Raw genomic sequence first — 115,343 nt, forward strand, 5'->3', positions numbered from 1 at the left:
ATCGTCGTTTTGATGCTCGGCTTCATCATTTTTGGGGGCGTGAAACGTATTGCGTATGTTGCTCAGGTTGTTGTTCCTTTTATGGCGTTGGCCTATATTCTGATTGCTGTTGTGATTGTTTTATTAAATGTTGCGGAGCTACCGAGAATATTCGGATTAATTATCGGCGATGCTTTCACTCCAATGGCGGGTGTAGGGGCGGCTATTGGCTGGGGAGTTAAGCGAGGTGTTTATTCCAACGAGGCTGGCCAGGGAACCGGCCCCCACGCGGCGGCGGCAGCCGAAGTACAGCATCCAGCCCAGCAGGGGTTGGTACAGGCTTTTTCCGTATATTTCGATACCTTGTTTGTGTGTTCAGCAACAGCTTTTATGATTTTAATTACCGATACTTACAATGTTCAGCTAGGAGAAGCCTTTTTGGTGCAGAATATTGCCGCAGATATTGCAGCAAACGGTCCCTCGTATACACAAATGGCGATTGAGAGTGTAATGCCGGGTGTTGGAAATCCCTTTGTTGCTGTCGCACTATTCTTTTTCTCCTTCACCACCATTCTTGCTTACTATTACATTGCGGAAACTAATGTGGCTTATATCAATCGTGTATTCCATATTCCGGGTTTGGATTTTGGCTTGAAGGTTGTGATATTGGGCGCGACCTTTTATGGAGCCGTAAAAACGGCGAACCTTGCATGGGCGTTGGGCGACGTCGGTGTTGGCGTAATGGCGTGGTTAAATATTATCGGTATTATCATTATTTTCTTTTTATCAAAACCTGCAATAAAGGCGCTGAAAGATTATGAATCACAGCGTAAGCAAGGAGTAGAACACTACGTGTTTGATCCTGTGAAATTAGGGATTAAGAAAGCAGATTTTTGGGAGAAAAAGCATCGTGAGGCTCCAATATCTGAGCACGGAGAAATTTAACGATAATAAGAGGTTCTGACGTTAGCGATTGCCATGCTTTTGATGAGCGAAGTAAAGAGCATGTTTTGAGGGTGCTTGGCGTCGGGCGTGCTTAGTTGGCAAATTTGACAAGCCCTGACGATAAGATCACAAAACTATGGTTTGCTTCGTGAATGCAAGAGGGGCAAACGTTAGTATTGAGTGCTGACTTCTGCATGAGGGGCTGGAACACTCAATGAAAACGGTAAAATTATTCGCGAGCAGTTTGATCGGGCTGCTCGTTATACAAGGTGCTCTTGCGCAGAATGTCTCGTCTTTAAATACGCAAGTTCAAGGTTCAGCTGGTAGTGATCAGCCATCATTAAAACTTCAAGTTATAGATCCCTATGCGGATGTCCACTCGGGGCCTGGACGAGGCTACCCGGTATTTTATGCAGTGGAAGAGGGTGAGGCAATCCGGATTTTGGCACAGCGGCCAGGTTGGTATGAAATCCGGCTACAAAATGGACGCACCGGCTGGGTAACGGCGGCACAGATTTCACGTACTATTCAGGATACGGGTGAGCCTGCCGACTTGCCAACAGTCAGTTATGGTGATTACCTGAAAAACAGCTTTCGAGTGGGTTTTACTTCGGGCGCCTATACTAGCGGGGAGCTCGAAGGCGCCGATGTCTGGAGCGCTACGGGTGGTTATCGCGCGAATGGTTGGCTGGAGCTCGAAGGTGAGTATGGGAAAGTGTACGGCGACGATATACGGGGCGATTTCTATGGCGTTAACGCGTTAATCGAACCCTTTTCCCAGTGGCAGTTCTCCCCATATTTGGTGCTTGGAGTTGGGACTATGGATATAGATTCGCAGCCAAAATTGATCCCACTGGAAATCGGAAAATCGGATTTTAAAAATTACGGCATCGGTGGTAATTACTATTTGGGAAGAAATTTTCTCGTAAAAATAGAATACCGCTCCCATACCGTATCAACAGATGATAGTGATGTGGAACTAGGCGCATGGAAAATAGGATTCAACACCTTCTTTTAGCGGTACTGAAGCAGACTGTTAAGCACGCAATCTTACCTCTGGCTCTCGCGGTTCCGGCAGCTAATAGTGTGGATGCCATAGATTCCGAGGTCTTCGAATTTGGCGTAAGCGCTGGAGTACTGAACATTGAAGATTTTAGCAGCGAATATACGTTGGGAGCCAATGTCAGCTTTAAGGCAACGGAAGACTTCTTTCTTCAGTTTAATTACCTACAGGCAGATGCGGGTCTATCTTCGTATGAAAAAAGTCAGGGGCAGTCATTCGGTGGAGGTGATCGAACCTTTCAGCATTTTGATCTGTTGTTAGGCTACAATCTATTTCAGGCCGAATTTTTTACCGGCGACTCCACTGCAAATTTATCCGCGTTTTATCTTGTTGGGGGAGTGGGTAATACCGAGTTTGGAGGGGAAGCCAGTTTTACTTATACGGTAGGCGCTGGCTATCAGGTGGCGATTGCACGAAAAATTATCGTGCGGGCCGACTACAGAGACTATATGTACACTTCAATCCTTAGCGATAGCGACAAGACAACCCACAATGGCGGTATTACTTTGGGAGTGGGTTATCTTTTTTAAAGGCGCCGCTCTACTTTAAAACAGCGCATTTAGGCCCACGACAAATTCTGTATTGTGGGTCGTTTTACTGTCTCCAATAAAGTCGCGATTAGCAATATGATCGCGGATATCCATATTCATAACCAACCAGTCGGTTAGCACAGTTCTGTAGCTGCCTCCTAGCATTAACCCGGTTTTACTATTGTCGGCAAAATCGTATTGCCCTAGGCCTGCGAGTATATAAATATCCGTGTTTAGCTTTGTGTTTCGCCCAAAAAATGACCGGCCTTTTAATACTTTATATCCTCCGCTAAGTGAGAAATATCGAAAGTTACGATCGCTATCCGAAATAAAATCAGACGCATTGAGCTCTTCGAAGGTGGCCTGGCTGACCTTGGATGAGCCGTAGTTGGCTTGCGCGATAATCAAATCACTAACGTGGTAAGTAAAAGACAGGCCACTAGATAAGTTGGAGTTAAAGTCTTCGATATTGATCACACCCAAACCGATACCTAGTTCAAATTTTTCCGTATCTATTTGTGCAGCTTTTACAGCTGACGGCTTTTTTTCTGGCTCAATAATGGGCTGGTCTGCTGGTTTGCTCAGGTTTCCAATGGTGCCGCCGTTCTCCTGGGCTATAACTAATGATGAAAACACAATCGTAAATAATAGGATATTTATTCTCAATGGTGCCAATAAACAACTGTTTTGCATGGTTTTTCCTTTTAGCTCTGCCGAGGCTAAGCAGCTGAGGCAAGGTGTTTTAAGTCAGAAGGGCAATATTAAATAAATTGGTCGCAAAGCTGATGTTATCTGGTTCTCAGTATGACTATGGAGCCTCAAAGGAATATAGGAATTTATTATGAATGCGAGTATGTTGTATGCACATACTTTATGTTGTGTTGCTTGTGGTTGGTGTTTTAATTTTTCGTAAAGTGTGAGGCGCGTCCCAATTATAGCGCGCGTTTACAATATTTCATTTCGTGTTAGTTCGCATTTTTCAGCGATTTTTAAAGTGTTAGAAGTTAAGTGGAATCGGTTTGTCGTAGAGAGATAGATATATGAGGAAACAAAATTATCAGCTAAAGGCGCTAGCCATTGTGCTCGTTTGCTGTTTGTTTTGCAGTAACGGTTTTACACAGGAAGAAAATCGTAAAATTGAAAATCCTCAGGGTTCCAGTGATAACGCGTGGGTGAATTCCGTCAATGTAGAGCAGTTTGCGGAGCAGACCATTGACGGGGAGCTGGATGGAATGAGTGAATTGCAGGCCATCGCCAGTAATATTCAGGATCTTAAAGCGGATGTGATTGTACTTAATAAAGATTTACGAAAAATGGAAGAAAAATTGTTGTTTCCTTCCAATACGCGCTACACCGTTTTTGTTTCGCTCACCACCGGTCAGTTTTTTGCATTGGAGGGGGTGAAGTTAAAAATAGATGGGAAGCTGGTCGCTAGCCACGTGTATTCCGAGAAGCAGCGTACGGCGCTCTCCCGAGGAGGAGTGCATAAACTCTACGACACCAATTTAAACGAAGGCATTCACACTATTACGGCGTTTTTTACTGGCCTGGGGTTGGATGGCCGGCCGTATAAGCGTGCTGCGAACCTCGAGTTCGAAAAAAGTTTAGGTAGTGAGTTTTTAGAGTTGTCAGTTATTGACAATGGAGCCACCCAGGAACCAGAGTTTGAATTGAAGCGGTGGTAATGTGTCGATGCGAGGTAATGGGAATATACAGCAGAGAATCTTCGGTAAAGCTCAGTTAAAGCGTTTGGCCATTGTTGGCCTGATCGTCTTGTTTTCTGGCAATTGCTATTCACAGGTTCGTTCTCATGTGGTTTCCGGCAGCGAGCTGGAATATGGTCCAGTTCTGTTTGAGTACTATCAGCAAGACTATTTTAATGGCTTGGTTGAACATGGTTACGCTCAGGCGGCAGAAAATAGAGTAGCCGTTGGGGCCGCATCACAATTGCTAGCGGGTAGCATGATGCTGCGCTACGGTATGCCCGATAATGCGATGAAAATTTTTCATGCCTTGTTAGATGAAAACAGCAATACAGAAGTGCGTAATCGCGCTTGGTATCACTTGGCTCGTCTTTATTACAATAAATCGGATAAGCCCAGCGCGAATCGTGCGTTGAATCGCATCGAGGGTGAGATCCCTCCGGCTTTGCATATTGAATATCATTACCTCGCTTCGCTGATTAAAAATGACGGTAATCATATACAGGCAGCAAGTGAATCTATAGCGGGCCTATCAGACAGGCTACCGCAATACTCCTATTTGTTGTTTAACCTTGCCGTGACCCAGCTGCGTTTGGGTAATGTATTGGACGCAGTATTAAACCTAGAAGATATTGCCAGCTACAGCGGAGATAATCGAGAGCTACAGGCTTTGACTGATCGTGCCAAGCACGGCTTAGCTCAGATGGCTACGCAAGCCCAGGATCTACCGCGTGCGTGGGCTTACCTCACCGGAATTCGTACAACGGGTTTGTATTCCAACCGGGCATTGCTGAGCTATGCTTGGACGGCAATTAATATGAAGTTATATAACGAAGCGATTCCTGCGTTGCAATTACTGGATCAGCGTTCAATTGCGATACCGGAAGTGCAGGAAGCCAAGGTTTTGCTCGCCCACCTGTACGAACAGGACGGTTCCCCACGTAAAGCGCTTAAAAGTAATCTACTTGCCGAAAAGGCCTTTCAGCAGGGCTTGGCATCGCTAGATCGGGCGCGGGAAATTATTGCGCGTCGCGATGTGCCGCGGGAGTTTATCGAAAACCTTGAAGCCATTATGGACGAAAGTGACTGGTATGCAGCTAATGCTAGCGTGGACTATAAAACCTTAACGCCCTTTCTAATCGATTTGATGGCGAGCCACCCTTTCAACGAAACCCTAAAAGACCTCGCTGCTCTCTATGCGCTGGAAGATAACCTTATCTATTGGCTGACGCAAACAAGTGAACACAAATTGATATTGGGCAATGCCGTCGATAAAACTGTTCAGAGCGAATTGCAGGAATTGTTACAGAGAAGCGACGAAATTAACGAAAGGTTTCGCGATCAAAAAGCAGAGATTAAGCTCACTACCCTGACGCTTGAGCAAGAAGAAAAAGAACGCTTTGATGTACTCATTGAGAGCGCCGAGCACGATTTAATGATACTTGACGATAAAATAAAGCAATTGAAAAAGGTCAGAAAGCCCTACGTACAACCGGCAGAATATGTACCCTTGGTCGATGAAAATCATAAGCGCATAGAAACAGAGCTGGCGAGAACACGACTTTTTATTCAGCAGCTGGAACCCGTTATGCGCAAGCTGGTGACGGCTGAATTAAAAACACATGAAGAGCGAATGCGCTACTATTGGGCGCAGTCGCGCCTGGCAAAAGCGAGGCTTTTCGATTCCACATTGTTAACTCTGGAAAAAGCGAAATCGCAATCGGATGCGGAATCATCTGAATCAGAGAAGAGGTAAGAATGGCTTATAACCGACCAATAATATTTTCGCTTTGTACCGCCGTAGTACTGCTCTCGGCCTGTAGTACTTCAAATAATCAGAAAACACTGGGCCAGCTGGAGTATAAGCCGGAAAGAGAAATGGAAGTTGCCGTGGAAACCATGAATCACGAACAGGTTCGTGAAGAGTATCGCGAATTACTCAATTTGTTTGAAGACAAACAGCTAAAAGAGCAAATTCAGAGGCGTATTGCCGATGTGTACATGATGGAAGGTGTACAGCAGCAAAATAGTGATCAAGGTCAGCCTAAGAGCTATTACGTAGAGGCTATTAAGTCGTACCGCGAAGTTCTGCAGAAATACCCTGACTCTCCCGATAACGCAGAGGTACTTTACCAGTTAGCTAAAGCTTATGACATGGAAGGTAATCAGAAAGATGCACTGGTTATGCTCGAGCAGTTAACTCGTCGTCATCCGTACTATCAGAATATTGCTGAAGCGCATTTCCGAATGGCCGATATTTATTTTTCCCACCAACGCTACCGACCGGCCGAGAAGGCATATCAAGCGGTTGCCTTATCGGGCCAGGAAAAATTTGTCGTTAACGCCCACTATATGCTCGCTTGGTCTCATTACAAGCAATCCCAGTACCGCAAAAGTTTAAGCTCTTTCGCCGTTGTTCTAGATTACCTATTGGTTGAATCGTTGGATCCTCAACAGCTCAGCAAAGCGCATCAATCCATGCTTGGTGATACCCTTCATTCGGTTAGTCTCGCGGTAGACAAGCTAGGTGGCGCATCTTCCATAAAGACAGTAGACGTTCTGCTCGGAAAACCCTACTCATGGATGCTGTACGACGATCTTGGTGATTATTATCTCGAAAAAGAGCTATACGAGGTTGCTGCTGAATCCTATCGTGAATTCGTTACTCTTTACCCTCAATCAGGAAAGGCGCCAGGGTTGCACAAAAAACTGGTGGATACCTATGTACAGGGGGGCTTCCCGAGTCAGGCTCTAGCGGAAAAAGAAACCTATATCGCCGCCTACGGCATCCATTCGCAATACGCAGCTAACATTAACGGTATTCGCGATGACATTAAACCGGTATTAAAAACCTACCTTGAAGAATTGGCTCAGCACAATCACGCGTCTGGTCAGGATTTACTGGCGACTATTGATGACAAAAAGAAAAAACCGATTGAGGATAAAAAGCTTGCCAATATGCAGTCCAAGGCGGTGGTCTATTTAGATAAAGCTGCCGCTTTTTATCAAACCTTTATCGATACGTTCCCGGGAGACGAGCGTGTAGATGAGATGCGCTTTATGAAGGCCGAAGTGCTGTTCGAAGCCATGCACTATGAACTCGCCATTGCTGATTACGAGAGGGTGGCCTATAGCCCGGTCGGCACCAGCGCAACCGAGCAGGCGCCGAATGCCGGCTATGCCGCCATTATTTGTTACGAAAAAGTGATCGATTACAAACAGGAAGGTAACGACGAAGTTAAAAAATGGCAGGCACAGGCCGTTGAAAGTATGTTGCGCTTCTCGCAAACTTTCGATAGTGATGAGCGCTCACCCTCGGTGCTTACCAGTGCAGCCGAATATATGTTTAGCCTCGATCACTATCAACGCGCGGTGGATATTACTAACGCGTTAATTGCTAATAACGAAGGTTTGGATAAAGAGCTTAAAGAAACTGCCTACGGGATTATGGCCCACTCATTTTTTAAATTGGAGCGTTATACGGATGCAGAGAAGGCTTATCTTAGCCAGCGGAATTTGGTGGGTAAATCCTCTGATGAATACGGCGCAATAAGCGAGCGCTTGGCCAGCGCCGTATATAAGTACTCGGAGGGGTTGGCTGATTCCGGTGAAATGGCCCAGGCGGCTGACAATTTTCTACGTATTAAAGCATTGGCGCCAAATTCCAGTGTGCGTGCAACGGCGCAGTACGATGCGGTTGTTATGTTGCTGGGGCTGGAGGCGTGGTCACGTGCAATCCCAGAGCTGTTGGAGCTTAGAACGCTTTATCCCGAACACAAAATGGCTGTTGAGTATCCTCGTCAGTTGGCATTTGCCTATGAAAAAAGTGAGCAGTGGTCATTCGCTGCTGAAGAATACCTAGCTTTAAGTAATAAAGACCCAGAAGATGAAATTAAGCGAGAAGCATTATTTTTATCGGCAACAATGTATGAGAAAAACAAGAACCACACCACAGCAGTCGAGCTGTATAAACGATACGCTTATACCTATGAACAACCGTTTGATATTCGTATGGAAGCACGGTATCACCTAGCAACTAATTACGAAGCTCTTGGTGATACGAGTAAAAAATTATATTGGTTAAGACGAATTGTTGATGGAGACAAAAGTGGGGGCGATTTTCGTACGGAACGTAGTCGATGGTTGGGTGCCTGGGCTAATATGGAATACGGTAATTATTTTGCCTATGAATTCAAACAGGCTCGCTTGCGGTTACCGTTGATAAATAGTCTACCAAGAAAGAATGAAAAACTTCAAAGCGCGCTTCAGCGTTATCAGTCGGCAGCAGATTACGGTTTTCTGGAGTTTGTGACGGAGTCGAGCTTTAAAATAGGAAGTCTGTACCAAGTATTTGCAAAAGAGTTACGAGATTCACCTGTTCCATCTGGAATGTCCGGAGGCGATCAGCAAACTTATCGTGAAATTATTGAGGAACAGGCGCAGCCTTTTGAATTGTTGGCAACGGAAGTTCACACGGCAAATATTAGCCGAGCCTGGAATGGTGAATTTAATTCATGGATTGAAAAAAGTTTTAGTGAAATGCGGGTGCTGAGCCCTGAACGATTTAACAAAGACGAGCAGATTGTGAGTTATGGCGATGAAATACGTTAACAGCAGCGTACAAAAAGCAGTCACTTTGTTGGCTGTAGCTATGCTCATGCTTGGCTGTGGAACATCCAGCCGGGTAAAAGATGGCACGCTTGCAGGAGTTGCGCCTAAGCTTGTGCCTACCGAGGTTTACCTTCCCATTGATCAGTTCGATAAAGAAGGCGTAAAGCTTCCTTATGAAGTGAGTATAAACCCTTATGCGGAACAATCCGGCCGCATTAAAAAGGAATCGGTTACTCGTTATATTGAAGCTCGAAGGGCCTACAAGTCTAAAGAGTACGCGGTTGCAGCAGAAAAACTGCATGCGTTGACAAGGGAAGACGAAAAACTCTCCGGCCCCTGGGTCATGCTCGGTGATATTGCTACGAAACAGGGTGAGAAGGATGATGCTACTGAGCTCTATCAGAAAGCTATTGAGGTCAATGCACAAAACATCAATGCTTATATTCGGTTGGCAAAAGTTTTACGAATACAAGGGCAGTTTATTCAAGCGCAAAACCTCTACGCGGAAGCGCTTGCCCTTTGGCCAGATTTTCCCGAGGCGCATTTAAACTTGGCTATTTTGTACGATATCTATATGAATATGCCGAAAGCCGCGCAACAGCATATGGAAACTTACCAGTTTTTAACAGGTAATAAAGACGAGCAGGTTGCGACTTGGTTAGTAGACCTTCGGTCGCGAACAGGGCTTGAATACAGTATTCGAGCGGGGCAGCTTATTACCATGCCGGCCTTATCCATTGCCGGAGATGTGAAATGATGCGATTGATTCTAGCCGCCGTGTTGTTGATGATAAGCACACTTTCTTATGCTGAAAAGGCCGAGAAGAAAAAATCAGTTTCGGAAGATGAAGCTAACGCTTACTACAAATTGGAATCGACGTTCGTTGGTGACAAGGAACAGCCAGCCGTCAGTTATTTTATCCCCTGGAAGGGTACCTCCACTCCCGACAAATTGCAGTGGGATCTGGATGTAAAGTACGACCAGACCCTAGAAATAATAGATCGCGATATCGTTGTTCGATCTATGAATATTTATGACGAAATGCAGCTGGAATCCGCCGGAACCAGTGAGTAACCAAGGCAAGAAAGAGAAAACGTTATGACAGATGTATATAGTATTATCGTTAAATTTTTTCAGGATGGCGGCTTCTTCCTTATTCCGATTGGCATCGTGTTTTTTATCGGGCTGGCAATAGCCGTCGAACGCTGGATTTTTCTGGGTTGGGAAAAATCGCGTAACAGGAAAGCCTTTTCTGATTTCCTTCCATTGCTGCGTTCAACCGAAATGGACAAGATGCATATGTACACCCGCGAGAATCAAGCGCCGGTGGTACGCATTATCGGTTGCGGGCTAGATATGATGAAAGTCTCGCGTAACCGTGCAGATGTTGAGAACGCCATGAACGAAGGAATGCTAGAAGCAATGCCTCGCCTTGAACAGCGTACCGGGTATCTCTCTGTATTGGCAAACGTTGCAACCTTGCTTGGTTTGCTTGGGACGATTATTGGTTTGATCGGCGCGTTTACCGCCGTTGCCAATGCTGATCCGGCAGAGAAGTCTACGCTATTGTCTCTATCCATTTCTGTCGCCATGAATACCACGGCTTTTGGTTTGATCGCCGCCATTCCTTTACTGGTGTTAAATGCGATTTTGCAAAACAAAACCAAGTCTATCGTTACCAGTGTTGAAATGTCTGCGGTTAAGTTTCTAAACATTATGACGCTGCATCGTTTTATCGAGGCCAGCTTGCCAAGGCAGCCGGAAGTCACTGCGCCATCACCCTTCGCGACTACACCCTCTGCGCCGGTAGCGGCGACAGTACAGCAGAGCACGGTGGTAGCACCGGTTGATGCGGTTCAGCCGCAGGTGGAAACTCCGCAAAATGGAAGTGCGGGTGGTTCCCTTGATAATGGCAACTACGTGCCGGCATAAGTTGAGCGGTTATGAATTTCAATAAGTTTTCTTACAAAGGGACCGACGACGAAGAGCTGGACGTAACGTCCTTCATGAATCTTATGATCGTTCTTGTTCCCGTTCTTTTATTGAGCATGACCTTTACTCAGGTCACCGTATTGGACGTAAAACTGCCTGATTTAACAGGTGGCATATACAACAGTGACGACTCTCAATCACAGCTTGAAGTGTTGGTGGATGAAAGTGGTTTTAAGATTATCTATCCCACCGATGTTGTAATTCAGGAGATTCCGTTGCGAACGGAAATATTGGCATCTGGAGAAGAGGTCGAGGTGTTGGACTACCGAACCCTGTCCAGTGTATTGCAAGGGGTTAAGCAGCAATTGCCGGAAAAACGCGATGCCGTGGTAACCGCAGATGCGGGTGTAAATTATCAGAGCCTGATTTCAACTATGCAGACGGTCAAGTCTTATCAAACCGTTGTGGCTGCAAATTTGGTCGATGTAGAACTATTTCCCGAAATTTCGCTGGGTGATGAGAGTTAAAAGATGATTGGTAATACCGTTTTTTATCAGCGAGAAAACAAAGCGCCTTCGGCAAAGCTGAGTCTCGTTGCCTTAATGGATATTTTTACAATTCTGGTGTTCTTTTTGTTGTTGAACTCCGGAGACAGTAACAATATTGAACATGCCAAATTTGTAAAATTGCCCGATTCCAGCGCTGGAAAAGCACCACACGCCGATTTGATGGTTATGGTAGGCGAAGACGCCCTGTATGTTAACGAAGAGGAAATTGCTAGAGTTGAGCCTATTCTGGCGTCCCCAGACGATTTGATAGCGCCTCTGCAGGAATTTCTAACTGCGCATAAAGAGAAAATGGGTGAGCTTAGTGGTTACGAAAAAGAAAACGGTTTATCACTTACCATTATGGGGCATCGCGATGTTCCCTATACCTTGGTACGTAGCGTTATGTCGACTTGCAGCGAGCAGGGTTTTCGCAATATTTCGCTTGCTGTAAACCGCATCGCAGCAGATGTCCAAATTGGGGCGCCCGCACCGATATCCGATTTGGTTACTGCCGGAGTGGGAGGTTAAGAGTATGCAAGCTGCAGTTCAGCCACTGGCTTTAGAATTACAACTTCCCTGGGCGCTTGACGAAAGACAAGAGAAAAAATTTGAGCGAATTCTAAAACGTTTTCTAATCCCGATACTGTTGTTTATGCTGGTAATTCCGTGGTTGCCAGTATTTGAATTGAGCTACGAAGAAATAGAAAGCGATGAAGTGGTTACAACAGTGATGTTAAAGCCACTGGAAATCCTTCCTCCACCGCCAGTTCCCGAAAAGAAAGTAGTGGCTGCTAAATCAAGGCCCGTTGCTTCCGAGCAGGCAGAGCAACCCAAACCAAGTCCAAAAATGGCTCATATGAAAGAGCAAAAAATTGTTCCCAAGCAAGATAGCAAGAATGCACTAAAGCAATCGCAGGGTTTAAATGAACTCTCTAATCAGCTGACGGCTCTGCGTGGAACGCTGGACCTCGCGCGATTGCAAACCCGCAATGTTACAACTAGCTCTCAGGGGGAGTTTAAGCGCAATTCCCATGAGTTTTTGGGTAAAGATGGAGCAGTAAAGCGCAGCGATGGAATAGAGATTGATGAAACACTGGTGGTTAGCAACGGTTCAGGCCTTGCGGCTTATCAATCTACCTCTGTTGATGGGCTTGGCTTGGGGGATTCGCCGGTGAGTACACTGGCAAGCCACAGCTCGTTTAAGACAGGCCAGCGCGATATGGAGAGCATTCGCCGCACACTGGAAAGAACCAAGAGCAGCGTTCATTCGTTGTACCAGTTAGCGCTGTTGGACAATCCCGATCTTGCCGGGAAGTTCACCTTTAAACTTGTGATCGAGCCGGATGGCACCATTTCGAACTTGTCTTTACTCGCCAGTGAACTGGGGATTTCCAACCTCGAATCGAATATTCTCGAACGCATTCGCTCGGTAAATTTTGGAGCGAAAGAGGTATCACCAACCGTTGTCGAATACAAATTTGTATTTCTACCGAGTTAATTTTTTGTAGCTAGAATAACTTATTTACAACTGTAGCCCCTCGTTTTGGGAAAGTTAGCGTCGGCGAATCACCTCGGGACTTGCGTCTCGAGGTTTTGTTGTCCTTGATATTTGAAGCCGCAACTTTTTTGTCGCTCGTACGTATGTGAACACAAACAACAAGATTCAGCACTAAGTATTAAAGAATTAGATCAAAGTAAGTCACGATACAAACCTACATTAGCCCACAGTTTACGTAAAAAAACGCTACTGGCGTAAGAAAAATTATTTGTTTGCGAGGCTGTACCAGCGGGTTAGGCGTTACGGTGCCATTCTAGTATGGCCGCTACACCTTTTAAGTCAGTTGAATATCTTCATATTACGCATTTGATCAATTATTCAGCGTTGGCTTATCCGAGTGCTCTGTGGGGTTCCTAGGGTTGTAAAAAAGATACTGTTTGGAGTAAGCATTATGTACCAGCAAATCAGATCGCAATTGAGTCGTATCGCTCTGGTTTCTACCGTTTTGGGTCTTGCCGCCTGTTCCGGTGGAAGCAATGAGCCTGCTGCAGATGCCAGTTCAGCGGAGAAAAATTTTATTACCGCAGATACGCCATTTGTATTTGTCGAGCGGAGCGCCAAGAAAAGTACTTCCAACGTTTCTGAAAAGCTTTCGACGAGCGTTGCCGGTAGCGACAGTTCACCATTGGATGTGTATGCGCCCTATGAATTTAATCCCGGCGCGAAATTGGTACTCCGCTCGAGTCTTGATGTAAATGGCGTAAACAGCGTAGTGCTGACACGCTTTTTTCAATCGGATGATTACGATGTTAAAGATCTGAGCGTGTCTTATGACGGTGAAAGAGTAATATTTGCCGCGCATGGCCCTGTATCGCACCCTACCGATAACACTTGGAACATTTATGAATACCAGTTTGGCACCGGTGAGATCAACCGTGTTATAGCCGACGATGAGTTGGCAAACAGCGGGCAAGATACCAATCCGGCCTACGCTGCTACGGGCGTAATTGTTTTTTCCTCTGATCGAGCTGCAGGCAACCCGAATAGCCCGGCGCAAAACACCCTGCCGGAAGACCAGGAAGATTGCTATAAAATTGGTGCTAACGAAAAGCCATCCTTACTGCACTCCATGGATAATGTAGGTGAAAACATTGTTCAGCTTACATACGGTAATCACCACGATACGCAAACCATCAGTTTAAAAGATGGTCGTGTTGCTTTTTTACGTTGGTCACGTAGTTATGATCTATTGCCGCAGTGTGAATCTTCGGGCGTGAGGCTCGGCAAAGTAACGGCGACTGATCTATTTCAAGCCGAAGACGCTGTTGGGATAGAGGCGCCAGAAGTTTGGGAAACCGAAGAAGTCTGTGCGTTTACGATTGAAACGCCGTTTGGTCCTGCTATTGCGAGCAATCACTACACTCTACTCAGAATAAATGCAGATGGCAGCGACTTGCAGCAGCTGTATAACACCGTAACAACAAATGCCTCTGACGAGAGTTTGCTGCAGTTTCAAGAGTTGGTACAAAGTGAAAGTGGGCGTTTAGTAGCGCTGCTGAAACATCGTTACAACAATTTTTTGGGCGGGAACGTGATGGAGTTGATGGAGCCCTCCGCAGCTCAGAATAATACCGTTTTTTCAAATATGGCTTTAAAGCCGGTGATCAGCGATGCGGTAAGTCTATTTCCGAATCAAGTATCTACCGCCGGATGGTTTAGTGCCGTTGCGCCCTACAGGGATGGTTCTTCGCGTTTGCTGGTCAGCTGGTCCCAATGTAAAACCGTTGAGAATGGCGTAAGCGATTTCTGTGGAGTGGGGGATACGGTAGAAAATGTAGAGAACGCCTACGGAATTTGGGTTTACGATCCGGAAAGTGATAGCCGCCTGCCTATCGTGCGTTCAAAAGCTGGGGTAGAGTATTCCGAGCTGGCAATGAATCAGCCTCATATCGGGTTAGATTTTCCTTTCGAACCCTTCAATTCGGGATATACGCCAGATACTGACGATTCACGTATTGTTTGCGATGACCCCAGCGTAGTTGTGACGCCTGAGCCATCGCCAGAGGTGACTCCAACCTCGACACCAACACCAACCGTAGCGCCAGAGGCGACACCAACACCCGTCGTAACACCAACGCCGGACGTAATAACGCCCCCTGGGACGACGCCAACACCTGAAGTAACGCCCACACCGGGAGTAACGCCCACACCGGGAGTGACACCCACACCTGAAGTAACGCCCACACCGGGAGTAACGCCCACACCGGGAGTAACGCCCACACCTGAAGTAACGCCTACGCCGGGAGTAACGCCTACGCCGGGAGTAACACCCACACCTGAAGTAACGCCCACACCGGGAGTGACACCCACACCTGAAGTAACGCCCACACCGGGAGTGACACCCACACCTGAAGTAACGCCTACGCCGGGAGTAACGCCTACGCCGGGAGTAACACCCACACCTGAAGTAACGCCCACACCGGGAGTGACACCCACACCGGGAGTGACACCCACACCGGAAGTAACGCCTACGCCGGGAGTAACGCCTACGCCGGGAGTAACACCCACACCGGAAGTAACGCCCACACCGGAAGTAACGCCCACACCGGAAGTAACGCCAAGCCCCGAGCCTACACCAGAGCCGAATACACCTCCGGTGGCTAATGCCGGTGCAGATCAACCTGCTGTGATAGGTCAAACCCTAAGTTTGGATGGTTCCGCGAGCTACGACGCTGATGGTGATGAGCTTACCTACGAATGGCGAGTTGTCAGCCCGGAATCGGCGGTAGGGTCTTCTGCGTTAAGCGACGATTCCGCACTTATGCCACTGATTACCGTGACAGAGCATAAAACCTATGTGATTGAGCTTCGCGTACACGATGGCTATGAATATAGTAATGTCGATAGCGTTAGCCTGGAGGTAGGCAATACCGCACCGGTAGCTGATGCGGGAGATGATCAGACCGTTTCTCCTGGGGCAGAGGTGCAGTTGGATGGTTCAGGCAGTAGCGATCTGGACGGCGACAACCTAGCCTATAGCTGGAGCCTTGTCAGTGCGCCACAAGGAGGAGTGACTGAACTCCTTGCTGTCGATAGTGTTCAGCCATCGTTTATCGCCAATGTTTCTGGAGCTTATATCTTTGAGCTGGTTGTTAATGACGGTATCGACGATAGTCAGGCAGATACAGTAACAATCAATACCCTTAATACTGCGCCTGTGGCGGTTGCAGGCGAAGACCAGTCCACCAGTAAGGGATCTACAGCGGTGTTAGACGGTTCAGGCAGTTACGACGCCGATGGGGATGCCCTGGCCTATCAGTGGAGCCTGATTAGCCGTCCTGAAGAATCTGCAGCGGCTATCTCTGATAATGGTGGCGTCACAACCGAGATCAATATCGATTTGCCGGGAAATTATGTGGTGCAACTTGTTGTGACTGATGGCATGGAAGATAGTGCGCCAGATACCTTGTTACTGACAACCACCAATGTTCGGCCCATTGCCGATGCCGGAGCGGATTCGTCTGTCTTTGTCGAGAGCACTGTAACGCTCGACGGCTCGGCTAGTCACGATGCCGATGGTGACCAGCTTGGCTACAGTTGGAGCATTATCAGCCAGCCTGATGGCAGCCATATTTCTCTCGACGATCCCACTGCTGCATCGCCAAGCTTCGAAGCTATTGCGGTGGGCAGTTATGTCGCACAGCTAGTGGTTAATGATGGCGAGCAGGACAGTCAGCCAGATACGGTAACCATTGATGTTAAAGGCTATGGTACCTGTGATATGTCGGGTGTGAATAGCCGCAACTTCCCCGTTGAAATACGCGATTTTAAGCAGTCTCATCCGGACTTTGAGTATGTAATGGCTGATGATCGAGGCATCGTGGAAATCGCGCTGGGCGAAGACGGTAAGCCGATTTACGCCCACGGTGAAAGTGGCACGGTCACAACCACCGGACCAGCAAACTTTAACCAATGGTACAACGATGTTGAAGGCATCAACCTAACGCTAGCGATGTCACTGGAAATGGTTAGAGTGCCTGACACCAATATCTGGACCTACCGAAATGGAGACTTCTTCCCTCTGGATGGACTTGGCTGGGGCAATACACCAAGGTCACCGCATAACCACCACTTTACGCTGGAATCGCACCTGTCTTTCGATTACGAAGGCGGTGAGGAATTCACCTTCCGCGGCGATGATGACTTGTGGTTATTCGTGAATGGTAAACGCATTATTGATATTGGTGGTGTACACGAAATGCAGGAGCAAACCGTGGTTCTGGACGATCTAGCCGAGATACTAGGTATAGAGATCGGGCAGAGTTACAGTTTCGATCTGTTCTTTGCTGAACGCCACACAACGGAATCCAACTTTATGTTCCAGACCAATATTAAGTTGGAGTGCGAATAGTAAGAGGGTGTATTTTAAGTCTTGTGAAAAACGCAGCGGTGTAAGTCGCTGCGTTTTTTTCGTTATACTGAAAGAGGGCGTTTGATGCTCAATTATTCACAGGCCATTTTATTTAAATAATCCACCCAAAAGCTTCCCGCCCACACTGGCTGCGATACCTTGAACCAGCGAGCCTCCTTCGCTACTTTTGTCGACTAAATCCGGAATCATGGAGGCCAGTCCACTTGCTGCTTGTCCCTGATCTAAACCGAGTTTATCGGAAAAAGTGGCGATTTTATCTTCACCAAAAACCTGCATAACATCGCTGGGAGAAAAACTGGCGTTTTCGCCATCACCCAACCAGGATTGTACCAATTGACCAATACCCCCGCCGCCGCCCGATAGCTTACTGATGAGTGCGCCAATATCGAGATTGTCGCCGTCCGTTGGAAGCAATCCTTTAAGGGCAGAAATAACGCTGGTTAGATTCACACCACTGCCAACTTTTTCCATAAATAATTTTGCTGCTATTTCTAGTAGATTTTGCATAATAAATACTCGCTAAAAAGGTAATAGCATGGATTGCAGTGCATGACAGACAATCGTGTATGCCATGCCCGCGGATATGAGTTATTTCAATTAAAGCTTGTCTAGCTCCGCATCAAAATAGGTCGCGGCGGCGTCGGTAAAAGGATATTTAGTACGAATATATTTTAAGGTTGAAAGTTCTGTATCTGTCACCTTTACACCGTCCATAGCCGATTTGATCAGGTCTAAGGCCTCATCTTTTGCAATTTTTCCTTCGTTAACGCCGGTTGTGTGTTGCACTGCAAGGTCAATCAACTCTTTTTCGTATTTAACTCCATCGATAGTGACATAAGCCATGGTAGGAACTCCTTTTACTAGTGGATAAAAAGCGGGTTTTTCCGCCTAAATAGCTGCGTTATTTTGAACGCAGACGAATGAAAACTATTGCCAGTTCGCCAGTGCGTTAGCGAGAAAAAATGCCACACCAGATAAAAATATACTATATGAAGAGAGGACATCGAGGCGGTATTAACAACCCTAGCGAACATAAGAGTAACCGGGTGTTGTTGCCGTGGGGCTGTCCTAATTTTGTGAGCGAGTATAGCGCTAAAGGGCTGCATGATAAGAGGATGAAGCGCGCCAATATTTATGCGTTCGCGTGCGAATATTAAAATTGTTATAGCAAACGGGGGTTAATATAACGCAGGTTTCGGATTGCTAACGTTAGCAAATAGGCATGCTATCCCAGCGGTATGTAGCCGTAGCCAAAACACAGCGAGAATTTGGGGCAGGGGCAGGGGCAGGGGTAGTGTGAGCGAATGGGCGTTACGTATAAAACGGGCTCTGTCTGAGGTTGGCAGAGCCCGTTTTAGTGTGGACGTTTTTGCGAATTCCCGCCCAGAATTAAAAGGGCGGGAGCATCAGCCGGTTACCGTCCCTGTCCAGGGGCATGGGGGAAGCGCATCGCTTCGTATTCTTCAAGAGAACCTTCCGGTTTCTGCAGTCCTTCGGGAATGGGGCGTTGCGAGAATTGCTGGAAATAAAGCACACAGGCATTCCTCCACCGATAGGCTTCCTGCTGCTGAATCTGCAAAGCCATTAATACTTGGTTAAATTGTTGATCATCAATGGTACCTTCCAGTGTTTTCCAGCTCGTCAGCATTTTGCTTACATCCTCGGCTCCTTGATAGTACCGGTGAACAAGTTCATCCCAGAGAGTGCGGCCGGATTTTGTTTTGTAATCCCAGCTCAGATGGTGGAACCATAACAATAATTCTTCGGGGATGGTTTCCGGCGAGCTGTAGATATCGCGCACGGGGGAGTGATATTGCGCAACGGCATTTACGCCGCTGGGTGAGCGATCGAAACCAATGCCGTCTTTCGCCGCGCGATGATAGTACACCGAGGTCCAATCATCGCGGCCCAGATCTTTAACCCAGGGGCCGGGGCCATAGTGGTGACCCACGCCCATAATATGGTGCAAGCCGAGAGGGGTCATATAGTTTACGGTGATTTCTCGTGAAGCCATCATTAGGTCGCTTACGGTATCGACCACTTGTGGTTCATCGCTCAGAGTCATGTGAATCCATTCATCGGCAATGGTTTTTGCACCCAGCTCGTGATCCCAGGCCATGCGGCCGAATACATACCAGTTGGACTGCAGCATAATATGCCCTGTCCAGTTGCGATCACTACCAATATTGGCCACACCGGCCATGCCAGAAATACTGTTATTAAATAGCGAACCGTCAACCACCTTGCCGACGGTCGAGCCTTTGCCTTTGGCGTGGGTATCGGTTTTTAAGGCTTCCTCATACATCGTGCCCAAATAAACGAGATGCGTGCTAAAACCCAGGTATTCCATCGTAACTTGGAATTCCATCATCATTGGTGTTTTGGGTGTTGCACCGAAGAGTGGGCTGAAGGGCTCTCGCGGTTGAAAATCAATGGGGCCGTTTTTCACCTGTACTAAAACGTTCTCGCGGAACTTGCCATCCAGTGGTTTAAATTCGGAATAGGCTTGCTTGCTACGCTCTTCATTTTTTTCGTTGGCGTAAACAAACGCCCGCCACATCACAATGCCGCCGTGTGGTGCCAAGGCATCGGCCAGCATATTGGCGCCCTCGGCGTGAGTGCGGCCAAAATCACCAGGGCCCGGTTGGCCTTCGGAATTGGCTTTAACGAGGAAACCGCCAAAGTCGGGAATACGCTTATAAATTTCGTCGGCCTTTTCTTTCCACCACTGCTGTACCTCTTTATCCAGTGGATCGGAGGTTTTCATTCCGCCAATAAGCTGTGGCGAGCTGAATTTAACGGAGAGGTAAACCTTTAATCCATAGGGGCGGAAGATGGTGGCGAGCGCTTCGACTTTTTCCAAATAATGTGGGGTTAGAATTAAGGGGGCAGCATTAACATTATTGAGTACCGTACCGTTAATGCCGATAGAGGCATTGGCGCGGGCGTAGTCGTAGTAGCGCTGATATTTATAGTCTGGAAGCTTATGCCAGTCCCAGATGGATTCACCTGCATAGCCTCGTTCTACATGGCGATCAAGATTGTCCCAATGGTTCAGTACGCGAACGTCAATTTTTGGGGTTTCGGTAATGTTTAAATCGTCAATGGAACTTTGAGTTTGCAGTAAGCGCAAAAAGTGATAGGTGCCGTAGAGCGTACCTACGTCACTGTTCGCCGAAATTAAGGTGACATTTTTACCGTCGATTTTCTGTGAACGAATGCGATAACCTTCATCGCCTAAGCCTTTCAGTTCGTCGCGGTTTATAAAATCAAGTGAGTCGGGGGTGCCAATTACCAGCTGATTTTTTTTCAGATTATCGGAGAACTCTACGTTGTGGTTAAGCATGGAGCCCAGGGCATAACGTAATTCCTGGCGAATAATATTTGCGGTGTCGGATTCACCAGCAATATACGTGGAACCGATATGTTTTGAGTAGGCTTTCTGTAATTTTCTATCGGCAATAGCGTCGTATTTTAACCACAGCCGGTAACCATCTTCGTTATTAAAATAAAATTGGGCATTACTGGCTTGGCTGAATAACGAGAGAATAAACACTGCGAAAAGCAGCCTCGATACCTTAGGGATTTTCATTTTTGTACCTTTTGCTCGGTATTGTCATGCCCGCATGAGCGGGCGTTAATTATTTTTCTACTAAAAAATTTGTTTTATTGAATCAGAACTGTTTTTTGAACAATTGTCTCCCCAGAGGCAAAGCCCGGTTGGCCAGAGCCAAGGCTTAATTCCAGCTTGCCCTTATAGGGCTGAAAGTTACCGTCATTATCGACGTAGTGCAGTTTCTCTGCTTTGATCGTAAATGACAATTGCGTTGTTTCTCCGGCCGCAAGCTCGGTGCGTTTGAAGGCTTTTAGCTCGCGAATGGGGGTTTTTACGGGCGCGTCGGGCATGCTGATATACAGCTGTGTAACGTCTGCACCAGTTCGTTTTCCGGTATTGCTCAGCGTCGCGTTCAGGGTTAAATCGTTGCCACTGGTTAAGGTGTCTGGAGCGTTTAACGCACTGTAGCTAAAGCGTGTGTAACTTAAACCGTGGCCGAAGGGGTAAAGAGGCCTTCCTTCGAAGTAGCGGTAGGTACGGTTGGCAAAAGAATAATCTTTAAAATCGGGAAGATCGTTAACACTTTTGTAAAAGGTAATGGGCAGGCGTCCCGAGGGACTGTATTCGCCCCATAGCAAACGAGCCAGCGCCGTACCGGTTGCTTCACCAGGGTAGAAGGCCTGTACGATAGCATTCATGTTTTGTTCTTCCCAGTTTAGAGCAATGGCACTGCCACTGAAGTTCACCATGATTATGGGCTTGCCCAGCGCCTTCAGTACGTGTAACAGCGATGTTTGTTCTGCCGGTAGCTGCAGGTTAGTGCGGTCGCCAAAGTCAAAGCCATCTAGCTCTACACGCATTTCCTCGCCCTCGAGGTTGGCAGAGATACCGCCGGTAAAGATAATCACATCAGCTTTTTGGGCTGCGGCCACGGCGTCTGCGGTAAAGTCGGCGGAAGTATTTAGCCAGCTAAGTTGTATCGACGGCTCGATAGGGTTTCCCCAGGTTGTGCGTAGGAACGTACGGTGAACGCGCAGTGAATATTGCTCGCCGGCACTCAGCGTAACAGGCGCTTCAACCTTCTCGCCATTAAGGGCAACTTCAGCATGGGACTTGATGATATAGGTCCCCGATTTCTGCGGAACCAGAACGCCTTCCCAGACAACACCAAATTCACCTCGGACGCTATTGTCGACAGGGGAGCGCTGCCAGAAAAAATCAATAACAGGATCGATTCGGCTAATAACAGGCTCTCCAACTCGCGCGGCCTCCTGATCCATTAACCAGCTATTGGGTATTCTGCCTTTCTCCAGGTCAGCTTTGTAATAATTGGCTTTTAGCCCAGGCTGTAATTGATTGTTATCGTCGGTATGGAAAAGGCTTTCTGCTTCGATGATGGAGTAGTGGCCATATTGATCGGCGATTAATGCTGACCCCGGCGCATAGCTGACATTACCTTCACCGGCCAAAGCTTGAATTCCTGCTAGTGGAAGTACAGGCTTAATGGGGTCGCCGTGGTAGTTACCGACCAGCATTGAAGGGTTAGTGGCGTTGGGGCCGATAACGGCCACCTTGGTTCCGGCTTTTAGCGGCAGAATTCCGTCATTTTTCAATAGCACCAAGGATTCTTCCGCAGCTTTCTGGCTTAAGGCATAATGTTTATCTGAGCCAACCACGGACATGGGGATATCACTGTAGGGCACCATTTCGGCCGGGTCGAACATACCTAGCTTAAAGCGCGTTCTAAACAGGCGTTTTACGGCGGTGTCGATATCGTCCATGCTCACCATACCTTTTTGTAGGGCAAAATCGAGGTTGGCGAAAGTGCTCAGTCTTTCAGTGCCGCAGTTCAGGTCGGTACCACTTTTTAATGCCCAGGCTGCGGCAACTGCGGGTGCCATAACCAGATTGTGATCATTGGGGCCGTAAAAGTCGGCCAGAGCTCCGCAGTCCGAAACCACATGGCCGTCAAAGCCCCATTCCCCGCGCAAAATTTCTTTTAGCAGAGGGTCGCTGCCACAGGCTGGCATATCATTTACGCGGTTATAGGCGCACATCACCGATTCTACATTGGCCTCTTTAACCGCCGCCTCAAAAGCGGGCAGGTAGGTTTCGCGCAGGTCTTTGGGCGTGGCGATATAGTTATCTGAATGACGGGATTTTTCCGGCCCGCTGTGAACGGCAAAGTGCTTGGCCATAGCGGCGGATTTTAAATACTTGGGATCGTCACCCTGTAAGCCTTGAATAAACTGAATGGCCAACTGGCCGGTGAGGTAGGGATCTTCCCCATAGGTTTCCTGGCCTCGGCCCCAACGGGGGTCGCGGAAAATATTAACGTTTGGCGACCAGAAGGTAAGGCCTGTGTAGCGAAAGCGCAGATCATTTTCGGCAAAATAGTGGTGTTTTGCTCGAGCTTCGTCGGAAATGGCCGTCGCAACATCACCTAGTAACTCTTCGTCAAAGCTGGCGGCAAGCCCTATGGCTTGCGGGAAAACCGTTGCCTTTCCGGCGCGGGCAACCCCGTGCAGGGCCTCGTTCCACCAATCGTAGGCGGGTACGTCCAAGCGCTCAATGGCTGGGGCATCGTTGTAGAGTTGGCTAATTTTCTCAGACAGCGTCATACGAGAAACCAGATCGGTAACGCGCTCCTCTGTGGAGAGTGCTGTGTTTGAATAGCCTGGCTGTGGTTCAGACGAGGGGTTGGCTTCCTGTTTTGCACAGGAGGTAAGCAGTAGCAGCGATACTCCAAGAAGAGATAGTGATTTCATTTCTTATGGTCTCTTTGACTAAAAGTAATTTAATGATACGAAGCTAAGAGCAGTATGGCAAATACTAGAGAAGAAGGAGGTGAGCACGTGAGCATGTGAGACTCATTAACGGCTTATACCCTGCTAATCGGCCTTGATTCGCATTGGTTGTGTACTAACCTTATGGAGGGCATTTACCAATTGATTAATCCAGCCAGCGCGGACGTACTACTTGTTTCGATATAACCCCCTCTTTATCCTTTTTCTGCTTTTGTGTAGTTACAGCATGTCTGTGGCTGCAGAGAAGTTTGAACTTTCCGGCTATGCCCGGTTGATCGGCGGCCATCTGGATACCGCAGACGCAAATTTTAAGGGCTACAACGACAGCTTTAAAGCTTCTCCTGACAGTCTGGTGAGTGTACAGGGCGTATTTCAAGCGAATGAAAAGCTATCGCTAACCGCGCAGTTGATGGCGCGCTTAGATGAAGATCAGGACTCAGGCATTGAGTGGCTATATCTCACCTATCTCCCCCTCGAAAATGTCCAAATAAAAGCGGGCAAGTTACGCACACCCTTTTTTACCCTCAGTGACGTTACCGACGTCGGTTATGCCTATCCTTGGGTGAATCCTCCGCAGCAGGTTTATAACGCCTATTTGTTCGATACCTTCAACGGGCTGGATATAATTTACGGGTTTGGCACCGACAAATTTGATGCGGATATTGAAGTATATGCGGGCCGCTACGAGAACGGCAGTATTGAGCTGGCTGATGTAAAGACCAGCTACAAAGTAGACCGTGTCCAAGGCGTTATAGGCAACCTGCGTTACGGAAATCTTCAGCTCAGAGCCGCGCGCTATGGCGGCCGAGTTAATCTTGACTCTAGTGAACTGAGTGAATTTGCAAAAGTATTAGACTATTACCGATTTCCTGCGAGTGCCGACACTTTAGCAACGAAAGGTGATGTTGATGTCACGCAGGTTGGCTTGGTATATGACAACCTTAACTACTTTAGTCGCATGGAGTGGGTAGATATTCAAACGGAGCTGGAGATTGCGCCGGCCGTTGAGAGTTACTACGTAACGTTTGGATATTACCTTACCCCCTTTACCCTACATTTTACTTACGCTAACAGCGTGACTAGCAAAGGTAGGCCTGCGAATGATATTCCGATTGGCTTTGTTCCTGAATTAGATCAGCTTGCGAATGCTTACCTCGGTATTTTTGATAGGATTACTAGCGATAACCTTGATACCTATACACTGGGGGTGCGTTGGGACTTCAGACCTAATATGGCATTAAAGCTGGATTACAGTCGGCTTGAAGGCAAACCGGAAGATAATTCATTTTTCAATAAAATCAGTAGTGATGATTTCGATAGAAAAGCGAATTTGTATACGGTTGGATTGGAGTGGGTGTTCTAGTGAAAAAAAGAACTCGTGCCTATAACATCTTACTCTTAGCCATGGCCCTAGCGGCTACCAGCTTTCCCCATGTCCGTGGCTACGCCGATGAGAGCAGTGTGCCGACAGGTTTTGTTGTGGTGATTAATGCGGGCAATAAAAAGCCCGTTTTTTCCAAGCAGCAAATACGGCATATTTTTATGGGGGGGGCGCTTAGCCGGGTCTATACCGCTATAAATCTTCCCTCGGGTCATCCCTTGCGCGTGCAATTTAATACCAAGGTAATAGGGCTTACGGAGTCACGCATACAATCATACTGGGCACAAATGAAGTTTACCGGTCGAAGTGCCCCGCCCGAAGAAGTCGCCAATACGGCAGCCATTATGGAGCTGCTGTTACGAAGGGAAGGCACTGTAGCGTATATGCCAGATGATATAAGCCTGCCCGGAGAGCTTACGGTAATCTATCCTTAACGGTTCTCTGAACAAGTCCAAGCCGCGTCAGGTTTTTCTTGGCAATACCGGCAGCATGGTTGCCCGTAGAAAACGCTAAAACCTTCCGCGCCTCTCTTAGCCAAAACCCCAGCCAAAACGCCTGAAGAAGCCCGCAGAGCATAGTCTGTAGTGTTGTCCTTCCCGTTCAACGGTTCTCTAAAGGAGTTGTTGGAACTTTTGTTCGGCAAGTGTAATCGCGTTAGCCAGCTCATTAATGGGAGCAGGCCTAGCAAAATAATATCCTTGCATTTGTTGGCCGCCCTGTGAAATTAAAAACCTCGCTTGTTCCGGTGTTTCTACCCCTTCACTACACACTTTAAACTCCATTCGCATAGCGAGATCAAAAATGGTTTGCAGTACCGATTCGTCGCGGCTGGAGCTTTCGTATGAGCTAATAAATGAGCGGTCTATTTTTAAGGTATCAATTTCAATTTTGGTTAAATAGCTTAAAGAAGAGTAACCGGTTCCAAAGTCATCCAATGCAATGGATGCCCCCATCTGACGAACCGCTTTAAAAAAGTCATTGGCTTTATCGAAATCTACCAGATAGCTGGTTTCTGTAATTTCTAATTGTATTTGGCGAGCGCAAACAGAAAACTCGTTGAGTTTTTGGCTAAAGAAATTCAGAAACAGAGAGTCACGAAGATCGTAACTGGATACATTGAATGAAACCACAAAGGTATTATCGAAAATAGATTGCAGTTCTTGCATATCTCGAAGAACCTGCGTGGCAACCCATTCAGAAATGACCCTGATTTTTCCGCCCTGTTCGGCGATAGGTATAAACTCAGCGGGTGAGATTTTTCCAAGGTCTTTATTGTTCCAGCGCAGTAACGCTTCCAGTCCGTTGACCTTCCCTACGTTAGAGATTTTTATCTGATAGTGAAGTGTAAACTCGTTCAGAGCAACTGCGTGACTAAGTAGACTTGCAATTTTCTGTTTTCTGAGGTTTTCGTGCAAAAGTTTTTGATTGAAAACCGTATAACCGCCTTTTCCTTTGCCCTTGGATTCGTACATGGCTATATCGGCATTGCTGATAAAGGTGTTGATCTCGTAGTCGGACTCTTTAGCTTTGGCAATGCCGAGGCTAACACCGGTTTGTACTTCCCAGCCACGAATGTGGAAGGGCTTTTCTAGCTTTTCGATTATTCTTGTTGCGGTATGCTCCGCCAGCATAGGTCTATCCAGTTTTGGGATAAGCACCAGAAATTCGTCACCGCTCAGGCGAGCAAGAATATCGTCTTTCCCCAAACAGCTTTTTACCGCTTCACAGATACTGACTAGCAGCTGGTCGCCGGTTTCGTGGCCGAGCCTATCGTTTACCCCTTTAAATTCATCAACGTCAAAAAACAAAATAGCAAGATTTTCTTGTCTGGCTTTTCTTTTGGCCAGTTCAGTGCGAAGAAGATCCATAAAAAACATACGATTGGGGATGCCGGTTAAAGCGTCGTAGTTGGCCATATGCTGCATAGATGCTCGCTGCTGCTCCAGAGTTTCCGTTTGTTTTCTATTTAACTGAGTTTCTCTGTTAATTTTCCCAAGCAGCGTATTAATGTCATGGGTTAAGTTTGAAACTTCATCCAGCCCTTGCACCTGGTGTTTCATGCTGTAATCACCGCTACTTTCAACCCGTCGGGTAAAGTCAGAAAGCCGAATCAGAGGGGTGAGTAAACGGCTATTCATTCTGAATGATGCAAAAATGGCAGCTGCCAAAACAACAAATACCAGCGGGAAGGCTTGGAAAAATAATTTCGTTTTACTTTCGTTAAGCGGTTGTTCGTAATTTTTGGCTACCAGCAGATAAGCGACGGGAAAGTCTTTCTCTCCAACGGCGTTCAGGTATACCAACCCCTCCGCGGTTACCGATGTTCCAAAAGGAATTTGTTGCGGTTTTAGCTCGGTAATATTTTGATTCGGCACGAGCCTAGAGAAATAACTGGGGTGGACATATTGGTGGATCAGTTTCCATTGCGGATCGTAAACAATGGCAAATTTGATGTGTTCGTAGCGATCCATACTCAGCAGTGCGGCGGTAAGTGCGAAGGAATCCGTCTCTTCAGACATAATTCTCAGCAGTTCATCGCCAAGATTGGACGCCATGGCATCAAGGTTTTGCTCTACGGAATATCTATAAAGGTTTTCGTGTTCGCGAATAGATAGGAAAAATACGGAAGTAATACACAGGACAATGGTTATAACTGTAACCGTAATTAATTTGTCGCGAATACTTCGGAACATTTAGGTCTCTATGTGGATACTGGTTGTGTTGCTCTCGAGACGATAACGGTAGGTTATTTGTGATCTCTACCTATTGAGTATAAGTGAAAAAACCAATACTTCCATGTTGAAGTTGGTCGTAGGGAAAGGTGGGGGGCGTTCAGGATGGGCACAAAAAAGGGGGCATAAGCCCCCCTTTTTTATAACAGATTAAGTTACTGCTTTATGCTTGCTCGGGCATTGCTGCATCGGAATTTTCCGCTGCTGCATTTCGTTGCGTAGCCCGAACGATATAGGCTTTCATCATTAGCGATACCGTTAGAGCGACGATAAAGGCGCCGGCAAAGATGTACAGTGTGGTTTCATAGCTACCGGTCATTTCGCGCAATGCAGCATTCAGCTGTGGCCCTACAATGCCCGCTAATGCCCATGCGGTCAGTACGTAACCGTGAATAGCACCCAGTTCTTTAGTTCCGAACAAGTCACCGATAAAGGCAGGGAGAGTTGCGAATCCACCACCGTAACAAGTGAGAATGGTGTACAAAACGATCTGGAACAAAATCACACTAGTGATATTAGGTAAAGCCCAGAAGAGTACGATCTGCAGGATAAAGAAAGCCATATAGGTGTTGCCACGGCCCAGGAAGTCGGAGAACGACGCCCAGCCGATACGACCTAAGCCGTTGAACAGTGCCATTGCACCCACAACTGCTGCCGCTTCTGCTGCGGAAAGGCCAATACTTTCCTGTGCCAGTGGAGACGCAGAGTAGATAACACCGATACCACAGCTGATGTTGATAAACATCATGATCCACAGGCCGTAGAAAGGACCGGTTTTAACCGCTTCGTTCGCAGTCTGTTGGCTAAGATCGGCGGTAATTGTTTTCTTACCAGAGCTGATAGCTTCTTTCATACCATCTGGCATCCAACCCTGAGGGGGACGTTCCAGATAAGTGGCAGATGCGAGCATGACGGCGAGGTAGACGCCACCCATAATCATAAAGGCGGCGGGGATGCTAATGTTTTCGATAATGCTGTTAAAGCTAACACTGGCGATACTTGCACCAAAGCCGAAACCCATAATAGCGAGGCCAGTAGCGAGCCCACGACGGTCTGGGAACCACTTGACTAGCGTAGACACCGGAGTGATATAGCCGATACCGAGACCGATACCACCCAGAACACCGTAGCCGAGCCACAGCAGGTAAATGTTTGATACCCAAGTACCAATACCGGCCAGGATCATACCGCAACCGAAGAACATGGCTGCAAGCGTACCGGAAGCGCGTGGACCACGGCGTTCAACGAAATGGCCCATAATGGCGGCAGAAGTACCGAGAAAGAAAATGGCCAGACTGAATGTCATGGCGATAGCTGAGCTTTCGCCGAAAGTTTGGCCTGCCCAGGTGTTTTCCCAAGAGTAGGTGGATGCTAACGGCAGGTTGAATACACTCCAGGAGTATACCGACCCAATTGACACATGGATGCCTACACCCGAAAGCGCGATAAGCCAGCGGTTCTTCATTGCTATTACCCTATAGTAATTAAGTGGTTAGCCCCTGTTTGAAATTATTCAGAGGTTTATTTAATGCGACGGGTGCAACTTTACCTGTGTCGCGAGGAGTGGCCGTTGATAGAGGTCAATGGGGACGGTTTGGCTGCGAATTAAGCCCGTTCTGCCCTGTAACCAATTCTAAAGCCACCCCAGTGTTTTCCATTCACATAAATGGGGCTGGAAAGGTCGTGAATAACCTCGCCAGTATCCCGTTTATAGGTTTGCAGTATAAAGGGCAGAGTGTTGCTGCCACAACGAGATCCCGTACGATCATTAAACATTCGTTTAGTGCGGTTATTCGCGAGATCAGTTTCGTAGTCTCCGGTGAGAGGCTTTGAATAACACTTATTATGCGTGGGGAAATAGCCGTTATTATCGACCGCACCGGCAAAGAGCACGTAGTTCCATTGCAGTAACAGAGGCTCCTGAATAGCGGGTAAAACCGTATCCGTAAACTTATCAAAACGCGTGCTGTATTTGGTGGGATTTGTACCGCTGATCTGCTGATAATTTCGATCAAACAAATCGGATTGCGTTATTCGGCCTGTGCGAATCGCGTCTTCAAAAATATGCTCAATCTGGCGAGCCGTTGCTATCGCCGTTTGCTGTATTTGCCCGTGCCGTTTACCGAGCGTGAAGAGGCCAATAATACCAAGAATACGTTCCGCAATTTCCGAGAGGTTTTCGGCGTCTTTGGAGGCCATTGCCGCATCGGAGGACGACTGGTTTAGCTCCAAAGTAATATGCTCAATAGATTCAGAGACTTCCGTACTGGCGTGAACTTGCCCGGCAATCGCACTGGCAATCATATTCACGTGTTCTTTCGAAAGGTTGGCCTGCTCAGAGATTTGTTCAAGGGTTTCCCCTGTCTGCACAACGGACGTTACCAGCCCACGCATATGGTTTTCCAGCCCCTGCATAATGTTGGTAACTTTTTCAGACTGTAAGTGATTTTGCGAAAGCATCGCTTCAATCTCGCCGGTAGCGCTCGTCGTTTGGTTCGCCAGGTTGCGAACCTCGTCGGCGACTACCGAAAAACCGCGCCCATACTCCCCAGCCCTGGCGGCTTCGATGGCTGCATTTAACGCCAGCAAATTGGTTTGCTCGGCAATACCGTTGATCACGGCGGTAATGCTTTGTATATCCTGTGATTGTACCTGCAAGGCACATATAGCCTCGGAAACAGAAGAGACCGTGGCGCCAATTTGCGTAAATTCCTGGGTTAGAGCCAGAATCGATTGCGAGCCTACCAGACAAATGTCAGATGTCTTGTTTACCGACTCATCCGCAACAGCGGCACCTTCAGCAATAGAGGCTACCGTACTTGCCATACTTTCCGCGACAGAGCTAATTCTAGAGGCCTGGTTAGACTGCTCAGAAATGGAGGACTTTAACTTGCCGACGAAATTAGAAATTTCGGCCGCGCTAATCGCCTGCTGGTCGGCGTTGGCCACGAGTTTTTCTAGGTAAAGCACCATCTCTTTGTGATAGCGAAGCAGTAGATCTTCAACGGGGCTCGAAGCGCTTTTCTGCGGAAAGAGGTGAGCGAGTTCTTGCGTCCTACTCTTGCTAGAAAAAATAGTCTTAATAGTTTCCTGGGCCGTCTTTAAGCTTGCGTCATATGCCTGCTTGTTGTGAGCAGCGATAGCGAAGGCGCCAATGAAAAAACCAAGAGCAAGGCTCAAGGCGTAACCGGGGTAGCCAAATATTGCCACCAGAAACACTGGTATCAGTAAACCGCCGATAATGGCAAAAAACTTGGCAGATAAATTCATATTGCTGAACGATACATATTAAAAAGTCGTTTTTTAACCTTAGCTCAATTACGCCGGGATTTAGCACAATTTTCATTCGATATAGCTATAAATAATTTTGTAATTGGCCCTTAAATGAAGGGGCGAAAGCCGTTTATCGACGGTTAAAAAACCGCGTTATATACCACCCAATAGGCCTGCCGGGGAACGAATATTGACGCCATGTGGGCTAGTTCGCTCGGTCATCTTTGAAAATGAAATGTTAAGTTCACAAATAGTCAATAACAGTATCACTCCAGCGTCATTAAATAGCTGCGCGAATTTTACTAACTGGAGTGACCAACCCTATGAATACCACCACCTTTTCTCGCAGCGTCTTGCTAATGGCAGCGGCAACACTATTTTCCGCCTGCAGTGGCGATGATGATGACAGCAAGGCAATAGACCTAACCCTGCTGCATATGAACGACCATCACTCTCACCTCGAAGCCGAAACCTTCGATTTTGCCGTCGACACCATAGCATTAGAAACACGCACTGCCGCAGGCGAAGACGTAGCCGAAGTTGAAGTAAGCTTTGGCGGCTTTCCGATGATCACAACACTGTTTAAACAGCTTGAGGCCGATAACGACAACGTCATAAAAATTCATGCGGGCGACGCCGTAACCGGCACCCTCTACTACACCTTATTCGAAGGTGAAGCGGATGCAGCCATGATGAACGAAATCTGCTTCGATGTTTTTGCTCTGGGAAACCACGAATTTGACAGCGGCGATAATGGCCTCGCCAAATTTCTCGATCACCTAAACGACAACAACTGTGGCACCACAACCCTAGCCGCGAACGTTAGCCCTGCAAGCGGTTCGGCCATAGCAGACGGCTATATCGAACCCTACACAGTGATCAAGGTAGATGGAGAAAAAGTCGGCTTAATCGGAATCGATATTGCGGGTAAAACTAAAAATTCGTCCAACCCCGACGACGGCACAACCTTCGCCGACGAAACCGCAACATCACAACAGTTTATTGACGAGTTAAAAGCCGATGGCGTAAACAAAATTATTCTCGTCACGCACTACCAATACAGCAACGATCTAGAGCTAGCGGCCAACCTAAGTGGTGTCGACGTCATCGTAGGAGGCGACTCACACAGCCTGCTGGGCGACAGCACCTTTAGCGATCTGGGCTTCAACCCCGTGGGCGAATACCCCACCGTGGTCACCAACGCCGATGGCGACACCGTCTGTGTTGTACAAGCGTGGGAATACAGCCACCTAATGGGCAAACTGGACGTAAGTTTTGACAAAGAAGGAAAAGTAACCCACTGCGGCGGCTCCCCACTAATGCCCATTGCCCGAAGCTTTCAATACGAACACGGCGAAAACGACACCCGCGAGCTGAGCAGCATGGACACAGCCCTCGTTGAAGCCACCTTAACTGCACACCCAGAACTGATAGTAGTAGAAGAAGATCAAAATACAGCAACAGTATTAGCCGCGTACGAATCGCAAACCGAATCGCTAAAGGCAGCCGTAATCGGCACAGTCGAGTCCGACCTCTGTCTAGAGCGCTGGCCCGGGCAAGCCCGCTCCCTCCTGTGTGAAGCGGCAAACGAGCGCGTATATAAAATGGGTTCCGACATCAGCAACATCGTCGCAAAAGGATTCCTAATGGCAACACCCACCGCCGATATCGCCATACAAAATGGTGGCGGCGTACGTGTAGATGTCGCCGCAGGTGAATACACCATCGCCGATGCCTATACCCTGTTGCCGTTCAGCAACACCCTGGTAACACTCGAAATGACCGGCCAGCAAATAATCGAAGTACTGGAAGACGCACTCTCCAACACTCTCGACAACAACGGCTCGACAGGCTCATACCCCTACGCCAGCGGCCTGCGCTACAACGTAGACGCCTCGCAAGACAAAGGTGAACGCATCACAACAGTAGAAGTGAACTCGCGCGTACAAAACAGCTGGGCGCCGATAAACGTAAGCGCAACATACACCGTCGTAACCAACAACTTTATAGCCTCCGGTCAGGACGGCTATACCACCTTCGGCACAGTCTTCGATGCGGGTGACTACGTAGATACCTACACCGAATACGCACAAGGGTTTATCGACTACGTCAAAATGCTCAGTACCGAAAATGAAACACTAAACCTACTACCCAGCGACGAATACAGCACACAACACTACATCGCAACAGACGGTTGCGACCACAACACCACAGCAGGCTGTGGCTACTAAATAAATGCCTGAGCTTAAAACACCACCCCAGTGGTGAAATCGTAGGGCTAAGCTCGGCGGCCTGCTGAATCTAGTAGCCGCCGAGCCAACTACATTGCGAGTTAACCCCACAAACACCGCGTAAACCCACCCTTAGAGGCTTCGCGCCCGCAACCCAGCGAGCGCGTGTTTCTAGAGCCAAGCTCCGTCCCCCATCCCCGTTTGAAAAAATTGTGAGGCAGCAGCGGCCTGCAACGAAGAATTTTTGTGCCCGCAATGTAAACCCCACAACCCCAGAAATAAAAACAGCGCGTACAAACACCGCAAGCCCCTTAACAAACTCATTAACCAAAAAACCCCTATAGCGAGCGAATCCATCACAGCGGAAGATACCAATAGCCGCTAAACATACATAAACTAAGTTTTGCCCCAAAAGTGCAACACGGAACATACAAACATTGAGCTGGCGCAAAGAGCCGCATCAGCCACCTTATATGCTAAAGTGCGTCAACGCAGCCAAAGAGCATCGGCCACCGTGTGGCGAACACTCAATAGCTAAATCGTTTACTGAGTAAAGCTCGGTAGGTTGATTCGTTCCCTGCTTTAAAGGCTTACTGTTGTAGCGTTTAAACGAGCGGCTATTCGATAAAGCGTTGGTATCTTTGTCTGTATCGACCCAAAGCGACCCTTGAAAATCGAGTTGCTCTGATCCATTGGTTTTGCTTTAACGGTTCTGCGGCAAGCTTCCGTGGGAAAACACGGGAACTTGTAGCCTAATAATGTTGTTAAGTAAAACGAGAAATCTGGAGGTATTTTGAAAAACCTAGTATATGTATTTGTTTCGGTATTACTGTTAGCTGGCTGTGTAAAAGTTAACCTGCTACCAGAGGATGCAGTAAAAAATAGTATTAAGGCTGGTAAAAATATATACGACGAATCTAAGCTGAAGCATAAGGGGGGTAAAAAACGAGAATATTCAAAACAGGTTTTGATATCGGACTTTCCAAATAGAGAAGAATCTGAAAAAGAGTGTTTTGATGAGTTGAAATCTAAACTTTCTTCTGAATCTAATAGTAGAGAAGCGGTTATAGTTTCTGAAAGAGCGGTTATCATTGACGGTGTTAACAATAACGTTATTGAATGTCAACTTGTTGGGTATGTTTGGTCCGGAGCTTAACAAATTGGTCAACCCGACTCGTTGTTGTGAACTCTGTTTTTCTACAGGATCGTTAGTTGTAAATATGAATTGATACATCAGCAAAACACTTCCCATATTTTAGATCTCAGTAACAATGATATTGTGTCTGATTCAAATTACTTTGGGATTTTTCGAAGTCAAGACTGGCAGTAGCACTGTTTCTATATGGGCGTTAGTGTCAGTTTTGTTAATTTTGAACTGGGTGTATTTCGATGCGGGGCATCAGAAATTCCATCGGCCGTTTAGCTTTGGTCTGTTTATACAGTTATATTGGTGGGCACTGATTCCTTGGTGTTAGGTGAAGGCCCGTGGCTGGAAAGGTCTCCTATTGCTACTATCCATTGTCTTTCTACTCCTTTCTCAAGAATTATTTTATGGGATATATAACAATTAACAACGCAACGCAGCCGCCCCTCCCTTCCGATGTTTTTTTGTGCTTACCTAAGCTACCATAAAACAGCAGATGGGGGGCAAGTCTTGCTCTTTACCTTTCGCTAGTATATTCGCCATAGCCCAATAGCAAGTGCTCGATACATACCTCATTTTCAGTACAATAATATACACTCTGACCTAAGGCCTTTAGCTGGTGGTGGTTAAACTGCCAACTTAAATGCAGTACCCATCAAACTCCCCGGTATTCTTCAGCGCTACGTCTTTACGGCTCTTTTGTGAAGCTTATTTAGACCATAGTCTTTACGCTTATTGACTATCCTCTGTAACTCAGCCAAGGGAGTAAGAGATAACTCTTTAGTTGTTGTGATTTTTATAATTGCCAGCAGTCTGGCCAGTTGCGGCGTTCAATGGAGTGTTTCGGACGTTAGGCCCGTTGGGTAAAGGCCATTACATGGCCGCCGATAGGTAAGGAAGAGGGTTGTCCGTTGTTATAAAGGTGCAGCCTTAAATAAAAACGGAGTTAAGCCGTTTGGCTGGGTAAGATAAGCAAGCGAAAAATATTACGTTAACGCGTAGCGTTGGTTCGGCCACAAAGCACTGCCTCTATTTACAGGTGCCTTCGTTACTAACGATTATATCGCCCACCAGTACATCACCTAATTTACCGTCGGGAATATAAAAAGTCGCTTCGTCGCCCTTGTCTGCTTTTCCATCGAAAGATTCTCCCTCTTTGAGGTTGGCTATATTCAACAGACGCGAGTCGGCTTTCTGTATCTCTTCACCGTTACGGTAAACCGTAAACCAGTCGTTGTTTGCGATACAGCCTTTAGAAACTGTGCCGGTAATCGCGAGCCCTTTTAATATAAGGCCTTCGAGTAACTCTATTTTATTAATGGTTGCTTCAAAATTTTGGTCGGCGTTTTGGCAGCCTGTAAAAATAAATAGTATAACGATACTAAAAAATAAATTTCTCATTTTAGTTGTCTTTTATATGGCTATTGTACTCTGCAAAAGTATTCTTTGAATTGCCAAACTGTCACGGGAATAGTGTAACAGTTATTTTCAAAGGTAAGCTCTCGCACAACGTCGCCGCGCTTTTGATGGAAATACGTTATACGTATTGAGTTTTTAGTGAGGGGTGCTATATCTGCGTTAATAAAGTTTAGTTGTTCTGGTTTTTGGTTTGCGAAGTAGGTTGTGAATGAATCATAACGAAATTCGTTAACCAGCTTGCCGAAGAATTTATTGCGGTAGGTTTTCCTTTCAGCTTCCGGTATGCCTTCCGTTGCCTCCATGCTGGCCAGCGTCATCGCTTCATTAGACTGGAATGCGCCGATATAAAAAACCTGCTCCTGCGCTATAACCGAGGGGATTACAAAAATAAATAGAAAGAAGCTTATTAGTCTCATACAAGTATAAATAGTTAAGAGAATGTAATTCTGATGGGCGGCCTGTTAAAGCCGCGCCACCAGATTAGAGTTTATTAGTTACAGCTTCCGACGGTTGTCCAGGAAGCATCACTACCGGGTACAGTGCTGGTGTACCAGTTGGCCTGATAGAGCGTGCCCTCGTAGACCATTTGATCGCCGGCGGATGCGTGATTATTGGTGCCGCCAGACCAGTCTTTGGCTGTCCAGTTAGGGTATTCGTTCACACCGCTGCAGTCCACACCGTTGCCAACAGAACTAGAGCTGCTGGAAGAAACTGAGCTGGAAGAGCTTGAGCTAGAAGAGCTAGAGCTGCTGGAAGAACTGGAGGAGCTAGAGCTGCTGGATGATGTACAGCTGGACACTACGCCGCCGCCACCGCTCTGGCTTTCACAGGTCGTACGACCGATACAGCTCTGGCTGCTTTCCCAGCCCCATCCACTGGTTTGGTTGTTACACAGAGGGTAAGAGGTGCCGTACCAGTTACACACTTCCTCACACTCGCCGTTGCTGGAAGAGCTAGAAGAGCTGGAGCTACTGGAGCTACTGGAGGACGAAGAGCTGCTAGAACTTGAGCTTGAACTGGAGCTAGAACTTGAGCTGGTACCGCTTTCGACAACAGTAACGTCTGAGCTACCACCACTTTGATACCCTTCCGTGGCCATTACCATATAGTAGAATTCGGTACCCATGTTTAAACCGGCCGCTTCCCAGGCATCGAAGTGAGCGCCAATATCGATGGTTCCACTGGTACGCTTGTTGTCGCGCACACTCCAATATTGGTAGAAAGTAGCCGTACCGTCGATAGAGGGTTGCTCTACCCGCTGGCTGCGTCCAAGTTGATAGGTGCTGCCATCAACCGTGACTGAGCCGTAGCTATCGGCACCGGAACTTGGGTTGTAATTCACCCAGTTTTCAATAATGTAGTATTCAATGAGCGGGTTTCTTGTCCAGCCGTAAAGTGCCAAATAGCTGGTGTTGTTGGCGCTGTAGCTACCCGAGTAGCTAATCGTTTTGCGGCTTCCGGGGTTCCAACCATATCCGCCTACCCAGTTGTTTGTGGCATTCGTCCAGCTGGATGTATAGCGACCGCCATCGTAAAGAGTCATCGACGCGTCGCCGGAATCTTTCCAGAAAGTATAGAAAAAGCCGCCGTTGTCACCTTCTTCGTTTTCAGATATGGTTATTTGCGCGTGGGTGCCCAAAGAAAACAGACCCGCCACAACCGATAAAAGGGTAATCGATATGGCTTTAGCCACACTCAAATACCCTGACTTAATGTCAGTTACTTTCATTCTTCGATCCTCTTGATTGCATTATGTTTATCGCTACCTGTAACTCCCCGCCAATTGAAAGCGATCAATTACTATCGAGAGAAAAGTAGCCATTTAAGAGCGTTGTAAGGGATGATTGATTGCACTGATCCCATTGGGTTGTGCTTAACTAGTTTATGTTCTTAAGGTTGTTGTTATGCTTGACCCGCATCCCGTTTCCATCACACAGCTTGTTTATTATCTTTATTGTCAGCAAGGCAGGGAACCAGTACGGAGATTGTCGTCGATTAGGCACAAAATTGTCAATTTGACAATAAGATAAGGTGCGTGCCTCAGGTGGAGCGATATTCGTTTTTATTATTACAAACTTTTCGAAAGAGCGGCAGTACGGGGGGAATTGAGACCCTGATCGCACAAGTTCTGTGAAATATACGGGCGGGCAAAGGCAAAAGGCCTATTGATTTATCGCAAATCGATATAAATAGAAAATTAAAACTAACCGCCAATAAAACACCCGCCAAAAGCACAATGCACGGATAAATCTATTGACAGCTAATGCTTTAGAATTACTTAAATATCCTTAAGAATGTGGGGCTTTTATTTTTTGGCTGCACGAATATTTTGCTTAGCCTTTACAACGCCTTGTTGATTGCTACCCGCTTTGAGTTTTCAGAGCCTACAACCTGAAGCACAACTTCACCGTTCTTCGCCCAGGTGTAGTGATCCAGACGGCTAGGCTCGGTATAGACACCACCGGCGCTAATGTCTATCACCTGCTCTTGGATAACCGTATCACCATATCCCACAACAATAGAGCCAGAGAAAACAGAAATTACTCTTTCGTCGGTATGATATGGCTCTACAGGAAAGCTCCGTGCTATTAAGCTAAAACAGCAGCGACTGAAACAACGGCTTTTACAGCCTGTGTGATCGCGCTCGTTACTTTTTCAATCTTATCTAAGTTTTCCTTAATAGATTGTCTCGCCTCTTGTGCCTTCTGGGTGGCGGCTTGAAGGTCAGCCAAGGCTTGCGTAATTTCGTCTGGGGTATCGTTCATCAAGTCATCGAGTACTTCATCGTATTGGTCGAGCAACTTTCGTTTTTCTGCCAGCAGCTTTTGACGTTTTTTGAATTCAACAGGGTTTGATTTATCCAGCAGAGGCCAAACATTATTGATAGCCGTGATGGCGTTTTGAATCTCTGTAAGCAAATCTTCTTTCTGTTTTGGTGTTGGCATTTCGTATTCCTCAATTATCTGTTAGTTCCATTTCCGGCATTGGAATCTTATTTACAGGTTAAGCCTTTATCCGCTTTTATTTCAAGATTGTTAGATTCGCAATCTAAAAACATTTCTTCGACACTATCGAAGTACTTGGCTTCAGACTTCAACGATTTAGTCGCTGCCACAAGGTCTTTACCGGTATATTTTTTGTCCTTGAGCGATTTAGCTAGTTTGCCATGAGCCATAGCCAAAGCTTTGAGAGAGCTACGTGATTTTTTAATCGCTTCAGACGTTACCTTCAGCTCACGGTAACCGTCCAGAATTGTATTTACTGCGGCTCTACGCTCATCCATAGTCAAGTTCTCCTCTGCAGCCATATACCCGTTTAAATCTGACACAAGATGTTCCTCTCGATAGGCATACAGCGCCTTCTGAACGTAACCGTTACTGAGCGTTGTATCCATAGCTTTGATAAGGTTCTGGATCTCTGTATCGGTCGTTGTAACAATTTCACGGATAGCTTTTGCCGCTTTATTCTTCGCATACAAATAACTGATCGATCCGGTAGCCTTACCCAGCGTAGACGCATCATCTTTTGAAATAAGTTCATCATCTCCGCCCAGCGCCTTATGGGCATCATTCAAGCTGAAGATGGCTGAACTCAATTCGGCGCCCGAGAGGGCATGCTTTTCTTTATCGCCGATAAGCGCAAGCTGGTGGAGAGCATTGAAATAATTGTTAAGTGCCTGGCTAGCCTTTACCAAAGAGGCGGTTTTCTTATCTTTCGCCGTTTTAAATAAGTGCTTATCAAACACCTGAAGTGAATCTAGCGTAGTCACAACATCTTGTTGGTTGATGGCCACTTCGACTTCTTTGTTAAGCCTTGAGTCATATAGCTCAGTAATAACCACATTGATACTGGCCGACAACCCGTTGGCTTGTTCGCTAAAAGCTTCGATCTGAGTGGTTGGTATGTTGCTGCATGCACTCACGGTGAGAGCCATACATAGCATAGCGGGAAAATTAAAGTTCATGCTACTTCCTTTATGAATGGTGGTTAAAAATAGACTCGATTCCCGTTAGTCTAAGCTTTAAAGAAAGGCAAGCGGCGATCAAAGAAAATCACCCCAGGCACTCCAGCTAAAGCAGGTAATATTGTTAGCCAGACTAATTCTTAATACGTCGTAATCTATCGCTTCTTACTAGACAATATAACAAAATGATTAACATGCTACACACTGCACTAAAATACGACTAACTGCCGCGTACAGCGCATTTAGAATGCGCCCACGGGCGCACCGATTCTATGTTGCAGACTTATAGTGGGTAAAAGCGAGACAGGGTTGGGCCTCAATTCGAAACTTTGGTGCCTATGCGCTAGCGCGTAAGCCCAAGCGCCTTAACAAACCCGTAGCCTTCTATTTGATTTTTATTTTTTTCGATCAGCTATAACCGAAGAGACGTTAATTTGGACTTATTCCAGGTATTTGTAAAGGCTATAAATATAGGTTGTATCCTCATTTCTAAATTGAAGTTTCAGAAAGTTGTCTTTGACATCCATCGGTAAAGCTATTCGTTCTATATCCTGATACAGGGAAGAGGTGATGTGTGCCCATGAATCAATACTAGAGGTTTTAGCAATTACTTCGCACATTCGTTGTTTGCAAACAACACTTGATAGCTCTATGTCGGCCGATTTTGGATGTGTCCGTATGGCCGATCGTAATTCGGAGAACTAATACAACGATGTTTAACAAAATTAATTTCATATAGCTCTCCTTGGCATTAATTATTTTAACACTCTAAGTTCAGGCGCGCGTTAGCGCGTATAGACGCAAAGTGGCGTTGAAAAGTTTATTGGTTATAAGATTATTCGATGGGAGTCCCAATCGCTTGTATTACCGCCGCAAGGCCATGGTGATTAATGCCCTCATGAACTTCACGCTCAAGCTCTTTAAGGTGACTAAAGGTCAAATTCGGTAGCTCGTTCGTCAGCGTTTCTTTTGATGTCATCATTTCGGCTAGGGGAGGGCCACCCGTTTTGTATTCGAGCTGTTCTGGCCTATACCCCTCTAGAAGAAACACTCCCGACGATTTAAGGCCTTGCTCAACGCGCGTAAAAACATCTTTCCGCAATTTTTCTGGCAGGTGGCACGATATGGAAACAATGCCGGCCCATTTTTTTTCGCCGAAATCAAAGGTCTGTAAATCTTCACAAATAACGTCGATCTCTACACCATTCTTTGCCGCTAACTTTTTCGCCTTTTCCAAGCCTACGCTAGAAATATCTACCGCCGTTACCGTATACCCAAGCTTAGCGAGAAATACAGAATTTCTACCTTCGCCGTCGGCCAATAAAAGCACTTTACCTTTCGGAATAGCAGCGTAATGTTCTTTTAGAAAATCATTTGGCTCCGTTCCATATACATATTGATCAGTATTGTATTCATTATCCCACATCGACTTGCTCATTTTAGTGGCTCCATAATCCCGTGTTAACTGTGGCCGAGTGCACGACATAGTGTGTTTTTGTTTATAACGGATATTTTACAAAAATTAACCGCCGTAGGAAAACCGAAAAGTAGTGGTGTAAAATGCAGCTTAAACAGAGCCGGAACATAGTGCTATAGCTTTATACTTGGTTTGAGCCTACCACGTTTTATTCATTTTTTGTGTTACGTGTTTTTTCAATACTTCGGTATTGGATGCGTAAGAATCCAGCCGAAATAGTGTAAACCCTTTCGCCAGTACTTATCCAACGGCCATTAAACGCTCACCCACGGCTTTGCCACCATTATCAAATAAATGAATTGGACGGGGGAACGCCATAAACTCTCGCCCGCAGGGGGGGGTACGGCGTGAGTGTGAGGTAAAAGTGCAATTCATAGCTGCCCCAGTGTCTGATGCTAAGCACCCACTTAAATCGACGGAATTTCGGAATTCACAAGCGTTAAATATGAACCTGCAGTAACTCGGTTCCACCGATTTCCCATCAGAATAAAAAACGAATTGGGGGTTTATATCACAAACATTCGCCCGCAGGGGCGCGCGTGTGAAGCCCCCAAGCAAAGGTTTAACGTGTGTTTGTGAGGTAAGCGCGCGATTCATATCTATCCCAGCGGCCGCTTTTACCAACCGTAATACCTGAGTGTTAGCTCACAAACTTTTGCAGCAAAAATTAATGCATTTCAAATAAACGGCAGATCTATGAAACTACCTTGCGTGCTAATCCACATTCGGCTTGCGCAGCGGGCGCTGAGATTTACTATGCCCCAGTCCGCTACGGAAGCACCGAAGAGCCTTTGTTTCGGTGCTTGACGAAGTGACCATTAGGTGCGAGCAGGGGTAGGAAGCCCGCAAACTATTTTCGACAATAAAAGGAATAGTAAATGTCCGACCAACGTGATTTTCAAGATCGTCTCTCGGCCCTTCAGGCCTTTTTCACCGAAGCCTCTAACAACTGTCCTATGCCCATTGGCATTTATGCGCAAGAAGCAGAAAACCTCTTTCACTGGGCCATGCAAGATAGCGAGACGCTCGCGGGCGCGGGCCTTGGTGCTGCCGAGCTAAACGAACTCTCCGTTCGCGTGGGAGTACTGCGCGAAGCCGAGGGCCGCTGGCAGGCGGAATACCGTGCGCAAAAAGACGCCGAAGTAGAGTGGGCCACCGAAGGCCCCAAAGCCTTCGATCTGCGCGACGAACTGCTGCGCAGCTTTCGCTACGCCTTCCGCAAGCATGACAACCTACTGAAGCGGGTCAGCAAAATTGACGAGGGCGATAGCAGCGCCGATATGATCCAAGACCTAAGCACACTCGCGGTACTGGGGCGCGAGAACACCACCCTGTTGGAAACCATTAATTTCGATTTGAGCAAACTCGACGCTGCAGCAAACAGCGCCGATACCATCGCCCAACTGCTGGCCAGAGTTAACGGCGACAGGCTAAGTGGCAACGATGGTCGCAGCCTGCGGGATAAAGCCTATACCTACCTAAAAGAAATCGTCGACGAAGTGCGAGCCTGCGGTAAATATGTATTCCACGACAACGATGCTCGGCTTAGCGGCTATTCCAGCGCCTACTTCCGTCGTAAGAAGCGCAGCCTCAGCGAAAGCAAAACGGCTGCCGTGTAAGCCGAAAGCTAAGCAAACCTCCCGAGCCCACAATCGTGGGCTTTTTTACGCCAGCGCCAAACCAAAAGCCCCAACAAGCGTACTTAAACGTCGCAATACCGCCTTGTTAATCATACAGATCGCATAAAAGGCAGGCTCCAGGAAGGGTCACCCGCCTCCAGGAAGGGTCGCCCAGCTCCAGGAAGGGTCGCCCAGCTCCAGGAAGGGTCACCCAGCTCCAGGAAGGGTCACCCAGCTCCAGGAAGGGTTCCCCCGCCTCCAGGAAGGGTCACCCAGCTCCAGGAAGGGTTCCCCCGCCTCCAGGAAGGGTCACCCAGCTCCAGGAAGGGTTCCCCCGCCTCCAGGAAGCCTCCACCCAGCTCCAGGAAGGCCTCACCCAGCTCCAGGGCGGGTCACCTGGCTCCAGGAAATCCTCCCCCGGCTCCAGGACGGGTCATTCACCTACACGGACAGCCTCCCCAGCGCCAACAAAGCCCACGCCGTTAAAAACTTAAAACCCAGCCGCAACAAGAGAAAAAGGCCAAAGGCGCTTGGCAAGCTTCAGCACCGAAAGGCAGGTGATCAAAATTTCTGCTTCTGTAAAAGCAGGAGAGGGCGGAAGGCTAAGCCGAAATTAGAGATTAATCCCCGGAGCTAATCGACAAACAAACCCACGCCAATAAATGCCCCGCCGCCGCGAGCGGCAAGGTGCTTATCGTGGTGCTTCTAGGAAGTGGTTGCTCCGAGCGCGACACCGCAGGCAGAGTGAGATATCCCTAGCGCAAGAGCCAGTAGAAACCTCAAAGCAATAGATAATTTGCCCATTATTTATTCGTCACCTTTCTAAACTCGGCAATGGCTCGAATGATATTGCGTAAATTTTTAAAGCGGACTAACGTGTTTTGATAGGCGGATTTTACCGCACCAATGCTGCTCTGGCAGGCCGCCAGAATGGATACGTAACCCAGTAAACAGAGCGTTGACAGGGATCGGTTGATTTTCATAAATAGTTACTGAGTTGAGAGTAAAAGAAGTATTTCAAAGTCTTCTGCGTAACTGGCAATAGTGGCGGCCTTGTCGGTGCCGTTAATCACTCTGCGGGCATTGATGTAGTCGATTTTGACTCGCAGAACATGATCGTAAGCTAGAGGCGCTAATGGTGTCTGTCCTGATTAGCGCCCTACGTGGGTACACTGAAGACTACTATTGTGATAATGATCGCAAAATTCTTTGAGAATGGATAACCAAGTCGACATATAATGACCCTGGTTTTAGTGTGCGTACGTGTGAGCACTATGGTTTTACTTTTAACTTAAAAAATTGCTAAACAGGTTTTTATTTATAAATAAGGAAAATTTGGTGAATATGGAGATGTTGACTGCAAGTGTAGGGAGAGGTGGCAGAAATCAGTTCAAAGATGTAGCCACGATACAAACACTAATAAATGATTGCCTTTATTTGTTAGGACCTCTATGTTTTCTGCAAGTGGATGGAAAGATAGGGGCTAGAACGATAGATGCCATCGATATGTTTCAAAAAATAGCCATGAAAATGACGAAACCAGATGGTCGTGTCGATCCGAGGGGTAAAACGTTAATGGCTTTGAATTTTAAAAAAATTAGGCCTCGTCCCCATTTAGTAACTGGCTTATTTAGAGATATATCAAAGCCATTTTTCAAAACACCGTCTGAGCCATCCTACAAATTCCCATTGGCTATGCGCCCTAGAGAATCCTATAAGACTGGAATGCGACGCTTTGGAGCAACTCGAAGCGGCGGACGTTTACATGCGGGTTGTGATCTTTATGCTCAAATCGGCACCCCGGTCTATGCAATGGCTGACGGCGTTGTTGAGACGGCAGGTTACGAATTCTATCTAGGTACATACGCCGTGGAAGTTAAACATCTTGATTTTTTAGCGCTCTATGGTGAGTTGGGAAAAGTATCTAGCCCCCTGAAAAAAGGGGCTACGGTTAAAAAAGGTCAGTTAGTTGGGAAAATTGGAAAGCTGCAAGGGCTTAATATGTCCATGCTTCATCTTGAAATGTATTCAGGTAAAGAAAATGGGCGATTAACTGTAAAATCGAATTTGCCCTATAAACGTCGTTCAGATTTGATCGATCCAACTTCAATACTAGATAAGGCAAAATAAATGCGTTTCAATTCTTCTACGATTGTCGCTCTAATAGTAGTGATGGTGTCTAGCTTTTCTTGTGGTAAAGATGTAGCGACTAAGCAAAGCCTTAAAGTGTCAAGTAAGGTAAATGCTTGGGAGCAGAAATTCGAAATCTTTGAAAATTTTATGCAGCTATCGTCTAGCTTTAAACAAGCAAAAACCGCATTTGATTTTAATGGTGATGGCAATAGTGACTACGTGTATTTTGCCGAGGTGAAAAATACTGAGTTAACCATTCCTGACTCTTTAACTGTTTATCAAGTGCAGAGTGGGGATGTTCATCCAGCAACTTTTTCTGGAGCATTACACGCGATAGCTATCGTACATGGTGGGGCGGATGAAAATATTGTCATTCATGAAGCTAGACCTATGACAAAGTTAGATGCTCCCGCTGCACTTGACCTTTCGGTAGAAAAGAGATCTTACATTGCTTCTATTGAAAATCAGGGGCCGCTTCACAGAGCAAAGGGAGACATTATTATTTTGCCAACGGGTGCTGGTATTGATACTTACATTTATTATGATGGCAATCGTTACCTCTTGTATGAGCCTCTTGAAATTCCTTAAAGAAACAGAATAACGGTACCACCAATAGGGCGAAAAAGGTGCGTGATATTTTCATTCGTTTATTGCCAGCGCCACGTGGGTCTATCCCAACCCACCTGAATAGGAATAATGGCGGAGTCTAAACTTGCTTTACCCTGAATCCTTACACCCTGGTAATCGCCTTCTTTTTTAATTTGTTCAGCCCCAAAGCTGTCTAGTTCAAACACAAAACCATTTTCTGGAACAACGTCCAGTGCGGCCAGTATTTTAAAGGTTGCTAGTCGGTTTTCTTGGGTATTATCCCCAAACCCCAGTAAGTCTAAATCACGGGTAGCTCGGTGTAGGGTGTTATTCCACACCACAAACAACCACGCGCGTTTTAACAAAAACTGATCCTTAAATACACTAATACTCAACCGATACAACAAGCGTTGTAGGGCATACTGCGCGAGCAAAGTATTAAAATTAACGTTTTGTGCCTTGGCAGTATTTAACAAACGTCCCTTAATGCTTTTGGCGATGTCTTTCATTGTATTTCTCCCTGCCTTTCCATCATGTCCAATCCTATTGCTTAAGCCACCAGCATTTCAAAATGTGGCTGAATGACGGTGGCGATCCGTGGTTGCAATCTGCATCAGCTCGTCGGAGCTAAAGCGTTGATCTCGCCAGCCTTCCTTTAGGGCCTCCAGGGCCACTTTGCTACGCATGCGAAAGCAATTCACTATGGTTTTTGCCGGGGAATACACCTTTACCTAACGCCCTCAATTCTATGCCGCTCAATGCTTTGCTCATAAGCCACGCCGGAATAATAGTGGTAGCGCACTGGTGGGTAGGCGAGTTTAGGTATGCGGTCGCGGGCCTTCACTGCAAACCACATGGGTCCCCATATTGTGAAAGGCCAGTGCGGAGATCAAAGTGACTACGCCCAGCCGAACCTGCGCGGCAAACAGTGCCAAATCATGGTGCTCGGTAATATCTGTAACCGGCAGCCGATAGCGGCCACGGGCAATGCGCTGGATCAAACCTCTCCTGGTCATGCGCTCGCGGGTCATGCCAAGGGCTGCTAGATCCGCAGCCCCTGTGGCGCCACACATTCGCGCCAATTCAATAATATTTGCCTCGTTTTCATCCGCTTTTATGGTACCTTCCAAATCTATTCGCTTCCACAAATCGTTGTTACTTGGCTGTAAGTAGCTACCGTTTGAGATGCGATAAGAAGAGATGCGGTCTTTTTCCAAAAAAAATTTTGGGAGGTAAGTGGGTGTAAGGGTGGGGGCGCTAAAGCGTTGCTCGGGTTCACGGTTGTGTGATCCAAATCTAGGAGGTGACTAATATGGTTAACGCGCATGTCCTAATAAACGGGGTGGAGGGGGTAATTATTTTTGCGAACTCGAGCTGGGTGAGGCGGCTCCTGGCTAGGCGGTAATAATCGAACATACGTTGGCACTCTCTGAAAGTCGTTGCCGTTTAGCCGTTAGTGGCTTCCAGGTTGCCGAAGGGCTATGTGTGTGAAGCTAAGCCTAAGGTAGAGAGCGTTGTAATCAATTTTGTTTCCTATTCTGATGAATCAGTGAAAAACAAGTACGGCGTTCAGGTGTATAAATCTGGCGAGGCGTTGCTTGAGTTCACCGGTGGTACTAAACAGCCGCACACGGTTTGGCGGAGTTTATATTCGGGTGAAGTAAAGGGCCGTGATGACAATTGCTGTGTTGGCATAACTGTAGTTCGCTTATTATTCCTTGAGCGCTTTCTAGAGGCTATCTGCTGTATTGAATTCCGGTATTTTCAAAAGTGGAGTTACTGAACGGGGGGGCTTATCGTTCGCAGGATAGCCATGATAGTGGTGTGGAAGAGCCTAACGGTGTTAAGCCTTTAAAGGTTGCTTATCGTGCCTGTCCTAATAGCGTTCCAACTAGCAAGCGATCGCCCAACTATTGTTTCTCGTCAATTAAATGCACCTACCAATATTTCTTTCTAGTGTCACTGCTTAGACAGGCATAACAAGTAATCCGATATTTGCCTACAAACCTCGGTCAGCTATCGGTCAAAAGCGAACATTCAAGTGAAAGGCAAGTATCAAGATCTAACCCCATCTACCTCTGGTAATAACGCCTCAAGCGTATCGAATAATTCCGGTGCAGTTAATACGTTAAAAAACTAATAGCATCTCGATGAAACGCTTCTTTCTGAATGATTTTTTGTTGATGCTGCCGACGGTTATGCTTAGCATTCATTGGAGCTGGCCCTTTGGTGGCAGTGGCATCTTTGGCGAGGTAAAGCTCCACCATTGGACCAGCTTTTCTGCTTTTAAATCAATTAGTTGTATCTAAGTAAGTGCCATTCAGGCCTGACCCCACTTATTTCTTCGTGTAAACAACGCGTTTAAGTAACCCTTTCTATCGAGGTTGTATACGGTTGCCCCCAGGTTTGGGTCAGAACGAATGAGCCGTATAATACGCACTTCATCTGCAGAAGAAACATGCAGGTCTGTGGCTGAATATGAAAGCAGACTGATGATTGCATCGCTATAAGTGGTCACTAACTTGCTCCCGAGAGTCGTTTTTATTGTATTTTCGCGTGCCGCGTATTATTTGCTATCTATTAAAGGAGCAGTTTTATAATGGACCATTTTTCCCTAATACACTATGTAAAAGCTCACAGTTCGCTGTTCGACTACTGGTTTTTAAATGTTTTTAGAAAGCGTAACGGTGTTAAGCCTCACTGGCTAACGTGCCTGTCCTAATAAGTGGGTCTCGTTTCGATAGATAGCTTAGCTTCAAACCTAATTGGGAGCGTTTTTGAATCACATTGTGGGTTTGGGCAACGCACCTTTACTGTTTCTGTCTTAATACCCATATAATTATTTCCCTAACGGTCTATTTCTTCTGCTTTCGGCCAATAGCGGACAGTTTGGCTGGCCATCTAATCGAGATGTACTGGGAATAACATTCAGCCAACATCTTTATGGAAGGGAAAGGGGTCTATCCTGCCATGTCAATAACATTGAATCCAGAGTTCTCTAAGTCAACAATATCCTGAACAGTCACCGAATTATTCTTTTTACGATGAAGGTTTTTTTGATGAATGGCTAAGCATAGAAAATGTGTAGCCCTAGATACGGCAACATAAACAAGCTTTTTCTTTCCATCGAAACCATGCGTCTTATTACCTTTAAATAGATCCAACAGCTGATACAAATCATAACCATCCTTGAAAGTCTCAAGAACTAGAGTAGCTGTATGCGTCTCACCTTTAACCTTATGTATAGTGGAAACAGGAATATCGAATTCAACACCATCCTCATTGTAGCTATAGACATTTTCAATATTGCTTGACTGTACATTTATATCTATTTTTTTGATCACTTCAGACAGAACACCCTGATCAAGAATATCTCCATAAACTCCCAGAAAAACAGTTAGAAGATCGCTGAAGAGATTGTCAACGGACTTGGAATTTAAAACCCCTCTAGATATTTCTAACAGAAGGGTTTTAAATCTATCATATTGAACATGATCAACAGCCCTCAAGTAAATTAATATTCTGGATTTTGTAAACGGGCCGTCATCCAACCTAGCCCCTGTAAGAAAAAGATACTCTCTAACAATATCAAGAGAAACATCCATAATTAATCTTGGTGATAATAGATCCACACCAAGACTACCAAATTTTTCTACAAGGTCATCATTCTCTGGTATCGCCTTACCTCTTTTATAATTGGGAAAATAATCAGGTATCGTATGACCTTTATCACTGCCCTTAGAAACGCCACCAACAGCTTTAAAAACACAACTATCAATTTCGTTAAGCTTATACTTATGTATCAATCCAGCAAACAAGGGAATAACACCTTCAACATGCTCATCATCAAAAACAATAATTGTCGGCTTGATATCAACCTCATTAGGGCCGCACAGATCCTGAGGATTTATCGCGACATTAGAAATCACATCAGATATTTTTTTTGATAGGCGCTTTGTCTTATGGATATTTATCGGATTATCATCAACATTCCACCCAGATTGTGGAGCACCAAGGAAATTAAATATCGCCTGATTATTGTCACCTATACGCTGAACGACAACATCGCTACCGCCAAACAGACTCTTTAGAATGGAAAACTGCCTGTCGTCCGTATCTTGCGCCTCGTCAATAAATACATATTTGAATCTTTTCTGGAAAACCTTAATTACTTCTGGATGTTTTTTAAGATACTCTTGAGCCAAATCGTAGCAGTGCTCGTAAGTCAAATATCCATCGAGTATCACTTGATTCACAACACCCTCACCAAGGGCTCTCTTAATGTTTCTATACGAAGGCTTTCCTTTATTAACCAGTATTTTCTTTCTATTTCCCGCAAGATTGAGAATGACCTTGTTATCAGTAACAGTCAGATCCTCTAAGAAAGACTCGATATTAGGATAGTTGTTTGCCTCTGCACTCATTGCAATAAATTTATCGAGGCAGTATTTTTTGAGCTTTAACAGAAGCTTTTGATTAAAAATATCGCTATCTATTCTTTCAGGCTTTCTCTTGATCATGCTTGATAGCTCTGGTATTGCTAGGGATTTATTAATGAAAGATTGAAATGTGCCAACATGATTTGGATAACCCAGAAGTACATTAGCATCACCTCCTAGCTTTCTCTTGATTTCATCAACAGCTACATTTGTATGAGTAAGAACAAGCAACCCGCTATTGTCTGAAAATGGCATAAACCCTGATAGCAGTTCCAACTTAGCTACCAGCGATGTTGTTTTTCCTGCCCCAGGACACGCCTGTATGTCTTTTGACACCATGCATTTAATAAACTCCCGACTTTCAATATCGAACTTTAAATTATACCTTTCCTCAATAGAATGAATTGCTTCATCTGATATAAGCATAACTATTGCCCACCAGTTGCGTAAACCACAGCATCAACCAAATAACTAATATATGGATCATCAGGAGCCCCCACAAGATCAGCCTCACTCAAAACCCCAGAAAACACCTGTGCCACAACCGCCTTTGACAATTTCTTATCCAGCAACGTTTCCTTATAAATATTAAAAGCAATCTTCTCTTTTGAGCAACCATCATCTAGCCAACTTTTATATTCAACATCTGCCTCCAAAACCAGTTCATTTTTCCATTCATCAGTGAATACGTAATCTTTACTCTTTGTCTTCCAGCACAGGTATACAGACGCCCAGAATACTTCTGACAAACTACTTAATGATAAGCTATATTCCAAAGTCCAATACGGTGCTATAAATGACTTTATTGGGGCTGGATATTTTCCTTCTTTCTCAACGATTGTTGCCTCTCTAGCCACCTCTATCTCTTCAGCCATCAAAAGCACATCATCTTTCTTTTTCCCACATTCGACTGGCTTAACATCTACATCCGTTATAAGCGAAACAGGGACTCTGAACTCCTCACCTTCTTCTCTCAAAAATATATTGGCATACCTTAAAAAGGCGGTGCTTCCAACATTAACGATAGACACACCACCTCTAGACAAGTCCCTACCTATATATTTCGCTATTACGGGGACTAAAATATTTTCAGCATCACCCTCGACTAAGATTGTTCCACTAGAGAAGAAAAGATTCGCCTTAGTAGAGTCTAAAAACCTCTCCAAAAAGTAATAATCACCACTCCTTAACTTTGTACTCGAAGGCCCCATTGGATAAGCATTACCACCCTTGCAAACGATAAGGTTATCGAGCTTAACTTTTGAGGCTAGATTTGGACTATGAGACGTCAATATGAACTGGATATTATTCTCTTCACCAATTTTTTGAATTGCGTCTATTAGTCTGACCTGAGCCTGAGGGTGAAGATGAGCCTCAATTTCTTCAATCAACGCAAGTTTGAGCCCTGAGTAATGCAGCTTCTTTAGTAGAAGAAGTTCGGCTGCGATGTAGAGGATATTGTTTGATCCAAGACCTTGAAAATTATTTTCAGATATTTCCTGCCCAAAGAGCTTGAGTGACAGCTTCTCAAGTATCGATTTCAGTGAGTTATCGCTCACTTGAAACTTAGAAGAAAGCACATTGTCATCGATGGAAAAATCTTCCAAGTAACCATTGATATCACCAAGAAGGTCTTTGCCATCATACTTTGAAAAATAATTATCAATCGCTTTATTTGTGAGTCGTAAAATCCTTTTTAACCGATGGTCTGCTTTATCTGAAAACTGATCATGACTATCAAGAATTTGTGACAATCGTGATCCTCTTTTTGGTGTCAGCTCACTTTCTGCATCCCTTAACGGCTTTAGATAAGTGGCTCGCAAAAGATCTCTTGCTTCACCATTGAGTTGATGACCTTCGCTGTCAGACCCTGCACGTAAATCGTAGTAAATCCGCCCATCTTTTCTCGTTCCCTTTAACCACACCCGTAAATTGAATCCACCATCATCATCGAACCCAAGCCATTCTAAAAAACTCTTTGATTCATAGTCCTTAAATCCTTTAAAAACACACTCGATTACAAATGTTTCACTCCGCTTCGACTCATCCTCATTACCAGACAAATGAAAATCCTCAACACACGGTCGTATAAACTCACGACTTTGTGTATGAAGCACGTATTTTATTGCATCCACAATGGCAGTTTTTCCCGAATCATTTTCTCCAACCAACAGGTTCAAGCCACTATTGAACGATACATTTAGAGATTTATATTTCCTGAAATTATTTAACAACAAAGAATGCAAATACATGCACAAGTTCCTTCTATATTGGAGTTATTATTTTTTAAACATGATTAGTTTTATTCTCTTAATAAGCGGGGTCAGATGAAACTTATGCCCTGTACTCATAATCATTCAACGTCTGTTAAGGGTCGTCTGCAGCCTTTATTGGCTAACAAGCTTGTAAGTCTAGAGCAAAAAATACGAATATCTGCTTTTGGTCGTTTTCTGACGCCTGAAGTAGCCAGTCTCAACGTCCGCTTTCAGCAATGAGCTGCCCTTAAAATATAGACTATCAACGTCCGCTTTGGCTCGAAACCAGCCCCAACCAACCTACAAATCCCCACTCTCCGCCACACTCGCCTTTCGCACCATCTGCACAAACTCACTCCTATAACCATACGCATCATCCCCACGGTTATCCTTAGCAAGTTTCAAGGCATCGTCAAATCCCCAATTACCTACATATTTCCCATCTTTTAGTAACTGAGAAAAACCCGCAACCGCCGTGGCAAAGTTCACTTCCTGCATTAACGCCGGGGCTATTTCTTTGGTTTCAATAATCGGCTGTTCCATTAATCGCGATTCCGTCTCGCCGGGTAATTTGTAGCGCATTTTCAGGTAGGCCAGTTCGCTGGTTTTTTTACTAGTGTTGGGTTCGCTTGTTTGTTTATAACGTAGCTCATCTATTGTGGCATTCGGGGAGTTGGTAGGTGTGATTTCGTAAATGGCGGTAACCGAATGGCCGGAGCCTATATCGCCGGCATCGACTTTGTCGTTTTTAAAATCTTCCCGTTCCAGTTGTCGGGTTTCGTAACCCAGCAGGCGGTACTCTTTTACGGCGGTGGGGTTAAATTCCACTTGCAGTTTTAAGTCGGTGGCAATGGGAAAGAGTGAGGAGGTGGCTTGGTGTACCAGCACTTTTTGGGCTTCGCTCAGGGTATCGATATAGGCGGCTATGCCGTTACCGTTTTGAGCGAGGGTTTGCATTAGCTGGTCTTGGTAGTTGCCCTGGCCAAAGCCGAGTATGGAAAGGTATATACCTTTTTCTCGCTTGCGCTCTACAAAGCCTTTTAACTGCTCCCGGTCGCTAATACCCACGTTAAAGTCGCCGTCGGTGGCGAGCATTATTCGGTTAACGGCGTTGTTGTTAAAATGTTGTTCCGCTAAGGCATAGGCCAGCTGAATTCCCTGGCCACCGGCCGTAGAACCGCCAGCTTCCAGTTTGTTGAGCGCTGCCAGTATTTGGCTTTTATTTTTAACGGCGGTGGGTTCTAGTACTGTGCCTGCCGCGCCCGCGTAAACCACGATGGCTACGGTATCGGTGGGTTTTAGCTGGCTGAGTAGTAATTTAAAAGATTGTTTTACCAGCGGTAATTTGTCGGGTGAATTCATAGAGCCGGAAACATCCAGCAGAAATACCAGATTGCTGTCTGGCGTTTGTTCTGCTTCCAGGCTGTAGCCCTGTACGCCAATATGGATCAAATTTTTGCCTTCGGCCCATGGTGAGTTATGTACCACAACACTGGCTTTAAACGGCTCTTCGGCGGAATGGGGTTGCGGGTAGGCGTAATCAAAATAATTAACCAGCTCTTCTAAACGCACCGCATCTTTTTCGGGCAGGTAACCGGCATTAAGACGGCGGCGAACAAAGCTGTAACTGGCCGTATCGACATCGGCCGAAAAAGTAGAAACCGGTGTTTCGCTAACGAGCGTTATAGGGTTGGCTTTAAAGGTTTCAAAGTCGTTTCGGTTACTGGGTGGAGATTCGCGCCAATTGTCCTCGGCTGTGGCGAAGCTGGCGCGTATGCCCATTACAACGACTTCTTGCTGATCGGTAGAACTGTGCGTGGTGCAGCCCGAAACTGTTAAAACGCTAGTCAGCAGGGCAATGCATGCGAGCGTTTTGGCTGAGTTGAACGTGTCCATATTCTTCCCGTTGCTATTTAATTATTGTTGGCGCGGGCCAGCTGCTTATAGAGCGTCGACATCGAGTCCTTGTGAGCGGGTAATCGATTTAAGCAAAGTTAGCCGACAATGGCTATTCCCATATTTGATTATGCGCAAAGAAAAATGGTTAAGTTCGGTGTAGCGCAATTTCGGTGTGGTAATAGGCCGAACGCGGGTTAGAGGCGTCTCTCCCTAAAGGCGTTTTACGTGTGGGGCGGCCAACCTGGAGTGGCAAGAGGAAGAGTATCGCGTTGAGGATAAACCCCCGCACAATTCCCCAAAACGACTAGCGCTGGACGGGAGCGTTGTCTAGCCGTTCGCGGGGTGCTCAGGATAGTGCAGTTTTCTATACGCTAAAAAGTTGCGCGCCTTTCTTCTAAAATATTTTCGCCATGTAGTTGAATTTCCGCGATGAGCGCCTGCTCCCTCTGGCAGTCGAGCGACTAGGAGTCTCTCATCTCGATCCGATTTTTATTAAGTTTGCGACGTTCGGCAGACTGTGATGTTAGGCCGTTGGCACTTTCGTAAGTTGTAGGCGATGAGCTCGAAGCCTTTCTGGTACCCTCTCGTAAATGGGGCGTTTATCGTTCCTAAACTTTATGACGATCAATCAATAATAATTTTCAGCAGGGTACCCGCAATGTTTACACTCTCTCAGAAAGTGGCGCAGAAAGCGCTGATCCTTACTGTATCTTTGATTTTAAGTTTACAAGTGTTGGCTATGGAATTATATGGTAATAACACAACTCATGACCCTTCCACTATCGTCGAAGATGATGGCACTTATTGGACTTTCGGTACCGGTGATGGTAATGACGGCATGGTCAGCCGCTACTCAACCGACCTAATTAATTGGAATACCGGCTCCACAGTTTTTACGCCTGGTACCTGGCCCAGTTGGATAAATGCGCGCGTGCCGAATTTTGATGGTAATTTTTGGGCGCCCGATCTTATCGAAATGAATGGTCGCTACTATATTTACTACTCCGCATTTTCTTCCAGCAACCCACCGACTTCGGCAATTGGTGTTGCTGTTACAGACTCCTTAAACAATCCGAATTGGCAAGATTTGGGCATGGTGGTTTCTACGCAAACCGATCCGTCCACAAGTGGTGGACCAATGAACGCTATAGACCCTGGTGTTTATCGCGATACTAGTGGCAACGTTTTTATGATATACGGCTCTCATTACTCGGGCCTATATATTGTGCAAATAAACCCGAGTACCGGATTGCGCCAAGGTTCTTCACGCGTTGCGGCTATCGGGAACAACGGTGGTTGGAATGAATTTGAAGGCGCGCAAGTTCAGTATCTGGATGGTTACTATTACGCGTTTGTAAACCGCGGAGATTGTTGTGCTGGTAATCAAAGTGACTATTATATTTTGGTCGGACGCTCTACTAGCCCAACCGGTCCTTTCGTTGATGTGAACGGTAAAAACCTTTGGAACTACGGAAGCGACAATGGTAATGCTAGTGGTGTAAGTACGGTTTTGGCAACCTCCGGTAAATATATAGGGCCGGGTCACTTTGGTTATCTGAATCGGAACGGACAACATTTGGCAAGCATCCACTATTACGATGGCACGACTTCCGATGGTTGGCCTTCGCGGCTCGATATTTTACAAATCAATATGGCGAACGGTTGGCCTACTTTTACGCGTAGTTTTAGTTTGGCGTCGGGAGATAGTTCGTCCAGCTCGAGTAGCTCGTCTAGTTCAAGCAGCTACACCTATATACAGGAAGAGAGCACCGCTGGTTTTTGTAACTTGGAAGGTACCATCGATAGCAATAACGCAGGCTTTTCCGGTGTTGGCTTTGCCAACTCTTCGAATGCTGTCGGTAGTGGCATTAACTACGCCATTTCAGTGCCAGCTACGGGTGCTTATGCGATTGTCTTCGACTACGCAAATGGTTCGACTGCTCGGCCAGGGGAGCTATTTGTGAATAATTCGTCGGCTGCGAACTTTTATTTTGAATCAACCGGTGGTTGGACTACCTGGAATAGTTCTTCAAATGTAATTATCACTTTGGAGGGTGGAAATAATCTATTACGGTTAGAAGCAACCGATGAAGGTGGCTTGCCCAATATAGATAATCTTCGCATCACCGGTGTAGGGCCAGTTGCCGGGAATTGTGATTCGCTACAATCTTCCAGCAGCTCAAGTAGTAGCTCTTCTTCTTCGAGTTCTTCCTCAACAAGCTCGTATTCAAGCAGCATTTCTAGCTCAAGTAGTTCGAGCGGCAGCACTGTTGGTGGTGTAACTGCGTCGGTCAGTATTAATAATGATTGGGGCGGTGGTTACTGTGCAAACCTTGTATTACAAAATACTGGTAGTTCTGCAGTAACCTGGAATGCAGCAGTCACCGTTGAGGGAACCGTGAGTAGCCTGTGGAATGGTGAATGGAACCAGAGTGATTCGACCTTGAATGTTTCGGGTGTGGGCTGGAACGGTACTTTGCAGCCGGGACAAACCAGTACGTCGATTGGTTTCTGCGCTAATCGATAGTTTAAAAAATCATTAGAATAGCAAAGATAAAAAAGTGCCGACCACGTGTCGGCGCCTTTCCTTTACTTGTCAATTAAATTTGCTTGGGTGTCAGTTTAGCCACGCGTCCACACCTTTTAGATTGGCGATCCAGTTAGCCATAACGAAAAAAGGTCGTCACAATTCGCCCAAAGGTGATGTGCTGGGTGGCTGGTTTGTCAAATGCTCTCAGCCAATTATAAGTACGTGCCTTTGTATGAGTAAGCGACGATGACAACTAGCCTTGTTATCGAAATTGGCGGGGCGCGAACTGAAAGGCTATTCAATTTTAGCTAAGTGAATTTTCTTTCGGTGGTTCCAGTACATACCGCTGCGTCGTTGGAGTCTGGCTCTTGGAACGGAAAGCGATTTACATATTGGCCATAATTAGTTGCGGAAGAAAAACACAAACTATTCGATCTTCCCGCGCAGCAGAAGCTTAAGAAAGTTATCCTCTTGCTGGCTTCCTTCTATCTGCAAAGCAAAGAGATAATTTACTTTTATAAACTACGATAATAGGGTGGTTCTGGCAGCGAATTGTCTATTCAGCTGGGGTTGATTATGACGTCGGTTCTTTTCTAGTAATACCATAATAATGGGATGTTCGCCTCACTAGTCCAGTATTTCTTGGTATATGCTTCTGCGTCTTTAGTTTTCTTCATAAGCCTCTCGGCTAACTTGTTTTGGTGTTACTTTTTTAGCTAAGCGGTCGCGTGACCACCTGTTGCATTTCCAGGTGGTTCCAAAATAAATATAACGAAGGTACATTCCGTGTTTAAAAAAATCATGATTTTCGCGTTAATATTGTTTTTGTCGTCGGGCGCATTTGCCATCGATAGTGGTCGCTATACCATTCAGTCTTCCTTAAGTGGTCAGTTCATGGATGTGGAGGGTGGAAGCTCTGACGACGGCGCCAATATTTTACAATATTCAGAAAGTGGTGCGACAAACCAGCAATTTGATGTCGTGTCGTTGGGTGATGGCAGTTATTCGATTCGGCCCGCGCACAGCGGAAAATCATTAGATGTATATGCCTGGAACGCAGATGATGGTGCAGAGCTGCGGCAGTGGACATACTACGGTAATTCTAATCAGCGTTGGTATATTGATAATGTTGGCAGTGGGTTGTATTCAATTACCTCGGTATTCAGTGGTAAGGCAATTGATGTTTGGGAAATGAGTATGGTAGCCGGTGGTGATATTCGCCTTTACTCGTATTGGGGCGGCGCAGGTCAGCACTGGTCCTTTTTACCTGTCGGCGGATCGCCCAGCACCAGTACCATTAATGTTTACATCGCTGGTGATTCAACGGTATCAACTTATACAGATACCGCAAGTCAAAATGATCAAGCTGGCTGGGGGCAAATGTTGGCAGAGCAATATAATTCCTCTGTAAATGTTCAAAACCATGCCGTTGGTGGACGCACGGCACGACGTTTTATCGAGGAAGGACGACTGGATGCGATCTGGAATGTCATCAAATCTGGTGATTATTTGTTAGTGCAGTTTGGCACTAACGATGGCAATAAAACGGCAACTTATACGATCAATGGCCAAACAATTCCATACTATTTAGACCCGCAAACGGAATTTAAAACCTACTTGCGCCAGTATATATCCGGTGCGCGAGCGCGAGGTGTAACTTTAGTATTTGTCACCCCGCCGCCAAGAAATTCAGCCTATTGTACCGGTGGTAATGGGACTGGTGCGCATGCGGAAGCAATGCGAGAACTGGCTGTTTCCGACGGTGTCGCTTTAGCAGACTTAAATGAAAAGACGGTGAATTATTTAATGGCAATTTGTCCATCCCCGACACCAGAGGATTTTTTCTTTTTGCGAGCAGATGGTACCGTTGACGGAACACATTTTCAGGAAAATGGTGCGCGTATTCTAAGTGGATTTGTCGCGGATGGTGTAGACGAAGCAGATCTACCATTAAATAGCCGCCGGAAATAACCTGAAATAATACGACTGAATGTGTCGTCCTGCAAACACCATAAAAAGCCGCACGCCGTGTGTGGTGCGGTCGTTTTGTGTTGGTATTGAATAGCAACTAAAAATAGTTGCTCGATGGTAACCTGATTATTCGAGCTTAATGATTATATTTATTTGTTGAAGACGTTTTCTGGACTAAGAGACCGGTCGATTAAGATAGTTTTCTTGAGAAAGTTTTTCGGAGTGTTTAAGTTTTTTTGCGAGGCATCCGATTATTAAGATATGTTTTAGTGTTCAATCCCAAACGCCTTTTTGTCATTTGGTTCGTTGGTAGATTAGGCGTTTGTTGTATTGCCATGCGAAAAAATTCCGCCAACGTTATTCGTGAGGCTGGAACGCTTAGCTGCAGGGCTTCAAATATAGCGGTATAGCGGTATAGCGGATTTTGGAATTTTAACTATTTGTCAATATTTCGAAAAAATAGTTGTAACCGGTTACACCCGATGTGAATATGCAACCGCTTTACCGGTAGAGATAAAAATTAATTACCCGTACACATTTTTTCGGCCAACTTCTTGACTACACCTTGTCCGTAACGTGTACATCCGAAATTCACGGAGAAAATTTGATGAAAATAATGAAATCCCTAATGACGGCTTGTGTCCTTTTCGTGGGCCTTGCTTCGTTCTCATATCCCGTTTTCGCTCAAGATTATCCGACGTGTAGTAGTGCATCAGTCGATCCCGATGGCGATGGCTGGGGTTGGGAAAACAACCAAAGCTGTATTGTTTCTTCCAGTAGCAGTGGTAGTGGTGATTACCCAACGTGCAGTAGCTCCTCTTCCGATCCGGATGGCGATGGTTGGGGATGGGAGAACAACCAAAGCTGCGTAGTATCTACCAGTTCCAGTAGTGGTGGTTCGAGTGGCTATCCTACATGTAGTAGTTCTTCATCCGATCCCGACGGCGATGGCTGGGGTTGGGAAAATAATCAAAGCTGCATTGTTTCCAGCAGTAGTGGAGGCTCCAGTAGCGGAAGTTGTGGTACCGGTAGTTGCCCCAGTTCGCTTTCTTGCCCCAACGGTATGAGCTGCGGTTGCTATACTATTTCTGGTTTAGGAAGCAACAAGCGCGGCTATCAAGATGCGGGTGCTGATCGTAGGTTCTTGGCGTCGGCAATGATGGAAACTGAAGTTATGGATACCAATTATGCTTATGGTGATAACAAAACAGGAGATTCATTTAACGCCGGTGCCACCAAGCAAAACTGGGGGATGATGCGGCAATGTCACTCTGCATGGACCGGTTATGGTTCAGGTGATTATTCCGTCTCTGCCCAAATGAACAGCAGTCGCTCATTGGATGTTCAGGTCTACAATGAGTGTCGTAATTATTTCGGCAGCAATTGGTTCGCTGGACATCGTAACGGTTCCTCAGGCTTGAGCAATCCAAATACAACAGACATTAATAATTTTAAAGCGGGCTACGATTGGACTTACAATCAGCTTTCTGGCCACGAGTGTGATGATGTTCGCTTTTGGGTAAGTATTCCTGCAATCTAAAATTTCGTCCTAAAGCGCCAGTAATTGTTTGCTGGCGCTGTCTTTATTTGGTGCCAACGTTAGAGTTTAGCCGGCCCATACATTTTTTTAGTAATCTCAATCTGTTTCTACCAACTGACCTCCTTATACTGAAGTGTGGTATAACGTTAATGCAAGGAAAAATATTATGAAATATTTAACGCAGATTTTTTTAACCATAGTCGTTAGTTCATTTGGGAATATTGCCATTGCGCAAGATTGTGGTACGTGTAATTGGTACGGTACGGATTTTCCCGCTTGTTGTGGTCAGAGTACAGGCTGGGGTTGGGAGAATAGTCAGAGTTGCATTGGCCCAGTAGAATGCACAAACAGCGGTCAAGTATTGTCGGGCGCCTCTTCGTCTAGCAGTAGTTCCAGTGGTGGAGGTACTTCTGAAGATTTTGTATGTGATTGGTATGGTTCAATTTATCCTCTATGCCAAGACGAAACCAGTGGTTGGGGTTGGGAAAACAATCAAAGTTGCATTGCGTTAAGTACGTGTAATTCCCAAGGGGGAGGTAGTTCTTCTTCTAGTAGTTCTTCGAGTAGCTCTAGCACTGGAGGTGGCTCGGGTATTTCAGGTGCTTCATGTTCGCCGGGCGGAAATGTAATCGTTGTAACGTCTACTATACGCGTTGACGATGGCAGTACTTTTGATGGCTATTGTCAGACGTACACTGCTGGATCAGAGCTCGGTGATGGTAGCCAAGACGAGGGACAAGATCCAGTATTTCGAGTTGAAAATGGTTCGACTCTAAAGAATGTCGTTATCGGAGATAATGGTGCGGACGGTATTCATCTGCGTAACAACGCGAGTTTGGATAATATCTATTTTCAAGATGTTGGTGAGGACGCGATTACCGTTAAAGCTTCAGGCACGTACAATATAGCCAATATCGAAGGCTATAATGCCGATGACAAATTTTTTCAGATAAATGCTGAAAGCACACTAAATGTTGAAAACTGTATTATTCATGATGCTGGTAAAGCGTTGCGCCAGAATGGTGGAACTGTTTTTCGTATAGATGTGTCGTTTAATAATTGTGATATCGCGGATATGGACGAGGGTATATTTAGGTCAGACAGCCCTAGCAGTCGAGCGATTATTTCCAATAGTCGCCTGCATAACGCGGGAAGTGTTTGCGTTGGTAGCTGGGCCTCCTGCGGCTCCTCTGGCATTACACAATACTAGCCTTTAAGTAAACCCAACTAAAAGAGGGGAGGGGTTTAGTAACGCATATTTTGTATAAGTGGCCTTCATAAATCGTCTGTATTGTAACCTTGATTTGTAGTGTTTCGGCTTTTGGAAATGATTTTAGTTATAGGCAATGATTTATGCAGGCCCGCGAAATCGTTAGAGGGTTTTTTTTAAACCCTAGACGAAATAAAAATAGCCCAAGACAGAATTCTCTTATTATCTATTTGCTATTAATTTAGGGTGGCCAGTTGTTGGGGTTTACGGAGGAAGCGCTTCGAGTTTTCCTCATTGCTGAAACCCGTGTGGCTTTTAGAAAAATATTTTCCGATAGGGTGGCTCTCAGGACTGTCATGATAGTGCATTTATTTAATTTGACAGAAAGGTTGGTGGAGAAAGCTGTAAACTTCATTGTTGCTGGCGCGCACTATCAACGAATCCTCGCCATCAACCGGTGATCAAACGATTCTAGTCGTTCAAATAATTAAAAGACCATTTTTCCAAATACTCGTGAAAAATCAGTGCAAGTGGCTACCCAAACGTTTTTGGCGGAAGATATGGTTCATAGTTAACAATTGGATATTCATCTCCGTCAGTTTTTGAATTGAAATTGAAACAGTGAGCGCCATCTTCATGTTTAACAAGTACCCACAAATTTTCAGGAACTTCGTACTTAAAGGCCGGTTTTTGTAATCGAACAGGGATTTGGGTAGCTCTTCGAATTTTACCGCCGGATGATCCCGACAGGCACGGGAGCGGGTTTGTTGCAGTTGAAAACCGGCCTGGGTCAATTCCGTGGCAGGGTTAAAATGGAAAACCCGATAGGTACCGCAGTCACCCATTCCGCGGGACCGGGTAAGTATTTCCAGTGTTTTTTCGGCGCTGTCCACCTGGAGGGTGCCGATGACTTCTTTGGGGTTATCGGTGCTTGCGGGAAAGCCGAGTTCGAGCTGCCGGCCCTGCTGGCTGTCACCGTCGAACAGGTAGAGATAATAGGTGGGCTGGTAGGCACCCGGCACACATAGCACGGTTACCAGCTGGAAGGGCGCAACAAGGGAGTAGGTTTCCACATCGGCCACATAGTCGCAATCGCGGTCCCATTTGAGTCGCTGCTTCCAGCGCCACTGTGCTTCGCTCCAACCTTCCGGGCCACTCCATAGATCCCTGTCGTAGCTCTGCAGGATATCCAGCCCGGTTTTGTCTATGGGCAGTGTGGCCGCTGGGGTATTGTCTGGTGCCGCACCAATGCTGCTCTGGCAGGCCGCAAGAATGGATACGCAACCCAGTAAACAGAGCGTTGACAGGGATCGGTTGATTTTCATAAATAGTTACTGAGTTGAGAGTAAAAGAAAGTGCTTATGATGCCTGTACTGATGGGCGCGGCCAATACCAAGGTACTTGCTAATGGTGAAGGCTTCCCCGATATTTACCGTTTGACAATCCAGCGATCTCCCTGTCAAGATGTTTCCTATTCCGAAACAGGAAACGCCTCAATGATCATAAAACCCCAAGATACTTTAATTGCTCTCAAATATTGCTCTATTGAGCGTCAGGCTGGTATTGGTCTCGCCGATACGGGGCTATCTTCTGTGTTTAGCATCCGTGATCTAGCGGAGGTTATTGGAATCAGTCATGGTGAAATTAGTCGTTCTACTCAACGTCTCGAAAAAGCTCAGTTGGTCAGTATCAGGGGGGGCATCTTCGCTGTGGCACGCAATCTTAACGAATGGCTTTGTTACGGTATCCGTTACTACTGCCCATTAGAGCGTAGCGGTTATGGCCGAGGTATTGGAACCGGTTGGAATTGCCAATTAATCAAAAGCGAAATGCTGCCGCCGCAACCAGGTTGGGTGTGGGCAAGCTCTCAAGGGGATAAAGAGGCGGAGTTAATTGTACCCTTTCACAATAGTGTTCCATTAGCTGCGTCATATGATCCATGGCTCTACCAGGCATTGTCTTTGGTTGAGGTGATTAGAGGCGGTAAGCCGCGAGAGCTTGCCATTGCGCGCGAACTATTGGCTGCTCACCTGGGAGTTTCGCAATGAGCGTGAAGGGCTATGAATTTAACATTCAGCAACTTCATGCCGTTGCTACAGCGCTTGGCGAGCTAAATAAAGAGATTACCTACGTGGGTGGCGCTACAACAGCCTTGCTTGTGCCGGAGGTTGCAAGAGCTGGCACTCGCCGTACAGAAGATGTCGATGTGCTGATTGATGTTTTGTCGCGGGCCGAATATTACCGATTTTGTGATGATTTAAGAGCAAAAGGTTTTATTGAGGACACGAGTGATACTGCGGTGATTTGTCGTTGGCTGGCACCGACAAAATTGGGCCGGGTGCAAGTAGATGTGATGCCGACTGACTCTGAGATTCTTGGATTTTCAAATCGCTGGTACAAGCAGGCTATTGAACTGGCCGATGAGGTTACGTTAGCCAGTGGGATAATAATCCGAGTGGCCTCAGCGCCCTATTTTTTAGCGACTAAGCTGGAGGCTTTTAAGGGGAGAGGGGCTGGCGACTATTTTAGCCATGACCTAGAGGATTTGATGTTTGTTTTGGAAAATCGTGACCGTTTGGTGATTGAGCTGATGGATTGTGATCAGGAGCTAAAGAGCTATTTGGCTGACGAAATGAAGGTCTTGCTAAACGATGAATTTTTGAATGTGTTACCAGGTTTGTTAAATAATCCGAATGCCGCCAAAGGAGTCGAACAAACTTTGCGGCTGATAAGTCGGTGGTAAATTGTTGAGCCTGACATTAAACAATGCGCAGGACAATTGATGGAGAGGTGTTTGTAGGACTGTCATGATTGTACGATGTGAACAAAGATGGAAAAATTACGTTGAGTGAAATTTCCATCAAAGTGAGGGCGAAATATGAAAAAGGTCTTGGCGCGGGGTATATTGGGTGATGGTAATTAGAAATAGAAAAACTATATTTGCTGCGTTTTGCTTGTTGCTTTTTTCTTGTGCGAAGGCCGAGTGGCGGGGGAACTATTTTTGCGAGTTCGATCTAGGGGAGGCGGCTCCTGGCTAGGCGGTAATAATCGAACATACGTTGGCACTCTCTGAAAGTCGTTGCCGTTTAGCCGTTAGTGGCTTCAATGTTGCCGAAGGGCTATGTGTGTGAAGCTAAGCCTAAGGTAGAGAGCGTTGTAATCAATTTTTTTTCCTATTCTGATGAATCAGTGAAAAACAAGTACGGCGTTCAGGTGTATAAATCTGGCGAGGCGTTGCTTGAGTTCACCGGTGATACTAAACAGCCGCACACGGTTTGGCGGAGTTTATACTCGGGTGAAGTAAATGGCAGTGATGCCAATTGCTTTGTGTTGGCATAAATGTAGTTCGCTTATTATTCCTTGAGCGCTTTCTAGAGGCTATCTGCTGTATTGAATTCCGGTATTTTCAGAAGTGGAGTTACTGAACGGGGGGGGGGCTTATCGTTCGCAGGATAGCCATGATAGTGGTGTGGAAGAGCCTAACGGTGTTAAGCCTTTAAAGGTTGCTTATCGTGCCTGTCCTAATAGCGTTCCAACTAGCAAGCGATCGCCCAACTATTGTTTCTCGTCAATTAAATGCACCTACCAATATTTCTTTCTAGTGTCACTGCTTAGACAGGCATAACAAGTAATCCGATATTTGCCTACAAACCTCGGTCAGCTATCGGTCAAAAGCGAACATTCAAGTGAAAGGCAAGTATCAAGATCTAACCCCATCTACCTCTGGTAATAACGCCTCAAGCGTATCGAATAATTCCGGTGCAGTTAATACGTTAAAAAACTAATAGCATCTCGATGAAACGCTTCTTTCTGAATAATTTTTTGTTGATGCTGCCGACGGTTATGTTTAGCATTCATTGGAGCTGGCCCTTTGGTGGCAGTGGCATCTTTGGCGAGGTAAAGCTCCACCATTGGACCAGCTTTTCTGCTTTTAAATCAATTAGTTGTATCTAAGTAAGTGCCATTCAGGTCTGACCCCATTTATTTCCTTTTTCTCAACCAGTGTAGAATTTATACAACCTAGTATTGCATCAGGACAAGAGCGGACATTTACGCAATAATCCTGACGTTATCTAGTCAAAAAAGGATATTTGGTCATCTGAGAAAAGGCCAGCACCAACAAGCTCCTTTTTTGCCGCGTTGGGATCTGGTGTATAAAATACGATTTTCAAATTTACTTCTGCTCTGGAAAAGCATACATAAGCTAGCCTTCTGGTTCTTTCGACTTGCTCCTCTTTTCCCTCACCTGAAGTTGCGGGCGTTAGAGACTTGGTAAAACTATAGTTATGCCAAGACGCCTCAATGTCATCGAAGAGAACAACGACGTTGGAGTATTCTTCTCCTTTGACTCCATGCTGAGTACTAAAAGGAGTATTGTCAGATATAAAATCAATGTAACTGGAAATCTCTGAAGTATCCATATCAAAAAAGCTATCGGCCAACCAACGCCCTTTTTCAATTGAATGAAGCTTCTTATCGTAATCTTCAGTCATGGGTGCGCGCGAAACTTCCTCAATTAAACGTTCAGAAAACTCACATAACTCTTCGTCACGGGCAAACCTCAATATATTCCCTAAATTTTCGTTCAGCCATAAATTCGCCAATTTACTCAATTGGGTTTCAGCCAAAGCAAGCATTTCTTTCAAAGTCTTGGTCGAATTTTCACCCTCTGGATCGAAGGTTGGACTATGATTTCTAAGTATATCCATAACAGAGCGGATATCACCTTCGTTATAGCTCTTAACAAGTGGGCAAAGAACTCGAATAAATGGCTTAAGCAATGCGTGAGAGCCAGATTCATAATCCTCTTTAGCGCGTGAAGAAGCATATTCACCTGTAAAAAGTTTGTGGATTTCAACGAACCCTAATCTCCGGGCGATCATCTGACGAACGAGGAAAAGCAACTTCACATTTTCTTGGTCTTTCCAGCCCCAATTATCGAGTAGCTCGTCAAACTTGTATGCCACTCGGTCAAGCTGGTCATTAGTATACCTGTTACGTGGTGCGCCTGGTGCTTCTGCTTGCACTAGAATTAGTTCGACGCTCCCTTTTACATTGGTATTTTCGCCTGCAGGGTATTGCTCAACATCACTTCTAAATTCATTAAGCAATGTAATTACTTCAGGTGAACATCTAAAATTTTCTTCTTTTGTAATGAGGGAAGAGCCAACCGGAGCATGGAAGTCGCCCGCACGCTTGTCGTAAATTTGCTGCATCGGATCACCAAAATATCCGACCACAGGAAAGCCGTCTTCCCCGCAAAGAATATTTAAAGCCTTTACAATTTCATTGAACGTATCCTGAGCTTCATCGACGAAAATAAAAGGATATTTTTGTCCAATTATCTTTCTCAGGATTTCATTTTCGGAAATCATCACTCCAGAAATAGCGATAACATCATCATGGCTCAGCTTGCCTTCTGCGTAGTTGCTGAATTGCGATGTATCGTCATAATGAAACCGATCAATAGCTTCCAACACCTCAATATTTTGAGCTAAAGAATGAACCTTTTCTCTTGCAGCTAGCGCTTTCTGACTATTCCCACCATTGTCCTTTTCTCTCTGTTTTTCGATTAACGATGGAATGACAATTTCTTGCAAAGATATCCTTATTTCTTTCGAGAATCGTTTGATCGCCGACCACAAAAAGCTATGTAGTGTAGAGACAAGATAAAGATCGTCCCAACCAAGACGTCCTGAAATAACATCTACTGCTCTATTGGTAAACGTAATGCAGGCTATTTGTTTTCCATCACGCCTGAATTCTTTTCCATAGGTTTCTCTTAAGTAATCAAGAGAAGAAACAAGTGAGGTCGTTTTACCTGACCCTGCACCAGCGATTACTGAAAATGAAAGCTTTTGATCGAGACATTCCCGTATTCTATTATCAGCTTCGGTCAACATTAATTCTTTTTTAGAAATAGTATTAGGCATTGGTTACTCCCTCAAAGCCTCAGTGCTTGCTGTTAGCTTTGTCTTCAGCCATTGGAGGCCTTTTGAGATATAGGAAGGAGTTACCCATTGCACATCAGATGAACCCATACTCAATGCAAAATCAGTTTTTTTAAAGGTTGATGATTTCACCCCTTCATAGACAGCTTTCCTTACATTTTCTGCATCGTCAGTAATTTCAATTCCACAATCTAAAGTTCCATCTTTAAAACTATCGATATTCTGATAAATGAAGGATTCTTCAAAAGTTCTTCCAAACATTATCTCCCCTTTACCAAATGAAGGTGCTGAAGTTGGCTTTTGGAATGCTATGTACCCTTTATCATCGGCAACTTTTACATCGTCATCGCCATATGACTTTAGCGTGGAAAGTGCTGACTCATTCAAATAAAACTTGATTGATGAATTAGAAGTAACTGCATCATCCTTGCTAGCTTGACATGATTTTCGGTTATCGGCAGGGTCTACTGAGTCTATATCCGTTATGACAAGATAAGGAACACCAATAAACTCTAACAATCCAGAGAACCTGCTGGCGTATGCACCACCGACTTCCAAAATAGACAGGTATGTACTGTTTAAATCTGCAGCTTCCTTATTTATCATTTCTGGCAGCAACAGTTTTTCCGACGCACCTTCAACTAAAATTACCGCATCGGAAAAGAATAGATCGCAATGTGTTAGCCTCATGTATTTTTTTAAGAATTTAAGAACTTCTGCCTCATCTTCAGTTTCTCCAGAAGCTGATGCCCTATTTGGGCTGAAAGCTCTCAAGCTTAAAACCTCCGAAGCATTTAATGTTTTTACTTCATTTGGATCATCGCAGCTAAGATTGCAGCGCTTAAAATATCTTACTTTTTCGAAGTCAACGGCATCAAGAATATGTGATGAGTGTGTTGTTACACCAAGTTGAGGCCGTATTTTTTCGTCCTCATTTTGGTTGGCCACATCATCAATTATCTTCCAAATATTGGAAACAAATGTCTGCTGAACCTGTGAATGCAAATGAACCTCAGGCTCTTCAATAAATATCACCTGACAAAGTGGTCTTTTTTGCTCTGCAGAAATCCACTGCAAATAAAAATGACTTACCTGCAATGCCATATAAACCAAATTCTTAAATCCTAAGCCGTTATAAGCTTCGGGTAATTCATGCTTGTGCTTAGGATCAACATACAAAAGCGCCGTGTTTCCCTTCAAAGCAATTTCGGGACTTAGAGATGAAATTAGTTTGAGCTGCCTATCGTTTACAGAGGGGACGCCTAACCCTTTTAATACGCCCATTATATCCTTAAAGCTCTCTTCATAATGAGCATTGAGATTGTCGTTGTTTTCTTCGATTACACGATTTGCCTCTTCATTCGCCTCTGCTTGCTTGAGATTATGTTTGTAATACGTTGCAAACGATTGCGATAGACGCGTACTTCGAGCAGCCTCATGATCATCAATGTTTCTTTGAGCATCTACAAAATCGACTTTTATGATGGAAGCCAAGGTCTTTTTTGCTTCCTCTGAATCCATGTGATGCTTAATCGGTTCTCCGTCTACAGCTTCGAGTGTCCAATATACTAGATTAAAATGCCTTGACAGATTATTTGGCAAAGAAAGGAAGTAAGATAAGGGTTTTCTTCTTTTTCCATCATCTTGCTCAGGAAATGCGGAAAAATAATCCTCTTTTAACTTGTCTATATCTTTTACCGCGAACTGAATGCGTACTCCAACCTCATTTATCGCTGCGGATATTGTTGGCAACAACGAGAATATTCGGCCAAATTCAACATCAGGATCAACGGTAAGCCACAAGTCCATATCAATTGTTGGAAATTCAATATTTTCGGCACCTTCACCAACAGCATCTATATCAGTGATTCGAGATACAGAAAAATCATGTATCTTGAAATCATTTGACTTCAAAAAAATCTTGAACGCTGATGTCGCAGATGTTTTGCCGCTGTTATTCGGGCCGACAAAAACTGTTTCCTTATCATCAAAGTCGATTTCGACATTTTCAAGACGACGAAAATTTCTCAGATATACTTTGCTTATTTTCACTAAATATCGCCCTTTTCTAACTGTAAACCTTATCTTTATTTCGGTTATGTAATGTCAAGTTTTCGCATATCGCACCTATCCAATTAGGACAGACGCCTACGCAGGCACCTCCGCTTCGGGTCGAAACCAGCCCCATCCAACCTACAAATCCCCACTCTCCTCCACACCCGCCTTCCTAATCAACTGCACAAACTCACTCCTATAACCATACGCATCTTCCCTACGGTTATCCTTAGCAAGTTTCAGGGCATCGTCAAATCCCCAATCACCTACATATTTCCCACCTTTTAATAACTGAGAGAAACCCGCAACCGCCGTGGCAAAATTCACTTCCTGCATTAACTTCGGGTCTACTTCTTTTGTTTCGACAATAGCCTGTTCCATTAACCTCGATTCCGTCTCGCCGGGTAATTTGTAGCGCATTTTCAGGTAGGCCAGTTCGCTGGTTTTTTCGTGGTTATTGGGTTTGGTTGCTTGTTTGTAGCGTAGCTCATCTATTGTGGTATTCGGGGAGTTGGTAAGTGTTATTTCGTAAATGGCGGTAACGGAATGGCCGGAGCCTATATCGCCGGCATCGACTTTGTCGTTTTTAAAATCTTCCCGTTCCAGTTGTCGGGTTTCGTAACCCAGCAGGCGGTATTCTTTTACGGCGGTGGGGTTAAATTCCACTTGCAGTTTTAAGTCGGTGGCAATGGGAAAGAGTGAGGAGGTGGCTTGGTGTACCAGTACTTTTTGGGCTTCGCTCAGGGTATCGATATAGGCGGCTATGCCGTTACCGTTTTGCGCGAGGGTTTGCATTAGCTGGTCTTGGTAGTTGCCCTGGCCAAAGCCGAGTATGGAAAGGTATATACCTTTTTCTCGCTTGCGCTCTACAAAGCCTTTTAACTGCTCCCGGTCGCTAATACCCACGTTAAAGTCGCCGTCGGTGGCGAGCATTATTCGGTTAACGGCGTTGTTGTTAAAATGTTGTTCCGCTAAGGCATAGGCCAGCTGAATTCCCTGGCCACCGGCCGTAGAACCGCCAGCTTCCAGTTTGTTGAGCGCTGCCAGTATTTGGCTTTTATTTTTAACGGCGGTGGGTTCTAGTACTGTGCCTGCCGCGCCCGCGTAAACCACGATGGCTACGGTATCGGTGGGTTTTAGCTGGCTGAGTAGTAATTTAAAAGATTGTTTTACCAGCGGTAATTTGTCGGGTGAATTCATAGAGCCGGAAACATCCAGCAGAAATACCAGATTGCTGTCTGGCGTTTGTTCTGCTTCCAGGCTGTAGCCCTGTACGCCAATATGGATCAAATTTTTGCCTTCGGCCCATGGTGAGTTATGTACCACAACACTGGCTTTAAACGGCTCTTCGGCGGAATGGGGTTGCGGGTAGGCGTAATCAAAATAATTAACCAGCTCTTCTAAACGCACCGCATCTTTTTCGGGCAGGTAACCGGCATTAAGACGGCGGCGAACAAAGCTGTAACTGGCCGTATCGACATCGGCCGAAAAAGTAGAAACCGGTGTTTCGCTAACGAGCGTTATAGGGTTGGCTTTAAAGGTTTCAAAGTCGTTTCGGTTACTGGGTGGAGATTCGCGCCAATTGTCCTCGGCTGTGGCGAAGCTGGCGCGTATGCCCATTACAACGACTTCTTGCTGATCGGTAGAACTGTGCGTGGTGCAGCCCGAAACGGTTAAAACGCTAGTCAGCAGGGCAATGCATGCGAGCGTTTTGGCTGAGTTGAACGTGTCCATATTCTTCCCGTTGCTATTTAATTATTGTTGGCGCGGGCCAGCTGCTTATAGAGCGTCGACATCGAGTCTTTGTGAGCTGGTAATCGATTTAAGCAAAGTTAGCCGACAATGGCTATTCCCATATTTGATTATGCGCAAAGAAAAATGGTTAAGTTCGGTGTAGCGCAATTTCGGTGTGGTATTAGTCGCAAAGCCGGTTGGATGCGTCTGTCCGGTTAGGCGTTTTATAACGTTCAGGCGCACGCCCTTGCTAGGGTAGAAATGCCTGCCGGTTATTTTTCAGTTCTATTTTAGTAAAACGAAACGGGTAAAAACAAAAACACATCGAACCTACCGTTTTCATCCATAAACTGATTCATCTTATATTCAACCCAAGCGGGGGTGGTTTTCAGCTTAAACCCCGAGGTGGGTGCCCACTCCGTCATAATGCGGCTTAAATACGGAATAAACTCGCCATAAATGCCGGTGAGATGAAAGCGCGCGTGAAGCCCTCCGGGAATAATTAGGCTGTTGACTTTGCTGCGTTTAAGCAAAGGTTTGTCTATTTCAATGCAGGCGACATAGCGGCAGTGTTCCAGCGGTATCAGCGCAGGGTTTGAATGCAGTAAGGCGAACTGGTTGTCACCGTTAAATTGATGTTCATAGGCCCACAACAACATTGTTTGCCAGGTTTGTTGAATACCCCTGTTATAACCTTGGTGCCGTATATAGGCTACCCGTTTGGGGTTGGTTTCGATTATTGCTGGGCGTGGCAAAGGGGTGTGTGCAATGCGATTGAAACCGTCGGCGATTTCCGGAACTTGCATAAAATCTGGCTTGGTTGAGGTGGCGTGGTGTTTGCGCCATTCGCCGGGCGACATTCCCATGTGCGCTTTAAATGTGCGAGTAAAGGTAGATAGCGATTTGTAGCCACATTTGAGCGCGATATCAATCACCTTCGAGCTTTGATCAAACATCAGTTGGTTGGCTGCTTGTTCGAGCCGAATGCGGGCAATATAGCGGTGCACCGATTCACCCACCTGCGCCGCAAATACCCGATGAAAATGCTGCTCAGAAAAGGCGGCCACACGCGCCAGATGTTTTGCCGAGAGTTTGGCGGCAATATCGCGATGAATCTCGTAGAGGACATCGTTGATGCGTGAGAGGTTGTTGGTTGACATAGGTTGTATTTTGAACGGAAATAGCACAAATGGATAACTAGATTAGCATAAATGAACAAATAGGTTGCGCGGTAAGGACAAATGGCTTAATCCCAAGCTCGCTATACTGTTGCCAAACTTTTATTCAGAGATGGCGATTACCATGCAGCCAAGCCAGCACATAGAACGACTCCCTTCATCCTATATTCGCGAGATATTACAGGCCGCCACCGCGCCCAACTGCCTTTCGCTCGCCGGAGGTTTGCCCAACGAAGCCTTGTTCCCTTACGAGGTATTGACGCGAACGCTCACGCAATTAGGTGACAACATTCGCAGCCATGCGAGCCTGTTCCAGTATGGTTTAACCCAAGGCTACCCGCCATTGGTGGACTACCTTAAAACGCATTGCCAATTGCCCAGCAACCACGAACTTATGATTACGACGGGTTCTCAGCAAGGGATTGATCTTGTGGCTCGAGGTTTTTTAGCCAAAGGTGATGGGGTTGCGATGGAAGCGCCCAGTTATCTCGGGGCAATACAGGCTTTTTCACTTACCGAGGCCAGCCTTTATGGTGTACTTCAACTGGCCGATGGGCCAGACCTGGAACAGCTTGAAGCTTTGTTTAAACGTGGCAAATGCAAACTGTTCTATGCCGTACCGGATTTTCATAACCCAACGGGTTGCAGCTGGTCGCGAGCCGTGCGTGAACAGGTGGCTACCTTGTGCACCCGCTACGACATACTCTTATTGGAAGACGCACCCTATCGCGATATTCGATTCACGGGAGAAAACCACCCGTTGGTTTCACGTTTTTGCCCGGACCATTCCATTGTGTTGCGCTCCTTCTCGAAAACCACCATGCCCGGCTTACGCCTCGCCAGCATCACCGGCCCGGCGAAATTGTTACAACCCTTAATGCGCATCAAACAGGCTGTCGATCTGCACAGCAATCTGCCCAGCCAGTTTATTTTGTTGCAGGTGTTAAGTGATGCAGGCTACGGCTTGCATCGTCAAACCCTGTGTGAAAGTTATGGCGAGCGTTATCGAAAATTGTGTGAGGAAGTGGATAGGGTTTTATGGCCTTTCGGGATTTATCAGCCGGTGCAAGGTGGGATGTTTTTGTGGTTTAAATTACACAAACTCGATGCCATGCAAGTGGCGGCGCGCTGTTTGGAGCACGGCGTTGCGGTGGTGCCCAGCCCGGTGTTTTATCATCAGCCAGAATTGGTGCAACAGGCCTTGCGGCTTAATTTTAGTCATCTGGGTTTGGATGATATTGGCTTGGCTGTGGAGCGGTTGGGGAGGGTGATGGGTGAAATGTAAGACGGCTAGTTTGTGCATTGGCCTTTGCGATGAGATTGCCTTCTTTCAGATGAAGGCGAGTCGCTTTTTCGATGGTGAAGGGGGTAGATGGGGGTAGATGAATTAGAAAACGTTCATTTAAACACTCGCATTATCAATTAAGTGTTTGCAGGATAGTTATGATCGTGGTGTTTGGTCTGAGGTAAATAGGTGGTTTATGCTTTTTATACTTCGACAGCGGCTGTTAGCGGGGGGGTGTATTGAATAAATGACGAGCGTGTCAACTTTCTACGCTATGCCCACGTAAAGTGGGCGTTTATAATTCTTAGCCGCATTGTAGAGCACGACCTTTAGCATGGGGTGGTGAAATCAGGGCCGGTGGCCGCCAGGGCAGGGCGCGGCACAAGGTGGCTCTACCATTAGATCAAATAGAAGGAACGCATAATGACAAACTCGCCAAGACACGTCACGGATGCCGGTGGCTATATTTACTTCTCTTCGAATACCCAAGGCCAATCTGGCCGACCGATTAAAATTCAAACCAATCTATTCATCGATTTCTTTTGTGCGGTCAATACCGAAACCTATGAAGGCCAAACGGTGATTCGCGATATTGAAAGCCTGCGCGCTAAGCAACCGCTCGAAACCCGCCCCACTGCGGCCATGGGCCCACGTGACGTGGCCAAAGATTCTGCCGCCCACAAAGCACGGCTGAATAGCGTTCGTCGCAATCTTGTGGCCTTTTCGCGTCAGCAGGACATGGTGACGGAGAAGCGCTTGACGACCAAAAATGTTCAAGTGTTTTATCACATAGATCAGCGACCGGGGGATAAATACCAAACCGTCTATATTTCTGAAGTACAGGTGATTCAGGAAGGCGGGGGGGAAACCGGTGGATTATACGATTTAATGCGGTCTGGTATTTCGGCGAAAATGCAGGAATCCAGCAATAGGAACCTTGACGGCCGTAGTGTTTTTGTTAGCGGAGCTAGCGATACTGTTCTCGCGGCCAGAAAAAATGCGTTGGCGTACACGGACAATACTAACCCAGCGTTATTTTTCAGCCCTATGTCCGTTGCCAGTGACTTGCGCCATTGGAAGGCCAGCCGGCTCCAAAAATCCACCCAAAAACTGATTGATGATTTGCAGGGGCTGGTGCGCGAAAACCAGAAGCGCAAATTAACCTGGCTGGTGGAAGGCGAAGGTGCGGCACTGCTCTCTCACGCTTTGGATGGTGTTGCCGGCGACTTAACCAGCCATAGCTTTAAATTTATCAACGCCAAGGGGCAATTAGCGGGGCTGCTGCAAAAACTGGGGCAGCGTAAGGCGCAGCTGAATGGCGAAATGATTCGCTACACCGGTGATCGTGCAGCATTGTTAACGATTGCCAGCCAGAAACAAGATCTTTTAAATCAGCTGGGCAAGTTGCCGGTGCAACCCGGCTACGAAAAAATCACCCGCCGCTATTTAACCGAGCGCGTTGCCGCGTTGGGGGAAATCTCTTCGGCCAAAGCCATTGTTAACCAGCCAGCAACGTTGCGGGGCGGTGGGCAAACGTTTGTCGATGCCCTGCGTGGTGCCTATAAGGGGCTATGATGAATTTCCCAGAATTTATTGTCGGCCCTACCTTTAGCGAAGGGGATATTCTTAGTTTTGTTTTCGATGACGCAGACGTAACGCTGCGCATTCCAAAAATCCATCACAACGACCGCACTATAGATAGTGTGATTGCACAAAAAGATTTTCGAAACGCGGATATGCAAGATTGGGTGAGTTTTGGCGACGAAGGGCGCTGCGATTTAACGTTGGTAACTCAGGACTGGAAATATGAGGATGATATAACGCACGACAATATTGCTTATGTCTTTTTCGAAGTATCCGTTCTGAAGCACGGTAAAGCGGAGACGGAATCATCCTATAGTCTTAATGCGTCCAGCTTTCAGCAACGTTTTATACGTGAAATTCATGATGAGAACCCGGATATTAAAACGGACCCGCGACCCTACTGGCCGACGCAGGAAAATAACTTCTTTTTCAAACCTATAGCACGCGAGATATTGGATGGATTTCAGCTTAAAGCGGACGTGGTAGAGGGGTCGGATAACCCGGCGACTATCGGCTTTTTCTCCCTGGGGCGCGAATACACCTTACGTCTGAATTTACGCCTTATGTCTCTCCACTACCCAGATCGAAAAAACCCCTACAGTAATGAACTTCTAAGAACGGTGGAAGAAGACCTGTTTGAAGATTTACTTAGTCATGTTCAAGTCGATTACAACGCAGAAACCCTTGCGCTAATCGAGAAATTGCGTTGAGGATAGGAACTAAGCTAGTTTAAACCAACAGGAAAATTTGCCCGTGCAGCCTGGCTACGAAAAAATCACCCGCCGCTATTTAACCGAGCGCGTTGCCGCGTTGGGGGAAATCTCTTCGGCCAAAGCCATTGTTAACCAGCCAGCAACGTTGCGGGGCGGCGGGCAAACGTTTGTCGATGCCCTGCGCGGTGCCTATAAGGGGGTATGATGAATTTCCCAGAATTTATTGTCGGCCCGACGTTTAGTGATGGCGATATCCTAAACTTTGTTTTCGATGAAGCTGAAGTAACTCTGCGCATTCCAAAAATACACCATAATGATCGCACCATAGATAGTGTGATTGCACAAAAAGATTTTCGAAACGCGGATATGCAAGATTGGGTGAGTTTTGGCGACGAAGGGCGCTGCGATTTAACGTTGGTAACTCAGGACTGGAAATATGAGGATGATATAACGCACGACAATATTGCTTATGTCTTTTTCGAAGTATCCGTTCTGAAGCACGGTAAAGCGGAAACAGAAGCGCTTTTTAGTCTTAATGCGTCCAGTTTTCCGCAACGTTTTATGCATGAAATCTACGATGACTATGCCGATATTAAAACGGATCCGCGCCCCTACTGGCCGACACAGGAAAATAACTTTTTTTTCAAGCCTATAGCGCGTGAAGTATTGGATGGTTTTCAAGTTAAAGTAGACGTGGTAGAGGGGTCGGATAACCCGGCGACTATCGGTTTTTTCTCCCTGGGGCGCGAATACACCTTGCGCCTAAATTTAAGCCTTGTGTCTCTCCACTACCCGGATCGAAAAAACCCCTACAGTAATGAACTTCTAAGAACCGTGGAGGCAGACCTGTTTGAAGATTTACTTAGTCATGTTCAAGTCGATTACAACGCAGAAACCCTTGCACTTATCGAGAAATTGCGTAGCTGACTTTTGCGCTAAAGTGCGGAAGAGTGTGATGCTTTTTCGTACCTCTTTTCGTCACTCTAATTATGGGTGTTCGCAGGGCTCGCTGGCAATAGCCGTTGGTGAAAAATTAGGCGGTATTGGACTGTGTTTTGAGCAAGCCAGGGAGGCTTTTGTTGAGCCTGGGCATATTTTGACTTGATCAGAGTTTCCTTAACCTAACTTGCTCTACTATATAGTGGTGATTAGCTTTCAGAGCACACGCTTTGCCCAGCCAATACTTTGGTGGGCCATTGTTTCTTTCGTTTATAGGTGTTCATTCGGTTCTGCCGGGGCACTTGAGCGTTGAAGAGGGGGTTAGCAGCCCTTTAGTGACTTTAATAGTTTATTTAGAGTTATATATAAAACATACGATATGTATAGACATGCATATTTAGTGATACCTATTTAGCAGGCCATCCATGATTAAACACGAAACCAACCCCTTGTATCTCGCAGATCCACAACGCTATGACAATATGAGTTATCAGCGCTGCGGCAACAGTGGCATTCTTCTCCCTAAGTTATCGTTAGGGTTATGGCAAAATTTTGGTGCGACTAGCCCGGAAAGTGTATCCCGCGATATTTTGAGAACAGCTTTTGATTTGGGGATTACTCACTTTGATCTCGCAAACAACTATGGCCCTCCCTATGGGGCGGCAGAAGATACTTTTGGCCATATTTTTAAGCAAGATTTTACGCCTTATAGAGATGAGTTGATTATTTCGAGTAAAGCCGGTTACGACATGTGGCCGGGGCCGTATGGGATAGGCGGTTCGCGAAAATATTTGGTGTCGAGCTGTGACCAAAGCTTGAAACGTACCGGGCTGGATTATTTCGATATTTACTATCACCATAATATGGACCCCGATACACCGCTTGAAGAATCTATGTCTGCGCTGGATTTTATTGTTCGATCGGGGCGCGCTCTGTATGTGGGAATATCGAATTACTCGCCCGAGCAAACGTTGAAGGCGATTGCCATTTTGAAAGAGCTTGGCACTCCTTTGCTTGTGCATCAACCGCGATACAATTTATTCGATCGACAAATTGAACAGGGTCTTACCGATGTTTTAATTTCCGAGGGCATTGGTGCCGTCACGTTCTCGCCGCTTGCTCAGGGTTTGCTTACGAATAAATATCTTGATGGCATTCCGAGTGATTCACGGGCAAATAAATCGGAGATTGTGCATTTTAATTCCTCCGATATTACCGATGAAAAACTGGAAAAAATTAGACAGTTGAATGCGCTGGCACAAAAGCGAGACCAAAGCCTTGCGCAAATGTCTCTGGCCTGGATTCTGAATTGCCCTGCCGTCAGTAGCTGTATTGTTGGTGCCAGTAGTTCGGCGCAATTGAAAGATTCTGCCGCGAGCCTTAATAATCTCTCCTTTAGTGCCGAAGAGATCGAAAGCATTAATAATATTGTTGGTTTCGATTAGCGCGGGCTAAACGCTCAATTACCAGCGCAGCTTTGCTGCGCCTGGTACCGTAGGTGCGAAGTTGATAACGTTGTTATGCACTTGCACCTACTATAATCACCTTCACAAATTCTTATCGCGCTTCAGGCTTAATACTAAGGCTTCAAACACCTGTTTTTATTATTTTAAAATTTATTTTGAACATCTGAACTTGTCTTGTATTCGTAAACAGCAATATTTTTATACGCCGCATCGGCATTTTTCATTAGGGAAGGTAATTCATCCCTATTCTTAGCTAAGATTTAGAAAAAAGGGCAACGTTATGTTGCCCTTTGCTTTTAGGGTGTACCGGTAAGGTTACGGTTGCTCGAGGTTTTCAATTAGCGCTGAATGCATTTCGAAACGGTGTAAATAGTAGGCGGCAGCGGCGTCTAGTACGCCTCTGTCATTGGTTATACTACCTACGGAGCTGTTGCTGTCTTCATTATATTGTTCCGCAATTAACACGCCTAAACGAGATAACTCGGCTTCGGCTTGCGCGTTGGTTTCTATTTGATAGACGTACAGGCCGGTGTGTTCCCAGTTATACCATTGATTTAATAGGCTGGCGTCGCCAGTCTCGGGTAGTCGATTATGCATTCGGATGGGCAAGGCAAACCGCATTCCGTATTCATCGTTACGAAAAGTGAACGCACGCGGGTCCGTATTGACTGTTGTTTGCGAGCCGCGCTTACCGATAATTTCGCTACCCAAGCTTCTCAGTATTGTTGGCTCTGAGATATCAAACAGCTCCACTTTAACACCCTGATACCACGTCATTTCCCGCTCTTCATCGTATACCGCATCTTTACCTACGCCAATTAGCAGGTTTTCGCCAACGGGGTGCAGGTATTCAGAGAAACCGGTCGCTTCTATGTCACCGGCTATATACGGATCAAGCGGATCTGAAAGGTCGATTGCATAAAGAGGGTCAACTTTCGCAAAGGTTACGATGTAGGCGTGATCGCCAAAACTGCGCATGGAATAGATGCGCTCACCCGGTTTGCCTATGGCGTCGGGGCGCGCTTCGTTGGGCAGCGTTGCGATTACTTCCAGGCTGCTATCGTTTAGTTCGGACTCCTTAATTAGAACCAACCTGTAAGGCGTTGTTGTGCTTGTATCTTGAGCTGAATACAGCAAACGCAGTACGTCATCTTTTTCGCCGAAGCAATACGGGGCGGGGTCACAGGGAATAGAGCCTTGCAAACGTATGCTGCCACGGTATGCCATGTTCTCGCCTATGGAAAACTTATAAATTTTCATACCGTTGCTGTAGCCATAACCAAAAGCGTAAATCGCGTTTTGTGAGCCGTAGATATCCGACGCGGAGGCGGGCAAACAAACGGAATCAATTTGGCTGGTATCGTCCAGGTTGATTCGAGTAAGAACTACTAAAGAACCCGCGTAGGTATTTGGCTCTTCCGGCCATTCTGGTGTAGCGCAATCATTGGCAGAGAGCAGCGGTACACTGGCACCACTTTCATCGTACATATGGGGTAATAGCTCATCCAGTGAGGAGACATTAACGCGTTCGATATCTTCTTCTTCCGTTCCAGAGACCACAGCGTTGGGGTTAAAGCCCAAGCGGGTCAGGTTGGGGCTATAGCGCATGGCGACATACAGGCTATTGCCGATGCGACGACTGGAGACCAGTGCGCCGTCGAATCGAAGCTTCTCAACGATTTGCATATCGCTAGGCGTATCGACATCTACAATGAAAATTGTGACAGCATTGGATATTTGGTAATAAGGGTAATAGGGGTAATAGCCGTAGCTGCCGTATGATCCAGAAATAGCGTGGGTATTGCTGGCATTGCCGATTACCGCTAGGCGGTTACCCTCGTCAGTTTGCCGCAGGTAAGCGCCGGAGATACGTAGTATGTCATATTCTTGTGGCTGTTCGAGTGAGCCGACTACTTCGGCCGATGCGTTATCAGAATCGGTAATATAGGCTCTAATAGAGACGTCACGCTTTATAAAGCTTGTGTTGATACCGGATGAGCTGGAGGAGGTCGAAGAGTTGGAGTTGGAGCTAGAGCTGGTTGAAGCGTTCGGAATAATGGCTCTGACGACAAAGAGGTGAGTCCCGTCGGATTCGATAATATCGGCTTCATCAACGCCTTCCTCCTGAGCATTGGTAATGTCATTCGCAGCCGAGTCGCGACTGCTTGCCGTGCTGGAGCTGGAAGAGGCTGCAGAGCTAGATGAGCTGGCGTTGGATGAGCTGGAGCTAGATGAGCTGGAGCTGTAAGACCCACTTCGAGCGTCAATATGGTTTAACACACCTTGCTTTAAGTAGGCCACCAATGCGCCTTCATGTGGATTTGTATAGCAGACCGGTGTTTGGAAATCGCCGTCGTGGGCCCCTACGAATCCGAATGATGCGCTTTGGCCGGTATTTAATGCACCATTCCATGTCGCGTTCGTTGCCTCCATGGTGTTGCCTGTCGTCGAAAATTCTATGCCCCATGCATTATTGATAATGGGTTCCTGATTAAAATGCAAGGCAACGGTCCAGTGACTAATAGCGGAATCACCGTTATTGGTAAGAGTCACATTGGCAATATAGCCATTGTTCCACGCATGCGCTTCTACGGAACAGGCTGTTTCAGCATAGGACGTTATATTGAATGTCATTAAAGGAAGGAATAAAGCTAAACCTATTTTTAGATTCATTAGATTGCTCCCGCAAGGAGTAAGTAGTGAGTTAGGTAAAAACTAAATTGCAAACGAAGATGGCTGACACGTAGCGTGTCGAAGTAAGTCAATATTCTAAGTGTTGAGAATGGTGGTGCGAGTTGAGGCGCCAAAAAAATCTAAGCTGGAAAAACATAATTATTATTAAACGTAACCGCTTTGATGGTCACACTTTTATTAAGTTTCTCAGCGATACGTAAGGGTGTCAACCGAAACAGATTCCTCGAAATACGTTTTGACTCTACAGGAATGAAACAAATGCCAGTAAAAAATATGTTGTCTGATTATTCAGTAGAGTGATTGTTGTTGGGAATAAATTACAAATATTTATGGGCTTGGGGCAGGTCTTGTTATCGGTGATAGAGTATTAAACGGTAGCGAGGTAGTGGGTGAGGGAATAAAATTTTAGCGTTAAAGTTGTTGCTTAAAAAGTTTTGTAGATGGGGCGGAAGTGCCTGTCACTTTTATAATGAATAATCGCGTTTTGGATGTGGCGATAGGTTATTTGTTGCTGCACCGCTGCCTCATAAATTGAACGGGGCTATGCATCCGCGGGCCAGAAAAAACCCAAGCGGCCACCGAAATAAACGCATGCGAGAATCCCCAAGCCTGCCAGGCAGCTTGATGGAAACACAAGCTCTTCACTCCCCCCCATTAGTTAACACATTACACTCCCTTATCACACGCTCGAACGCTGCCGAAAAACACTCTGCGTTGCCAGCTCAGCGTTAAAAATGGGCGCTCAAGACTAAGCATTACCTTAAAGAGCCTCCAAATGATTACGGTTACATCCGTGCCAAAAGCTTCCTTAGGCGCCATTTTGTTTCGTCTAAGTGTCAAACTGTGATAAGCCTGAAAATAATCTGCACCTATCCCTGTATATTTTTTAACGCTCGGTATTCGCGAGTACTAAAAAAATAATCAAGGAGAAATGTTATGACGTTAACTAAATTACTATCGAAAACCCTTATCAGTGCTTTGCTTTTCGCAAGCGCGAGCTTTGCCTTAGCCTTCGAATGTGGCGACACCGTCACCACCGCATGTAGCTCGAGTGTAGTGGGAGCCGCACAATATGCCAGCACCCAATGTGGCTCGTGTGGATCGTCGTCTTATAGTGTCGGCGGCGGCTGCTACAAATTTGTATGTAATAGCGGCCCATCAACACCAACCCCCACACCTGCGCCTACACCTCAGCGCGTCGCATATGGGTGCAGCTCTAGCGTTGTTGGTGCCGCCCAGCAAGCCGCCAGCGCCTGCGGAACAACTGGCTATTACACCACCACCACCGACAGCTATTGCTACTCGTTCTACTGCAATCAGTAAAACCGCTAATGCGAAAACAGCATTGAGCCCCGCCGTCCACTAAGGCCCGTAGCTCATGCTGAAATCGCTCACCGGCACCGCATGCAAATACACCGCCTGCGGTGCCACCTCAACAAAAACTCCCGCCCTGCAAACGCTCCATAGAAAACAGCGCCCCTTACAAGAAGGGTTCTCACTATCTGAAGTGTTACGAACTTTTGTTTTTGGGTTTTATGGGACAGTAGTGATGTTGCTGTTTTTTTCTTTGTGCCAGTAGGTTTACCCTAGCCGCGCTACGTCTACCGATACACTCAGTATCGGTTTTTTACCGCCGCCAAAAATGACGCCTTTAAGGGGTGTTACATCGAAGTAATCTCGTCCCCATGCGGTGATTATATGCTGGTCGCTGCAGATTTGGTTGTTGGTTGGGTCGAACTCAAGCCAGCCTTCAAGCGGGGAATATACAGAAACCCAGGCGTGGGATGCGTCGGACCCGACCATTTTTTCCTGTCCGGGTGGCGGTAGGGTTTCGATATAGCCGGAGACGTATTTGGCCGGAATGCCGAGCGCGCGCAGGCAGCCGATCTGTAGATGGGCGAAGTCCTGACAGACGCCTTTTTTTGTGGCTAGGACTTCGGTCAGTGGTGTGGCTATGGTGGTGGCTTCCGGGCTGTAGGTGAATTCGTCGAAGATACGTTTGGTGAGGCTCGCTACGGCAGACAGCAGGGGCCGTTCATCGGCGAAGCTGGGCTTAGCATATTCCAGCAAGGCTTGGTTGGCTTTTACCATGGGCGAGTCGAGTACAAATTCGCGCGCGAGTAGTGTTTCTTCATCTTTCGAATCAAGCAGTAACTGGCGTGCTTCGCGGCAGCTGATGCCGAAATCCAGATTCAGCGCGCCACGTTGCGCAAATACTTCCACATCGCTTTCGCTGGTAATGGTGAGTTTGTCGTGCGGGCGCTGGATTTCAAAATGAAAGGCCTGGTTGCCGAAATAGTCTTCACGGCGCGAGGTGAATGCCGGGTGTGGCGCGACGTTTATCTGGCTGCGTTCGCAAGTCTGGCGAAGGCTGGTACGCGGTACGATGTGCGCGAGGTTGTAGCAGTGGGATACCCGGTCGGCGTACTGGTATTCGGTGATATGGCGAATGCGGTATTTCATATTAATCCCAGTTGCTACGTACTAATTGCTGTGGTCCCACGCGGTGATCGAAGTATTTATCACTGATATCGTTGCTGAGAATGGAAAGCACTTGTTTCAGGTTGCGTAAAAGTGCTCGCATGTGCGGGCGTTTGTTGTCTTCAATACTCGACAGCTCGTTTATGAGTGACAGGCGTATTGCCGTTTCTCCCGAGAGTACCGTGCGTTCTTCTGCGCTGAGTTCAATACTTGTTCGCGGCCGCTGCAGGGTGGCGATTTGGTTTTTCAGTTGGTCGAACTGGAACAGCAGGGAGCGCGGATTGGAGGTGTCCATCATCACCAGTTCTAGTGTTCGGCTAACGCTCATGCGCGTGCGGTAGCGGCGGCGATAACTGATCAGTGCTTCGACTGATAGCAGTAGGCTTTCCATTAAGGTTGTCTGCTCGTTTTCCGGCAGTACCGGCAGCAGTAGGTGTTCCATAATACAAACGGTTTGTGCTGCCCGTTCGATACGGCGGCCCATTTCCATAAATTGCCAGCCAATGCCGCGTACCATGCTTTCCTGCGCTAGGCCTGCGAGGGCCATTAGCGCTGTTACTAGTGGGTCGAGTGCCTCTTCCGGGGCCGAGCCCACGCCGCCACTCAGATCGCTTTCCAGGTTGTCTAAGGTATCTCGAATATCGTTAATGACACGCAAAGTATCGGATGAAAACTGTTCTTTGGATTCATCGGCGCTGCTTAGCATGGCATTTAAGCTGGAGTGAGCACTGCCTGCCCGCAGTGGATCTTTAACTACGAGCAGCAGCTCTTCTTCCGGGTGGGCCAGCATTTCGGGCGGGCAGTTTTTAAAGCCGGGCAGAGTGGCGGTGACGCCGGTGACTGTCTCGAGCAGGTGTTTACGGCTTGCTGCGGAGATGGGTTCTTCTGCGTTGAGTTTCATGAATACGGTGCGCAATAAGCGTAGCGAGGCTTCGGCGCGTTCGGCGTATCGTCCCATCCAGAATAGGTTTTCTACCACTCGGCTGGGTAGGCTAACCTGTTGTGTATCGCCGGGTTGGTGTCCGTCGTCGACGCTAATATCGCTGCTAATGGTACGTTCGGGTTCGGAGGCGATGACCCAGGTATCTTTGCTTTGGATGCCGATCTGGCTGGATATTAAGCATGCACCTTCGCTTGCGCCGACACGGGTAAGGCCGCCGGGCATGAGGGTGTAGGACGTGTCACAGGCGACGGCAAAGCTGCGCATAATGGATGGGCGCGGTTGCAAGCTGCCGTCTTCAAAGGTCGGCAGATGTGTTGCGAGCAGGGTCGGCTGGGCGACGTAGTGTGCTGGCTGGGCTTTTAGTTTTGCCAGGAATTGCTCGCGCTGTTTCGCGTCCAGATCGGCAATACGGATGCTGGCTTCGCCAGAACCCCGGTATACCGGTTTGATGACTAGTTCTTGTAAGTTAGCATTCACATACTCGAAATCCTTTGTGTCACCGCACCAGTACGTAGGTACTGACGCCATGCGCGGCTCTCGCCCGAGCAGTGTTTTGCTAATGGCGGGCAGATATTTGAGCAGTATCGGGTTTTCTAGCACGCCGGAACCCAAGGGGTTGGCGATTACTACGCGGCCAGCGCGAACGACTTCAAGCAGGTTGGGCACACCCAGCTGGGAATCACTGCGCAGTTCTACCGGGTCGCAGTACCAGTCGTCGACCCTGCGCAGGATGACATCGACCCGGTTGAGCCCGTCGAGCGAGCGCATCCAGACAAAGCCGTTGCGGACCACAAGGTCGCCGCTTTGTACTAAGGGGAAACCCAGGTAGTTGGCGAGGCAGGCGTGCTCAAAATAGGCTTCGTCGTGGGCGCCCGGGGTGAGTAGTGCTATACGTGGCTGGTCGTGATTGACTGATAGTGATGTGAGTTTTTGGCGCAGCCGCTGAAAAAATGCGGCGAGCCTATGAACTTGACTGTCGCGAAATAGGCTAGGTAGCACGCGTGACATCACGGTGCGGTTTTCCAGTGCGTAGCCCATGCCGCTGGGTGCCTGGGTGCGGTCAGTGAGTACACACATCTCACCGGTGGGGCCGCGCACGAGGTCTGCGGCGTGCAGAATTAATTCGTGCTCGCCGGGCATTTCAATGCCGTGACAGGCGCGCAAAAAACCGCCGTGGGCAAATAGGGCTTCTGGTGGAATCAGGCCGTGGCGGATCAGCTCTCGCGGGCCATACAAATCTTTTAGCATGGCATTGAATAGCTCTGCGCGTTCGAGCAGGCCGGATTCAATTACCCCCCACTCTTCGCTGCTGATTAGCGTTGGTACTAGGTCTAGCTCCCAGGTGCGGCTGGGGGCGTTTTCGTCGCCGTAGATATTGTAGGTGGCGCCATCATCACGAAGAATGCGCTGGGCTTTTGCGTGACGCGCGCTTAGCGCTTCAGGCCCTAGGGTTTTCAGGCTGTCGAGGAGGTAGGTCCAGTGAGCTTTGGGTTTATTGTCTGTGCCATAGACCTCATCAGCCCCCAGGGTACTGGGGCTGTAGGTCAGTTCAGACGACTGGCTAGAAGATTTAACGGCTTTAGACACTGGGTTCTCTCATTGATCGGTAAAAACTGCTTTCAAGCATAGCAATTTTGGGGAGCGAGAGAATACCTGATCACTGCCCCGGTGCCTATCGCGCTATTTATTCCATACTGGTTTGGTCATTGCCCACTGCGGTTTACAGCGTAGATCCAGTGTGTGGGGGTATTCGCCGGGTGGATCTTCCTCTGGCGGTGCCATGGGCTCGGGCGGATGCTGATTGGGGAAGAACTCGCGCAGGGCATCGGTGTCGGGCCTGGGCGTTACTGGCCCGGGTGTATGGCCCATGGGTTCGAAGCGGTTGACTCGACGGCTTTCTGCTTCAAAGGCATTGACAGGGAAGGCGTCGTAACTGCGCCCGCCGGGGTGCGATACATGATATGTACAGCCGCCAACGGATTTGCCATTCCAGGTATCAATTAAATCGAAAACCAGTGGTGTATTTACGCCAATAGTGGGGTGCAATGCCGAAGGCGGCTGCCAGGCCCGGTAGCGAATGCCGGCAACATATTCACCTTGTTTACCGGTGCTGTTAAGCGGAACACGGCGTCCGTTGCAGGCGAGAACATGGCGGTTATCGGTAAGGCCGCTGAGGCGAACCTGTACCCGTTCTACAGAGGAGTCCACATAACGTGCGGTGCCAAAGCTGCCGACTTCTTCGCCCAGTACGTGCCAGGGTTCGATTGCCCATCGTATCTCGATTTCCATATCGTTAACTTCGACGCGGCCGTAGTGAGGGAAGCGGAATTCTTCGAAGGGTAGCAACCATTCTTCACGGAAGAGATAGCCGTGGTCGTTCAGGTCTTGCACAACCTCTTTGATATCGGCCCATACGTAGTGGGGCAGCATAAAGCGGTCGTGTAGCAGGGTGCCCCAGCGTACCAGCGGTTTTTTGTAGGGCTCTTTCCAGAAGCGGGCCAATAGTGAACGAATAAGCAGTATTTGCACGAGTGCCATGCGGCTGTGGGGCGGCATTTCAAAGCCGCGAAACTCGAGAATGCCCAGGCGGCCACTGGCGGAATCCGGCGAGTAGAGTTTGTCGATGCAGAATTCTGCGCGATGGGTGTTGCCGGTGATGTCGATAAGTAGGTTGCGCATCAGGCGGTCTACCAGCCAGGGTTCGGTCACCTCACCATCGGGCATCTGCCGGAACGCGACTTCCATTTCATAGAGCATTTCATCCCGGCCTTCGTCCATGCGCGGTGCCTGGCTGGTTGGCCCGATAAAGGCGCCAGAAAACAGGTAGCTGAGGCTGGGGTGGTGCTGCCAGTAGGTTACTAGGCTGCGCAATATGTCGGGGCGACGCAGAATAGGGCTGTCGGCTGGAGTGGCTCCGCCGAGTGTAATGTGGTTGCCTCCGCCAGTGCCGGTGTGGCGACCATCGAGCATGAATTTCTCGGTGGCCAGGCGCGATTCGCGCGCGGCTTCGTAGAGTTCTGTGGTGGTGGCGACCATTTCGTCCCAGTTGTTGGCGGGGTGGATATTCACCTCAATTACGCCTGGGTCGGGGGTTACCAGCAGTTTTTGTATTCTTGGATCTCGTGGTGGCTCGTAGCCTTCGATAACAACGGGGATATCCAGTATTTGCGCGATCGTTTCGATGGCGGCGATTAATTTAACGTAAGCTTCCAGAAATTCTAGCGGTGGCATAAAAATATGTAGCTTGCTGTCGCGAACTTCCAGGCACATGGCGGTGCGCACTACTTCATGCGTTTCTTTAACCTTGGTTTTTTTGTTTGTTGTTTTATGGCTTGTATCTTTATCGAAATCGACTTGTAGATCCTGCTCTATCGATTCGAAGTGCATATCATCACGCTTCTCGAGAGCGGAGCGCTCTTCAAAAGGGTCGCGTTCTACGTCCTGCTCACGCTCTTCTGTCCAGGGCAGGGATTCGAGAGGTAAGCGCAGGCCCATGGGCGAGTCGCCGGGAATCAGTACAATGCGTTCGCGGCGCATTTCCCAGATGCTGCTTTGCCACTCTTGGGTTATCGGGTTTAGGGCGATGGGCAGAACAAAGCCGGTGGGGCTTTCGAATCCTTTTTCCAGCAGGCGCGAAAGCCGCTTGCGGGCAAGATCATCTTTCATCACTTTGCTGGTTAGTAAATCGATATTCGCCGGCAGACTTTGTGCCTGCGCCAGATAGTGCAAACCATCTTCATAGGCCGCTTGAGCATACTCGGGATTGAGCCCCAGAATGCGCGACAGGTATTTGGCGAAGCGGTGGGATGTTTTTACATCGTGGTCGTATTGCTTGTCGATACGCGCCAGGTATTTCGGGTTGCGCCAAAGCGTTTCGCCATCCTTGCGCCAGAACAGGCCAAGCGCCCAGCGCGGAACTTCTTCTCCGGGGTACCATTTACCCTGGCCGTAGTGGAGTAGGCCCTTTGGTGCGAAATGATCGCGCAGGCGCAGCAATAAGGATTTGGCTAGGCTGAGCTTTTCTTTGCCGAGTGCGCCGGTGTTCCACTGCGCTGATTCCATATCGTCGATGGAGACGAAGGTGGGCTCTCCACCCATCGTTAGGCGTACATCGTTTGCGTCTAGTTCGGCGTCGATGGCCTTGCCCTGGGCCAGAACTTCTTGCCACTGGCTTTCGCTGTAGGGCTTGGTTACGCGTGGGTCTTCTAGGATTCGTTTAACGTTGTTTTCAAATTCAAACTCTACTTCGCATTTGTCGGTATAGCCGGAAATGGGGGCTGCTGAGGAGGGGTTGGGGGTGCAGGCAAGGGGAATATGACCTTCGCTGGCAAATAGACCGGAGGTAGGATCAAGCCCTACCCAGCCAGCTCCGGGTAGATAAACTTCGCACCAGGCGTGGAGATCGGTAAAGTCTTCCTCTGTGCCAGAGGGGCCGTCCAGCGCTTTTACGTCGGCTTTTAATTGCACTAGATAACCAGAGGCAAAGCGCGCGGCTAGGCCGAGGTGGCGAAACAGCTGAACCAGCAGCCAGGCGCTGTCCCGACACGAGCCTTTACCTTTTTCCAATGTTTCTTCCGGGCTTTGTACTCCGGGTTCCATACGAATAAGGTATTTGATTTTCTCTTGGATTAACTGGTTAATCATGACCAGGAAATCGTTGGTGCGTGTTTTTGTGAGCGGAACGCTTTTTAGCAATTTTTCAAATAGTGGGCCGCCCGGCTTTTTTTCGAGGTACAGCTGTAGTTCCTGTTTGACATCATCTTCATATTCAAACGGACACTCTTCGGCGTATTCTTCCAGAAAGAAATCGAATGGATTGATAACCGTCATATCGGCCAGCACTTCCACTTCTATGGAAAATTCGCGGGTGCGATTGGGGAAGACCAACCGTGCCAGGTAGTTTCCAAACGCATCCTGCTGCCAGTTAATAAAATGGTCGGCTGGTTTTACCTTCAGGCTATAACCACGAATAGGCGTGCGGCTGTGGGGAGCCGGACGTAATCTCACAACATGAGGTGACAGAGTGACCGGGCGGTCAAAGGTGTAGTAGGTATTATGATTAATCGCGACGCGTATGGTCATTGGGCACCTGATAAAGTGAATTCAGTGTTGATATCGAAATATTGGGTTACGGCTATTCAAGCTTATGCTTTAGGGCCGCGCTTGCAGCCCTTGGTGTTATTCAAAAGCAGGGAACCAGGTTTCAGCAATTTTCTGGTGAATACTGCCAAGTTCTGTTTGTAAATCGTTAAGGTAGTCGCGAAGCGGTTCACCCAATTGTTCGTAGTCGACCTCATCGAATATATTGACTTGCTTTTCTTGCAGGAAACTCACAATGGTTTTCGAGTGCGGCAGGCGACCGGCCGAGGAGGTAATGGTGTGCAGGTTGTGGGCAATGGTGCGCGGGTAGACTGGGTCTTCGAGCAGGTAGTACACCACGGCATCTCCTTTTACCGAGTTGCGGGTGGTGCGGCGGTAGGATTGGTCTGCACCCAGTGAGCGCAATACATTGCCCCAGATAATCTGGCGGCTGTTTACCGCGTTATCATCGTCTACGACTTGTAGCACCGCCGCTATGCCTGCATCCAGTATGCGGGTGGTCATGTCGGCGCGCTCCAGACTTCGGCCGAGCCGCAAGAAATCCCAGGCGGCATCGTGAGCCATGGTTGTATATAGCAGCCCCTGTATTTGATGGCAGCCTTTTATTACGCCATCTAAATATTCGTGGCGCTTGCTGCGGTTAATACCCTGTTGCAGGTGTTCGTGAACATAGAGGCTCAGTTCGTTTGTCAGCTCCCAGGTATCTTCCGGAATAACATCCCGGGTGGTTCGCACGTTTTCGCGAATCATTTTTAATGCCGAAACGATCGAGGATGAATTGGATTCGTCACCAATTAAAAACTTTACCACATTGCGTTCGTCGTGAATTTTGTAGCGCTCTTGAAACTCTTGTTGCGCACTATTAATGGCAATTAGGTTAAACCAGCCAAAGTTTACTGATCGAGGCAGGTCAAACAGTAAATTGTCATACACTCGAATCAGTCGAGCGGTATTTTCTACGCGCTCAATGTAGCGGGCTGTCCAGTAAACGCGTTCAGCAACTTTTGATAACATTAATTTATGCTCCTTAGGCGTCCACGATCCAGGTATCTTTACTGCCGCCACCCTGTGACGAGTTGACTATCAGCGAACCTTTTTTCATTGCCACGCGGGTTAATCCTCCTTTGGTAACATAAGTACTTTTCGATTGTAAAATAAATGGGCGTAAATCCAAGTGGCGCGGCTCTAGTTCGTTTTTATCGACAATGGTCGGTGCCGTAGACAGTTTAAGCGTTGGCTGGGCTATATAGTTACGCGGGTTTGCCTTGATGAGTTCGGCAAAGGTTTCTCTTTCTTTCTTTGTGGAGTGCGGCCCTATCAGCATACCGTAACCACCGGATTCATTTGCGGGCTTTATTACCAGTTTGTCCAGGTTTGCGAGCACATAGTCGCGCTGCTTTTCGTCGTAGCAAAGAAAGGTTTCCACGTTGGGAATTAATGGCTCTTCATCGAGATAATATTTTATTACCTGGGGTATAAAGGCATATATGACTTTGTCGTCGGCCACGCCTGCTCCGGGGGCATTTGCTAGGGCGACGTTGCCTTTTTGCCAAACGCGCATTAGCCCGGGTACGCCCAGCACCGAATCTTTTTCGAAGACTTCTGGGTCCAGGAATAAATCGTCGATGCGTCGATAGATAACATCTACCTGCTGCAGACCAGAGATGGTTTTCATAAAGACATGATCGTTCTGTACCACTAGGTCGCTGCCTTCTACCAGTTCGGTGCCCATTTGTTGGGCGAGGAAGGCGTGTTCGAAATAAGCGGAGTTGAAAATACCGGGGGTGAGAACGACGATTACGGGCTTTTTGATTTTTCGTGGCGACAGCGCTTCCAATGTATCGAACAAGCGCGCGGTGTAATCGCCTACGGGCAGGATATCAATTTCTTGAAATAGCTCCGGCAATACACGCTTGGTGATGGCTCTGTTTTCGAGCATGTAGGATACGCCAGAGGGGACGCGCAGGTTGTCTTCCAGCACATAAAACTCACCATCGTCGGCGCGCACCAAATCAGTGCCGCATATATTGGCCCACACGCCAAAAGGGGGCGTAATGCCTTCGCACTCTTTGCGATAATTCGCAGACTGCTTGAGTACGAACTCGGGAATGACTCCATCTTTAATGATTTTCTGTTCGTGGTAGATGTCATTAATAAACAAGTTGATGGCGGTCAGCCGCTGCTCCAGACCTGCAGCGGCAACTGCCCACTGTTTGCTGGAAATGGTGCGGGGAATAATATCGAAGGGCCATGCTCGGTCGATATTGCCGCCTTCTGTGTATACCGTAAACGAAACGCCCATTTCTTTTATGGTGCTTTCCGCCGCCAGCTTGCGCGAGGCAATATCTTCCTCGCTAAGCGAACTCAGGTGGGAAACCAGTTTTTTAGCGGGTTTTCGGGCATTGCCTGGGCTACTCATCAATTCGTCGAAAAAGTCGTTTGGAGAATAGTCTTTCCAGTTAATTGTCATCGGTCTAAATGCGTCCTTTTGCATCGATTACATTTACGGGCTGTCGTTTGATCGGTGAGTCCGTACTTGAGCAACGACTGTCTGGAGTGTGTGAAGGCCGATATATGGCGCGCTCCAGGCAGGTGGTGAATAAATACGACATTTTGGTTTCATTTATATGTCATAGGCCGTTATTACCTATCTTGGTTACACAAAAATGTCACTTTGTACTTTATAGCCTATGCAGGCATTGGGCCAAAAATAAAATCTCGGTTTAGCCGGCTTTTAAGCTGTACATCCGGAAGGACAAAAAGTCTCGAGTGAAATTTTCAGGCTAGACTTAAGTACTTATCTGAGATGTTTATTATGGCTAAATGCCTTACTAAAAAAGCGGTTAATGGGAAAATGTTCTTTGCGGCATTGTTGGTTGCCACATGGGCATTGTTAACGCTGCTTACCTTTTGGTGGTACGACATTCGTTTGTTGCGTCCCTTTGCTGAGACAACGGTTTTTTTTGAGGCGAAGTCGATTGCCGTGCCACAGGAGTTTTTGGGTAAAGCCTCCGTTAAGGTGGTCCATTTTTATGAACCGGGTTGTTACTGCAACGGCCCCAATCTGGAGCACCTAGAAAAGCTTATACAGCTTTATGGGGAAAAAAACATCGAATTTTTTGTTTTACATAAAGAAAAGCCAAAAGTTCATTCTTCGGTGGCCGATAGCTTGTTGGTTGTTGATGCCGCGACCAATCACGAGTTGTATCAACTTGTTCCCAGTAGCCCGGGTGTTGCCATTTGGGATGCAAACAACAAGCTGACCTATTTTGGCCCCTATAGCCTTGGGCCCACCTGCAATAGTCCCGATGGGTTTGTGGAGGGGGTGTTGGACGATCTCATATTGGGGCGGTCCCCGGTGGTTACATCTACAATTGGTTCAGGCTGCTTTTGCAACTGGAAAGAAAACAGCGCTTAGAGAAGTTGTGATTAAGTCAGTATTTGAGATCGAGCAGTATCTGTCTGGACTTGATCAGAGGTTTATCATTCTTAATTAAGAAGATACGTTTATGGAATCACCAAAGTCTGCTCTGCATGGGCATTACGTTAAAGCCGATAAGTTGATGCTGATTATTAGTTATCTACTTGCCGTGTTCGCGCTTGTTCTTGCGCCGCGCTATGGCACCTGGGGGCCCGCATTAATTATTGGTATCGGAACCCCCGTGATGTTAACGGTGTTGTTTCAAATTGCGTCCGGTACGCGTCTTATGCGTGTGGTGACGGCTGTCGCGTTTATGGTTATGACGGCGCTACATATTCACCAGGGGCATGGCATGATCGAATACCATTTTGGTGTGTTTGTGCTTATTGCCATATTGCTTTTTTACCGCGACTGGGTACCGACATTAGTTGCGGGGCTAACTATTGCCGTTCACCATGTTTCGTTTTTTATATTACAGAGTGGTGGCAGTGAAGTTTATTTGTTGAGTGAAGACAACAATACTTTTTCTATCGTGATGCTGCATGCAATGTATGTGGTGGTGGAAACGGCTTTGATTTGTTGGATGGCTCTGGATTCCGAAAATGATGCGCTGGCCACTGTCGGCCTAGCAATGGCTATTGACGAAATTACCACTGATCCACAATCGTTGGATTTAACTTACCGTTTAAACAACGAGGCGGTGAAAACCAGTGTTGAGTTTGACGAGTTTATGTCTACCACTGATATTTTTATTGGTAGTGTAAAAGGTCTATGTGGTGAGCTGGGGGCTTCTGGTGATGAGCTGGCTTCTATTATTTCGGATATGAAGCAGGATGTAGAAAGGCAGCATAAAGAAACCGATATGGTTGCTACGGCAGTTGAAGAAATGTCTATGTCTATACGCGCTGTCGCGAATAACGCTGCGAATGTATCTCAGTCTTCCGAGAGTATAGGTCTGGATGCTCAGGAGGGCGCCAAGAACAGTCAGTCGGCGTTGTCGGCAATTGAGAATCTGGCTGCACAAATTAACGATACTTCGAGTGCGGTGGAATCGCTTGCAAATGAATCCAGTAGTATCGGTTCGGTGCTCGATGTTATTCAGGGTATTGCGGAACAAACGAACCTTTTGGCTCTTAACGCGGCGATTGAAGCGGCAAGGGCAGGGGAGCAGGGCAGAGGCTTTGCCGTGGTTGCCGATGAGGTTCGCACCTTGGCTTCTAAAACACAGGAGTCTACCGGTGAGATTCAATCCATTATTCAGAAATTACAACAGCTCAGTAATAATTCCGTAGAAAGTATGCACAGCAGTCAGGCGCTGGTAAATCGGTGCGTGGAATATAATCGTAAAGCTTATGATGTGTTGCTGAGCGTAAGTGGTAAATTGGAGGATGTTAGCCGCCTGAACTCTATGATCGCTCAAGCGACTCACGAACAGGAATCGGTTGCAGACAGCGTCGCACAGAATATTACGCAAATTGCCGCTTTTGGAAATTCGTCAGCCGAAGACGCTAGAGTTTTGGACGAAAAAAGTAAGCGTATGACGGCGATGACGCAGGATGTTCAATGCCGCGTAAGCAAATTCAAAACGTCCTAATTTATATAGGTTCTGTCGTTTTGATACTGCACCGTACTTGAGGCGACACCTTAAATAATCGATACGTGCTTACACTGCTCTCGCCAGTGTAACGGTATTGGTTTGTTGTAAAACGTTACAAAACTTTACCGATCCTTAACGCAACTTTTCGAACCCTTAACCCAACTTATTGGTCTTATCTTTCAAACTGACTCGTTTCGATAGTGTTTGCTGTCGACCTCTATTTGACCAAGAAGGGCTTTCCATGAAAAGAGTATTGTTGGGTATATCTATTTCGTTTTTACTTCTACTGCTGCAGGCGTGCGGGGGAAGCGGTGGTTCTAATAGTGATGATGAAACAGACACTACACCCGATGCCTTTTATTTTACCGATCAATATGGTTTAGGTTTAGGGATTTATGTCGAGTCCAATACTCTGGAAATTAGTGGTATCGATGCCGAAACGGATATTAGTATTGAGGGTGGCGAATATTCGATTAATGGAGGTGAGTTTACCGATCAGGATGGGACGATTATCGAGGGGCAAAATGTCACTCTTCGCGTACTGTCTTCGGAAGATTTATATACGTCTGCGTCTGCCGTTCTGACTATTGGTGATGTGTCTGACACCTTTTATGTGCGTACGACGTCACTGGGTTTGAATGTACGTTACAATTTTAAAAGCTTAAGTTTTTATTGGCAGGAAGTGGGTGCGGCGACCTACTATCGCTTGTGGTATCAGCCCCATGCAGATGCGGATTTCGAGCAGGTTGGTCGCGATTTGGATGCATCAACTACCGGTACGCGAATGGAAATTGCGGTTCATACGTTTGACTGGTTTAACGCACAGTTTAAGTTGGAAGCCTGTACTAATACTGAATGTTTCTCAACCCGAAGCGTTGGCGTTGTTAACGAGCGCAGCAATGCTGTGGGTTATGTTAAATCGGCCAATACCGAAGCGTTCGATAACTTTTCGTTTGTTGCCTTAAGTGCTGATGGCAATACCCTTGCGGTTGGCGCGCCAGCGGAAGATGGTAATGCTGGTATTGATGGTGATCTGGGTAGCAACGCCGCTTCTGGTGCGGGTGCCGTTTATATCTACAGGAAAGAAGGGCTGGATTGGACGTTCCAAACCTATATTAAAGCGTTAAATGCCGAGGCGGGCGACGCTTTTGGTTCGGCTTTGAGTTTAAGTGGCGACGGGAATACCTTGGCTGTAGGCGCACCCTTTGAAGCGAGCAGCGCTCTTGGGGTTGATGCTGACGATGCCGATAATAGCGCTGCAAATGCTGGGGCCGTATACGTTTACAAGCGTATTGGGGATATCTGGCTGGCGCAGAGTTATATCAAGGCGTCTGATACGGCTACGGGTGATTTGTTTGGTTCGTCGGTAGCTCTGAGCACTTACGGTGAAACCCTGGCGGTGGGGGCGCCGGGTAAAGCTAGTGGTGAAGGTGCTGCTTATATTTATACTGCCGGTGAAGAGAGTTGGTTACCCCAGGCGGATTTGTCGGCAAGTAATGCCGAGGCGGGCGATAGTTTTGGCTATGCGCTGGCATTAACGGCTGATGGTGATGAGTTGGTTGTCGGTGCTCCCTATGAATCATCCAACAGTACCGGTCTTAATATGGATCAGGCCGATAACAATGCACCCTTTGCCGGTGCCGCTTATGTGTACGCTCGCACAGGGAGCGATTGGCAATTTGACAGTTATATCAAAGCCTCCAATACGGCTGAAAATCAAATGCTCGGTTCAGCCGTGGCGATAAGTGCTAACGGTAAAACTCTTGCTCTAGGGGCGCCGGGTGAAGCCAGTAATGCTTACGGGGTTAACGGTGACGAGAGCGATACGTCTTACCCTGGCTCTGGCGCGGCTTATGTGTTTTCTCGTGATGCCTCCAATGGCCTAGTTCAGCAGGCCTATATAAAGGCGTCCGACGGCGATCTTGGCGACAGCTTTGGTTCCGCCCTGAGCATTAACGCCACGGGTAAGCTGCTTGTGGTAGCGGCACTCGGTGAAGATAGTGCTAATGATGCTGTCGACAGCAACGACTCCGATAATTCCGCCGTGGATGCGGGTGCAGCTTACGTGTTTGCGTTGGATGAGAGTCAGTGGCAACAGCTACGCTATGTAAAAGCGCCAAATACGGATGCTGGAGATAAGTTTGGTTCTTCAATCTCTCTGGACGCCTCTGGAAAGGTGCTGGCGATAGGGGCTCCGGGCGAGGACAGCCACTCCACCGATGTGGCTTCTAGTCAGGGTAGTGATGTTGAGCAGGATAGCGGTGCCGCTTATCTGTTCTAAAGCTTGGTAGTATGGTGTTCAGAGCCTGATAAGGGCTCTGGGCACACTTTCCTATCTCCTACCTTTCTGAAGTGGGTTGCTTACCGATCCCGCGGAATATCGATGGCTTGGTATGGGCGACATGTGCTGCAGAAGTCATTTTTATCGGGCTTTTCGTGGTGAATAAGGCGGTATATTGAAAAACCTTCCGCCGCGAACCTATTTCGTGCTCGACTTCCCCGTGTAAACAGCTATCTTTTATAGAGGCCCCAGTTTTGTTGGCGTGGCCTTAAACATAAATCTTCCCTTCTTTGCTCCAGGATAGGTATGGCGTCTGGCGCGCTAGTCTTCTTGTTGCTACTACTGTAAAGTCGCACGCCCGATGCTTGTTGAGTTAGAGACGTTTCGATGAAGTTTGTTGTTCAGCCCTTGTTATGTGCCGTGGTTTTTCTGGCTACTACCGGCGTAACAGCATTCTCCTACGCCGAAAAACAACGGGTCCACCCTCCTGTTCGCGCACATTTCTATAATAAACATCGAGAGGCATTTCGCCCCTTTGTTATCAGTATTTCCAAGCGTTTTAATGTGTCGCCAGCGCTTACGGAAGCCGTGATTCATACGGAGAGCTACTACGACCCAGAAGCCGTTTCCCGCGTTGGAGCTATGGGGCTAATGCAGCTTATGCGGCCCACTGCACGCTACTACGGTGTTTACAACCGCCGTGACCCGATCAAAAACATCGAGGCGGGTGTTCAGTATTTGCGGGACTTAATGGTCATGTTTGATAACGATCTCGAGCTGGTGCTGGCCGCCTACAACGCCGGCGAAACCGCCGTCAAACGCTACGGTAATCGCGTTCCCCCCTACGCCGAAACACAAGACTATGTGCGCAAAGTACGTCGCAAGATGAACCAGCTAAAGGGCACCATCTAAAAATCTCTTCCGGAACAAATCCACAATTGCAAAGCTAAATGATAATCTATACTATTTAGATCTAAAGCAAAGATTAGCTATATTTAGGAGTGGCATATGGATTTTCGTAACTGGTTGGCGGTGTCTGCCGTAACTTTCACTTTGGTTGCCTGTGGTGGTGACGATGGTAAAGATGGTGTTGATGGCCAAAATGGTGCTAATGGCGCCGATGGTAATAACGGCGTCCCTTCTCTGGTAACCGTCGGTGATGTGGTGCGTACCAACGCGAATATTGCCTACGCCAGTTACAGTGATTCTCTGGTTTCCGCTGTTCAGCTACAGTCAAAACTCGAAGCCTTGGTGGCAACGCCTAGTGAACAGACGCTGTCTGCAGCCAAAGCCGCTTGGGTTTCGGCGCGTGAACCCTACGGCCAAACCGAAGTTTACCGCTTTCGCGAAGGCCCTATCGATGCGTTGAAGGACGATGGCACGATGGGTAGTGATGGTGATGGGCCTGAAGGTCGCATCAACGCCTGGCCACTGGGTGAAGCCATTATCGATTATGTCGCCAATCAGGTAGACGGTGATTCCCGCCCTGAGAATGTTTCCTCTACTGACGCGATTAGCGGCAACATTATTGCCGATAGCGAAGGTTTTCCCATTATCAATAAAGCTGCTCTTGTCGCTAATTTCGAATTGGGTGGCGATGAGCGCAATGTGACTACCGGTTATCACGCGGTTGAATTCTTGCTTTGGGGACAGGATCTTAATCAGGATGGCGCAGGTTCAGGTGAACGTGATGCCTCTGCGGGTCAGCGTCCTTATACCGACTATATCGACAACGCCAGTTGTACCAGTGGTGATGCGAACTCTGCGGCAAGTATTTGTGAGCGTCGTGGTGATTACCTGTTGGCAGCCGGTGAGTTGCTGATCGATGATTTACAGCGGTTGGTCGATGCATGGAACCCAAGTGTTAGCGATAACCACTATGCCGAAGTCGTGGCGGGCGGCAGTGCCAGCTTGGCAGCGATTTTGGAAAGTATGGGACGTTTAGGTTTTGGTGAGCTGGCCGGTGAGCGAATGAATATTGCGCTGCTGCAGGATTCTCAGGAAGACGAGCACTCCTGTTTTAGTGATAACACCCATCGGGATATTTACTTGAACGCTAAGGGTGTCTACAACAGTTTCCACGGTGAATATACGCAAGTGAATGGCGATGTTGTGAGCGGTGCGGGGATTGATGATTACCTGGTTTCAATTGGTGAGCTAACACTGGCCAATAATCTGCGAGCGGCATTGGAAGATACCATGATAAAGGTGTCTGTTATCAGCCAGATCGCCGAAGCAGGATTACCTTTTGACAATCAAATTCAGACAGCCTCTGCTCGCAGCGCGGTTGACGCGGCGATTAAAGCGCTTGCCGGCCCACAGACTGAAGCGATTGAAAATGTTGTGCAAGTACTGAGTTTGAGTACCGATGACCTGCGTCAGGATACAGAAGAAGATATTTAATCTTAGCCAATAGCGCGTTTGATAGCTCGGTGCAGAAATGCCCCGGGCTTTTTGCGTTCAATAAGTCTGGGCAGAGTTGTAATTTTCTATAGTAGAGAATGTAAATGAAAAACCCCCGTAGATTAGTTGTACTTGCCGCTGTTTTGCTCCTTGTTGCCTGTGGTGGTGGCGGAGGATCGACAGCACAGCCTACTGTAGAGCCGACCGCCGCTCCGACACCAACGTTGCCGCCCGCGTATTTACAATACGAGTATAAGTCTGGCGGCGAAGCCAGTGTTGCTCGTAGTGATGAGGACGCATTCAGCCAAAGCCCGGACGCTATCACCAATGACCTTAATGATGACGCGGTGTTTAAGCAGGGGAATTTTCTGTTCCGTAATGCTCACAAGGGCGAAGGTCCACTGTTGAATAATCATACCTGCCAGGGCTGCCATATCAAGGATGGTCGTGGGAATCCCCCTTTGAGCGAGGATGAAGCATTCACCTCCATGCTGGTGCGCTTAAGCCTTGGCAACGATGGCGATAATAATCCGATTCCCGATCCCATTTACGGTACCCAGTTACAGACCTTCGGTGCCGGTTTGTCGGGCGAACTGGTAGAAGCCAGCTACCGGGGAGCGCTTGATGAAATAACCACTACCGGTGAGGCTTACGCGTTTATTCGCTACGACAATATTGACGGCCAATACGCCGATGGCAGCACTTACCAGCTGCAAAAACCGATCTACTATTTGAAGAAACCTGCGTACGGGGATTTTTCCGAGGGCCTTTTAACCTCCCCGCGCGTTGCGTCGCCGATGATTGGTTTGGGTTTGCTGGAAGCCATTCCTGAAACTGAGCTACTGGCGTTGGCCGACCCCAATGACAGTAACAACGACGGTATTTCAGGTCGCGCAAGAATGATCACCAATAACACGACAGGTGTAGCTCAGGTGGGCCGTTTCGGCTGGAAAGCATCTACCGGCAGCGTGTTACAGCAATCCGCCGGGGCCTATCTGGGTGATATTGGTTTGACCAATAAATTTAATGCCAGCGAAAACTGCACAAGTCTGCAGGTAGCCTGCAACGCTCGCGCAGATACCGAAGAGCTGCGCGGGGCCGACGTAGATATTCGCGATATCGAACTGGCCTTTGTTGAGTTTTATTCACGCCTGCTAGCCGTTCCCGAAAGACGGGGTTATGACTCGGCAAGCGAAACCTGGGATGAAGGTATTGCGGCCGGCAGGGATCTTTTTGATCAAAGCGGCTGTGGTGGCTGCCATGTTCGTCATCATCAAACCGGCGCAGCCGTTGCCAGTATTTTTGGAACGGTAGAAACGTTATCTACATTGGTGGAGTCCGACGAAACCATTAGCGTATTAAGCGATCAGCATATTTGGCCACATACGGATTTATTACTGCACGATATGGGCGGCAGTTGTCAGGCAAGCGTGCGCGAAACGCTCGAAGGTGAAAGTTGTACTGAAGGTGAGAGCTGTCTGTGGGTGAAACGCTGCGAAGGCTTGGCCGATGGTCGCCCCGATGGCGAAGCCAGTGGCAGTGAGTGGCGAACGTCTGCGCTCTGGGGGCTGGGTTTAGTTAAAACCGTAAACCCCAAAGCCGGCTTTTTGCATGATGGTCGCGCACGCACGATTGAGGAAGCCATTTTGTGGCACGACGGCGAAGCCGCAAATGCGCAGCAGACTTTTGTACAAATGCCCGCAACCGACCGGGAAAATTTGCTGGCCTATTTACATTCGCTGTAAATGAAAGCTTTTTACGTACTGCTTTTATTTTTCGCTAGCAATCTATGTTTAGCCTCGCCCCAATGGGTGAAGCCGACAAATACGTTAACCGTATCGGAGGGCTTGGCTTTTTGGGCGGGGTTCTCACTGTTTCGCGATCCCTGGGTAGCGGCCCCGGCCTCGACTCTCGGTCGCGATGGCTTGGGCCCGTTATTCAATGCACGCTCGTGTGATGCTTGTCATCACAATGGTGCCCAGGGTGATCTACCCGAATACGGCCTAGGTGCTGTTGTACGCTTGGGAGAGATCAGCGAATCGGGTGAGGGATCGAATAACATTTACGGGGAGCAGCTGCAAACGCTATCTATCGATTCGCTCACTGGCGGTAACGAAATTCCCGCTGAAGCGAAATGGGCCATACGCTGGCAGCCTGTAACTTTAACCATTAGCGAGCGGGCCTTTGAGCTAAAAAAACCATTGTTGGCTTTCAGCGATTTTGCCTATGGACATGTGGATACATCAGTAGCGCAATCGCTGCGGCTCGCACCACCATTATTTGGTCTTGGTGATATCGACACGCTGAGCGATGCCGAAATTTTAAGCGGCGAAGACCCGCAGGATAGCAATGCCGATGGTATTTCCGGCAGAGCCAACCGAGTACTGGACCGGCAAACGGGGAAAATGACGCTTGGTCGCTTCGGCTACAAAGCCGAACAGCCGAACCTGAGGCAGCAAATTGCAGGGGCCTTTTTTCAGGATATTGGCATTAGTTCATGGCTATACCCGCAGCAGAATTGTTCGCCGGTACAGACAGCATGTCTAACAGCGGTAACGGGAAATTCTTCTGCGGAGAAAACTGAAATTAGCCGTGAAAAACTGGAATTAGTTACGGCTTTTTCCCGCGAGCTAAAAGCGGCGAACGGCACAGAAAAAAATGCCCGAGGCGAAGCACTATTTTCGGCGCTGGGTTGTAGCGGCTGCCACCAAACGTTTAAGCGTGCTGCGATCTACAGCGATCTCTTGCTGCACGATATGGGACCTGGTCTGGCGGATAATCGGCCGGTCTATAAGGCCAGTGGTGACGAATGGCGAACCACGCCCCTGCGCGGATTAAATCGAAAACTTATGCAGCAGCCGGTACAACTGTTGCACGACGGTAGAGCGGCAACGCTGACCGAGGCGCTGCTATGGCATGGCGGTGAAGCCGCTAAGGTACGAAAAAACTTTGTAGAATTAACATCAGCACAGCAGGCGGAATTAATCGAATTTCTTCGAGCACTTTAAGGACGCTGCAAATTTAGTATGAGGAGTGTTACGTGAAATTAGTATCGATAAAAACAGCCTTGAAATGGCTTTCTTTAAGCTTGCCATTCATTATTACTGCCTGCGGGGGAGGTGGCGGCGGTGCGTCCGGTGGCTCTAGTTCCAGTGCTAGCAGCAGTTCAAACTCAAGCTCTTCTGCTGCCAGCCAATACTCGATGGCAGACTTTAGTGGTGATCTCGGGCGTGCAATTACGGTGGAATATCAACAGCTGAATACCGATGTTGCGGCACTCGAAAGTGCAGCAAGTACTTTTTGTGCTGATACGGCCAGTACTGTAGCTTTCGAGCAATTACAAACTGGCTGGGTTGTTGCGCAGCGTCAATGGCAGAGAGTGCAGGGTATTAATTTTGGCCCGGCAAATGATGATAATCGCCGCTACTTGATCGCCTTCTATCCTATTGATGACGCCAGCTTGAGTAGTCGCGTTGAAGCCCTTATTTCGGGCACCCAGAATATTGCGGAAACTATCCCCGCGAGCGCCGCGGAGCTGCAGGGCTTCCCTGCACTAGAATATTTACTGTTTCGGGAAAATGCACTGACATTAATACGTGTTCCGGCCGAAACCGCCCGCCACTGTGAATTTATCTCGGTGGTTGCAGGCAACTTGGACTCGCTGATTGAGCCGATAGCGAATGAATGGGCCGGCAGTTACGGTGCAGCATTTTCTGCCTCTGATAATAGCCAGGCTTCGCTGGAAAACTGGTTTGGAGGGATTGCCGAGCTTTTACAAATTGTTGAGGACAGTAAGCTGCGGCAGGTGGCAACGGGCAATACCGATAATATTGAATCTGCGTTGGCTCAGGTGTCTCGCGATAATATTGCACAAAATCTTGATAGCCTCTTTTCCATCACGACGATGGGAATCGATAGCGGTTTGGATTACCTCCTTATCGAATCTGATCTTGCCTCGCTGAATACCGAATTTGCGATGCGGCTGGCTCAGTTTGTTACTGCGGAATCTGCCAGTGATTTATCTTTGCTGGCATTAAGCGAAACCAGCGCTGGCGTAACGGAAATGGAAATCCTTGCCGATACTGTCCACCAGGTACTGGAGTTTTTTGCCAGCGATATAGCTGATGCCTTGGGAATTTATATTGGTTTTAATGGTGCAGACGGAGACTAATCGTGAATCGTCGTAGTTTTCTCGGCTGGGGACTTGCCACCGGCGCGCTGGTAACGCTAGGGGGCGTGGGCGGTTATTTTTATCGTCGCCCGCAAGTCGCCATGCTCAGTGCTGCATCCTCTGGTGGAAATCATTATGGTGTTTTGCTTGACGCATTGGGCAATATTATCCAGCAGGCTCCCTTACCCTCCCGCGCACATGCTGCAACATTTAATACTCGAACCCAGCAGGCGCTTTTTTTCTGTCGTCGACCGGGTGCCCAATTATTTATTGTGGAGCCAGAGAGGGGCTTAACCTCGACGGTAAATAGCGGGGTGGGGCGGCATTTTTATGGCCACGGAATTCTGACAGCGGATCAACGGTATTTGTTGGCAACTGAAAATGATTACGAGTCGGGCGAGGGCGTTATTTCCATTCGCGATGCCGAGCGGGGCTACCAATTGATCGAAGAAATTCCCAGCTTTGGAATTGGTCCGCACGAGTTGGCGTTTGTCGATGCGGCGACCGATACTTTGATTGTCGCCAATGGTGGTTTACGCACCCATCCACAGCATTCCCGTGTTCCCATAAATCTGGACACGATGCAGCCTAACGTCACCTTTATTGATTGGCAGAAGGGGAGCGCTCTGTCCCAGTGGCAACCACCGATGCACCAATTAAGTCTGCGACATTTAACCGTGCACGAAGGTACCGCCATTATTGGAGCCCAGTACCAGGGCGCGAAAATGGATTCTGTACCGTTGGTTTTCTCTGCCGGTGAAAATAGCCCGCTGGTAAGCTATAGGGCGAACGGAAAATTTAGCGCCGAACACAACCAATATACAGCAAGTGTTTGTGCTGTAAATTCAGATAGCGTGTTAATTTCGTGCCCAAAAGCTAATCGTGTAACGCATTGGTATCAGCAGCAGCTGATCGAAAGCGTGGCTGTGCGAGATGTTGCCGGCGTGGCCAAGCATAAAGTCTCTAATGCGATTTACTATAGCAGCGGAGACGGATCTATTGGTCGCGTTGAGATGGCTGATCGGACATTGAACTTTAGCCCCTTGTTTACGCATAAGGGATTACGTTGGGATAACCACCTTGTTACGGTTTAGCGGTTTGTTAGCCTGAGTTGGTTAATTCTCTACGATGTTAATGAAACAGTATTTGACGATTGCTGGCGCTAACGGTAGCAGAGTCACAAAATTAAGGAACAAAAAACGGTTCACTCCTATGTTGAAAAAAATGCTTTTCCCCCTTGTTGTAACCGCCTTCACTACCAGCGCTTTCGCCGCTGATGATATAGCCTCCGACCCCCGAGGTTTAATCGAAGAGATGATGGTAACCGGTGGCGCTGATGCCATTTATTCCTTAAGCGGCTCGGCAACTTTTATTGACGAAGAGCAGATCGCTAAATTTGAAATAACCGATATCAATGCTTTGTTAAGGGATGTTCCCGGTGTTTACATTCGCCAGGAGGATGGTTTTGGCTTGCGTCCTAATATTGGTTTGCGAGGAACGTCCAGCGAGCGCAGTTCCAAAATCACCATGATGGAAGACGGTATTTTAATTGGCCCCGCACCTTATTCTGCACCTGCAGCTTACTATGTTCCTAATATTTCTAGAATGTCTGCAGTTGAAGTCTTTAAAGGCCCGGCGGCGATTGAGTATGGTCCCCATACGGTGGGTGGTGCCGTAAACTTTGTGACTCGCGCGGTACCAGAAAGCGAAGGCGGCGAGCTGAACGCCGCACTGGGCAGCTTTGGTTTTGAAAAATATCGGGCGTTTTACGGTAATAGCTTCGAACAGTGGGGTTTTACTATTGATGCGCTACATTTCGGTTCTGATGGGTTTAAAGAGCTGGATACTGGTGGTGATACGGGGTTTGATCGAAATGATCTCAATGCAAAACTGCGTTGGCATTCGGGTGCTTCTGCGAGAGTGTATCAGGAGCTGGAGATTAAGCTGGGCTATGCGGATGAAAGCTCCAATGAAACCTATTTGGGGTTAACGGAAAGTGATTTTCTGGAAAACCCTTTGCGTCGTTACGCCGCGAGTCGGCTGGATAAATTCACCTCTGAACATACCCAGCTACAGCTGTTACACAGCGCTGAATTTAGCGATAGCCTGAAAATTATTTCTCGCGCTTACTACCACAGTTATGAACGCGCCTGGAATAAATTCGATGGCTTTATTAACGGTGTGGAGTTGCGTACGGTTTTGGCTAGCCCGGATATTTTTGCTTCGCAAATGCAAATACTGCAAGGCGAAGCAGACAGTAATCGCAACAGCAATCAGCGACTGGACCTTACCAACAATGATCGCAGTTACGAGGTTAATGGCGTGCAGGTGGAAGCCAAATATGAGCTGCTGACCGGAGCGCTACAACATACACTTAACGCGGGTATACGTCTTCATAACGATTGGGTAGAACGTCACCACAGCCAGCGCGGTTATTTTATGACGGCGGGTGAACTGGTCTTCGATGATGATGAAACGCGATTGCCGAAAGCGCTGAACCGCGGCGAAGCGAGCGCGCTTGCCCTGTTTGTTCGTGACGAAATGGCGTGGGGTAATTGGTTGTTGAATGCAGGGTTGCGGCACGAAACGATTGAATCAGACTTTGTCGAGGAGGCTGGAGCTGGCGCGAATTTTAGTCACACGCAAGAGGTGTTAATGCCGGGTGCTGGTGCGTTTTACCACTTTAATGATTCCTTTGGCTTTTTGTTTGGTGTAAACAAAGGTTTTTCTGCTAAAGCGGCATCCGCCGCACCGGAAGTCGAGCCGGAAGAGAGTGTTAACTACGAATACGGTCTGCGTTACCGCAATAAGGAAACGCGCATAGAAGCCATCGGTTTTTATAGCGATTACAAAAACCTACTGGGTCGCTGTCGTATATCCGACCCCTGCTCTGGTGAGGAATTTAATGGCGGCGAAGTCGATGTTTTTGGATTGGAGTTTAATGCGTCAACATATCTTCAGTTGAGCCCAAGCCTTTCTATGCCGATTAGTGCAGTTTATACCTTTACGGACGCTACATTTGCGACGGGATTTGAATCGGGCTTTGATATTTGGGGGGATGTGGAAAAAGGAGATCAGTTACCTTATTTGCCAGAGCATCAGGGCCGCATTCAATTCGGTTTAAATTCGGGAAGAATCAACAGTAGCGTGGCCATTAATTATATTGGTGAAATGCGCGAAATAGCGGGCAGTGGGGATTATGAAGAGGCTGCGCACACCGAGGCTCTTACGACTTTTGATATATCCGTTAGCTATCAATTATTAAATGATCTTACTTTGCGATTGGTCGGAGAAAATATTACCGATCAGTTGGAAGTCGTTTCACGCCGCCCCTACGGAGCGCGTCCCAATGCGCCACGTATAATTAAGGCGAGTGTTAACTGGCTTTTTTAATTACAAAATGTAAGTTGGGGTAAGCTAGGCGCACCCCAACGCATTTGTATCGAACGAACCTAGCGCCGAATGTCCCAGTTTGTACGCTTTTTCTAATCCTTCCTTCCAAGTAAAAACGCTTTTCCGCTATACTCCGGCAGTACATATAGTGAACATGACTATATATGTACTGAAGTATCCCACAAGTTGTATCCGAAATCTTATACGACTCCTTTCACCGAGCAGTGGCAGGTGGCTTCGTCGTAAATCCAATAAAAAAATAAAACGGAGTTTTCGATATGAAAATTGAACAATATGCACGTGCGAGACGTTGCCGATGGTTTAGCCGGTTATTCGCAGTTATCAGTTGTAGTTGTATCTATACCAGCATGGCCCAGGTGGCCGTAAATGAAATTGAAGTTCGTATGCTCGGTGTTACCGGCGATGAACAAGTGAGTTTAGACGTTGGTGGTAGTACCGTTCAGAGCTGGACACCAACAACCTCAATGGCCAGTTACAGCGCCAGTACCAGTGCTTCGGGTGAAGTGCGAATTGTCTTTAGTAACGATAGCGGTGATCGCGACGTCCGGGTCGATTATATCGTTATTAATGGTGAGACCCTGCAGGCTGAAGATCAGCAGGATAATACCGGCGCCTGGGATAATTCCTGTGGCGGTGGGGAGTACAGTGAATGGTTGCACTGTGATGGTTCCATTGGCTTTGGGTATCTGGATGCGCCTGTTAGCAGTTCATCCAGTAGCTCCAGTAGTAGTTCCAGCTCCAGTGTCTCAAGTTCATCCAGCAGCGTAAGCAGTTCCAGCTCTGTTGCTGGAACCTGCGAAGAAATGTGTCAGTGGTATCAGGATGAGCCTCGTCCGCTTTGTCTGAATCAGGATAGCGGTTGGGGGTGGGAAAGCTCCGAGAGCTGTATTGGTCGGACCACCTGTGAGAGCCAGAGTGGTAGCGGTGGAGTGGTACAGGTGTGTACCGGTAGCAGCAGCTCTTCAAGCTCTAGTTCGAGTAGTTCTTCAAGCTCTAGCTCGAGTAGCTCTTCGTCCAGTTCAAGCAGTTCTTCTAGTTCGAGCTCCAGCAGTTCCAGTGTCAGCGGAAACCTGTTGAGTAATGGCGGTGCAGAAAACGGTTTGAGCCCATGGGATGGTCACTACACAACAGTAGAACTTAGTCAGACCCGTGTTCACTCTGGCTCGTACAGCGTTCTGGCGGCGAACCGAACGGCCAACTATCACGGCGCACTTTACCCATTACCTGCCTTGAGTGTTGGTCAAAATTATACGTTTTCAATCTGGATTCGCCTGGCCGATGGCGAGGGTTCGAATACCGTTAAGATGACCGTTCGCAACGTAACTGGCTCGGGTACCGACTATTACAACCTGCCTTCTGCAAATGTAAATGATAGCGGTTGGGTGGAGTTGACCGGTAGTTACACGCATGAAAACAGTGGTGATGTTGATGTGTATATTGAGTCTGACGATGCCAGCCTGGCGTTTTATGTAGATGACTTGGTTCTGACGACTGAGGGCGGTGTTAGTCCAACGCCAACGCCAACCCCGACACCTGATCCCAATGGTAATCCGCTAGAACCCAGTGGCATTGAAAACTCTGGGGCCGGTTGTTACGTGCCCAATCTCGGTAGCTATTCATCGCTGCCGGTAATTAGTGAATTGCCAGATCCGTTCCAATTAATAGATGGCTCGGAAATGAGTTCTGTTTATGACTGGCCTTGTCGACGTGCGGAAATGAGCGCTCAGTTACAGAAATGGGTTTACGGCGAAAAACCTGCTCCGACAGCAACGGTTACGGGTTCTGCCAGCAGTAATAGTATTACCGTCAATGTCTCTGATAATGGTAATTCTATTTCCTTTAATGCCAGTATCAGTATGCCGACCAGTGGCTCTGCTCCCTATCCGGCTATGATCGGTATTGGTGGCTCCAACCTGGATAATACCGCGTTGCGCAACAAGGGCGTTGCAGTCATTACCTTCCCCAATAATGAGATTGGTGAGCAGACGAATTCCAGTTCGCGTGGTCGCGGTAAGTTCTTCGATATTTACGGCAGTAACCACAGCGCCAGTGCCACCGTGGCCTGGGCCTGGGGAGTAAGCCGCTTGATCGATGCGTTGGAAAACAGCTCTGGGCACAATATTGACCCAAGCCGTTTAGGTGTTACCGGATGTTCACGCAACGGTAAAGGCGCCATTGTTGTCGGTGCACTGGACGAGCGTATTATGCTGACTATTCCGCAGGAAAGTGGCTCCGGTGGTGTCGCTGCATGGCGTGTTTCCGATGCGCAGAAAGCGGCTGGGCAGAATGTTCAAACCGCCAGCCAGATCGTAGGTGAAAATGTTTGGCTGCGAAATGATTTCTCGCAGTTCAGTAATAGTGTCACCAGACTGCCGGTCGATAACCATCAGTTGTTAGGGCTGGTCGCCCCGCGCGGCTTGCTGGTTATTGAAAATACCGATCAGGAGTGGTTGGGTAATGTCAGCACCTACACGTCGTCGTTAGCGGCGCGGGAAATCTGGAAGGCGCTGGGCATTGGTGATCGTATGGGCGTTTCACAGATCGGTGGTCACAACCACTGTTCTTTTCCCTCCTCACAACAGCCCGAAGTGGACGCATTTGTTGAGAAGTTCCTGCTGGGCAATAACTCAGCAAATACCAGTAATGTGGAAAGAACCGATGGTAGCTTCTCGGTAGATCGTTCCCGCTGGATGCCCTGGAATACCCCCTCGCTGTAATCGTACCCTCCTAAAAACCGGCTGCTAGCGGCAGCCGGTTTTCTCCCCCATTTTTTTATTTTACAGTAGGTGTGATTGTTGTTCCTGTCATTGCCCACTATTTACTGAACATCTTCATTGTTGGTTCTGAACGTCTGCCCGATAAGACATTTTTGGCGCCGTATTGTAGGTAACGACAATCTCCTCATTTTACTTGTTGATCACACCTGATTTGTCCGTATGTGGCTGGGGTAACAATAGTCTGGAGTTCAAAAGACCGAGTATGCGATAGATATTACGGTTCCCCCTTATTGAAATGTCATCGAAACGAGCTATAAACGGTATAGAGATTTTGTTGTTGTGAAATAGATAGCAGTCATATCAACGACAAGCGTAAAGCGGTGTATTACGCTGGCTGAATATGGATCAATGCGCAAATAGATTCTTCGATGAACTAGGCTGTTACTGGAAACAAGATTGTTATGTCAGGCGCTACAGAGCACTATCTTTCCCCTTTGTTTGAACCCGAATCGGTCGCAGTTTTTGGCGCCAGTCAACGTTCTAATTCCGTTGCCACGATTGTGCTGAATAATATTGTAGAGGCAGGTTTTAAGGGCTCCCTCTACGCGATTAATCCCAAGCACAAGCGAGTGGGCTATTTGCCCTGTTATGCCTCCTTGGCACACGTGGATGCGCCGGTAGAGCTGGCAATTATCGCCACCCCTGCGGCAACGGTACCGGCCATCTTTCGGCAGTGCGGTGAGCATGGCGTGAAAGCGGCGGTGGTTTTATCCGGTGGTTTTGGCGAGGCGGGCGAAGCGGGACAGCGGCTGGAGCGGGAATTACTCGATATCGCCAAACACTATGGTATTCGCTTTATCGGACCCAATTGCCTGGGGGTTATTCACCCGCCAAACGGATTCAATGCCACTTTCGCCGGTGGTAATGTGAATAGCGGCAATATCGCGCTTATTTCTCAATCGGGGGCCTTGTGTACAGCCATTTTGGACTGGGCCGAAAGTAAGGACATTGGTTTTTCTACTGTCGTTTCTACCGGTATTTCAGCCGATATTGATTTTGGTGAAATTCTAGATTTTTTGGTAGCCGATGCTAAAACCCGCAGTATTCTTATGTATGTAGAAGGCATCCGCGATGCGCGCTCCTTTATGAGCGGCCTTAGAGCGGCGGCGCGGGTGAAGCCGGTTATTGTGGTAAAGGCGGGGCGCCATAAGTCCGGCATTAAAGCCGCCTTGTCACACAACAGCGTCAATGTGGTGGCCGACGATGTGTTTGATGCGGCGCTGAGCCGAGCCGGGGTCGTGCGCGGTATGCACATTGGCGATTTGTTTTCTGCGGCAACCGTGCTCACAGAGGGTATTCGTCTTAAGGGCGTAAACCTAGCCATTATTACTAATGGTGGTGGGCCGGCCGCAATGGCGTGCGATAAAGCCAGCGACCTGAATATTCCCCTAGCGAAGTTACAGCAAGACACATTGGAGCAGCTTGATCGCTCTCTCCCGCCAATGTGGTCGAGAGCTAATCCGGTCGATGTACTGGGGAATGCCGATGCGCAGCTATACCAGAAAGCACTATCTGTCGTCCTGGCGGACGATAATGTCCATGGTGTTATGGTACTGCTAACACCCCAGGCGACAACGGATCCCGTTGCTGTGGCAGAAAAGTTGGTGGAATGTAGTCGGACCAGCAAAAAGCCGATTATCGCCTGTTGGATGGGGGCTCGTAGAGTTCGAGAGGGGCGTAATTTACTGACGAATGCGGGTATTCCCAATTACCGCCTGCCTGAGCTAGCGATTCAGGGCTTCGCTTACTTAACGAGTTTTTATCGCAACCAAAAATTATTGCTGCAAACCCCGGGACCACTGTCGCAGGACCACAAACCGGATATTGCGAAGGCACGATCCATCATTAAATCGGCCTTGGACAACCATTGCTATATCTTAAATGAAATTGAATCCAAAGCCATTCTCTCTGCTTTCCACATTCCTGTTGCTCCAACAATGGTCGTTGATAGCTCAGATCAAGCGGTTGCCGAAGCCGATAAGCTGGGTTACCCGGTAGCGATGAAAACGCTCTATAGTGATGTGAGTGATAACGCGGGTATTGGTGGTGTACACCTTAATCTCAGCAATGAAAACGTGGTGCGCACAACGTTTGAGGCATTGAGCCAATGGCTTGATGGGATAGAACCGACGCCTCAGAACAAGGGCATTGTTGTTGAACCCATGGTGAGTTCCTATACCGGACGAAAACTGCGTATGGGAATTACCGCGGATGATGGCTTTGGGCCCATCATCAGTTTCGGCAGTGGGGGTGCCTCTGCCAAAGTTGTTTCCGATAGCGCTGTATCCTTGCCACCGCTCAATCGCCTGCTGGCGAAAGATATGATTTCGCGTACTCGGGTTTCGAAACTATTGGCGGCCTTTCGCGATACTCCAGATGTAGATAGTGTAGACATAGAAAATTGCTTACTTCGGATCTCCGAAATCGCGTGTGAATTACCGGAAATTGTCGAGTTGGACATTAATCCCATTATTGCAGATGCCAACACCGTGATGGCGGTTGGTGCGCACATTGTTATCCGACCTTACGATTCAGACATAAGTTATTCGCACACCGCTATCCACCCCTACCCCAGTCATTTGGATATCTTTGTCACAATCGCGGGTGATGTGAAATGTAATATTCGGCCTATTCGTCCGGAAGACGCAAAAATTGAGCTCGACTTTGTCGAAGGTTTATCCGATAGCAGTAAGCATTTTCGCTTTATGAATACCTTCCGTAAATTTCCACCGGAAATGCTCGCCAAGCTTACGCAGATAGATTACGACCGGGAGATGGCGTTTATTGCAGTCATTACTCAGGATGGCCAGGAAGAGGAAATTGGTGTTGCCCGTTATGCGATCAGTGTCGATAGGGAGAGTTGCGAATTTGCCATCACGGTTGCCGATGTGTGGCAGGGGAAGGGGGTTGCCCATGAATTAATGTCGGCACTTATTCAATACGCCGCTCAGCGCGGTCTAAAGCGTATGACGGGTGAAATTCTCGCTGACAATACTCGTATGCAGCAGCTTGCGCGACGGTTTGGTTTTAGTGTGCATCGATCAAAGGAAGATTCCAGTATTATGAATGTCGCAAAAGAGCTTCCCTAGAGGAATTAGAAAATCTTTAAAGGTTGCTCAACCAGGCGAATGCCGATGGACTCACCCAGTTCGAATTCTAAGTGGTTGGCGCTGGCGGTTGTTAATTGTGAGCGATCATCCAGTTCCAATGTATAGCGGCTGTCGGCCCCGCGAAACAGCTTTCTTTTTATCTCGCCGCGAATTTCACTGCTTTCATCAAAACAAATATTTTCTGGACGCAATAAAACGTTAACTGTGCTGCCGATGGCTTTATTGTGGTGGAAGACTGGGTGGAGCCCCAGTACTGTTGTAACTCGGCGCTCATCTATAACGGTACCGGGAAGGTAACTGCTTTCCCCCACAAAATTGGCTACTTGCTGGCTAGCGGGTTGTTGATAAACGTTGATGGGGGTATCCCACTGCAATAGCTGTCCTTCCATAATTACGCCCAGCTGGTCGGCCAGACAAAATGCTTCAGACTGATCGTGAGTGACCATCAGTGTAGTCACATCCCGTGTATTTAAAATATCGCGTAACTCGTGTGAGAGCTGGCTACGCAAGCCCGCATCCAGATTGCTAAACGGTTCGTCCAGCAGAAGTAGGTCCGGTTCGGTTGCCAGGGCTCGGGCAATGGCAACACGCTGCTGCTGCCCGCCGGAAAGTTGGTGGCAGTAGCGTAGGGCATTCTGTTGCAGCCCTACCAATTCCAGCATTTCTGCGGCTTTTTCCCGGGCAGCTTTTGCCGACAGGTGCCGTAAGCCGAAACGAACATTTTCTTCTGCGGTTAAATGGGGGAAAAGCGCATAGTCTTGAAATACCATACTGAATTTTCGATGTTCTGGCGGCACCGTGCTGCGACTGTCACTTACGGTTTTTCCGCGTAAGGTAATACTTCCCGAGTTCAGTGGTTGAAAACCTGCGAGTGCACGCAACACGGTGCTCTTGCCGCTGCCTGAAGGTCCGATAAGGCATGCGGTTTCCCCGGCTTTTAGGTCAAAGCTAAGGTTCTTTACAACGGCCGCTTTATCATAAGCGAGAGTGATTTGGTCAAGTTTGAGCATAGCGTTGTTCGTGAGACTGAATAGCGTGGGTAAGTAAAATAACGGGAATTAGGCTTACGAACACAATGGTCAGTGCGGGTAGCGCTGCGTGGTGCAGGCGTTCGTCTGAAGCGAGTTCGTAAGCTTTTACCGATAAAGTGTTGAAATTAAACGGACGTAAAATAAGTGTTGCTGGGAGTTCTTTTAATACGTCGACAAAAACCAGTAATAAAGCACCGAGAATACTGGTTCGTAAAATTGGAATATGCACTTGTGTCAGTACGCCTGCTTGACTTAGCCCCAAGCCTCTTGCTGCGTGATCCATGCTGGGTTTTATTCGTCCCAGGCCCACATCAATTTGTTGCAGGGCTACGGCCAGAAAGCGTACGGCATAAGCAAAAATCAGAGCGAACAGGGAACCGGAAAGCAATAGGCCTGTGCTGATACCGAAGGTTTCGCTGAGGAAGGTATCGAGTGTTTTGTCGAAAGCAGTTAAGGGAACAATGACACCAACGGCAATCACCGTTCCCGGCACGGCATAACCCATGCTTGCAAGATTAACGGCAGCAATCGTGAACTTGTGTTGCAGTCGTCGGGCATAGCCAAAAATTATTGCCAGGGAAACAACTGTGATACTGGCAAATGTGGCGAGGTAAAAACTGTTACCGAGAGCTTCAAAGAATCGTGGGTTTAATTGTTGTGGCCCGAGTTTGATGGCCCAGCTAAGCAGCAGCCAAACGGGGATTAAAAAACCCAACATAAAGGGTAGTAAACATATTGCGACAGCACCTACAGCCTTAAATCCACGCAGTTGTATTCGCGCTGGTTTTTGAGTCTTTACGCCTAAGTAGTAATACTGAATTTTGCGCCGTGAATATTTTTCCAGCATTAACAGCATTAGAACAAAGGTAACCAGTACAGCGGAAAGTTGTGCTGCTGCGGCACTGTTACCCATGCCGAACCAGATGCGAAAAATACCGGTGGTAAAGGTGTTGACACCAAAATATTGAACTGTGCCAAAATCAGCAAAAGCTTCCATCATCGCGAGAGCAACACCCGCCAAAATTGCGGGGCGGGCAAGGGGAATGGCAACGCGAAAAATATAGTGACGGTGACTGTAGCCTAAAGCGCGGGTTGCCTCGTAGAGCGAAGCCGATTGTTCAGAAAAGGCATTGCGAGCCAGCAAATAAACATAAGGGTAAAGCACCAGTGACAGCATAGTGATAGCACCGGTTAGCGAGCGTATCTCGGGAAACCAATAGTCGCCGTAATGCCAGCCAAAAATTTCCCGCAGCCCTGTTTGCACCGGACCTGCAAAATCTAAAAAGCCGGTATAGCTGTAGGCGATTATATAAGCTGGCATCGCCATTGGCAGAAGTACCAACCAGTTAAGTGATTGGCGTAGGGGAAACTCATACCGACTACATATCCAGGCTAGGGTTGTTCCGACAATAAAAGTACCGGCACCGACACTCAGGGCAAGTATTAATGAATTACTGATATAGCTGAAGAGAACCGTATCGGCGAGGTGTCGCCAGGCTTGTGGTTGCGGATTAAAAAAACTGAACCCAATAACCACCATCGGGAGCAAAAGCAGACAGGCCAGCAGGAGCGAAAAGCCCTGCCAGCCGAAGACGGTAGATTTGCG

Annotated in this window: 81 protein-coding genes and 1 pseudogene (2 of these 82 cut by a window edge); 46 read left to right on the plus strand and 36 right to left on the minus strand. The window is 47.3% G+C overall.

The window, feature by feature from the left end:
- The 3 genes from H5715_RS00250 to H5715_RS00260 form a co-directional block, all read left to right on the plus strand.
- Window positions 1–924 carry the 3' portion of an alanine/glycine:cation symporter family protein gene (locus H5715_RS00250; RefSeq protein WP_075188370.1) on the plus strand. It extends 588 nt beyond the left edge of the window, so 924 of the gene's 1,512 nt are visible here — the last part of the coding sequence; its start codon lies off the left edge, out of view; it ends in the stop codon at window positions 922–924.
- A 214-nt stretch (window positions 925–1,138) separates the two neighbouring features.
- Window positions 1,139–1,942: an SH3 domain-containing protein gene (locus H5715_RS00255; RefSeq protein ID WP_075188371.1), complete on the plus strand. Its 804-nt coding sequence runs from the start codon at window positions 1,139–1,141 to the stop codon at window positions 1,940–1,942.
- Entirely contained in the window at window positions 1,912–2,517 is a 606-nt protein-coding gene (locus tag H5715_RS00260; protein WP_075188372.1) for an outer membrane beta-barrel domain-containing protein, read from the plus strand. The genes H5715_RS00255 and H5715_RS00260 overlap by 31 nt, the downstream gene beginning before the upstream one ends.
- Before the next feature lie 15 nt (window positions 2,518–2,532).
- Here the strand turns inward: H5715_RS00260 and H5715_RS00265 are convergent, their stop codons facing one another.
- A complete protein-coding gene (locus tag H5715_RS00265) occupies window positions 2,533–3,210 on the minus strand; it encodes an outer membrane beta-barrel domain-containing protein (protein ID WP_075188373.1) in 678 nt (225 codons plus the stop codon).
- A gap of 347 nt (window positions 3,211–3,557) precedes the next feature.
- Between H5715_RS00265 and H5715_RS00270 the strand changes: the two genes are divergently transcribed.
- The 10 genes from H5715_RS00270 (at window position 3,558) to H5715_RS00315 (ending at window position 17,220) form a co-directional block, all read left to right on the plus strand.
- Window positions 3,558–4,202: an AraC family transcriptional regulator gene (locus tag H5715_RS00270; protein ID WP_221892322.1), complete on the plus strand. Its 645-nt coding sequence runs from the start codon at window positions 3,558–3,560 to the stop codon at window positions 4,200–4,202.
- 7 nt (window positions 4,203–4,209) lie between these two features.
- Window positions 4,210–5,976 (plus strand): coiled-coil domain-containing protein 180, encoded by a 1,767-nt coding sequence (locus H5715_RS00275; RefSeq protein ID WP_246434630.1) that lies wholly within the window; start codon window positions 4,210–4,212, stop codon window positions 5,974–5,976.
- 2 nt (window positions 5,977–5,978) lie between these two features.
- Window positions 5,979–8,831, plus strand: a complete 2,853-nt coding sequence (locus tag H5715_RS00280) for a tetratricopeptide repeat protein (RefSeq protein ID WP_075188374.1) — start codon at window positions 5,979–5,981, stop codon at window positions 8,829–8,831.
- On the plus strand, window positions 8,812–9,588 hold the full coding sequence (locus tag H5715_RS00285) for a tetratricopeptide repeat protein (RefSeq protein WP_246434631.1): 777 nt from the start codon (window positions 8,812–8,814) through the stop codon (window positions 9,586–9,588). Before H5715_RS00280 ends, H5715_RS00285 begins: the two co-directional genes overlap by 20 nt.
- A complete protein-coding gene (locus H5715_RS00290) occupies window positions 9,585–9,905 on the plus strand; it encodes a hypothetical protein (protein ID WP_246434633.1) in 321 nt (106 codons plus the stop codon). Before H5715_RS00285 ends, H5715_RS00290 begins: the two co-directional genes overlap by 4 nt.
- 24 nt (window positions 9,906–9,929) lie before the next feature.
- The gene (locus tag H5715_RS00295; RefSeq protein WP_075188375.1) at window positions 9,930–10,763 is read left to right on the plus strand and encodes a MotA/TolQ/ExbB proton channel family protein; all 834 of its coding nucleotides are present in this window, start codon (window positions 9,930–9,932) and stop codon (window positions 10,761–10,763) included.
- Window positions 10,764–10,774: 11 nt separating this feature from the next.
- A complete protein-coding gene (locus H5715_RS00300) occupies window positions 10,775–11,290 on the plus strand; it encodes an ExbD/TolR family protein (RefSeq protein ID WP_075188376.1) in 516 nt (171 codons plus the stop codon).
- Window positions 11,291–11,293: 3 nt separating this feature from the next.
- Window positions 11,294–11,839, plus strand: coding sequence for an ExbD/TolR family protein (locus tag H5715_RS00305; RefSeq protein WP_075188377.1), 546 nt, complete (start codon window positions 11,294–11,296; stop codon window positions 11,837–11,839).
- A 4-nt stretch (window positions 11,840–11,843) separates the two neighbouring features.
- Window positions 11,844–12,809 (plus strand): AgmX/PglI C-terminal domain-containing protein, encoded by a 966-nt coding sequence (locus H5715_RS00310; protein ID WP_075188378.1) that lies wholly within the window; start codon window positions 11,844–11,846, stop codon window positions 12,807–12,809.
- A gap of 451 nt (window positions 12,810–13,260) precedes the next feature.
- Window positions 13,261–17,220: a PKD domain-containing protein gene (locus H5715_RS00315; RefSeq protein ID WP_075188379.1), complete on the plus strand. Its 3,960-nt coding sequence runs from the start codon at window positions 13,261–13,263 to the stop codon at window positions 17,218–17,220.
- A gap of 108 nt (window positions 17,221–17,328) precedes the next feature.
- On the opposite strand, the gene H5715_RS00320 is transcribed toward H5715_RS00315, so the two are convergent.
- The 4 genes from H5715_RS00320 to H5715_RS00335 all read right to left on the minus strand — a co-directional run bounded on the left by H5715_RS00320 (window position 17,329) and on the right by H5715_RS00335 (window position 23,565).
- Window positions 17,329–17,748: a YidB family protein gene (locus H5715_RS00320; RefSeq protein ID WP_075188380.1), complete on the minus strand. Its 420-nt coding sequence runs from the start codon at window positions 17,746–17,748 to the stop codon at window positions 17,329–17,331.
- Between the two features lie 90 nt (window positions 17,749–17,838).
- Window positions 17,839–18,084 (minus strand): hypothetical protein, encoded by a 246-nt coding sequence (locus H5715_RS00325; protein ID WP_075188381.1) that lies wholly within the window; start codon window positions 18,082–18,084, stop codon window positions 17,839–17,841.
- Window positions 18,085–18,655: 571 nt separating this feature from the next.
- The gene (locus H5715_RS00330) at window positions 18,656–20,833 is read right to left on the minus strand and encodes an alpha-glucuronidase family glycosyl hydrolase (RefSeq protein WP_246434635.1); all 2,178 of its coding nucleotides are present in this window, start codon (window positions 20,831–20,833) and stop codon (window positions 18,656–18,658) included.
- A gap of 74 nt (window positions 20,834–20,907) precedes the next feature.
- Window positions 20,908–23,565 carry a glycoside hydrolase family 3 C-terminal domain-containing protein gene (locus H5715_RS00335; RefSeq protein ID WP_075188383.1) on the minus strand — a complete coding sequence of 886 codons (2,658 nt, stop codon included), beginning with the start codon at window positions 23,563–23,565 and terminating at the stop codon, window positions 20,908–20,910.
- Between the two features lie 265 nt (window positions 23,566–23,830).
- Between H5715_RS00335 and H5715_RS00340 the strand changes: the two genes are divergently transcribed.
- On the plus strand, window positions 23,831–24,967 hold the full coding sequence (locus H5715_RS00340; protein ID WP_075188384.1) for a hypothetical protein: 1,137 nt from the start codon (window positions 23,831–23,833) through the stop codon (window positions 24,965–24,967).
- The gene (locus H5715_RS00345) at window positions 24,967–25,419 is read left to right on the plus strand and encodes a hypothetical protein (RefSeq protein ID WP_221892323.1); all 453 of its coding nucleotides are present in this window, start codon (window positions 24,967–24,969) and stop codon (window positions 25,417–25,419) included. The genes H5715_RS00340 and H5715_RS00345 overlap by 1 nt, the downstream gene beginning before the upstream one ends.
- A 177-nt stretch (window positions 25,420–25,596) precedes the next feature.
- On the opposite strand, the gene H5715_RS00350 is transcribed toward H5715_RS00345, so the two are convergent.
- The 3 genes from H5715_RS00350 to H5715_RS00360 form a co-directional block, all read right to left on the minus strand.
- Window positions 25,597–27,678: a putative bifunctional diguanylate cyclase/phosphodiesterase gene (locus H5715_RS00350; protein ID WP_075188385.1), complete on the minus strand. Its 2,082-nt coding sequence runs from the start codon at window positions 27,676–27,678 to the stop codon at window positions 25,597–25,599.
- 202 nt (window positions 27,679–27,880) lie between these two features.
- Entirely contained in the window at window positions 27,881–29,182 is a 1,302-nt protein-coding gene (locus tag H5715_RS00355) for an L-lactate MFS transporter (RefSeq protein WP_185906574.1), read from the minus strand.
- A 140-nt stretch (window positions 29,183–29,322) separates the two neighbouring features.
- Complete coding sequence (locus tag H5715_RS00360; RefSeq protein ID WP_075188387.1) at window positions 29,323–30,987, minus strand: methyl-accepting chemotaxis protein; 1,665 nt, start codon at window positions 30,985–30,987, stop codon at window positions 29,323–29,325.
- Window positions 30,988–31,313: 326 nt separating this feature from the next.
- Here H5715_RS00360 and nadN point away from each other — a divergent pair, with 326 nt between their 5' ends.
- On the plus strand, window positions 31,314–33,221 hold the full coding sequence (gene nadN, locus H5715_RS00365; RefSeq protein WP_075188388.1) for an NAD nucleotidase: 1,908 nt from the start codon (window positions 31,314–31,316) through the stop codon (window positions 33,219–33,221).
- Window positions 33,222–34,014: 793 nt separating this feature from the next.
- Entirely contained in the window at window positions 34,015–34,377 is a 363-nt protein-coding gene (locus H5715_RS00370; RefSeq protein WP_075188390.1) for a hypothetical protein, read from the plus strand.
- Between the two features lie 1,017 nt (window positions 34,378–35,394).
- Here H5715_RS00370 and H5715_RS00375 read toward each other — a convergent pair.
- The 8 genes and pseudogenes from H5715_RS00375 to H5715_RS00410 form a co-directional block, all read right to left on the minus strand.
- On the minus strand, window positions 35,395–35,766 hold the full coding sequence (locus H5715_RS00375; RefSeq protein ID WP_075188391.1) for a hypothetical protein: 372 nt from the start codon (window positions 35,764–35,766) through the stop codon (window positions 35,395–35,397).
- Between the two features lie 20 nt (window positions 35,767–35,786).
- Window positions 35,787–36,200, minus strand: a complete 414-nt coding sequence (locus H5715_RS00380) for a hypothetical protein (RefSeq protein ID WP_075188392.1) — start codon at window positions 36,198–36,200, stop codon at window positions 35,787–35,789.
- Window positions 36,201–36,277: 77 nt separating this feature from the next.
- Window positions 36,278–37,513 (minus strand): annotated as a pseudogene (locus tag H5715_RS00385) (glycoside hydrolase family 11 protein); the annotation flags it as partial.
- Between the two features lie 611 nt (window positions 37,514–38,124).
- Entirely contained in the window at window positions 38,125–38,298 is a 174-nt protein-coding gene (locus H5715_RS00390) for a cupin domain-containing protein (RefSeq protein WP_175574353.1), read from the minus strand.
- Window positions 38,299–38,372: 74 nt separating this feature from the next.
- Complete coding sequence (locus H5715_RS00395) at window positions 38,373–38,729, minus strand: hypothetical protein (protein WP_075188393.1); 357 nt, start codon at window positions 38,727–38,729, stop codon at window positions 38,373–38,375.
- A 47-nt stretch (window positions 38,730–38,776) separates the two neighbouring features.
- Window positions 38,777–39,748 carry a hypothetical protein gene (locus H5715_RS00400; protein WP_075188394.1) on the minus strand — a complete coding sequence of 324 codons (972 nt, stop codon included), beginning with the start codon at window positions 39,746–39,748 and terminating at the stop codon, window positions 38,777–38,779.
- 440 nt (window positions 39,749–40,188) lie between these two features.
- Entirely contained in the window at window positions 40,189–40,368 is a 180-nt protein-coding gene (locus tag H5715_RS00405; protein ID WP_075188395.1) for a hypothetical protein, read from the minus strand.
- Window positions 40,369–40,583: 215 nt separating this feature from the next.
- Window positions 40,584–41,186, minus strand: a complete 603-nt coding sequence (locus H5715_RS00410; RefSeq protein WP_221892324.1) for a class I SAM-dependent methyltransferase — start codon at window positions 41,184–41,186, stop codon at window positions 40,584–40,586.
- A gap of 917 nt (window positions 41,187–42,103) precedes the next feature.
- Here H5715_RS00410 and H5715_RS00415 point away from each other — a divergent pair.
- Window positions 42,104–42,844 (plus strand): hypothetical protein, encoded by a 741-nt coding sequence (locus H5715_RS00415; protein ID WP_075188396.1) that lies wholly within the window; start codon window positions 42,104–42,106, stop codon window positions 42,842–42,844.
- 803 nt (window positions 42,845–43,647) lie between these two features.
- On the opposite strand, the gene H5715_RS00420 is transcribed toward H5715_RS00415, so the two are convergent.
- Entirely contained in the window at window positions 43,648–43,827 is a 180-nt protein-coding gene (locus H5715_RS00420) for a hypothetical protein (RefSeq protein ID WP_075188397.1), read from the minus strand.
- Window positions 43,828–44,188: 361 nt separating this feature from the next.
- Between H5715_RS00420 and H5715_RS00425 the strand changes: the two genes are divergently transcribed.
- Both H5715_RS00425 and H5715_RS00430 read left to right on the plus strand, forming a co-directional pair.
- Window positions 44,189–44,974, plus strand: coding sequence for a peptidoglycan DD-metalloendopeptidase family protein (locus H5715_RS00425; RefSeq protein ID WP_075188398.1), 786 nt, complete (start codon window positions 44,189–44,191; stop codon window positions 44,972–44,974).
- A complete protein-coding gene (locus tag H5715_RS00430) occupies window positions 44,975–45,565 on the plus strand; it encodes a hypothetical protein (RefSeq protein WP_075188399.1) in 591 nt (196 codons plus the stop codon).
- A gap of 59 nt (window positions 45,566–45,624) precedes the next feature.
- Here H5715_RS00430 and H5715_RS00435 read toward each other — a convergent pair whose 3' ends face one another.
- The 6 genes from H5715_RS00435 to H5715_RS00460 form a co-directional block, all read right to left on the minus strand.
- Window positions 45,625–46,074, minus strand: a complete 450-nt coding sequence (locus tag H5715_RS00435) for a nucleotidyl transferase AbiEii/AbiGii toxin family protein (protein ID WP_075188400.1) — start codon at window positions 46,072–46,074, stop codon at window positions 45,625–45,627.
- A 309-nt stretch (window positions 46,075–46,383) separates the two neighbouring features.
- On the minus strand, window positions 46,384–46,695 hold the full coding sequence (locus H5715_RS00440; protein ID WP_083608290.1) for a hypothetical protein: 312 nt from the start codon (window positions 46,693–46,695) through the stop codon (window positions 46,384–46,386).
- A gap of 1,190 nt (window positions 46,696–47,885) precedes the next feature.
- On the minus strand, window positions 47,886–48,083 hold the full coding sequence (locus H5715_RS00445; RefSeq protein ID WP_139309888.1) for a hypothetical protein: 198 nt from the start codon (window positions 48,081–48,083) through the stop codon (window positions 47,886–47,888).
- A 442-nt stretch (window positions 48,084–48,525) separates the two neighbouring features.
- A complete protein-coding gene (locus H5715_RS00450; RefSeq protein ID WP_075187317.1) occupies window positions 48,526–50,430 on the minus strand; it encodes a UvrD-helicase domain-containing protein in 1,905 nt (634 codons plus the stop codon).
- A 2-nt stretch (window positions 50,431–50,432) separates the two neighbouring features.
- Window positions 50,433–52,256 carry an ATP-dependent nuclease gene (locus tag H5715_RS00455; protein ID WP_075187318.1) on the minus strand — a complete coding sequence of 608 codons (1,824 nt, stop codon included), beginning with the start codon at window positions 52,254–52,256 and terminating at the stop codon, window positions 50,433–50,435.
- A 303-nt stretch (window positions 52,257–52,559) separates the two neighbouring features.
- On the minus strand, window positions 52,560–54,155 hold the full coding sequence (locus tag H5715_RS00460) for a YfbK domain-containing protein (protein WP_185906575.1): 1,596 nt from the start codon (window positions 54,153–54,155) through the stop codon (window positions 52,560–52,562).
- Between the two features lie 661 nt (window positions 54,156–54,816).
- Between H5715_RS00460 and H5715_RS00465 the strand changes: the two genes are divergently transcribed.
- The 4 genes from H5715_RS00465 (at window position 54,817) to H5715_RS20350 (ending at window position 61,409) form a co-directional block, all read left to right on the plus strand.
- The gene (locus H5715_RS00465; protein ID WP_075187529.1) at window positions 54,817–56,685 is read left to right on the plus strand and encodes a family 43 glycosylhydrolase; all 1,869 of its coding nucleotides are present in this window, start codon (window positions 54,817–54,819) and stop codon (window positions 56,683–56,685) included.
- A gap of 789 nt (window positions 56,686–57,474) precedes the next feature.
- On the plus strand, window positions 57,475–58,659 hold the full coding sequence (locus H5715_RS00470; protein WP_075187530.1) for an RICIN domain-containing protein: 1,185 nt from the start codon (window positions 57,475–57,477) through the stop codon (window positions 58,657–58,659).
- Between the two features lie 607 nt (window positions 58,660–59,266).
- Window positions 59,267–60,199 carry a carbohydrate-binding domain-containing protein gene (locus H5715_RS19910; protein WP_083608214.1) on the plus strand — a complete coding sequence of 311 codons (933 nt, stop codon included), beginning with the start codon at window positions 59,267–59,269 and terminating at the stop codon, window positions 60,197–60,199.
- A 166-nt stretch (window positions 60,200–60,365) separates the two neighbouring features.
- Window positions 60,366–61,409, plus strand: a complete 1,044-nt coding sequence (locus H5715_RS20350) for a pectate lyase (protein WP_139309905.1) — start codon at window positions 60,366–60,368, stop codon at window positions 61,407–61,409.
- Between the two features lie 521 nt (window positions 61,410–61,930).
- On the opposite strand, the gene H5715_RS00485 is transcribed toward H5715_RS20350, so the two are convergent.
- Window positions 61,931–62,734 (minus strand): DUF1176 domain-containing protein, encoded by an 804-nt coding sequence (locus H5715_RS00485; RefSeq protein ID WP_075187532.1) that lies wholly within the window; start codon window positions 62,732–62,734, stop codon window positions 61,931–61,933.
- Between the two features lie 36 nt (window positions 62,735–62,770).
- On the opposite strand from H5715_RS00485, the gene H5715_RS00490 reads away from it, so the two are divergent.
- The 3 genes from H5715_RS00490 (at window position 62,771) to H5715_RS20140 (ending at window position 64,748) form a co-directional block, all read left to right on the plus strand.
- Entirely contained in the window at window positions 62,771–63,457 is a 687-nt protein-coding gene (locus H5715_RS00490) for a MarR family transcriptional regulator (RefSeq protein WP_075187533.1), read from the plus strand.
- A complete protein-coding gene (locus tag H5715_RS00495) occupies window positions 63,454–64,152 on the plus strand; it encodes a hypothetical protein (protein WP_075187534.1) in 699 nt (232 codons plus the stop codon). The genes H5715_RS00490 and H5715_RS00495 overlap by 4 nt, the downstream gene beginning before the upstream one ends.
- A 362-nt stretch (window positions 64,153–64,514) precedes the next feature.
- Window positions 64,515–64,748, plus strand: a complete 234-nt coding sequence (locus H5715_RS20140; protein WP_246434637.1) for a DUF5991 domain-containing protein — start codon at window positions 64,515–64,517, stop codon at window positions 64,746–64,748.
- Window positions 64,749–65,482: 734 nt separating this feature from the next.
- Here the strand turns inward: H5715_RS20140 and H5715_RS00505 are convergent.
- From H5715_RS00505 to H5715_RS00520, 4 genes are all read right to left on the minus strand, one after another.
- Window positions 65,483–67,342: a UvrD-helicase domain-containing protein gene (locus H5715_RS00505; RefSeq protein ID WP_139309948.1), complete on the minus strand. Its 1,860-nt coding sequence runs from the start codon at window positions 67,340–67,342 to the stop codon at window positions 65,483–65,485.
- A 3-nt stretch (window positions 67,343–67,345) separates the two neighbouring features.
- A complete protein-coding gene (locus H5715_RS00510) occupies window positions 67,346–69,412 on the minus strand; it encodes an ATP-dependent nuclease (RefSeq protein WP_075188205.1) in 2,067 nt (688 codons plus the stop codon).
- A 141-nt stretch (window positions 69,413–69,553) separates the two neighbouring features.
- Window positions 69,554–71,149 carry a YfbK domain-containing protein gene (locus H5715_RS00515; protein WP_185906576.1) on the minus strand — a complete coding sequence of 532 codons (1,596 nt, stop codon included), beginning with the start codon at window positions 71,147–71,149 and terminating at the stop codon, window positions 69,554–69,556.
- Window positions 71,150–71,439: 290 nt separating this feature from the next.
- A complete protein-coding gene (locus H5715_RS00520) occupies window positions 71,440–72,309 on the minus strand; it encodes an AraC family transcriptional regulator (RefSeq protein ID WP_075186082.1) in 870 nt (289 codons plus the stop codon).
- A 142-nt stretch (window positions 72,310–72,451) separates the two neighbouring features.
- On the opposite strand from H5715_RS00520, the gene H5715_RS00525 reads away from it, so the two are divergent.
- The 6 genes from H5715_RS00525 (at window position 72,452) to H5715_RS00550 (ending at window position 78,293) form a co-directional block, all read left to right on the plus strand.
- Window positions 72,452–73,612 carry an aminotransferase-like domain-containing protein gene (locus H5715_RS00525; protein ID WP_075186081.1) on the plus strand — a complete coding sequence of 387 codons (1,161 nt, stop codon included), beginning with the start codon at window positions 72,452–72,454 and terminating at the stop codon, window positions 73,610–73,612.
- A 423-nt stretch (window positions 73,613–74,035) separates the two neighbouring features.
- A complete protein-coding gene (locus tag H5715_RS00530) occupies window positions 74,036–75,187 on the plus strand; it encodes a hypothetical protein (RefSeq protein WP_075186080.1) in 1,152 nt (383 codons plus the stop codon).
- On the plus strand, window positions 75,184–75,906 hold the full coding sequence (locus H5715_RS00535) for a hypothetical protein (RefSeq protein WP_139309795.1): 723 nt from the start codon (window positions 75,184–75,186) through the stop codon (window positions 75,904–75,906). Before H5715_RS00530 ends, H5715_RS00535 begins: the two co-directional genes overlap by 4 nt.
- Window positions 75,907–75,949: 43 nt before the next feature.
- Window positions 75,950–76,114, plus strand: a complete 165-nt coding sequence (locus H5715_RS00540; RefSeq protein WP_185906577.1) for a hypothetical protein — start codon at window positions 75,950–75,952, stop codon at window positions 76,112–76,114.
- The gene (locus tag H5715_RS00545; RefSeq protein WP_139309794.1) at window positions 76,111–76,836 is read left to right on the plus strand and encodes a hypothetical protein; all 726 of its coding nucleotides are present in this window, start codon (window positions 76,111–76,113) and stop codon (window positions 76,834–76,836) included. Before H5715_RS00540 ends, H5715_RS00545 begins: the two co-directional genes overlap by 4 nt.
- A gap of 437 nt (window positions 76,837–77,273) precedes the next feature.
- Window positions 77,274–78,293, plus strand: a complete 1,020-nt coding sequence (locus H5715_RS00550; RefSeq protein WP_075186077.1) for an aldo/keto reductase — start codon at window positions 77,274–77,276, stop codon at window positions 78,291–78,293.
- A 336-nt stretch (window positions 78,294–78,629) separates the two neighbouring features.
- Here the strand turns inward: H5715_RS00550 and H5715_RS00555 are convergent, their stop codons facing one another.
- Window positions 78,630–80,987 (minus strand): beta-propeller domain-containing protein, encoded by a 2,358-nt coding sequence (locus tag H5715_RS00555; protein ID WP_075186076.1) that lies wholly within the window; start codon window positions 80,985–80,987, stop codon window positions 78,630–78,632.
- Between the two features lie 957 nt (window positions 80,988–81,944).
- On the opposite strand from H5715_RS00555, the gene H5715_RS00560 reads away from it, so the two are divergent.
- On the plus strand, window positions 81,945–82,331 hold the full coding sequence (locus H5715_RS00560) for a hypothetical protein (RefSeq protein ID WP_075186075.1): 387 nt from the start codon (window positions 81,945–81,947) through the stop codon (window positions 82,329–82,331).
- A 258-nt stretch (window positions 82,332–82,589) separates the two neighbouring features.
- Here H5715_RS00560 and H5715_RS00565 read toward each other — a convergent pair whose 3' ends face one another.
- From H5715_RS00565 to H5715_RS00585, 5 genes are all read right to left on the minus strand, one after another.
- Window positions 82,590–83,471, minus strand: coding sequence for a transglutaminase family protein (locus H5715_RS00565; RefSeq protein WP_075186074.1), 882 nt, complete (start codon window positions 83,469–83,471; stop codon window positions 82,590–82,592).
- Window position 83,472: 1 nt separating this feature from the next.
- Window positions 83,473–86,019 (minus strand): circularly permuted type 2 ATP-grasp protein, encoded by a 2,547-nt coding sequence (locus H5715_RS00570; protein ID WP_075186073.1) that lies wholly within the window; start codon window positions 86,017–86,019, stop codon window positions 83,473–83,475.
- Between the two features lie 93 nt (window positions 86,020–86,112).
- Entirely contained in the window at window positions 86,113–89,514 is a 3,402-nt protein-coding gene (locus H5715_RS00575) for a transglutaminase family protein (protein ID WP_075186072.1), read from the minus strand.
- A 96-nt stretch (window positions 89,515–89,610) separates the two neighbouring features.
- Window positions 89,611–90,546: an alpha-E domain-containing protein gene (locus H5715_RS00580; protein ID WP_075186071.1), complete on the minus strand. Its 936-nt coding sequence runs from the start codon at window positions 90,544–90,546 to the stop codon at window positions 89,611–89,613.
- Window positions 90,547–90,559: 13 nt separating this feature from the next.
- Window positions 90,560–92,002, minus strand: a complete 1,443-nt coding sequence (locus tag H5715_RS00585) for a circularly permuted type 2 ATP-grasp protein (protein WP_075186070.1) — start codon at window positions 92,000–92,002, stop codon at window positions 90,560–90,562.
- 345 nt (window positions 92,003–92,347) lie between these two features.
- On the opposite strand from H5715_RS00585, the gene H5715_RS00590 reads away from it, so the two are divergent.
- From H5715_RS00590 to H5715_RS00645, 12 genes are all read left to right on the plus strand, one after another.
- The gene (locus tag H5715_RS00590; protein ID WP_139309793.1) at window positions 92,348–92,950 is read left to right on the plus strand and encodes a DUF6436 domain-containing protein; all 603 of its coding nucleotides are present in this window, start codon (window positions 92,348–92,350) and stop codon (window positions 92,948–92,950) included.
- A gap of 91 nt (window positions 92,951–93,041) precedes the next feature.
- On the plus strand, window positions 93,042–94,547 hold the full coding sequence (locus H5715_RS00595) for a methyl-accepting chemotaxis protein (protein ID WP_075186069.1): 1,506 nt from the start codon (window positions 93,042–93,044) through the stop codon (window positions 94,545–94,547).
- Between the two features lie 244 nt (window positions 94,548–94,791).
- Entirely contained in the window at window positions 94,792–96,831 is a 2,040-nt protein-coding gene (locus tag H5715_RS00600; protein WP_075186068.1) for a hypothetical protein, read from the plus strand.
- A gap of 387 nt (window positions 96,832–97,218) precedes the next feature.
- On the plus strand, window positions 97,219–97,743 hold the full coding sequence (locus tag H5715_RS00605; RefSeq protein ID WP_075186067.1) for a lytic transglycosylase domain-containing protein: 525 nt from the start codon (window positions 97,219–97,221) through the stop codon (window positions 97,741–97,743).
- Between the two features lie 96 nt (window positions 97,744–97,839).
- The gene (locus tag H5715_RS00610; RefSeq protein WP_075186066.1) at window positions 97,840–99,234 is read left to right on the plus strand and encodes an imelysin family protein; all 1,395 of its coding nucleotides are present in this window, start codon (window positions 97,840–97,842) and stop codon (window positions 99,232–99,234) included.
- Window positions 99,235–99,338: 104 nt separating this feature from the next.
- On the plus strand, window positions 99,339–100,979 hold the full coding sequence (locus H5715_RS00615) for a di-heme oxidoreductase family protein (protein ID WP_075186065.1): 1,641 nt from the start codon (window positions 99,339–99,341) through the stop codon (window positions 100,977–100,979).
- Between the two features lie 66 nt (window positions 100,980–101,045).
- Window positions 101,046–102,242, plus strand: coding sequence for a di-heme oxidoredictase family protein (locus tag H5715_RS00620; RefSeq protein WP_075186114.1), 1,197 nt, complete (start codon window positions 101,046–101,048; stop codon window positions 102,240–102,242).
- 32 nt (window positions 102,243–102,274) lie between these two features.
- Window positions 102,275–103,405, plus strand: a complete 1,131-nt coding sequence (locus tag H5715_RS00625) for an imelysin family protein (RefSeq protein WP_075186064.1) — start codon at window positions 102,275–102,277, stop codon at window positions 103,403–103,405.
- 2 nt (window positions 103,406–103,407) lie between these two features.
- On the plus strand, window positions 103,408–104,499 hold the full coding sequence (locus H5715_RS00630) for a DUF1513 domain-containing protein (protein WP_075186063.1): 1,092 nt from the start codon (window positions 103,408–103,410) through the stop codon (window positions 104,497–104,499).
- Window positions 104,500–104,617: 118 nt separating this feature from the next.
- Window positions 104,618–106,798: a TonB-dependent receptor family protein gene (locus tag H5715_RS00635; RefSeq protein WP_075186062.1), complete on the plus strand. Its 2,181-nt coding sequence runs from the start codon at window positions 104,618–104,620 to the stop codon at window positions 106,796–106,798.
- 278 nt (window positions 106,799–107,076) lie between these two features.
- Window positions 107,077–109,536: a glucuronyl esterase domain-containing protein gene (locus tag H5715_RS00640; RefSeq protein ID WP_185906578.1), complete on the plus strand. Its 2,460-nt coding sequence runs from the start codon at window positions 107,077–107,079 to the stop codon at window positions 109,534–109,536.
- Window positions 109,537–109,997: 461 nt separating this feature from the next.
- Window positions 109,998–112,685, plus strand: coding sequence for a bifunctional acetate--CoA ligase family protein/GNAT family N-acetyltransferase (locus H5715_RS00645; protein ID WP_075186061.1), 2,688 nt, complete (start codon window positions 109,998–110,000; stop codon window positions 112,683–112,685).
- Between the two features lie 5 nt (window positions 112,686–112,690).
- On the opposite strand, the gene H5715_RS00650 is transcribed toward H5715_RS00645, so the two are convergent.
- On the minus strand, window positions 112,691–113,716 hold the full coding sequence (locus tag H5715_RS00650) for an ABC transporter ATP-binding protein (protein ID WP_075186060.1): 1,026 nt from the start codon (window positions 113,714–113,716) through the stop codon (window positions 112,691–112,693).
- Window positions 113,703–115,343, minus strand: partial view of an ABC transporter permease gene (locus H5715_RS00655; protein ID WP_221892325.1) — the 3' portion only. 18 nt of this gene lie beyond the right edge of the window; 1,641 of the gene's 1,659 nt are visible here — the last part of the coding sequence; its start codon lies off the right edge, out of view; it ends in the stop codon at window positions 113,703–113,705. Before H5715_RS00655 ends, H5715_RS00650 begins: the two co-directional genes overlap by 14 nt.

It is taken from the genome of Teredinibacter haidensis, from assembly GCF_014211975.1.
Classification (GTDB): Bacteria; Pseudomonadota; Gammaproteobacteria; order Pseudomonadales; family Cellvibrionaceae; genus Teredinibacter; species Teredinibacter haidensis.

Bases quoted from the DNA above. Each gene is read 5' to 3' on its own strand.
- H5715_RS00255 (WP_075188371.1), top strand. From the start codon at position 1,139: ATGAAAACGGTAAAATTATTCGCGAGCAGTTTGATCGGGCTGCTCGTT.
- H5715_RS00260 (WP_075188372.1), top strand. From the start codon at position 1,912: ATGGAAAATAGGATTCAACACCTTCTTTTAGCGGTACTGAAGCAGACT.
- H5715_RS00265 (WP_075188373.1), bottom strand. From the start codon at position 3,210: ATGCAAAACAGTTGTTTATTGGCACCATTGAGAATAAATATCCTATTA.
- H5715_RS00270 (WP_221892322.1), top strand. From the start codon at position 3,558: ATGAGGAAACAAAATTATCAGCTAAAGGCGCTAGCCATTGTGCTCGTT.
- H5715_RS00275 (WP_246434630.1), top strand. From the start codon at position 4,210: ATGCGAGGTAATGGGAATATACAGCAGAGAATCTTCGGTAAAGCTCAG.
- H5715_RS00280 (WP_075188374.1), top strand. From the start codon at position 5,979: ATGGCTTATAACCGACCAATAATATTTTCGCTTTGTACCGCCGTAGTA.
- H5715_RS00285 (WP_246434631.1), top strand. From the start codon at position 8,812: ATGGCGATGAAATACGTTAACAGCAGCGTACAAAAAGCAGTCACTTTG.
- H5715_RS00290 (WP_246434633.1), top strand. From the start codon at position 9,585: ATGATGCGATTGATTCTAGCCGCCGTGTTGTTGATGATAAGCACACTT.
- H5715_RS00295 (WP_075188375.1), top strand. From the start codon at position 9,930: ATGACAGATGTATATAGTATTATCGTTAAATTTTTTCAGGATGGCGGC.
- H5715_RS00300 (WP_075188376.1), top strand. From the start codon at position 10,775: ATGAATTTCAATAAGTTTTCTTACAAAGGGACCGACGACGAAGAGCTG.
- H5715_RS00305 (WP_075188377.1), top strand. From the start codon at position 11,294: ATGATTGGTAATACCGTTTTTTATCAGCGAGAAAACAAAGCGCCTTCG.
- H5715_RS00310 (WP_075188378.1), top strand. From the start codon at position 11,844: ATGCAAGCTGCAGTTCAGCCACTGGCTTTAGAATTACAACTTCCCTGG.
- H5715_RS00315 (WP_075188379.1), top strand. From the start codon at position 13,261: ATGTACCAGCAAATCAGATCGCAATTGAGTCGTATCGCTCTGGTTTCT.
- H5715_RS00320 (WP_075188380.1), bottom strand. From the start codon at position 17,748: ATGCAAAATCTACTAGAAATAGCAGCAAAATTATTTATGGAAAAAGTT.
- H5715_RS00325 (WP_075188381.1), bottom strand. From the start codon at position 18,084: ATGGCTTATGTCACTATCGATGGAGTTAAATACGAAAAAGAGTTGATT.
- H5715_RS00330 (WP_246434635.1), bottom strand. From the start codon at position 20,833: ATGAAAATCCCTAAGGTATCGAGGCTGCTTTTCGCAGTGTTTATTCTC.
- H5715_RS00335 (WP_075188383.1), bottom strand. From the start codon at position 23,565: ATGAAATCACTATCTCTTCTTGGAGTATCGCTGCTACTGCTTACCTCC.
- H5715_RS00340 (WP_075188384.1), top strand. From the start codon at position 23,831: ATGTCTGTGGCTGCAGAGAAGTTTGAACTTTCCGGCTATGCCCGGTTG.
- H5715_RS00350 (WP_075188385.1), bottom strand. From the start codon at position 27,678: ATGTTCCGAAGTATTCGCGACAAATTAATTACGGTTACAGTTATAACC.
- H5715_RS00355 (WP_185906574.1), bottom strand. From the start codon at position 29,182: ATGAAGAACCGCTGGCTTATCGCGCTTTCGGGTGTAGGCATCCATGTG.
- H5715_RS00360 (WP_075188387.1), bottom strand. From the start codon at position 30,987: ATGAATTTATCTGCCAAGTTTTTTGCCATTATCGGCGGTTTACTGATA.
- nadN (WP_075188388.1), top strand. From the start codon at position 31,314: ATGAATACCACCACCTTTTCTCGCAGCGTCTTGCTAATGGCAGCGGCA.
- H5715_RS00375 (WP_075188391.1), bottom strand. From the start codon at position 35,766: ATGAGAAATTTATTTTTTAGTATCGTTATACTATTTATTTTTACAGGC.
- H5715_RS00380 (WP_075188392.1), bottom strand. From the start codon at position 36,200: ATGAGACTAATAAGCTTCTTTCTATTTATTTTTGTAATCCCCTCGGTT.
- H5715_RS00395 (WP_075188393.1), bottom strand. From the start codon at position 38,729: ATGCCAACACCAAAACAGAAAGAAGATTTGCTTACAGAGATTCAAAAC.
- H5715_RS00400 (WP_075188394.1), bottom strand. From the start codon at position 39,748: ATGAACTTTAATTTTCCCGCTATGCTATGTATGGCTCTCACCGTGAGT.
- H5715_RS00405 (WP_075188395.1), bottom strand. From the start codon at position 40,368: ATGTGCGAAGTAATTGCTAAAACCTCTAGTATTGATTCATGGGCACAC.
- H5715_RS00410 (WP_221892324.1), bottom strand. From the start codon at position 41,186: ATGAGCAAGTCGATGTGGGATAATGAATACAATACTGATCAATATGTA.
- H5715_RS00415 (WP_075188396.1), top strand. From the start codon at position 42,104: ATGTCCGACCAACGTGATTTTCAAGATCGTCTCTCGGCCCTTCAGGCC.
- H5715_RS00420 (WP_075188397.1), bottom strand. From the start codon at position 43,827: ATGAAAATCAACCGATCCCTGTCAACGCTCTGTTTACTGGGTTACGTA.
- H5715_RS00425 (WP_075188398.1), top strand. From the start codon at position 44,189: ATGGAGATGTTGACTGCAAGTGTAGGGAGAGGTGGCAGAAATCAGTTC.
- H5715_RS00430 (WP_075188399.1), top strand. From the start codon at position 44,975: ATGCGTTTCAATTCTTCTACGATTGTCGCTCTAATAGTAGTGATGGTG.
- H5715_RS00435 (WP_075188400.1), bottom strand. From the start codon at position 46,074: ATGAAAGACATCGCCAAAAGCATTAAGGGACGTTTGTTAAATACTGCC.
- H5715_RS00450 (WP_075187317.1), bottom strand. From the start codon at position 50,430: ATGCTTATATCAGATGAAGCAATTCATTCTATTGAGGAAAGGTATAAT.
- H5715_RS00455 (WP_075187318.1), bottom strand. From the start codon at position 52,256: ATGTATTTGCATTCTTTGTTGTTAAATAATTTCAGGAAATATAAATCT.
- H5715_RS00460 (WP_185906575.1), bottom strand. From the start codon at position 54,155: ATGGACACGTTCAACTCAGCCAAAACGCTCGCATGCATTGCCCTGCTG.
- H5715_RS00465 (WP_075187529.1), top strand. From the start codon at position 54,817: ATGTTTACACTCTCTCAGAAAGTGGCGCAGAAAGCGCTGATCCTTACT.
- H5715_RS19910 (WP_083608214.1), top strand. From the start codon at position 59,267: ATGAAAATAATGAAATCCCTAATGACGGCTTGTGTCCTTTTCGTGGGC.
- H5715_RS20350 (WP_139309905.1), top strand. From the start codon at position 60,366: ATGAAATATTTAACGCAGATTTTTTTAACCATAGTCGTTAGTTCATTT.
- H5715_RS00485 (WP_075187532.1), bottom strand. From the start codon at position 62,734: ATGAAAATCAACCGATCCCTGTCAACGCTCTGTTTACTGGGTTGCGTA.
- H5715_RS00490 (WP_075187533.1), top strand. From the start codon at position 62,771: ATGATGCCTGTACTGATGGGCGCGGCCAATACCAAGGTACTTGCTAAT.
- H5715_RS00495 (WP_075187534.1), top strand. From the start codon at position 63,454: ATGAGCGTGAAGGGCTATGAATTTAACATTCAGCAACTTCATGCCGTT.
- H5715_RS20140 (WP_246434637.1), top strand. From the start codon at position 64,515: ATGTTGCCGAAGGGCTATGTGTGTGAAGCTAAGCCTAAGGTAGAGAGC.
- H5715_RS00505 (WP_139309948.1), bottom strand. From the start codon at position 67,342: ATGCCTAATACTATTTCTAAAAAAGAATTAATGTTGACCGAAGCTGAT.
- H5715_RS00515 (WP_185906576.1), bottom strand. From the start codon at position 71,149: ATGGACACGTTCAACTCAGCCAAAACGCTCGCATGCATTGCCCTGCTG.
- H5715_RS00520 (WP_075186082.1), bottom strand. From the start codon at position 72,309: ATGTCAACCAACAACCTCTCACGCATCAACGATGTCCTCTACGAGATT.
- H5715_RS00525 (WP_075186081.1), top strand. From the start codon at position 72,452: ATGCAGCCAAGCCAGCACATAGAACGACTCCCTTCATCCTATATTCGC.
- H5715_RS00530 (WP_075186080.1), top strand. From the start codon at position 74,036: ATGACAAACTCGCCAAGACACGTCACGGATGCCGGTGGCTATATTTAC.
- H5715_RS00535 (WP_139309795.1), top strand. From the start codon at position 75,184: ATGATGAATTTCCCAGAATTTATTGTCGGCCCTACCTTTAGCGAAGGG.
- H5715_RS00545 (WP_139309794.1), top strand. From the start codon at position 76,111: ATGATGAATTTCCCAGAATTTATTGTCGGCCCGACGTTTAGTGATGGC.
- H5715_RS00550 (WP_075186077.1), top strand. From the start codon at position 77,274: ATGATTAAACACGAAACCAACCCCTTGTATCTCGCAGATCCACAACGC.
- H5715_RS00555 (WP_075186076.1), bottom strand. From the start codon at position 80,987: ATGAATCTAAAAATAGGTTTAGCTTTATTCCTTCCTTTAATGACATTC.
- H5715_RS00560 (WP_075186075.1), top strand. From the start codon at position 81,945: ATGACGTTAACTAAATTACTATCGAAAACCCTTATCAGTGCTTTGCTT.
- H5715_RS00565 (WP_075186074.1), bottom strand. From the start codon at position 83,471: ATGAAATACCGCATTCGCCATATCACCGAATACCAGTACGCCGACCGG.
- H5715_RS00575 (WP_075186072.1), bottom strand. From the start codon at position 89,514: ATGACCATACGCGTCGCGATTAATCATAATACCTACTACACCTTTGAC.
- H5715_RS00580 (WP_075186071.1), bottom strand. From the start codon at position 90,546: ATGTTATCAAAAGTTGCTGAACGCGTTTACTGGACAGCCCGCTACATT.
- H5715_RS00585 (WP_075186070.1), bottom strand. From the start codon at position 92,002: ATGACAATTAACTGGAAAGACTATTCTCCAAACGACTTTTTCGACGAA.
- H5715_RS00590 (WP_139309793.1), top strand. From the start codon at position 92,348: ATGGCTAAATGCCTTACTAAAAAAGCGGTTAATGGGAAAATGTTCTTT.
- H5715_RS00595 (WP_075186069.1), top strand. From the start codon at position 93,042: ATGGAATCACCAAAGTCTGCTCTGCATGGGCATTACGTTAAAGCCGAT.
- H5715_RS00600 (WP_075186068.1), top strand. From the start codon at position 94,792: ATGAAAAGAGTATTGTTGGGTATATCTATTTCGTTTTTACTTCTACTG.
- H5715_RS00605 (WP_075186067.1), top strand. From the start codon at position 97,219: ATGAAGTTTGTTGTTCAGCCCTTGTTATGTGCCGTGGTTTTTCTGGCT.
- H5715_RS00610 (WP_075186066.1), top strand. From the start codon at position 97,840: ATGGATTTTCGTAACTGGTTGGCGGTGTCTGCCGTAACTTTCACTTTG.
- H5715_RS00615 (WP_075186065.1), top strand. From the start codon at position 99,339: ATGAAAAACCCCCGTAGATTAGTTGTACTTGCCGCTGTTTTGCTCCTT.
- H5715_RS00635 (WP_075186062.1), top strand. From the start codon at position 104,618: ATGTTGAAAAAAATGCTTTTCCCCCTTGTTGTAACCGCCTTCACTACC.
- H5715_RS00640 (WP_185906578.1), top strand. From the start codon at position 107,077: ATGAAAATTGAACAATATGCACGTGCGAGACGTTGCCGATGGTTTAGC.
- H5715_RS00645 (WP_075186061.1), top strand. From the start codon at position 109,998: ATGTCAGGCGCTACAGAGCACTATCTTTCCCCTTTGTTTGAACCCGAA.
- H5715_RS00650 (WP_075186060.1), bottom strand. From the start codon at position 113,716: ATGCTCAAACTTGACCAAATCACTCTCGCTTATGATAAAGCGGCCGTT.